At 72.6% G+C, this 115,343-nt stretch carries 98 protein-coding genes and 1 pseudogene (2 of these 99 cut by a window edge); 61 read left to right on the top strand and 38 right to left on the bottom strand.

What is annotated here, in order from left to right:
• Positions 1-578, bottom strand: partial view of a SpoIIE family protein phosphatase gene (locus NX794_RS13600; RefSeq protein ID WP_258778747.1) — the beginning only. Its footprint begins 2,149 nt before the window's first position; the window shows 578 of its 2,727 coding nt (coding positions 1-578); the start codon lies at positions 576-578; its stop codon lies off the left edge, out of view.
• Positions 579-1,067: 489 nt separating this feature from the next.
• Here NX794_RS13600 and NX794_RS13595 point away from each other — a divergent pair, with 489 nt between their 5' ends.
• Positions 1,068-4,337, top strand: a complete 3,270-nt coding sequence (locus tag NX794_RS13595; protein ID WP_258778746.1) for a GH92 family glycosyl hydrolase — start codon at positions 1,068-1,070, stop codon at positions 4,335-4,337.
• 67 nt (positions 4,338-4,404) lie between these two features.
• Here NX794_RS13595 and NX794_RS13590 read toward each other — a convergent pair whose 3' ends face one another.
• The gene (locus NX794_RS13590) at positions 4,405-8,205 is read right to left on the bottom strand and encodes a GH92 family glycosyl hydrolase (protein WP_258778745.1); all 3,801 of its coding nucleotides are present in this window, start codon (positions 8,203-8,205) and stop codon (positions 4,405-4,407) included.
• A 341-nt stretch (positions 8,206-8,546) separates the two neighbouring features.
• Here NX794_RS13590 and ngcE point away from each other — a divergent pair, with 341 nt between their 5' ends.
• The 10 genes from ngcE (at position 8,547) to NX794_RS13540 (ending at position 22,123) form a co-directional block, all read left to right on the top strand.
• Positions 8,547-9,992: an N-acetylglucosamine/diacetylchitobiose ABC transporter substrate-binding protein gene (gene ngcE / locus NX794_RS13585; RefSeq protein ID WP_258778744.1), complete on the top strand. Its 1,446-nt coding sequence runs from the start codon at positions 8,547-8,549 to the stop codon at positions 9,990-9,992.
• A gap of 29 nt (positions 9,993-10,021) precedes the next feature.
• On the top strand, positions 10,022-10,948 hold the full coding sequence (locus NX794_RS13580) for a carbohydrate ABC transporter permease (protein WP_258778743.1): 927 nt from the start codon (positions 10,022-10,024) through the stop codon (positions 10,946-10,948).
• A gap of 4 nt (positions 10,949-10,952) precedes the next feature.
• Entirely contained in the window at positions 10,953-11,882 is a 930-nt protein-coding gene (locus NX794_RS13575) for a carbohydrate ABC transporter permease (RefSeq protein WP_258778742.1), read from the top strand.
• Between the two features lie 203 nt (positions 11,883-12,085).
• Positions 12,086-13,285 carry an ROK family transcriptional regulator gene (locus tag NX794_RS13570; RefSeq protein WP_258778741.1) on the top strand — a complete coding sequence of 400 codons (1,200 nt, stop codon included), beginning with the start codon at positions 12,086-12,088 and terminating at the stop codon, positions 13,283-13,285.
• A gap of 133 nt (positions 13,286-13,418) precedes the next feature.
• Positions 13,419-14,525, top strand: coding sequence for a sugar ABC transporter substrate-binding protein (locus tag NX794_RS13565; protein WP_258778740.1), 1,107 nt, complete (start codon positions 13,419-13,421; stop codon positions 14,523-14,525).
• 199 nt (positions 14,526-14,724) lie between these two features.
• A complete protein-coding gene (locus tag NX794_RS13560) occupies positions 14,725-15,516 on the top strand; it encodes an ATP-binding cassette domain-containing protein (protein WP_161294068.1) in 792 nt (263 codons plus the stop codon).
• Entirely contained in the window at positions 15,513-16,793 is a 1,281-nt protein-coding gene (locus tag NX794_RS13555; RefSeq protein WP_258778739.1) for a sugar ABC transporter permease, read from the top strand. The genes NX794_RS13560 and NX794_RS13555 overlap by 4 nt, the downstream gene beginning before the upstream one ends.
• A 198-nt stretch (positions 16,794-16,991) precedes the next feature.
• A complete protein-coding gene (gene dxs, locus NX794_RS13550) occupies positions 16,992-18,920 on the top strand; it encodes a 1-deoxy-D-xylulose-5-phosphate synthase (protein ID WP_258778738.1) in 1,929 nt (642 codons plus the stop codon).
• A gap of 149 nt (positions 18,921-19,069) precedes the next feature.
• On the top strand, positions 19,070-20,590 hold the full coding sequence (locus NX794_RS13545) for an amino acid permease (RefSeq protein ID WP_258778737.1): 1,521 nt from the start codon (positions 19,070-19,072) through the stop codon (positions 20,588-20,590).
• A gap of 81 nt (positions 20,591-20,671) precedes the next feature.
• Positions 20,672-22,123 (top strand): glycosyltransferase family 39 protein, encoded by a 1,452-nt coding sequence (locus tag NX794_RS13540; RefSeq protein ID WP_258778850.1) that lies wholly within the window; start codon positions 20,672-20,674, stop codon positions 22,121-22,123.
• 79 nt (positions 22,124-22,202) lie between these two features.
• On the opposite strand, the gene NX794_RS13535 is transcribed toward NX794_RS13540, so the two are convergent.
• On the bottom strand, positions 22,203-22,592 hold the full coding sequence (locus NX794_RS13535) for a PIN domain-containing protein (protein ID WP_258778736.1): 390 nt from the start codon (positions 22,590-22,592) through the stop codon (positions 22,203-22,205).
• A gap of 4 nt (positions 22,593-22,596) precedes the next feature.
• Positions 22,597-23,475 carry a hypothetical protein gene (locus NX794_RS13530; RefSeq protein ID WP_258778735.1) on the bottom strand — a complete coding sequence of 293 codons (879 nt, stop codon included), beginning with the start codon at positions 23,473-23,475 and terminating at the stop codon, positions 22,597-22,599.
• 95 nt (positions 23,476-23,570) lie between these two features.
• Between NX794_RS13530 and NX794_RS13525 the strand changes: the two genes are divergently transcribed.
• The 6 genes from NX794_RS13525 to NX794_RS13500 all read left to right on the top strand — a co-directional run bounded on the left by NX794_RS13525 (position 23,571) and on the right by NX794_RS13500 (position 31,499).
• On the top strand, positions 23,571-24,803 hold the full coding sequence (locus NX794_RS13525) for a CapA family protein (RefSeq protein ID WP_258778734.1): 1,233 nt from the start codon (positions 23,571-23,573) through the stop codon (positions 24,801-24,803).
• A 225-nt stretch (positions 24,804-25,028) separates the two neighbouring features.
• Entirely contained in the window at positions 25,029-27,290 is a 2,262-nt protein-coding gene (locus NX794_RS13520; protein WP_258778849.1) for a HAMP domain-containing protein, read from the top strand.
• Between the two features lie 6 nt (positions 27,291-27,296).
• The gene (pgsB, locus tag NX794_RS13515; protein ID WP_258778733.1) at positions 27,297-28,871 is read left to right on the top strand and encodes a poly-gamma-glutamate synthase PgsB; all 1,575 of its coding nucleotides are present in this window, start codon (positions 27,297-27,299) and stop codon (positions 28,869-28,871) included.
• Positions 28,868-29,350, top strand: coding sequence for a poly-gamma-glutamate biosynthesis protein PgsC/CapC (locus NX794_RS13510; RefSeq protein WP_258778732.1), 483 nt, complete (start codon positions 28,868-28,870; stop codon positions 29,348-29,350). The genes pgsB and NX794_RS13510 overlap by 4 nt, the downstream gene beginning before the upstream one ends.
• A gap of 33 nt (positions 29,351-29,383) precedes the next feature.
• Positions 29,384-30,436: an NlpC/P60 family protein gene (locus tag NX794_RS13505; protein WP_258778731.1), complete on the top strand. Its 1,053-nt coding sequence runs from the start codon at positions 29,384-29,386 to the stop codon at positions 30,434-30,436.
• 46 nt (positions 30,437-30,482) lie between these two features.
• A complete protein-coding gene (locus NX794_RS13500) occupies positions 30,483-31,499 on the top strand; it encodes a PLL family lectin (RefSeq protein ID WP_258778730.1) in 1,017 nt (338 codons plus the stop codon).
• Between the two features lie 62 nt (positions 31,500-31,561).
• Here NX794_RS13500 and NX794_RS13495 read toward each other — a convergent pair whose 3' ends face one another.
• The 5 genes from NX794_RS13495 to NX794_RS13475 all read right to left on the bottom strand — a co-directional run bounded on the left by NX794_RS13495 (position 31,562) and on the right by NX794_RS13475 (position 38,141).
• A complete protein-coding gene (locus NX794_RS13495) occupies positions 31,562-33,691 on the bottom strand; it encodes a 3-hydroxyacyl-CoA dehydrogenase NAD-binding domain-containing protein (protein ID WP_258778729.1) in 2,130 nt (709 codons plus the stop codon).
• The gene (locus tag NX794_RS13490) at positions 33,688-34,905 is read right to left on the bottom strand and encodes a thiolase family protein (RefSeq protein ID WP_258778728.1); all 1,218 of its coding nucleotides are present in this window, start codon (positions 34,903-34,905) and stop codon (positions 33,688-33,690) included. Before NX794_RS13490 ends, NX794_RS13495 begins: the two co-directional genes overlap by 4 nt.
• 173 nt (positions 34,906-35,078) lie before the next feature.
• Entirely contained in the window at positions 35,079-36,368 is a 1,290-nt protein-coding gene (locus tag NX794_RS13485) for a ribonuclease D (protein WP_258778727.1), read from the bottom strand.
• Positions 36,369-36,515: 147 nt separating this feature from the next.
• The gene (locus NX794_RS13480) at positions 36,516-37,175 is read right to left on the bottom strand and encodes a response regulator transcription factor (protein WP_258778726.1); all 660 of its coding nucleotides are present in this window, start codon (positions 37,173-37,175) and stop codon (positions 36,516-36,518) included.
• A gap of 294 nt (positions 37,176-37,469) precedes the next feature.
• On the bottom strand, positions 37,470-38,141 hold the full coding sequence (locus tag NX794_RS13475) for a DUF3000 domain-containing protein (RefSeq protein WP_258778725.1): 672 nt from the start codon (positions 38,139-38,141) through the stop codon (positions 37,470-37,472).
• A 98-nt stretch (positions 38,142-38,239) separates the two neighbouring features.
• Between NX794_RS13475 and hemE the strand changes: the two genes are divergently transcribed.
• Positions 38,240-39,307: a uroporphyrinogen decarboxylase gene (hemE, locus tag NX794_RS13470; protein ID WP_258778724.1), complete on the top strand. Its 1,068-nt coding sequence runs from the start codon at positions 38,240-38,242 to the stop codon at positions 39,305-39,307.
• Between the two features lies 1 nt (position 39,308).
• Here hemE and NX794_RS13465 read toward each other — a convergent pair whose 3' ends face one another.
• Entirely contained in the window at positions 39,309-40,130 is an 822-nt protein-coding gene (locus NX794_RS13465; protein WP_258778723.1) for a rhomboid family intramembrane serine protease, read from the bottom strand.
• Positions 40,131-40,270: 140 nt separating this feature from the next.
• Between NX794_RS13465 and NX794_RS13460 the strand changes: the two genes are divergently transcribed.
• On the top strand, positions 40,271-40,519 hold the full coding sequence (locus NX794_RS13460; RefSeq protein ID WP_258778848.1) for a hypothetical protein: 249 nt from the start codon (positions 40,271-40,273) through the stop codon (positions 40,517-40,519).
• Positions 40,520-40,522: 3 nt separating this feature from the next.
• On the opposite strand, the gene NX794_RS13455 is transcribed toward NX794_RS13460, so the two are convergent.
• Positions 40,523-41,926, bottom strand: a complete 1,404-nt coding sequence (locus tag NX794_RS13455; RefSeq protein ID WP_258778722.1) for an FAD-dependent oxidoreductase — start codon at positions 41,924-41,926, stop codon at positions 40,523-40,525.
• Positions 41,927-41,953: 27 nt separating this feature from the next.
• Positions 41,954-42,382, bottom strand: coding sequence for a DUF4349 domain-containing protein (locus tag NX794_RS13450; protein ID WP_309505987.1), 429 nt, complete (start codon positions 42,380-42,382; stop codon positions 41,954-41,956).
• A 369-nt stretch (positions 42,383-42,751) separates the two neighbouring features.
• On the opposite strand from NX794_RS13450, the gene hemG reads away from it, so the two are divergent.
• On the top strand, positions 42,752-44,218 hold the full coding sequence (gene hemG, locus NX794_RS13445; RefSeq protein ID WP_258778721.1) for a protoporphyrinogen oxidase: 1,467 nt from the start codon (positions 42,752-42,754) through the stop codon (positions 44,216-44,218).
• 5 nt (positions 44,219-44,223) lie between these two features.
• Positions 44,224-44,952: a hydrogen peroxide-dependent heme synthase gene (gene hemQ, locus NX794_RS13440; RefSeq protein ID WP_258778720.1), complete on the top strand. Its 729-nt coding sequence runs from the start codon at positions 44,224-44,226 to the stop codon at positions 44,950-44,952.
• Positions 44,953-44,985: 33 nt separating this feature from the next.
• On the opposite strand, the gene NX794_RS13435 is transcribed toward hemQ, so the two are convergent.
• The 3 genes from NX794_RS13435 to NX794_RS13425 form a co-directional block, all read right to left on the bottom strand.
• Positions 44,986-46,668, bottom strand: coding sequence for an alpha/beta hydrolase (locus NX794_RS13435; protein WP_258778719.1), 1,683 nt, complete (start codon positions 46,666-46,668; stop codon positions 44,986-44,988).
• A 156-nt stretch (positions 46,669-46,824) separates the two neighbouring features.
• Complete coding sequence (locus tag NX794_RS13430) at positions 46,825-47,646, bottom strand: TIGR04222 domain-containing membrane protein (RefSeq protein ID WP_258778718.1); 822 nt, start codon at positions 47,644-47,646, stop codon at positions 46,825-46,827.
• A gap of 97 nt (positions 47,647-47,743) precedes the next feature.
• Positions 47,744-48,514 (bottom strand): DUF4142 domain-containing protein, encoded by a 771-nt coding sequence (locus NX794_RS13425; protein WP_258778717.1) that lies wholly within the window; start codon positions 48,512-48,514, stop codon positions 47,744-47,746.
• A 109-nt stretch (positions 48,515-48,623) separates the two neighbouring features.
• Here NX794_RS13425 and NX794_RS13420 point away from each other — a divergent pair, with 109 nt between their 5' ends.
• Positions 48,624-49,172, top strand: a complete 549-nt coding sequence (locus tag NX794_RS13420; RefSeq protein ID WP_258778716.1) for a hypothetical protein — start codon at positions 48,624-48,626, stop codon at positions 49,170-49,172.
• Positions 49,173-49,242: 70 nt separating this feature from the next.
• Here the strand turns inward: NX794_RS13420 and NX794_RS13415 are convergent, their stop codons facing one another.
• Entirely contained in the window at positions 49,243-50,559 is a 1,317-nt protein-coding gene (locus NX794_RS13415) for an MbnB/TglH/ChrH family RiPP precursor modification enzyme (protein WP_258778715.1), read from the bottom strand.
• Positions 50,560-50,847: 288 nt separating this feature from the next.
• Here NX794_RS13415 and NX794_RS13410 point away from each other — a divergent pair, with 288 nt between their 5' ends.
• From NX794_RS13410 to NX794_RS13380, 7 genes are all read left to right on the top strand, one after another.
• On the top strand, positions 50,848-51,276 hold the full coding sequence (locus NX794_RS13410; RefSeq protein ID WP_258778714.1) for a VOC family protein: 429 nt from the start codon (positions 50,848-50,850) through the stop codon (positions 51,274-51,276).
• A 270-nt stretch (positions 51,277-51,546) separates the two neighbouring features.
• Positions 51,547-52,185 carry an HAD family hydrolase gene (locus tag NX794_RS13405; RefSeq protein ID WP_258778713.1) on the top strand — a complete coding sequence of 213 codons (639 nt, stop codon included), beginning with the start codon at positions 51,547-51,549 and terminating at the stop codon, positions 52,183-52,185.
• 99 nt (positions 52,186-52,284) lie between these two features.
• A complete protein-coding gene (locus NX794_RS13400) occupies positions 52,285-53,472 on the top strand; it encodes a helix-turn-helix domain-containing protein (protein ID WP_258778712.1) in 1,188 nt (395 codons plus the stop codon).
• 206 nt (positions 53,473-53,678) lie between these two features.
• Positions 53,679-53,840: a hypothetical protein gene (locus NX794_RS13395; protein ID WP_258778711.1), complete on the top strand. Its 162-nt coding sequence runs from the start codon at positions 53,679-53,681 to the stop codon at positions 53,838-53,840.
• Positions 53,837-54,337 (top strand): DUF6415 family natural product biosynthesis protein, encoded by a 501-nt coding sequence (locus tag NX794_RS13390; protein WP_258778710.1) that lies wholly within the window; start codon positions 53,837-53,839, stop codon positions 54,335-54,337. The genes NX794_RS13395 and NX794_RS13390 overlap by 4 nt, the downstream gene beginning before the upstream one ends.
• Before the next feature lie 90 nt (positions 54,338-54,427).
• Entirely contained in the window at positions 54,428-54,928 is a 501-nt protein-coding gene (locus NX794_RS13385; RefSeq protein WP_258778709.1) for a hypothetical protein, read from the top strand.
• Between the two features lie 82 nt (positions 54,929-55,010).
• The gene (locus NX794_RS13380) at positions 55,011-55,664 is read left to right on the top strand and encodes a class I SAM-dependent methyltransferase (RefSeq protein ID WP_258778708.1); all 654 of its coding nucleotides are present in this window, start codon (positions 55,011-55,013) and stop codon (positions 55,662-55,664) included.
• Positions 55,665-55,801: 137 nt separating this feature from the next.
• Here the strand turns inward: NX794_RS13380 and NX794_RS13375 are convergent, their stop codons facing one another.
• Positions 55,802-56,518: an aminoacyl-tRNA hydrolase gene (locus NX794_RS13375; RefSeq protein ID WP_258778707.1), complete on the bottom strand. Its 717-nt coding sequence runs from the start codon at positions 56,516-56,518 to the stop codon at positions 55,802-55,804.
• Positions 56,519-56,637: 119 nt separating this feature from the next.
• Here NX794_RS13375 and NX794_RS13370 point away from each other — a divergent pair, with 119 nt between their 5' ends.
• Together NX794_RS13370 and NX794_RS13365 are read left to right on the top strand one after the other, a co-directional pair.
• On the top strand, positions 56,638-57,507 hold the full coding sequence (locus NX794_RS13370) for an ABC transporter ATP-binding protein (RefSeq protein WP_258778706.1): 870 nt from the start codon (positions 56,638-56,640) through the stop codon (positions 57,505-57,507).
• Positions 57,504-58,175 carry an ABC transporter gene (locus NX794_RS13365; RefSeq protein ID WP_258778705.1) on the top strand — a complete coding sequence of 224 codons (672 nt, stop codon included), beginning with the start codon at positions 57,504-57,506 and terminating at the stop codon, positions 58,173-58,175. The genes NX794_RS13370 and NX794_RS13365 overlap by 4 nt, the downstream gene beginning before the upstream one ends.
• A gap of 32 nt (positions 58,176-58,207) precedes the next feature.
• Here the strand turns inward: NX794_RS13365 and NX794_RS13360 are convergent, their stop codons facing one another.
• The 8 genes from NX794_RS13360 to zapE form a co-directional block, all read right to left on the bottom strand.
• Entirely contained in the window at positions 58,208-59,056 is an 849-nt protein-coding gene (locus NX794_RS13360) for a polysaccharide deacetylase family protein (protein WP_258778704.1), read from the bottom strand.
• A gap of 114 nt (positions 59,057-59,170) precedes the next feature.
• Positions 59,171-60,694, bottom strand: coding sequence for an FAD-dependent oxidoreductase (locus NX794_RS13355; protein WP_258778703.1), 1,524 nt, complete (start codon positions 60,692-60,694; stop codon positions 59,171-59,173).
• A gap of 28 nt (positions 60,695-60,722) precedes the next feature.
• The gene (locus NX794_RS13350) at positions 60,723-61,730 is read right to left on the bottom strand and encodes a PPK2 family polyphosphate kinase (protein WP_258778702.1); all 1,008 of its coding nucleotides are present in this window, start codon (positions 61,728-61,730) and stop codon (positions 60,723-60,725) included.
• Between the two features lie 45 nt (positions 61,731-61,775).
• Positions 61,776-62,660 carry a slipin family protein gene (locus NX794_RS13345; RefSeq protein ID WP_258778847.1) on the bottom strand — a complete coding sequence of 295 codons (885 nt, stop codon included), beginning with the start codon at positions 62,658-62,660 and terminating at the stop codon, positions 61,776-61,778.
• Between the two features lie 121 nt (positions 62,661-62,781).
• Positions 62,782-64,311: a SulP family inorganic anion transporter gene (locus NX794_RS13340; protein WP_258778701.1), complete on the bottom strand. Its 1,530-nt coding sequence runs from the start codon at positions 64,309-64,311 to the stop codon at positions 62,782-62,784.
• 8 nt (positions 64,312-64,319) lie between these two features.
• Positions 64,320-64,898 (bottom strand): carbonic anhydrase, encoded by a 579-nt coding sequence (locus NX794_RS13335; protein ID WP_258778700.1) that lies wholly within the window; start codon positions 64,896-64,898, stop codon positions 64,320-64,322.
• Positions 64,899-65,131: 233 nt separating this feature from the next.
• Entirely contained in the window at positions 65,132-65,527 is a 396-nt protein-coding gene (locus NX794_RS13330; protein WP_258778699.1) for a hypothetical protein, read from the bottom strand.
• Between the two features lie 162 nt (positions 65,528-65,689).
• Complete coding sequence (gene zapE, locus NX794_RS13325; protein WP_258778698.1) at positions 65,690-66,793, bottom strand: cell division protein ZapE; 1,104 nt, start codon at positions 66,791-66,793, stop codon at positions 65,690-65,692.
• A 36-nt stretch (positions 66,794-66,829) separates the two neighbouring features.
• On the opposite strand from zapE, the gene NX794_RS13320 reads away from it, so the two are divergent.
• From NX794_RS13320 to NX794_RS13285, 8 genes are all read left to right on the top strand, one after another.
• Positions 66,830-67,666 carry a pyrimidine reductase family protein gene (locus NX794_RS13320; RefSeq protein ID WP_258778697.1) on the top strand — a complete coding sequence of 279 codons (837 nt, stop codon included), beginning with the start codon at positions 66,830-66,832 and terminating at the stop codon, positions 67,664-67,666.
• A gap of 130 nt (positions 67,667-67,796) precedes the next feature.
• Complete coding sequence (locus NX794_RS13315) at positions 67,797-68,270, top strand: indole-3-glycerol phosphate synthase (RefSeq protein ID WP_258778696.1); 474 nt, start codon at positions 67,797-67,799, stop codon at positions 68,268-68,270.
• A 99-nt stretch (positions 68,271-68,369) separates the two neighbouring features.
• Positions 68,370-69,761, top strand: coding sequence for a UDP-N-acetylmuramate--L-alanine ligase (murC, locus tag NX794_RS13310; protein ID WP_258778695.1), 1,392 nt, complete (start codon positions 68,370-68,372; stop codon positions 69,759-69,761).
• Between the two features lie 13 nt (positions 69,762-69,774).
• Entirely contained in the window at positions 69,775-70,182 is a 408-nt protein-coding gene (msrB, locus tag NX794_RS13305; protein ID WP_258778694.1) for a peptide-methionine (R)-S-oxide reductase MsrB, read from the top strand.
• A gap of 77 nt (positions 70,183-70,259) precedes the next feature.
• Positions 70,260-71,537 (top strand): PP2C family protein-serine/threonine phosphatase, encoded by a 1,278-nt coding sequence (locus NX794_RS13300; RefSeq protein ID WP_258778693.1) that lies wholly within the window; start codon positions 70,260-70,262, stop codon positions 71,535-71,537.
• Positions 71,538-71,666: 129 nt separating this feature from the next.
• Complete coding sequence (locus tag NX794_RS13295; protein ID WP_258778692.1) at positions 71,667-72,818, top strand: ABC transporter ATP-binding protein; 1,152 nt, start codon at positions 71,667-71,669, stop codon at positions 72,816-72,818.
• Complete coding sequence (locus NX794_RS13290; RefSeq protein WP_258778691.1) at positions 72,818-73,471, top strand: ABC transporter permease; 654 nt, start codon at positions 72,818-72,820, stop codon at positions 73,469-73,471. Before NX794_RS13295 ends, NX794_RS13290 begins: the two co-directional genes overlap by 1 nt.
• On the top strand, positions 73,468-74,136 hold the full coding sequence (locus NX794_RS13285; protein ID WP_258778690.1) for an ABC transporter permease: 669 nt from the start codon (positions 73,468-73,470) through the stop codon (positions 74,134-74,136). The genes NX794_RS13290 and NX794_RS13285 overlap by 4 nt, the downstream gene beginning before the upstream one ends.
• 6 nt (positions 74,137-74,142) lie before the next feature.
• Here NX794_RS13285 and NX794_RS13280 read toward each other — a convergent pair whose 3' ends face one another.
• From NX794_RS13280 to NX794_RS13265, 4 genes are read right to left on the bottom strand one after another with little or no spacing between them, the layout of a single operon-like run.
• The gene (locus NX794_RS13280) at positions 74,143-74,742 is read right to left on the bottom strand and encodes a GTP-binding protein (RefSeq protein ID WP_258778689.1); all 600 of its coding nucleotides are present in this window, start codon (positions 74,740-74,742) and stop codon (positions 74,143-74,145) included.
• Positions 74,729-75,157, bottom strand: a complete 429-nt coding sequence (locus tag NX794_RS13275) for a DUF742 domain-containing protein (RefSeq protein WP_258778688.1) — start codon at positions 75,155-75,157, stop codon at positions 74,729-74,731. Before NX794_RS13275 ends, NX794_RS13280 begins: the two co-directional genes overlap by 14 nt.
• A gap of 16 nt (positions 75,158-75,173) precedes the next feature.
• Positions 75,174-75,647, bottom strand: coding sequence for a roadblock/LC7 domain-containing protein (locus NX794_RS13270; protein WP_258778687.1), 474 nt, complete (start codon positions 75,645-75,647; stop codon positions 75,174-75,176).
• The gene (locus NX794_RS13265; RefSeq protein WP_258778686.1) at positions 75,644-78,130 is read right to left on the bottom strand and encodes an ATP-binding protein; all 2,487 of its coding nucleotides are present in this window, start codon (positions 78,128-78,130) and stop codon (positions 75,644-75,646) included. The genes NX794_RS13270 and NX794_RS13265 overlap by 4 nt, the downstream gene beginning before the upstream one ends.
• Positions 78,131-78,395: 265 nt before the next feature.
• Here NX794_RS13265 and NX794_RS13260 point away from each other — a divergent pair, with 265 nt between their 5' ends.
• Positions 78,396-79,355, top strand: coding sequence for an ABC transporter substrate-binding protein (locus NX794_RS13260; RefSeq protein WP_258778685.1), 960 nt, complete (start codon positions 78,396-78,398; stop codon positions 79,353-79,355).
• A 19-nt stretch (positions 79,356-79,374) separates the two neighbouring features.
• Positions 79,375-81,108: an aromatic amino acid ammonia-lyase gene (locus NX794_RS13255; protein WP_258778684.1), complete on the top strand. Its 1,734-nt coding sequence runs from the start codon at positions 79,375-79,377 to the stop codon at positions 81,106-81,108.
• 46 nt (positions 81,109-81,154) lie between these two features.
• Here the strand turns inward: NX794_RS13255 and NX794_RS13250 are convergent, their stop codons facing one another.
• Positions 81,155-81,610 (bottom strand): tellurite resistance TerB family protein, encoded by a 456-nt coding sequence (locus tag NX794_RS13250; RefSeq protein ID WP_258778683.1) that lies wholly within the window; start codon positions 81,608-81,610, stop codon positions 81,155-81,157.
• Between the two features lie 160 nt (positions 81,611-81,770).
• Here NX794_RS13250 and NX794_RS13245 point away from each other — a divergent pair, with 160 nt between their 5' ends.
• From NX794_RS13245 to tatA, 3 genes are read left to right on the top strand one after another with little or no spacing between them, the layout of a single operon-like run.
• Positions 81,771-82,139 (top strand): ArsR/SmtB family transcription factor, encoded by a 369-nt coding sequence (locus tag NX794_RS13245; protein WP_258778682.1) that lies wholly within the window; start codon positions 81,771-81,773, stop codon positions 82,137-82,139.
• A 4-nt stretch (positions 82,140-82,143) separates the two neighbouring features.
• Positions 82,144-84,747: an HAD-IC family P-type ATPase gene (locus tag NX794_RS13240; RefSeq protein ID WP_309505986.1), complete on the top strand. Its 2,604-nt coding sequence runs from the start codon at positions 82,144-82,146 to the stop codon at positions 84,745-84,747.
• A gap of 25 nt (positions 84,748-84,772) precedes the next feature.
• A complete protein-coding gene (tatA, locus tag NX794_RS13235; RefSeq protein ID WP_258778680.1) occupies positions 84,773-84,961 on the top strand; it encodes a Sec-independent protein translocase subunit TatA in 189 nt (62 codons plus the stop codon).
• 15 nt (positions 84,962-84,976) lie between these two features.
• Here tatA and NX794_RS13230 read toward each other — a convergent pair whose 3' ends face one another.
• Both NX794_RS13230 and NX794_RS13225 read right to left on the bottom strand, forming a co-directional pair.
• Entirely contained in the window at positions 84,977-85,450 is a 474-nt protein-coding gene (locus NX794_RS13230; RefSeq protein WP_258778679.1) for a DUF6114 domain-containing protein, read from the bottom strand.
• Complete coding sequence (locus tag NX794_RS13225) at positions 85,444-86,142, bottom strand: DUF6230 family protein (protein WP_258778678.1); 699 nt, start codon at positions 86,140-86,142, stop codon at positions 85,444-85,446. The genes NX794_RS13230 and NX794_RS13225 overlap by 7 nt, the downstream gene beginning before the upstream one ends.
• A gap of 619 nt (positions 86,143-86,761) precedes the next feature.
• Between NX794_RS13225 and NX794_RS13220 the strand changes: the two genes are divergently transcribed.
• A complete protein-coding gene (locus tag NX794_RS13220; protein ID WP_258778677.1) occupies positions 86,762-87,412 on the top strand; it encodes a Tat pathway signal sequence domain protein in 651 nt (216 codons plus the stop codon).
• A gap of 161 nt (positions 87,413-87,573) precedes the next feature.
• Here the strand turns inward: NX794_RS13220 and NX794_RS35895 are convergent.
• Positions 87,574-87,681: pseudogene (locus tag NX794_RS35895) on the bottom strand (chitin-binding protein); the annotation flags it as partial.
• 600 nt (positions 87,682-88,281) lie between these two features.
• Between NX794_RS35895 and NX794_RS13210 the strand changes: the two are divergent.
• The 5 genes from NX794_RS13210 to NX794_RS13190 all read left to right on the top strand — a co-directional run bounded on the left by NX794_RS13210 (position 88,282) and on the right by NX794_RS13190 (position 94,935).
• The gene (locus NX794_RS13210; protein WP_258778676.1) at positions 88,282-88,929 is read left to right on the top strand and encodes a ScbR family autoregulator-binding transcription factor; all 648 of its coding nucleotides are present in this window, start codon (positions 88,282-88,284) and stop codon (positions 88,927-88,929) included.
• Positions 88,930-88,951: 22 nt separating this feature from the next.
• Positions 88,952-90,127, top strand: coding sequence for a damage-control phosphatase ARMT1 family protein (locus NX794_RS13205; RefSeq protein ID WP_258778675.1), 1,176 nt, complete (start codon positions 88,952-88,954; stop codon positions 90,125-90,127).
• Between the two features lie 148 nt (positions 90,128-90,275).
• Entirely contained in the window at positions 90,276-92,438 is a 2,163-nt protein-coding gene (cyc2, locus tag NX794_RS13200) for a germacradienol/geosmin synthase Cyc2 (RefSeq protein ID WP_258778674.1), read from the top strand.
• 368 nt (positions 92,439-92,806) lie between these two features.
• Positions 92,807-93,934 (top strand): aminopeptidase P family protein, encoded by a 1,128-nt coding sequence (locus tag NX794_RS13195; RefSeq protein WP_258778673.1) that lies wholly within the window; start codon positions 92,807-92,809, stop codon positions 93,932-93,934.
• Between the two features lie 50 nt (positions 93,935-93,984).
• The gene (locus NX794_RS13190) at positions 93,985-94,935 is read left to right on the top strand and encodes a phosphotransferase family protein (RefSeq protein WP_258778672.1); all 951 of its coding nucleotides are present in this window, start codon (positions 93,985-93,987) and stop codon (positions 94,933-94,935) included.
• A gap of 41 nt (positions 94,936-94,976) precedes the next feature.
• Here the strand turns inward: NX794_RS13190 and treZ are convergent, their stop codons facing one another.
• On the bottom strand, positions 94,977-96,722 hold the full coding sequence (treZ, locus tag NX794_RS13185) for a malto-oligosyltrehalose trehalohydrolase (protein ID WP_258778671.1): 1,746 nt from the start codon (positions 96,720-96,722) through the stop codon (positions 94,977-94,979).
• A 176-nt stretch (positions 96,723-96,898) separates the two neighbouring features.
• On the opposite strand from treZ, the gene NX794_RS13180 reads away from it, so the two are divergent.
• Entirely contained in the window at positions 96,899-97,450 is a 552-nt protein-coding gene (locus NX794_RS13180; protein ID WP_258778670.1) for an FHA domain-containing protein, read from the top strand.
• A 74-nt stretch (positions 97,451-97,524) separates the two neighbouring features.
• Positions 97,525-97,938, top strand: coding sequence for an SSI family serine proteinase inhibitor (locus tag NX794_RS13175; protein ID WP_258778669.1), 414 nt, complete (start codon positions 97,525-97,527; stop codon positions 97,936-97,938).
• A gap of 19 nt (positions 97,939-97,957) precedes the next feature.
• On the opposite strand, the gene NX794_RS13170 is transcribed toward NX794_RS13175, so the two are convergent.
• From NX794_RS13170 to glgX, 3 genes are all read right to left on the bottom strand, one after another.
• The gene (locus NX794_RS13170) at positions 97,958-99,208 is read right to left on the bottom strand and encodes a M14 family zinc carboxypeptidase (protein ID WP_258778668.1); all 1,251 of its coding nucleotides are present in this window, start codon (positions 99,206-99,208) and stop codon (positions 97,958-97,960) included.
• 881 nt (positions 99,209-100,089) lie between these two features.
• Positions 100,090-102,453, bottom strand: a complete 2,364-nt coding sequence (treY, locus tag NX794_RS13165; RefSeq protein ID WP_258778667.1) for a malto-oligosyltrehalose synthase — start codon at positions 102,451-102,453, stop codon at positions 100,090-100,092.
• A gap of 169 nt (positions 102,454-102,622) precedes the next feature.
• Entirely contained in the window at positions 102,623-104,731 is a 2,109-nt protein-coding gene (glgX, locus tag NX794_RS13160) for a glycogen debranching protein GlgX (RefSeq protein WP_258778666.1), read from the bottom strand.
• A 197-nt stretch (positions 104,732-104,928) separates the two neighbouring features.
• On the opposite strand from glgX, the gene NX794_RS13155 reads away from it, so the two are divergent.
• The 4 genes from NX794_RS13155 to NX794_RS13140 all read left to right on the top strand — a co-directional run bounded on the left by NX794_RS13155 (position 104,929) and on the right by NX794_RS13140 (position 109,365).
• Positions 104,929-105,741, top strand: coding sequence for a Tat pathway signal sequence domain protein (locus NX794_RS13155; protein WP_258778665.1), 813 nt, complete (start codon positions 104,929-104,931; stop codon positions 105,739-105,741).
• Between the two features lie 50 nt (positions 105,742-105,791).
• Entirely contained in the window at positions 105,792-107,186 is a 1,395-nt protein-coding gene (locus NX794_RS13150) for a copper amine oxidase (protein WP_258778664.1), read from the top strand.
• Between the two features lie 114 nt (positions 107,187-107,300).
• A complete protein-coding gene (locus NX794_RS13145) occupies positions 107,301-108,539 on the top strand; it encodes a DUF5919 domain-containing protein (protein ID WP_258778663.1) in 1,239 nt (412 codons plus the stop codon).
• A gap of 103 nt (positions 108,540-108,642) precedes the next feature.
• On the top strand, positions 108,643-109,365 hold the full coding sequence (locus tag NX794_RS13140) for a 3'-5' exonuclease (protein WP_258778662.1): 723 nt from the start codon (positions 108,643-108,645) through the stop codon (positions 109,363-109,365).
• A gap of 27 nt (positions 109,366-109,392) precedes the next feature.
• On the opposite strand, the gene NX794_RS13135 is transcribed toward NX794_RS13140, so the two are convergent.
• On the bottom strand, positions 109,393-110,256 hold the full coding sequence (locus NX794_RS13135) for a phosphotransferase enzyme family protein (protein ID WP_258778661.1): 864 nt from the start codon (positions 110,254-110,256) through the stop codon (positions 109,393-109,395).
• A gap of 140 nt (positions 110,257-110,396) precedes the next feature.
• Between NX794_RS13135 and NX794_RS13130 the strand changes: the two genes are divergently transcribed.
• The 5 genes from NX794_RS13130 to NX794_RS13110 form a co-directional block, all read left to right on the top strand.
• On the top strand, positions 110,397-111,368 hold the full coding sequence (locus tag NX794_RS13130) for a carbohydrate ABC transporter permease (protein WP_428985897.1): 972 nt from the start codon (positions 110,397-110,399) through the stop codon (positions 111,366-111,368).
• Positions 111,365-112,198 (top strand): carbohydrate ABC transporter permease, encoded by an 834-nt coding sequence (locus NX794_RS13125; protein ID WP_258778659.1) that lies wholly within the window; start codon positions 111,365-111,367, stop codon positions 112,196-112,198. The genes NX794_RS13130 and NX794_RS13125 overlap by 4 nt, the downstream gene beginning before the upstream one ends.
• Positions 112,198-113,472 carry an ABC transporter substrate-binding protein gene (locus tag NX794_RS13120; RefSeq protein ID WP_258778658.1) on the top strand — a complete coding sequence of 425 codons (1,275 nt, stop codon included), beginning with the start codon at positions 112,198-112,200 and terminating at the stop codon, positions 113,470-113,472. The genes NX794_RS13125 and NX794_RS13120 overlap by 1 nt, the downstream gene beginning before the upstream one ends.
• A 74-nt stretch (positions 113,473-113,546) precedes the next feature.
• Entirely contained in the window at positions 113,547-114,776 is a 1,230-nt protein-coding gene (mgt, locus tag NX794_RS13115; RefSeq protein ID WP_258778657.1) for a macrolide-inactivating glycosyltransferase, read from the top strand.
• A gap of 165 nt (positions 114,777-114,941) precedes the next feature.
• A protein-coding gene (locus tag NX794_RS13110) for a DUF1697 domain-containing protein (protein WP_258778656.1) crosses the window boundary here: on the top strand, positions 114,942-115,343 show its 5' portion. The gene runs 150 nt beyond the window's last position; only the first 402 of its 552 coding nucleotides appear in the window; its start codon is at positions 114,942-114,944; its stop codon lies off the right edge, out of view.

Below are 115,343 nucleotides of genomic sequence, written 5' to 3'. Positions count from 1 at the left end.
CCGGCCGTCAGGATGATGGGCAGCTCCCGGTCCACCTGGCTGGCGACGTTCTTGACCTTCAGCCCGGCCGAGACCAGGGCCGCGACATGGCCCCGGGCGTCGTCGACCGGCACCGTCGCCTGCACCTCGTGGCCGAGCGGGCCGTGCACGCTCTCCGTGTAGACCTTGCCGGCCAGCGAGGGCCCGATGGTGCCCACGAACCGCTGGCCGATCTTGCTGGGCATCGGGTGGGTATAGCGGATGCCCTTGGTGTCCATGACGACGATGAAGTCGACCCCCGCCGCCTTCCGGCCCGCCTCGGTGAGCGGCTGGAGGATCTTGGAGGGGTCGGGGGTGCGCAGGGCCGCCAGGACGCCGGGGGAGTGGGCGAAGGTCTGCGCCACCGCTATGGAGCGGCGCTTGGCCTCCGTGCTGGTGTCCCGCTCCGACTGGAGGACGAGCGCGATGACGCCGCACAGCACGAGCAGGACGACGAGGGCGAACTGGAGGAGGAAAACCTGCCCGGCGACGCTGCGCGGGCTCCTGCCGGCCACGGCACGCCATGACATGCGCCTGAATCGGGCGAATCGGTCCGACATGCGGCATTTGTAGCACCGGAGGGTGCTCATGACTACGGCAGTCCACGTCCTGGACGCACCTTTTGCCACCTCATGTGCCACGGCAGTGCTCATGCGTCACATGCGTCACAGCCGTTTCACGCCGGTGAGCGGGGCGGTGCGGAGCGTGCTCGGGCGGACCCGGTGGTGGGCGGGCGCACCGGGTCCGCGAGCCGGGCGGGCGAAGGGGGTGGGCGGGCCCGCCCGGAGGGGGTGGTCGAAGGGGGTGCCGGGGGTGGCTTGTGCGGCACCGGAGGGGCGCGACAACGTTGTCTTATGGTCTGCCCATGACTGTACCGCCTCAACGGACAACGATGTCAACCTACTTGGAGTAGCCCGACCGGGTGACAGGGGCGTGCGCCCGCGCGGCCGGACGCGGTCTTCCGTGGTACCGGTGGCGCGCGTTACTGTCCCTGCGGCTTGTGCGACCCGTGGTGCGCGACCCGTTCCGTCAGGAGGAAGGGCCGCGTCATGCGTTTCAGATCCACCTCCCTGCTGCTGGCCGCGCTGCTCGCGACCGTCGGCACCGCCACCCCCGCCCTCGCGGCGACCGCAGCACCCACCGCCCTCGTCAAGGACCCGACGCCCTACGTCGATCCGCTGATCGGCACCAAGAACGGAGGCGACGTCTTCCCGGGCGCCGTCGTGCCGTTCGGCATGCTCTCCTGGAGCCCGGAGAACACCCGGGGCGACGCCACCCGCACCACCGCGCCGGGCGGCTACCAGTACGACGCCACCCGGATCCGGGGTTTCAGCCTCACGCACATGTCCGGCACCGGCTGCGCGGGCGGCAGCGGCGACATCCCGTTCTTCCCGTACGCCGGCGAGGTCACCTCCTCCCCGGCGAGCGACACCAAGGACGCCGTCTACGCCTCGGACTTCCGCCACGCCGACGAGACCGCCGAGCCCGGGCACTACAAGGTGGGCCTGGCCTCCGGCGTCACCGCCGACCTGACCGCCACCGCCCGCACCGGCTCGGCCCGCTTCGCCTACCCGGCCGGCAAACCCGCCTCGCTGCTGGTGCGCACCGCCAACTCCGAGGTCGGCTCGGCGGACTCCAAGGTCACCATCGACCCGAAGACCCGCACCGTCTCCGGCTCGGTCACCTCCGGGAACTTCTGCGGCTATCTCGACCCCGAAGGGCAGCGCTCCTACTACACCCTGTACTTCACCGCCCGCTTCGACCGCGCCTTCAAGGCCACCGGCACCTGGCACGACGACCGGCTCGACCCCGGCGCCACCGAGGCGTCCGGCGGCACCGGAGGCTTCGCCCAGGGCGGCCGTCCCGTCGCCGGCAAGGGCGCCGGCGGCTACGTGGAGTTCGCGCCCGGTAACGGCCCGGTGAACGTCAAGGTCGGCATCTCCTACGTCAGTGAGCGGGCCGCCGAGGCGAACCTGGCCGCCGAGAATCCCCGGGGCCGTTCCTTCGCCGCCGTCGAGCGGGCCGCCCGGCGCGCCTGGCGGGAGCGGCTCGGCGCGGTCCGGGCCGGCGGCGGCACGGACGCCGAGCGCACCACCTTCTACACCGCGCTCTACCACGCCCTGCTGCACCCCAACGTCATCAGCGACGCCGACGGCCGCTACCGGGGCGCCGACGACAAGGTGCACCGGGTGGGCCGCGGCCACCGGGCCCAGTACGGCACCTTCTCCGGCTGGGACGTCTACCGCGACCAGGTGCAGCTGCTCACCCTGCTCGACCCGCGCACCGGCTCCGACATCGCCCAGTCGCTGTACGAACTCGCCGGGCAGAACGGCGGCGTGTGGGACCGCTGGCTGCACGGGGCGAGCGGCACCCATGTGATGAACGGCGACCCCTCGCCGACCGCCCTGGCCGGCATCCACGCCTTCGGCGGCACCGGCTTCGACCTCAAGGGCGCCCTCGCCTCGCTGGTCAGGGCGGCGACCGTACCGACGGAGCAGGACCTGTCGCCGGCCGGCAAACCGGTGCTGTCGGTGGGCCAGCGCCCCTCGCTCGACAAGTACCTCGACCTGCGCTACATGCCGAGCGTGTCCAACGCCTGGGGCGGCGCGGCGGAGACCCTGGAGATGTCCACCGCCGACTTCTCCCTCGCCCAACTCGCCCAGGCGGCCGGTGAGAAGGACGTCCGGGCGGAGTTCGCCGGGCGGTCCCAGTGGTGGCAGAACAACTTCAACGTCGCCGCCGACCCGAGCGGCGGCTACATCGCCAACCGGAAGGCGGACGGCAGTTGGGTGACCGGCTTCACGCCCGGCACCGGCAACGGCTTCGTGGAGGGCACCGCCGCCCAGTACACCTGGATGGTCCCGCACGACCCCGCCGGGCTCTTCGCCGCGCTGGGCGGCACCGGCAAGGCCCTCGACCGGCTGGACGACTTCTTCCACACGGCCGACGGCGGCTGGGCCTTCACCGGCCAGGGCGGCACCAAGTCCGAGCTGGACAACGAGCCGTCGATCAACGTCCCCTACCTGTACGACTACGCCGGTGCCCCCTACAAGACCCAGGAGACCGTCCGCGCGGCGATGCGGCAGCTGTGGACCACCGAGCCCGGCGGCATCCCCGGCAACGACGACCTCGGCGCCATGTCGGCCTGGTACGTCTTCTCCGCGCTGGGCATGTACCCGCAGGTGCCCTCCCGCGCCGAACTCGTCCTCGCCTCGCCTCTGTTCGAGCGCGTGGAGATCCACCGGCCGCGCGGCAACGACATCTCGATCCGGGCGGCCGGCGCGGCGGCCGACGCCCCCTACGTGCAGGCCCTGAAGGTCAACGGCCGCAGCAGCGACCGGGCTTGGCTGCCCGCCTCCTTCGTCCGGGACGGCGGCCGGCTCGACTACACCCTGTCCACCACCCCGGACCGCACATGGGGCGCGGACAGCCCGCCCCCGTCCTTCCGCGAGGGCGAGCAGCCGTACCAGATCGGCGTCGGGCCCACCGCCGCCACCCTGGCGCCCGGCGAGAGCACGAAGATCGGCATCCGGGCGCTGTCCCTGAGCGGCGGCACGGGACCCGAGGTGCGCTTCCGGGTGGAGACCCCGGCCGGTGTCACCGCCACGCCCGCCGAGGGCACCGTGACCGACGGCGCCCGGGAGATCACCCTCGCCGCGGCGCCGGACGCCGCCCAGGGCTTCGCCGACGTCAGGGTCACCGTGACCTCGGGCGCCACCTCGTACCGCCAGCCGGTCTCGCTCACCGTGGCCGCGCCGGGCAGCCTGCTGGCCGCCTACGACAACACCGGTGTCTCGGACGACGCGGGCGAGCACGACGAGGCCGACTTCGACGGCGGCGGCTGGAGCTACTCCCGCCAGGCCCTCGCGGCGGCCGGCCTCACCCCGGGCGGCAAGGGCACGGTCGGCGGCCTCGCCTTCACCTGGCCCGACTCGCCGGCGGGCCGTCCCGACAACGCCACGGCGGCCGGCCAGCGCATCGATCTGGCCGCTCCCGCCGCCACGCTGTCCTTCCTCGGCAGCGCGGTCAACGGCAACCAGCGGGCCGAGGCCACCGTCACCTACACCGACGGCACGACCGGCACCGTCGACCTGTCCTTCACGGACTGGACCGTCGGCGGCGGAGGCGGCACCGTGCAGTACGGCAACCAGGTCGTCGCCAGGACGCCGTACCGCAATGTCGCGGGCGCCGACAAGGACCCGGTGGCGACCTACGTCTTCGCCACCAGGCCCGTCACCGCCCCCGACGGCAAGAAGATCGCGAGCGTCCGTCTCCCGGACAACACGGACCTGCACGTCTTCACCCTCGCCACGAGCTGAGCCGGCCGCCTGATCGCGAAGGGGCGGGCCCCGCCGGGACCCGCCCCTTCGTCCTGCCCGGTGCTCGTCAGGCCAGCAGCTCCACCTCCGCCAGCGTCGACTCGCCGTCCAGGACCAGCCGGTACCTGGTGTAGGTCCCCGGCGAGGCGATACCGAAGACGCGCGTCTGCCGGTCCCAGGTGAACGACTCACCCGAGCGGTGGTCCAGCGTCTTCCAGGTGCTGCCGTCCGTGGAGCCCTGGAGCGTCCAGCCGGTCGGCGCCTTGGTGTGGTCCGCCGCCGAGGTCAGCGTGTACTGCGCCGGCCGCACCGCGCCGCCGACGGGCAGGTCCACCGAGGTGACCGCCGCGCTCGTCGCCGAGGTGTCGTCGAACAGCGCCCCGTCACCCTTGAGGACGTCCGCGCGCGGGGCCGGCACCTTGTCGTCCTGGGTGATGGAGACCGGTGCCGCGTCCTTCCCGGTGCCCCAGGTGGAGGGCTCGGAGCCCATGGCGAACTCCAGCACGCCGCCCTTGGACAGCATCGAGTTCGGCAGCGAGGTCGACTTCCAGGCACGGCCGTTGAACCGCACGCCCTGCACGTAGACGTTCTTCGCGCTGTTCCGCGGCGCCTTGACGACCAGGTCGCGGCCGTTCTCCAGGTGCACGGTGACCTTCTTGAACAGCGGGGAGCCGATGGAGTAGTCACCGCTGCCCGTGACCAGCGGGTAGAAGCCCAGCGCCGAGAACAGGTACCAGCCCGACTGCTCGCCGTTGTCCTCGTCGCCGTGGTAGCCCTGCCCGATCTCGCTGCCGGTGTAGAGCCGGGACAGCGCCTCGCGCACGTACTGCTGCGCCTTCCAGGGCTGGCCGGCCGCGTCGTACATGTAGATGACGTGGTGGGCGACCTGGTTGGAGTGGCCGTACATGCCCATCCGCACGTCCCGCGCCTCGGTCATCTCGTGGATGACACCGCCGTAGGAGCCGACGTAGTCCGGGGAGGCCGTCTCGGGCGTCGCGAAGTACTCGTCCAGCTTGTCCGCGAGGCCCTGCCGGCCGCCGTACAGGTTGGCCAGGCCCCGGCTGTCCTGCGGGGCGGTGAAGGCGTAACCCCAGCCGTTGGTCTCCGTGTAGTCGTAGCCCCACACGCGCGGGTCGTACTTCGCGGAGTCCACCCGCCAGTCGCCCTTGGCGTTCCGGCCCTGGAAGAAGCCGGCCCGGGAGTCGAAGAGCTTGACGTAGTCGCGCGCCCGGTTGAGGAAGTACGCCGACTCGTCCTTGTACCGCTTCTCGCCCGTCTTCTTGTAGAGGGCCTCGCCCATCTTGGCGATGCCGTAGTCGTTGACGTAGCCCTCCATCGCCCAGGACAGGCCCTCGCCGGTGTCGGTGCTGGTGTAGCCGAGGAACGGGGAGGTGGTCATGCCCTTGCGGCCCACGCCCGAGGACGGCGGGACGACGGTGGCGTTCTTCAGGGCCGCGTCGTAGGCGGCCTTCGCGTCGAACTTCACGCCCTTGACGTACGCGTCCGCGAACGCCACGTCCGAGGAGGTGCCGGTCATCAGGTCGGCGTAGCCGGGGGAGGACCAGCGCGAGGTCCAGCCGCCGTCCTTGTACTGCTGCACGAACCCGTCGACCATCTCGCCGGCCCGCGAGGGCGTCAGGAAGGAGTACGCCGGCCACGTGGTCCGATAGGTGTCCCAGAAGCCGTTGTTCACGTACACCTCACCGTCCACGATCTTCGCGCCGGTGTGGGTCGGGGTGTCCGGGTTCGGCATGGCGGAGAACGGCGAGGCGTACTGCTTCTTGCCGTCCACCGTCTCGAAGCCGGAGTTCGGGTACAGGTAGAGCCGGTACAGGCCCGAGTACAGCGTGGTCAGCTGGTCCGGGGTCGCGCCCTCCACCTCGACCTTGCCCAGCAGCTTGTCCCAGGCCCGCAGGGCGCGCGCCTCGACGGTGCCGAAGGAGGCGCCGCCGACCTCCTGGCGCAGGTTGTCCTTCGCCTGGTCGACGCTGATCAGCGAGGTCGCCAGGCGCAGCGTGACGGTGTGGTCGGAGCCGGTCTTGAAGCGCAGGTAGCCCTTGACCCCGCTGGACGAGCCGTCGGTCACCTCCTGGTCGAACCGCCCATAGACGAACAGCCGGGTGGCGCCCGTGGACAGGCCCGACTTCACGTCCGAGTAGCCGGTGACGATCCCGTGCTCCTTGTCGAGCGTCAGCCCGGCCTGCTCGGTCACGTTGTCGAAGACGACGCTCGCGTCGTCGCCCGGGTAGGTGAAGCGCAGCACCGCCGCGTGGTCGGTCGGCGTCATCTCCGCCTTGAGGCCGTTCTCGAACCGCACCCCGTAGTAGTACGGCCGCGCGGTCTCGTTCTCGTGCCGGAACGCCAGCTCCCGCGCCTCCCGGCCGGTGTCCGGGGTCCCGGCGGCGGCCGACGGCATGAGCTGGAAGGTCTGCCGGTCGCCCATCCACGGGCTCGGCTCGTGGCTCGCGCTGAACGCCTGGATCGTGGGCAGGTTGTCCGCGTTGTTCGCCCGCGCGTACTCGTACAGCCAGCTCAGCGAGGACGCGTTGGTCACCGGCGTCCAGAAGTTGAAGCCGTTCGGCATCGCGGTCGCGGGGAAGTCGTTGCCGCGCGAGAAGCTGCCGCTGGAGTTGGTGCCGCGGATCGTCGACGCGTAGTCCGCCAGATGGGCCTTCGGCCGCTCCGGGGCCACCTGGCGCAGCGCCACGTCGTCTATCCAGCCGCGGAACTTCGCCGGCCCGTCCGGCGAGTCGTACGCCACCAGGATCCGGTCGACCGTCTTCCCGGCCGCCACCGAGCCGATCCGCGAGGCCACGTTGTTCCACTGGTTGACGTACAGCGCCTTCGAGGCGCCCTGGGCGCGCGGCGACAGCCCGAACCCGTGCTGGTCCAGCGCGCCGAGACCGCTCAGATAGGTGCCGTCGGTGAAGGCCAGGTCCACGGAGACGTTCGTGGCGTCGTAGTCCCGGTCGCCGTCGGCCATCGAGGGGAAGATCCGGTACGACAACTGCGTGTCGCGGCCGACCCGCACGTTCACGTCGAAGACCTTGTTGTACGAGTACGCCCGGCCGCCCGCGAGGTGCCGCCCGGCGTAGCGCAGCGCCTTGCGGCCCGTGAAGCCGGCGCCCGCCTTGGCGGTCGGGGACCCGCTCGGGCCCTTGTCGACCAGCGTCAGCATGTCCCGCGGGACCGGGGTCTCGGTGCCGCCGGTGGAGAACTGCACGTCGGCCAGTTGCAGGATGTCCGAGGCGCCGTTGTTCCGCGTCACCTCCAGCCGGAAGTGCCGGTACTCGGCCGGCTCGGCCAGATCGTACGATTTCGTCTGGAACCGCTCGGAGAACTTCTGGTCCGACCGGGTGTCGAGGGTCTTCCAGTCCTTGCCGTCGGCGGACCCCTTGAGTGTCCAGTCCTTCGGGTCGCGGGCGTCCTCGTCGTTGGCCGAGGTCAGCGCGTACGTCACCAGCTTGACCGGTTTGTCCAGGTCGAACTCCGCCCAGCCGGTCGGCGAGAAGGTCAGCCATTTGGTGCCGGGCTCGCCGTCGACCAGGTTCTCCTTCACCTCCCCGCCGCCGGTGTTCTCGCCGCTCGCCCGGACGTCGGTGACGTGGTCGGTGACATTGCCCGGGATGCCGGTGCTGTAGCCGCCGTCGACGCCCGAGGCCCGCCTGGTGCCGTCCGCCGAGGTGTCGACGGTGCTGAGCCAGTCCGGTGCCGGGTCGTCCGCCTCGAACGAGGACGCGAACTCCCGGTCGGCGGCCGGGGCCTTGGCGGGCAGGGCCACCGCGGCGCCCTGGGCTCCGGTGGCCATGACAAAGGCGGCCGTGAGGACGACCGCCGGACTCCATCTGTGCCGAGTTCTCCGCTGCATCTACGGATTCCCCTCCTGCGACCCGCGTGGACAACGTTGTCAATTTCGCTGCGCAGGAACCAGTAGGGCGTCAAGTGGTCGGTGATGTCAAGGGCGTTGAATGTGGCATTCAGGGGCTTGTGTCGCGAGTTTTTCGACCCTGGCGGATGCCGGCCGTCCAGATTTCCGCGAGGTCTCAACTCGGAAAAGACCCATGGCCAACCTTGCATTCGATCTTGTCTAGTGCGCGGGAAGTGGACTATACCTGTCGGCGTTTCCCGCATGACCCTGCACTACCCGACAGCGGTGCCGGGGAGGATCCGGTTCACCGCCTGAGTCCTGGAGAAGGCGAGGACTTGAGCATGGGATCCACTGCGCACCACGGTGGCGACGGCGTCGGCCGCCGCGATCTGATCAAGCGGTCGGCCGCGCTCGGCCTGGTCGCGGTCCCCGGTATGGGACTGCTGTCCGCCTGCGCGAGCAGCGGCGGTGACGGGCAGGAGAAGGCGAAGGCGGGCAAGAAGACCGCCAAGAACCCGCTCGGCGTCAACGACACGGCCGGGATGGAATTCGTCCTCTTCGACGGCGGCTTCGGCAAGGAGTACGCCGAGGACGCGGTGAAGATCTACGAGAAGGACTTCCCCAAGGCCAAGGTGAAGTTCGCCGCCACCCAGAAGATCCAGTCCACCCTCCAGCCCCGTTTCAACCAGGGCGACCCGCCGGACCTCATCGACAACTCCGGCGCCGAGCAGATGGACATGGGCGTCCTCGTCGGCAAGAAGCAGCTCGCCGACCTCACCCCGCTGCTGGACGCGCCGTCGTACGACGACCCGCAGAAGAAGGTCCGCGACACGCTGCGCCCCGGCATCGTGGAGATGGGCCAGTTCGACGGCGACCCGGTCTGGATCCTGTACTACGCCTACACCGTCTACGGCGTCTGGTACTCGCAGAAGGCCCTGGACTCGCTGGACGCCACGTATCCCGAGAACTGGGACGACATGCTGGCGCTGTGCGCGAAGGCCAAGAAGAAGGGCATCGCGGGCTGGACCTACGCGGGCAAGTACCCGTACTACCTCCCCTTCTCGCTGTACCCGATGATCGGCAAGGTCGGCGGGCGCGAGGTGCTCGACGCCATCGACAACCTGGAGCCGAACGCCTGGAAGCACCCGGCGGTCAAGGCCTGTTTCGAGGCCTACTACGAGCTGTACCAGAAGGGCTACATCCTCAGGGGCACCCCGGGTCTCGACCACATCCAGTCGCAGACCGCGTGGGCCAAGGGCAAGGCGCTGTTCATCCCGAACGGCTCCTGGGTGGAGAACGAGTCGGCGAACGTCATCCCGTCCGACTTCGACCTGGCGGTCTCCGCGCCCACGGGGCTCGACAGCTCCGACAAGCTGCCGTTCGGCACCATCTGGGCCTCCGGCGGTGAGCCCTTCATCGTCCCGGCCAAGGCGAAGAACTCCGAGGGCGGCATGGAGCAGCTGCGCGTCATGCTCTCCGAGGCCTCCTCGAAGAACTTCACCTCCAAGGTGAAGTCGCTGACCGCCTACAACGGCGGCACCGACGGCATCTCCCTCACCCCGGGCCTCAAGTCGGGTGTGGCGGCGCTGGACAAGGCCGGCTCCAACGTGGTGAACCCGCGGCTGCAGGACTGGTACGTGCAGTTGCAGAAGGAGAAGATCGGGGTGTCCGGCCTCGGCGAGATGATGGCCGGCCGGCTCACCCCGGCGGAGGCGATCAAGAAGATCCAGGGCTTCGCCGACGAGGCGGCCAAGGACACGTCCATCAAGCACTACAAGCACCAGTAATCCAGCACCCTGACAGCACCGGAGTGGCGATGCAGCACGGCAAGTACCGGTTCATCGTGGGGTTTCTGGCCGTACCCCTGGGACTGTACGCGCTCTTCGTGGTGTGGCCTTTCATCCAGTCCATCTACTACTCGTTCACGGACTGGACGGGCCTCAGCCCCGATTTCAAGATGGTCGGCTTCGACAACTACACGAGGATGCTCGACGACGAGATCTTCTGGAAGTCGTTGCAGCACAGTCTGCTGTTCGCTCTGGTGCTGCCGGTGGTGACGATCGGGCTGGCGCTGTTCTTCGCCTTCATGATCAATGTGGGCGGCCGGCACCGCCGGGGCGGCCCCGTGATCTCCGGGGTCCGGGGCTCCGCCTTCTACAAGATCGTCTATTTCTTCCCGCAGGTGCTCTCGATCGCGATCGTCTCGTTGCTGTTCGCCTTCGCGTACAACCCGGACAGCGGCGCGATCAACTCGTTCCTGCGCGGGATCGGCCTCGACAGCCTCCAGCCGCTGTGGCTGGGCGACCCGAGCCTCGCCCTGTGGTGCGTGATGGCGGTGCTCGTCTGGTCCTCGGTCGGTTTCTTCGTCGTGCTGTTCTCCGCGGGCATGGCCTCGATCCCGGCCGAGCTGTACGAGGCGGCGCTGCTGGACGGGGTGAGCCGGGCCACCACCTTCTTCCGCATCACCCTGCCGCTGCTGTGGGACACCGTGCAGTCCGGCTGGGTCTACATGGGCATCCTCGCGCTCGGCGCCGAGTCGTTCGCGGTCGTACAGATCATGACGACCGGACCGGGCGGGCCCGACTACTCGACCACCGTGATGGTCCTGTACGTGTACCAGAAGGCGTTCCGGGACGGTCAGGCCGCCTACGCCACCACCATCGGCGTCGCCCTGCTGGTCGTCACGCTCGCGTTCGCCGCGATCGTGATGCGGCTGGGCCGTCGCGAGCGGCTGGAGTTCTGAACCCATGAAGACGACCGAGACCCCCGCCCCGCCGCCGGCCGAGACCGGCGCGAGCGTCTCCAAGGTGGACACCCACCCGGACGTCCGGCGCCCCGCCGGGCGGAAGAAGGAGGGCGCCGTCCTCAACGTCTTCTCCCACGGCGTCCTCGTGATCTGGGCGATCATGGTGGTCATGCCGCTGGTGTGGGCGGTGATGACCTCCTTCAAGGACGACAGCTCCATCTTCGGCTCGCCCTGGTCGCTGCCGGACAAGCTGCACTTCGACAACTGGGCGCGGGCCTGGACCGACGCCAACATGAGCGGCTACTTCCTGAACACCGTCCTGGTGGTCGGCGGCTCGCTCATCGGCACCCTGGTGCTCGGCTCGATGGCCGCCTACGTGCTGGCCCGGTTCGACTTCCCGGGCAACCGTTTCGTCTACTACCTGTTCGTCGGCGGCATGAGCTTCCCGATCATGCTCGCGCTGGTCCCGCTGTTCTACGTCGTGAACAACATGGGCATGCTGAACACGATCCACGGCCTGATCCTGGTCTACATCGCGTACTCGCTGCCGTTCACGGTCTTCTTCCTCACCGCGTTCTTCCGCACCCTGCCCACCTCGGTGGCGGAGGCGGCCTTCGTGGACGGCGCTTCGCACACGCGTACGTTCTTCCAGATCATGCTGCCGATGGCCAAACCCGGCCTGATCAGCGTGGGCATCTTCAACTTCCTGGGCCAGTGGAACCAGTACATGCTGCCCACGGTCCTGAACACCGACCCGGACAAAAAGGTCCTCACCCAGGGCCTGGTCCAGCTCGCGGTCAGCCAGGGCTACAAGGGCGACTGGTCCGGCCTGTTCGCGGGCCTGGTGATGGCGATGCTGCCGGTGCTCGCGGCGTACATCGTCTTCCAGCGGCAGGTGGTGCAGGGGCTGACCGCCGGGGCACTGAAGTAGCGCCGGCGCCCGGCGGGGGACACCTCGCGACCGCGCGTACGCACACCGCTCCGGACGGCCGGGGCGGTGTGCGTTCCGCTGTCCGGGTCCCCGGATACGGTTCAACCTCTTGACGGAAGTCGCCCCGAACGGCTCAGCTTAGGGTTCACTAGTTGGACATACACGGGGCCTCGCCGAAGCGGCCCCGCGCTCAGGAGGTCGTCGTGGAGACTCCAGGGTCGCAGTCATCGCTGCACCGAGCCAACCTGGAGCGGGTCGTACGTGCCGTGCGCCTGGCCGGATCCCTCACGCAGGCGGAGATCGCGCGGACGACCGGTCTGTCCGCCGCGACCGTCTCCAACATCGTGCGGGAGCTGAAGGACGGCGGAACCGTCGAGGTCACGCCCACGTCGGCGGGCGGGCGGCGGGCCCGCAGCGTCAGCCTCAGCGGGGACGCCGGCATCGTGATCGGCGTCGACTTCGGGCACACCCATCTGCGCGTCGCGATCGGGAACCTCGCCCACCAGGTGCTGGCCGAGGAGTCCGAGCCGCTGGACGTGGACGCCTCCGCCGCACAGGGCTTCGACCGGGCGGAGGAACTGGTCAGCCGGCTGATCGACGCGACCGGCGTGGACCGGACCAAGGTGGCGGGGGTGGGGCTCGGCGTGCCGGGCCCGATCGACGTGGAGTCGGGCACCCTGGGCTCCACCGCGATCCTGCCCGGCTGGGGCGGCACCAAGCCCGCCGAGGAATTGCGCGAGCGGCTCGGCGTGCCGGTGCACGTGGACAACGACGCCAACCTCGGCGCCCTCGGCGAGCTGGTCTGGGGCAGCGGCAAGGGCGTGCGCGACCTGGCCTACATCAAGGTGGCGAGCGGTGTCGGCGCCGGTCTGGTGATCGAGGGCAAGATCTACCGGGGCCCGGGCGGCACGGCGGGCGAGATCGGGCACATCACGCTGGACGAGTCCGGCCCGGTCTGCCGCTGCGGCAACCGCGGCTGCCTGGAGACCTTCGCGGCGGCGCGCTACGTGCTCCCGCTGCTCCAGCCCAGCCACGGCCCCGGCCTGACCATGGAGGGCGTCGTACGGCTGGCCAGGGACGGCGACCCGGGCTGCCGGCGGGTGATCGCCGACGTCGGCCGGCACATCGGCAGCGGTGTGGCCAATCTCTGCAACCTGCTGAACCCGAGCCGGGTGGTCCTCGGCGGCGACCTCGCCGAGGCCGGCGAGCTGGTCCTCGGGCCCATCAGGGAGTCCGTGGGGCGCTACGCGATCCCCAGCGCCGCCCGTCAACTCTCCGTGCTTCCCGGGGCACTTGGCGGCCGTGCCGAGGTCCTCGGGGCGCTCGCCCTCGCGCTCAGCGAGATGGGCGATTCAACCCTTTTGGACGGAACCCCGGCCGCGGCGGCCCCTGCCTTCACTTAGAGAACGGATGGCACCGTTGCCATCTCGTTAAGGATTTACTTCTTGACGTCGCACGACTGGCCGAGTTGACTTCCAGCCACCTCGGCCGCAACGACGCGGCCTCGTCAGGGAGGTTTCTAGAGTGAACACGCGCATGCGTCGTGCCGCCTTTGCTTTCTGTGCCACCGCCATGACCGTCTCGCTCGCCGCTTGCGGCAGCGCGAAGGAGTCCGGCGACAAGAGCGACAGCGGGAAGAAGACCGCCAAGGGTGACGACATCACCGTCGGTCTGCTCCTGCCGGAGAACCAGACCGCTCGCTACGAGAAGTTCGACAAGCCGATCATCGAGAAGCAGATCTCGGAGCTGACGAACGGCAAGGGCAAGGTCGAGTACCTCAACGCCAAGCAGGACGCGACCCTCCAGTCGCAGCAGATCGACACGATGATCACCAAGAAGGTCGACGTGCTGATCCTGGACGCGGTCGACTTCAAGGCCGTCGCGCAGGGTGTCAAGAAGGCGAAGGAGGCCGGCATCCCGGTCGTCGCCTACGACCGCCTCGCCGAGGGCCCGATCTCCGCCTACACCTCCTTCGACAACGAGGAGGTCGGCAAGACGCAGGGCGAGGCCCTGCTGAAGGCCCTGGGCGACAAGGCCAAGTCCGGCAAGGTCGTCATGATGAACGGCTCCGTGACCGACCCGAACGCCGCGCAGTTCAAGAAGGGCGCCCACGCCGTCCTCGACGGCAAGGTGAACATCGGCAAGGAGTACGACACCAAGGAGTGGAAGCCGGAGAACGCCAACGCCAACATGCAGGGCGCCATCTCCTCCCTCGGCAAGGACAAGATCGTCGGCGTCTACTCCGCCAACGACGGCATGGCGGGCGGCATCATCACCGCGCTCAAGGGCGCGGGCCTCAAGACGCTTCCCCCGGTCACCGGCCAGGACGCGGAACTCGCGGGCGTGCAGCGCATCGTGGCCGGCGAGCAGTACATGAGCGTCTTCAAGTCGTACCCGCAGGAGGCCGAGACCGTCGCCAAGATGGCCGTCTCCATCGCCAAGACCGGCAAGGTCGACAGCTCGCTCAAGACCAGCACGGTCGACAGCGGCACCGAGAAGGGCATCCCGGCCGTCATCGTCCCCGTCGTCTCCCTGACGAAGGACAACATCAAGGACACGGTCGTCAAGGAGGGCTACTACACGGTCGGTGACATCTGCACCGCCAAGTACAAGGCCGCCTGCTCCAAGATCGGCCTGAACTAGCACTCCCGGGGCCGCCCCGCGCGGCGGCCCCGCAGACCTGCGCGGGAGACGCGCGCCCACCCGGCGCGCGGCCCGTGTCAGCGCGTCCGGCGCCCCGCCGCCGACAGCCCCGCAGCACAACGGCGGGGCGCCGGACGAACGCTCCCCTCACTTCTTATGTTCAACCTCCCGCCGGGGTCAGGCTCAGGCGGCGAAGGAGATGGTTCACGTGTCCGCTACGCCCGTGCTGGCGTTGCGCGGGGTCTCCAAGCGATTCGGTGCCGTCCAGGCGCTCACCGACGTAGAGCTTGAGGTCCACGCCGGAGAGGTGGTCGCCCTCGTCGGCGACAACGGCGCCGGTAAGTCCACCCTTGTCAAGACGATCGCCGGCGTGCACCCCATCGATGACGGTGTCATCGAGTGGGAGGGCCGCAAGGTCACGGTCAACCGGCCGCACGACGCCCAGAACCTGGGCATCGCGACCGTCTACCAGGACCTCGCCCTGTGCGACAACATCGACGTCGTCGGCAACCTGTTCCTCGGCCGTGAGATCAAGCGCCGCGGAGTGCTCGACGAGGTCGAGATGGAGCGCCGCTCGCGCGAGCTGCTCCAGACCCTGTCCATCCGCATCCCGAGCGTGCGCATCCCGATCGCCTCGCTCTCCGGCGGTCAGCGCCAGGTCGTGGCCATCGCCCGCTCCATGCTCGGCGAGCCCAAGCTGGTCATCCTCGACGAGCCGACGGCCGCCCTCGGTGTCGAGCAGACCGCGCAGGTTCTCGACCTGGTCGAGCGGCTGCGTGAGCGCGGCCACGCGGTCATCCTCATCAGCCACAACATGGCCGACGTGAAGGCCGTCGCGGACAAGGTCGCCGTCCTCCGGCTCGGCCGCAACAACGGCGTGTTCGAGGTCAAGACCACCTCGCAGGAAGAGATCATCTCCGCCATCACCGGCGCCACGGACAACGCCGTGACCCGTCGTGCGGCGCGCACCAACGCGGAGGCTCAGCAGTGAGCATCGACAAGTCCCAGGCCGCGCCCGTCGACGCGCCCGCCGTGGCGGCCGACGCCGCCCCCGCCGTCGACCCCCGCCTGCTCGTGCGCGAGCAGGGCTTCGCCGGCTACCTGACCGAGTTCAAGCGCAAGATGCGCGCCGGCGACCTCGGCGCCCTGCCGGTCGTGGTCGGCCTCATCGTCATCTGCGCGATCTTCCAGAGCCTCGACTCGGCCTTCCTCGGCGCGGAGAACCTGAACAACATCTTCGTCGCCATGGTGGCGACCGGCATGATGTCGGTCGGCATCATCTTCGTGCTGCTGCTCGGCGAGATCGACCTCTCCGTCGGCTCCGTCTCCGGCGTCTCCTCGGCGATCACCGCCGTGATGAGCGTCACCCACGGCGTCAACGAGTGGGTCGCCGTGCTCGCCGCCCTCGCGGCCGGCGCGGTCATCGGCGCCCTGCACGGCTTCTTCTTCGCCCGCATCGGCGCCCCCGCGTTCGCGGTCACCCTGGCCGGCCTGCTGTTCTGGAACGGCTTCATGCTCCAGATCCTGGGCTCCAACGGCACCATCAACATCGACGGCGACGGCGTGGTCGGCAAGCTCACCACGTACTACTTCTCGGACGTGGCCGCCGCCTACCTGCTGGCCGTCGTCGCGGTCGCCGGGTACTTCCTGTCGGCCTTCCTCGGCAACCGCCGCCGCGCGCTCGCGGGCATCCCGTCCCGCCCGCTGAGCGACATCGTGCTGCGCACCGTGCTGCTCGCGGTCGCCGTGTTCGCCGTCGCGGTCATGTTCAACCAGTACAAGGGCCTGCCGCTCGCGGTGCTGCTCTTCGCGATCGTGCTGGTCGGCAGCGACTTCGTGCTGCGCCGCACCGCGTACGGCCGCAAGGTCTTCGCGCTCGGCGGCAACGTCGAGGCCTCCCGCCGGGCCGGTATCAACGTCACCCTGGTGCGGGTCTCGGTCTTCGCCATCGCGGGCTTCTTCGCCGCGGTCGGCGGTCTGTTCTGGGCCTCCAAGATCGCCGCCGCCAACCAGAGCGCCGGCTCCGGCGACCTGCTGATGAACGTCATCGCCGCGGCCGTCATCGGCGGCACCAGCCTCTTTGGCGGCCGGGGCCGCACCTGGAACGCGCTGCTCGGTGTCCTCGTGATCACCTCGATCCAGTACGGCCTCGCCCTCCGCGGCATCGCCACCCCGATCCAGTACATGATCACCGGTGGTGTGCTGCTCGCCACGGTCGTCATCGACTCGGTGACCCGCAAGACCCAGAAGTCGGCCGGCCGCGCCTGAGCGCAGCCGCCCCGCACCGCCCGTGCCCGGCACCGTCCCACGGTGCCGGGCACGGCCGTGTCCGGTCCGGGTCCGAAGGGGGTACGGCCGTTCGCGTGAGCCCGGACCCACCGCCCGGCCGTCGGACGCCCGGACGGAACATTAGACTCGTCCAAGCCCGGCAACAGCTCGATCAGCTCTACTGCAAGGAGGCCACGGGTGCCGCTGCTGACCCGCATCACGGGACCGCGCGATCTGGACCGGCTCAGCCTGGAGGAGCTGGACCAGCTGGCAGGGGAGATCCGGACCTTCCTGGTCGACGCGGTCTCCAAGACCGGCGGCCATCTCGGCCCGAACCTCGGCGTGGTCGAGCTGACCATCGCCCTGCACCGGGTGTTCGAGTCCCCCAAGGACAAGGTGCTGTGGGACACCGGCCACCAGTCCTACGTGCACAAGCTGCTCACCGGCCGGCAGGATTTCTCCCGGCTGAAGATGAAGGGCGGCCTCTCGGGCTACCCCGCGCGGGCCGAGTCCGAGCACGACGTCATCGAGAACAGCCACGCCTCCACGGTGCTCGGCTGGGCCGACGGCATCGCCAAGGCCAACGAGCTGAAGAAGCGGGACAGCCACGTCGTCGCCGTCATCGGGGACGGCGCGCTGACCGGCGGCATGGCCTGGGAGGCGCTGAACAACATCGCCGAGGCCAAGGACCGCCCGCTCGTCATCGTCGTCAACGACAACGAGCGCTCCTACGCCCCGACCATCGGCGGCCTCGCCAACCACCTGGCCACCCTGCGCACCACCGACGGCTACGAGCGCTTCCTCGCCCGCACCAAGGACATCCTCGACCGCACCCCGGTCGTCGGCAGGCCGCTCTACGAGACGCTGCACGGCGCCAAGAAGGGGCTGAAGGACTTCATCGCCCCGCAGGGCATGTTCGAGGACCTGGGCCTGAAGTACGTCGGCCCGATCGACGGCCACGACATCGAGGCGCTGGAGTCCGCGCTGGCCCGCGCCAAGCGGTTCGGCGGCCCGGTCATCGTGCACTGCCTCACCGAGAAGGGCCGCGGCTACCAGCCCGCCCTCCAGGACGAGGCCGACCGCTTCCACGCCGTCGGCAGGATCCACCCCGACACCGGCCTGCCGATCTCCTCCTCCGGCGCCGACTGGACCTCGGTGTTCGGCGAGGAGATGGTGAAGCTCGGCGAGGAGCGCGACGACGTCGTCGCCATCACCGCCGCCATGCTCCAGCCGGTCGGCCTCGACAGGTTCGCCAAGCGCTTCCCCGACCGGGTGTACGACGTCGGGATCGCCGAGCAGCACGGCGCCGTCTCCGCCGCGGGCCTCGCGCACGCCGGAGTGCACCCGGTCTTCGCCGTGTACGCCACCTTCCTCAACCGCGCCTTCGACCAGGTCCTCATGGACGTGGCCCTGCACAAGTGCGGCGTCACCTTCGTGCTCGACCGGGCCGGCGTCACCGGCACCGACGGCGCCTCCCACAACGGCATGTGGGACATGTCGATCCTCCAGATCGTGCCGGGACTGCGGCTCGCCGCCCCGCGCGACGCCGACCAGGTCCGCGCGCAGCTGCGCGAGGCCGTCGCGGTCGAGGACGCGCCGACCGTGGTCCGCTTCTCCAAGGGCGCCGTCGGCCCCGCCGTACCGGCCGTGCGCCGGGTCGGCGGCATGGACGTGCTGCGCGAGCCCGGCGCCGACCGGCCCGACGTGCTGCTGGTCTCCGTGGGCGCCCTCGCCCCCATGTGCCTGGAGATCGCCGACCTGCTCGACCGGCAGGGCATCTCCACCACCGTCGTCGACCCGCGCTGGGTCAAGCCCGTCGACGAGGCCATGGCGCCGTTCGCCGAGCGCCACCGGGTCGTCGTCACCGTCGAGGACAACAGCCGCGTCGGCGGCGTCGGCTCGGCCGTCGCCCAGGCGCTGCGCGACGCCGGCGTGGACGTGCCGCTGCGCGACTTCGGCATCCCGCCCCGCTTCCTCGACCACGCCTCGCGCGCCGAGGTGCTCGCCGAGATCGGGCTCACCGCGCCCGACATCGCCCGCCAGGTCACCGGCCTCGTCTCCAAGCTCGACGGCCGGTTCGACCGTACGGCGGACCCGGTGAACTCCGTGGAACCCGCGCGCGACTAGGGACGAGCGCCCGAACGGGCCGGTTCCGCCACCCCCTCCCGGTGGCGGAACCGGCCCGTCTGCGTGAACCTGCCTGTGCCGGGCATACACATCCCGACCCCCTCGATCCAGTCGAGCCATGTCGAGGACGACAGCGTGGGAGGCAGGACGTGAGCAGCGCTCTCTTCCGGACGAAGAACGTCGAGCAGTCCATCCGGGACACCGAGGAACCGGAGCATTCGCTCAAGAAGTCCCTCTCCGCGCTGGACCTGACCGTCTTCGGCGTCGGCGTCATCATCGGCACCGGCATCTTCGTCCTCACCGGACAGGTCGCCAGGAACAACGCCGGACCGGCGGTGGCCCTGGCCTTCGTGGTGGCCGGCGTGGTCTGCGCGCTCGCCGCCCTCTGCTACGCCGAGTTCGCGTCCACGGTCCCCGTGGCGGGCTCGGCCTACACGTTCAGCTACGCCTCCCTCGGCGAACTGCCCGCCTGGATCATCGGCTGGGACCTGGTCCTGGAGTTCGCCCTCGGCACCGCGGTGGTCGCGGTCGGCTGGTCCGGCTACATCCGCTCGCTGCTCGACAACGCCGGCTGGCACCTGCCCGGCTACCTCGCCGGCCGCGACGGCGCCTCCGGCTTCGGCTTCGACGTCCTCGCCGCCGCCCTGGTGCTGGTGCTCACCGGCATCCTCGTCCTCGGCATGAAACTGTCGGCCCGCATCACCCAGCTGGTCGTCGCCATCAAGGTGATCGTCGTCCTCATCGTCATCGTGGCCGGCGCCTTCTTCGTCAAGGGCGGCAACTACAAGCCGTTCATCCCGCACCCCGAGCCGGTCTCCGCGGGCGGCAACCTCAAGGCACCCCTCATCCAGCTCATGTTCGGCTGGGCGCCCGCCAACTTCGGCGTGATGGGCATCTTCACGGCCGCCTCGGTGGTGTTCTTCGCCTTCATCGGCTTCGACATCGTCGCCACCGCCGCCGAGGAGACCCGCAACCCGCAGCGCGACATGCCGCGCGGCATCCTCGGCTCGCTGCTCATCTGCACGGTGCTCTACGTCGCCGTGTCCGTCGTCGTCACCGGCATGCAGAAGTACACCAGGCTCTCGGTGGAGGCCCCGCTCGCCGACGCGTTCAAGTCCATCGGCCACCCCTGGTACGCGGGCGTGATCAGCTTCGGCGCCGCCGTCGGCCTGACCACCGTCTGCCTGATCCTGCTGCTCGGCCAGACCCGGGTGTTCTTCGCGATGAGCCGCGACGGACTGCTGCCGCGCTTCTTCTCCCGCGTCCACCCGCGCTTCAGGACCCCGCACCGGCCGACCATCCTGCTCGGCGTCATCATCGCGATCGTCGCCGGGTTCACCAGCCTGAGCGAACTCGCGGAACTGGTGAACATCGGCACGCTCTTCGCCTTCGTCGTCGTCGCGGTCAGCGTGATCATCCTCCGCAAGACCCGCCCGGACCTGCCGCGCGCCTTCCGCACCCCCTGGGTGCCGTTCGTGCCGATCGTGTCCGTGTGCGCCACGCTCTGGCTGATGCTCAACCTGCCCGCCGAGACCTGGCTCCGGTTCGCCGTCTGGATGGTCATCGGCTTCGTCGTCTACTTCCTCTACGGCCGCACCCACAGCCGCCTCGCCCACCGCGAGGAGACGGCAGCCGGGGCACCGACCCCGCCCACCGGAAACACCCCGTAACCGGACTTTCCGCCCCTTCGGCCCCGTATGTCCCGTTCCTGCCGAGACGTCGGGGCCGGATAGCGTGCACGCGTGCTGCCCCTGCTCGCCGCGCCTCCCGCCCCCGCCCCGGCCGCGCCCGCCCGGACGGCCTACTGGGCCCGGCTGCTGCCCGCGCTGACCGTCCTGGCCTGCGCCACCCGCATCCCGTCCTTCACCCGGCCGCTGTGGAACCCGGACGAGGGCTACCTCGCCGTACAGGCCCGGCTGCTCGTCGAGGGCGGCCGCCTGTACGAGACCGTGGTCGACCGCAAACCGCCCCTGGTGCCGTGGCTGTACGAGGGAGCCTTCACCCTGTTCGGCACGGACTCCCTCACCCCCCTGCGGATCCTGGCGGTCCTCGCCCAACTCCTGACCGCCGCCCTGCTGGCCTCCCTCGCCCGGCGCCGCTGGGGCGACCGCGCGGGCGCCACCGCCGGGGTGCTCTACCTGCTGGTGTCGGTCGGGCTCAACCCCGAGGACGCGCAGGCGGCCACCTTCGAGGTGTTCATACTGCCCTGCACGGCCGCCGCCGTCCGCTGGGCCGACCGGGGGCGCTGGGGCGCGGCCGGGGCCGCCGTCGCCGCCGCGTTCCTCGCCAAGCAGACCGGCGGCGCGGTGCTGCTGCCGGTGCTGTGGCTGCTGCTACGCCACGCGGGCACCCCGCGCGCGGGCCTGGCCCGGCTGGCGGCCGGTTTCGCCGCCCCGGTCCTGGGCGCGGCGCTGCTCACGGACCCGGCCGGCTTCCTCTTCTGGACGGTCACCGGCTCGACCGCGTACGCCGGCTTCACCGGCTCCGAACTCCACGTCCTGCTCCGGGCGTCGGCCAACGCCGCGATCCTCGCCGTGGCCTCGGCGGGCCTGCTGCCACCCGTCGTACGGGCTCTGCGCGTCGCCCGCACCGGGGCGGCGGACCTGTGGCTGTGGCTGGCCTCCTCGGCCCTCGCGGTGCTGGCCGGCTTCCACTTCTTCGGCCACTACTACCTGCAACTCACCCCACCGCTCGCCCTGCTGGCCACGGCCGCGCTGGAGATCCTGCCCGCGCGCCGCCGGACCACCGCCGTGTTCACCTCGGCCTGCTGCTGCGCGCTCTTCGTCACCTGGGGCCTGCTCGCCCCGCGCCCCGAACTCGCCCACGTCCAGCGCCTCGCGACCGCCCTCGCCCACCGCACCACGACCGCCGACCGCGTCCTGGTGTGGGGCATACACCCGGAGACCTACTGGCTCGCCGACCGCACCCCCGCCACCCGCTACCTCACCGCCGGCCTGCTGACCAACTACAGCGGCGGCCGCGACGGCCCCCGGGTCGGCGAGAAGTACGCGGTCGCCGGCACCTGGCCCGTCTTCCGCCACGAACTGCACACCCACCGCCCCGCCCTGATCATCGACGACTCCCAGGGCAAGCCCTACGCCCCGCCCCACATCCCCACCCTCCACCGCCTCCTCACCGCCGACTACGAGGAGGTGGGGCGGGTGGACGGGGCGGTGTTGTACGCGCGGGTGGCGGGGGAGTGAGGAGCCGGGGGAGAGGCAGGCAAGGCCACCGGTCAGGTCGGGGGTCAGGCCCCGCCCGCTGCCCTTGGGCGGGCCCCGGTCAGGTCAGGACCGTACGCGGCCCCGTGACGTCGGCGCCGTGTTCCTGGACGCGGCGGCGTAGTTCGCGGTCGGCGGTGACGACCAGGCAGGGGCGGAGGCCGGCGGTGGCGGCGAGGTGGACGATGAGGTCGTCGCCGCTGCCGGGGGCCTCCTCGACGCGGACGCCGGGTACCGAGGGCACGCCCCGGGCCGCGCCCTCTACCACCAGGACCAGCTCGACCGGGCCCGCCAGTTCGCCCGCGCCCGACCGCGCGAAGGGCACCAGGCGGTCCCGGAGGCGCTCGGCGGCGCCGCGCCGGTCGCGCCACCAGCCGTCCGGCACGGACCCGACCACGTTCGCGCCGTCGACGATCAGCAGGGGCAGGTCCCCGTCCGTCGCGTTCGTCACCGGCTCAGTCTGGCACGCCCGAGCGCGCCCACGCCCGGGTCACCCCGGCCACCGCGTCGGCCGCCCGCTCGGCCGGCCGTCCGCCGGCCCGCACCTCGGGGGAGAACTCCACGTGCAGGAACTCCACGTCGTCGGTGTCGGCGGCCCGGCCCTGCATGTTCGTCCGGCCCTCCAGCGGACAGGTCCGTGCCCAGGCCCGGCACACCCGGAAGCCATGCTCGCGCAGCCCGTCGGCCAGGGCGCGGCCCTCGCGCCGGCCGGCCGAACCGGCGCCGGTGGAGGCGATCACGTCGTAACCCGGTGCCGAGGAGGCGGCGAAGCCGTGCAGCTGGATACCGGGCAGCCCGCGCCGGGCCAGTTCGGCGCAGATCGCGTGGAACACGGTGTCCCGGCGGTGCGCCACGTCGGCGGAGTTGCCCGACCCGGACGCGCGATGGGCCCCCGCGACGACCAGCACCCCGCCCGGGGCGCCGCGCAGCACCCGCACCCCGAGCTGTTCGGTGCCGTGGTCGGCGACCGGGTGCGGGACCTGGACGGACCAGCTCGGGTGGTGGTCGAGGTCGAGGTAGACCCGGCCCCAGCCGCGCGGCGTCACGGCGGTGTCCGTGCGGTCGGCCACCTCGGTGTACCGGTGCCCGGTGGGCCGGTCGAGGACCGTGCGTACGGTGAAGTCGCGCCGCGCCAACTGCCGTCGCGCCTGCTCGCGGTGGCCGTCGAGCAGCAGCCCGATCGCCTCGGCGATGCCCTCGCGGTCGGCGCGGCCGGGGTGCAGATAGCCCCGGTCGGGACCGAACCGGCTCGTGTAGTCGGCCACCGAGCGGGCCAGGTCGACCGGCGCACCGCCCTGTCGGGCGGACGGCGCGGCCCCGCCCCCGGCATGCACACAGGCGGTGACTCCGCCAGCGAAGGCGAGCAGGAGTGACGCGATCGTTATGACGCGTGAGCGATGGGCTCTCATGGTTGTATCAAGATATCCCGGTGACCAGACGCCGTAGCCGGACCCCGCAGTCCCTGCTGTCCCTGCTGACCCCGCTCGCCCTGCTCGCCGCCGCCTCCGGCTGCGGACTCCTCTCGGACGACGCCGAGGACGGGAGCGGCGGTGGCCGCTCCTTCACCGTCGCGGCCGCCGGCGACATCCTGATGCACCCCGAACTGGTGGAGCAGGCACGCAAGGACGCGCAGCGCACCGGCAAGGGCGTGGCCGGACTCGACTTCGGGCCGATGATGGCCGGCATCAAGCCGGTGATCAGCAAGGCCGACCTGGCGATCTGTCACTTCGAGCCGGTGATGGGCCCGGCCACCGGCCCCTTCGAGGGCTTCCCGGACTTCCAGGTGCCGCCCCAGACCGCCAAGACGATCAAGGACATCGGCTACGACACCTGCTCCACCGCCTCCAACCACACCCTCGACCACGGCTACACCGGCGTGAAGCGCACCCTCGACGCGCTGGACGCGGCCGGCGTCAAGCACACCGGCTCGGCCCGCACCGAGAAGGAGGCGCGCACCCCGCTGATCATGGACGTCAAGGGCGTCAAGGTGGCGCAGCTCTCCTTCGCCTACGGCTTCAACGAGCCGCACACCCTGCCCAAGGACAAGCCCTGGCTGGCCAACCAGCAGGACCTGGGCCGCATCCAGGCGGCCGAGAAGCGGGCCCGCGCGGCCGGCGCCGAGGTGGTGATCCTCTCCCTGCACTGGGGCCGCGAGCACCACCCGGAACCGTCCGCCTCACAGCTCTCCTTCGCCCGCGACATCGCCCGCAAGACCGGCATCAACCTGGTCATCGGCCACCACGCGCACGTCGTGGAGCCGATGGAGAAGGTCGACGGCACCTGGATCAGCTACGGCCTCGGCAACCAGATCGCCCGGCACGAGACGCCCACCGGACTGACCGAGGAGGGCGTGATCGCCTGGTTCGCGTTCACCGAGCACGGCAAGGGCCACTGGACGGTCGAGCCCCGCTTCGAGCCGACGCTGCTGACGATCCCGCCGGACGCCGAGAACGTCCGCGACGGCGGCACCGCCACCTACGGCGAGGACGACGTGCGGGACTACCGGCTGCTCGACGTGCCGGCCGCGCTGCGCGACGACCCCGGCCTGACGGACGTCCAGCGCTCCCGGCTCCGGCTCACCTTCGAGCGCACCGAGGGCACGCTGGAGGACCGGGGCGCGGCCAAGGACGGCCTGCGTCCGCTCACCGGGCTGCCCGGATAGCGCGACCCGACCGAACAGCGACGGCATTTGACCGTCCTTGTCCGTTCTTTATGTGATGTTGCGTAGATCACGTACCACTTGCCGCAACTTCACGGTCTCCTTACATGTCTGGTTCCCGGGCGTGCTCATTTCCGTCGGCACGCCCGCACCCGCACTTCGTGAGAGGACCGTCCTTTGGCGTCATCGCCCCCGGCGCGGCAGCACCGAGCCCGCCGTCGCGCCGATATGTCGCTGATCGGCGGCATCCGCCCGCCGATCGCGGTCCTGTCGGCGCTCCTGCTGACCCTCGCGACCGTCACGGCCCTCGTGCTCGGCCGTGTCGACAACGCGGGGGTGCCCAAGGCGGTCCTGACCTCCCAGCAGCACTTCGCGGAGGACGGCGCCATCGCGCTGCGCGCCTCCGTGGACGAGTCCGTGACCGACGTCACCCGCTCCGCCGCGCTGTTCAGCGCCGGGCAGCCGGTCTCCGGCGACGCGGTCCTCGACAAGCTCGGCAGCACCTACCAGAAGTGGATGGGCACCGCCGTCGTCGAGATCCGCACCGGCAAGCTGCTCGCCGCGCGTGGAGAAACGGTTCCGCTGACCGATGTGGACACCTCTTCGCTCAGCGGCGCGGGCGGACTCGACCCGCGCATGGTCCGGCTCAAGAACGGCGAGGTGCGGCTGCTCTCCTTCGGGCTGCTGAGCTGGCCCGGCAAGCCCCAGCTGCTGCTGGTGGCCTCCCGCAACCTGAAGTTCCCCGGCATCAGCCTCGGCCAGTTCCGCTCCATCGCGGTGGTCGACGCGGGCGGCGCGGTGCTCAGCAGCGACGGCATCGCCGACCCGGAGTCCGCCCGCAACAGCGTCGACCGCAAGGACATCAAGGAGTCCCGCGAACAGCTCAAGGACTTCGCCGAGCGGGCCGCCCGACAGGCCAAGCAGGACCCGCGCAGCAGCAAGGAGCCCGGCGCCGGCGGCTACCAGGGCGTCAGCGGGGGCCTGCTCGGCGGGAAGCTGCTGGGCGACCGGTCCGTCGCCGGGTACGCCACCCTCGCCTCGCCCGATCCCGGCGAGGCCACCACCGCCTCCGGGCTCGGCCTGTCCGTCGTCGCCATGGTCAAGGTGACCGAGGAGTCCGCCCGCGCCCAGTCCCCGGTCTTCGGCCTGCTCGCGGGCGGCGCCCTGCTCGTCGTCGGCGCCCTGGCCGTGGCCGTGCTGCTCGGCACCGTGCAGCGCCCGCTCATCCGGCTGTTCCTGGAGTCCCGCCGGCTCACCCGCGGCGACCTCACCCGGCCCGTCACCGTCCCCCGCTACGGCGAGGCACACCGCATCGGCACCGCCCTGGAACGCCTGCGCCGGCAACTGCTCGGCGAGCCCGCCGACCCCGCCCCCGCCCCGAGCCCGCGGGGTGTGCGCCGAGTCGGCACCCGCGCCCTGCTCGCCGGCTGCGCCGTCCTGCTGCTCGCCTGGTCCGTGCCGCTGATGCTGCTGTTCGACCGCGCCGACGGCACGGCCGAGATCCCCCGGCAGCTCGTCAACGACCAGCGCGAACGCACCGACACCATCAGCGACCGGGTGCGCCGCGCCCTCAACGAGGGCCACGCCGACCTCCAGTCGGTGGCCTCCCTCATCGGCGACCGCACCGCCACCGAGGACATGGACCGGGTACTGGAGCGCACGTACAACGAGAACCAGCGCTACCGCTCCCTCTACGTCGTCGACGCGCACGGCGCCGTCCAGGCGCGCGAGGGCAACGAGCCCCAGGTCGTCCAGGACAAGCGGGTCTCCACGACCCCGATCCGGCTGCTCGGCCACGGCGGCAAGCGGCCCGTGGTCGTCGCCGCCGCCGAGATCCCCGGCCGCCACGGCGCCCAGCTCGTCGGCGAGTTCCGCGTCGAGTTCCTCAACGCCCTGCTCACCCGCCCGGGTCTCGGCGTGGTCCGGCTCGTGGACGACAAGCGCGGGATCATCGCCGGGAACACCGGCTTCCTCGCCTTCCGGTCCCTGCCCGACGAGCACCTGAGGGACCTCGCCGCGGCCAGCTCCCAGCGGCTCGGCAAGAACCCCCGGCCCAGCGGTGTGCTCTACCGCGAGGGCGGCACCCGGATCGCCGCCGCGGCCCCGTTCTCCGGCAGCGGCGCCGCCGAAGCACTCGGCTGGACCGTGGTCAGCTGGCAGCCGGTCGACCGGCTCGCCATCCCCGAGTACGACTCCCAGAACCGGACCGTGCTCGCCGGCCTGCTCGGCGCCGCCGCGGCCGTCGCCTGCCTGGGCTGGACGCACATGGTGGTGGCCCGGCCGCTGCGCACCCTGGCCGACCGGTCCGAGGCGCTGGCCGGCGGCGATCGCAAGACCGTCCTCTTCCCGCAGCACCACGACGAGGTCGGCGCCGTCACCCGCTCCCTGGAGCTCGTCCGGCAGCAGCTCCAGGACCAGCGCAGGCAGCAGCCCCGCCGCACCGCGCCCGAATCCGGGCCGTACCCGCCCCAGCAGTACACAAGGACCTGATCACCCGTGCTCTTCCTCTACACCGTGCTGCTGGTCTGCTGCGCGATCCTGCTCGTGGCGGGCGTCGTCGAACAGCGGCGGCACTTCGGCAACCTGGAGCGGATACCCAGCCGCGTCCTGGTCAACGGCATCCGCGGCAAGTCCTCCATCACCCGCCTGTGCGCGGGCGCCCTGCGCGGCGGCGACCTGGTCACCGTCGCCAAGACCACCGGCACCGCGGCCCGCTTCATCCACCCGGACGCCACCGAGGAGCCGGTCTACCGCAAGTTCGGCATCGCCAACGTGGTCGAGCAGATCGGCATCGTGCGCCGCGCCGCCGCCTACAGCCCGGACGCGCTCGTCATCGAGTGCATGGCCGTCATGCCGGCCCTCCAGGAGATCAACCAGTCCAAGCTGATCCGCTCCACCATCGGCGTGCTGTGCAACGTCCGCGAGGACCACCTCGCCGAGATGGGCCCCACCCTGGACGACGTGGCCCGCTCGCTGTGCCGGTCCATGCCGGAGGACGGCATCTGCGTCACCGCCGAGAAGGACCGCTTCGCCATCCTCCAGGAAGAGGCGGACGCCCGGAACTGCCAGCTGGTCTACGCCGACCCCGAGACGGTCACCGACGAGGAACTGCGCGGCTTCAGCTGGTTCACCTTCAAGGAGAACGTGGCCATCGCCCTCACCGTCGCCGAACTCCTCGGCGTCGACCGGGACACCGCCCTCAAGGGCATGTACGAGGCCCCGCCGGACCCCGGCGTCCTCTCCGTCGAGCGGTACCTGACCCCCGGCGGCAAGAAGCTGCGCTTCGCCAACGTCTTCGCGGCCAACGACCCCGAGTCGACGCTGATGAACATCAACCAGCTGCTCGACCTCGGCGCCATCCACCGCCCGCTCAACGTGGTGATCAACTGCCGTCCCGACCGCATCGAACGCAACGGCCAGATGGGCGAGATCATCCCCGACCTCGACCCCGAGCGCGTCTTCGTCATCGGCCACCCGGCCAAGTCCGCCATCGACGCCATCCCCGCCGAGTTCCGCTCCCGCGCCGTCGACCTGGGCGGCGACCGGCGCGACCCCGAGGAGTTCATGGCCAAGCTGCTGGACCAGCTCGGCGCCGACTCCTCGCTGGTCGCCATCGGCAACATCCACGGCCAGGGCGAGATCCTGCTGGAACACCTCGCCGAACTCCCGCCGGACGAGAGCGCGGACGACCCCGCGCCCACCACTCCGGCCGGCCGCGACCGGCGGCCGGAGCCCGTCGTCGAGCACGTGGAGACCGTCCAGCTCTACGCGCCCCGCATCGACCCCTACCAGGGCTACTCGCCCGCGTACGAGTCCCGTTACGTCCAGCAGCAGCCGTACGCCCCGCAGGTACCCGGCCAGTGGGACCCCGGGTACTCCGCCCCGTACCAGGAGCAGGAGTACCAGGAGTACCCGCCGTACCAGGAGCAGCCGGACCCGGCGCCGTACGGCCACCACGCCCCCGCCGAGCCCCGCCAGGCCTCGCCGCGCGGCCTCTTCGAACCCCGCGTCCCACCCCAGCAGCCCACCGACGACACCCCGCAGTGGCACAGCCCAGGAGAACACCGTTGATCCCCTCCGTCCTCACCCCCGAGATCGCCGCGATCGGCATCGGTCTGGGCCTGCTGTTCTCCCTGATGTGCTACCTGACGACCAACCTGTCGCCGGGCGGCATGATCACCCCCGGCTGGCTGGCGCTCACCCTCATCGAGGACCTCCAGCGGGCCGCGCTCGTCGTCGGTGTGACCGTGCTGACGTACCTCGCCACCCTGCTCATGCAGAAGTTCGTGATCCTCTACGGCAAGCGGCTGTTCGCGGCCGTGGTGCTCAGCGGCGTCCTCATCCAGGCCACCGTGATCATCGTGCTCCAGATGGAGTTCCCGCTGCTGTACGCCAACCAGACGCTCGGCTTCATCGTCCCGGGCCTGATCGGCTACCAGATGGTCCGCCAGCCCAAGGGCGCGACGCTGCTGTCCGTCGGCTCCGTCACCCTCGCCACCTATGTGGTGCTGACCGCCGGAATCCTGCTCGGCGCCATGCCCTCCGCCTGACCCCGCCTACCGAAGCACTCCTGGAGCACCACCATGCCGAAGCGCAAAGGCCGTCCCGTCGTCCACGCGGTGACGGTCCTCGCGCTGCTCGCGGGCAGCGCCTACTTCACCTACGAGCTGCGCGCGGACGAGCAGGCGAAGCTCCCGGCCGCCCAGACGATCACCGAGAACCTCCGGACCTCGGGCAAGGCGACCGGCAAGCAGACCTGGGAGCGGCTGAACAACCCCGCGCGCTCGGTGCTGCGGGACGGCAAGGGCGCGGTCATCGGCACCTTCACCGACGGCGCCCGCACCGCCACCCTCAAGGGCCCCACCCGCACCTTCGCCGAACCGTCCACCACCAGCACCAAGGTCGTCACCGACGACTGGGTCCGGCTGCTCCCGGAGCCCTGGACCAAGGGCGCCGAGCGACAGCAGTGGTTCAAGGACTGGTTCAAGCAGTACCGCGGCAGCGAGGAGGACGACATCTTCGCGTTCGCCTTCCAGTACACCCAGGGCGCCCCGGTCAAGAAGGACGACCAGGGCATCCAGTACGAGGGCCACGCCACCTACGGACCGCTCAAGGCCGACGGCGTCGACCGCCACGAGCAGAGCGACTTCTACGACTACCTGGGCATCCCGTACACCTTCCGGGACGGCGCCACCGTGTACCCGCACAAGGACCGGCTGCGCGCGGTGGACTGCTCCGGCTACCTGCGCCTGGTCTACGGCTACCGCGCCCGCTTCCCGCTGATGTCCGGGAACACCAAGGGCGACGGGCTGCCCCGCACCGCCGACGGCATGGCCCGCGGCAAGGAGGGCGTCGACGTCGTCAAGCTCCAGGGCGCCGGCCCCTGGTACGAGCGGCCCGCCAACATCGACGTACTCCAGCCCGGTGACCTGCTGTTCTTCAAGATGGACCACCGCACCGGCAACCACATGGACCACTCGGCCATCTACCTCGGCCCCGACACCGAGGGCCACCAGGTGTTCGTCTCCAGCCGCAAGGAGCAGAACGGCCCCACCATCGGTGACCAGGGCGGTGCCTCGCGTCTGGACGGCGACGGCTTCTACGCCAAGCTGTTCCGCAGCGCCAAACGGCTGTGACCAGGGCGGCCCCGGCCGCCCCCGGCACACGGCTTAGAGTGAACCGGTGAACGGCGACTGGCTCACGCGCGGCCGAGACGGCCGGCTCAGTGTCTACCAGCTCTCGGGCGAAGCCGTCCGGTGCCGGGCGGAACGCGCACCCGGCGGTCCCTGGACCGCCCCCCGCCAAGTCGGCGGCGACCAGCGGCTGCACCCCTTCCTGGCCCTCGGCCAGGGCGCCGACGGCTATGTCCACCTGGTCTCCTGGCGGCCCACCGTCAAGGGTGAGGCGGGCCTGGTGCACTCCACGCACTTCCGGCCCCGCCTCGCCGCCCTGGACTGGAACCCGGTCGGCCACCCGGACAAGAAGGGCGACCGCACCGGACCGCCCGCCGTCGCCGTGGACGCCCAGGGCCGCGCCCATGTGTTCGTCCGCAACAAGGCCGGCGGCGTGAGCATGCTCGCGCAGAAGGAGAAGGGCGGCTGGGACCCCTGGCGCGACCTGGGCGGCGAGGACGTCCACGACGGACTCGCCGCGGTGACGGGGGAGTCCGGCCGGATCGAGCTGTACGCGGCCGTCCCCGGGGGCGTCCTGCACTGGCGCCAGGAGGAGCCCGGCGCGCGGCCGGTCCGCCAGGAGCCGCTGCGGGCGCCGGTCCGTCCGGGCACCCTGTACGCCCTCGCCACCTCCGCCGACCGTACGACGCTCTTCCACACCGGCACCGAGGGCGAGCTGTGCGCCTGGCGCCCCGGCGACAAGCCGGTGACCCTGCTGGACTCGGCCGGGCACGGCCCGGTCTCCGCGGTCCGCTGCGAACTCGACGGCCACGACTGCACCTTGCTCGCCCAGCGGTCGGCGAGCGGCCGGGTCGCCTTCGCCGCCTACCCCACCGAACAGGAGTCGGCCGGCGCCTGGTGGACCGAGTCCGGCCCCCGGCTCACCGTGGACGCCCGGGTCTGCCTCGCCACCGACGAGGACGGCCGGGTGGTCGCGGCGACGTTGTCCCCCTCGACCGGCCAACTCCTGCTGACCCGGCGCAAGGACGAGCCGGGGCTGGCCCTGGAGGCCTGGCGGGAGGTCTGAGCGGCAGGCGAAGAAAAAAGAGGGCCCCCGCCGCCGCGGGGGCCCTCTCCTCACTCACCGTCCTACGCGGGCACGCTCGCCACGCCCGGGGCGAGGAACCTCTTGCCGTTCACCCGCTCCGAGACGCCCTCGCGGTCCAGGTACGGCGTGATGCCGCCCAGGTGGAAGGGCCAGCCGGCGCCCGTGATCAGGCACAGGTCGATGTCCTGGGCCTCGGCGACGACGCCCTCGTCGAGCATGAGCCCGATCTCCTGCGCCACCGCGTCCAGCACCCGGGCTCGCACCTGCTCCTCGGTCAGCACGACGTCGCCCTGCTTCAGCAGCGCGGCGACCTCCGGGTCCAGCTCCGGCTTGCCGCTGTCGTAGACGTAGAAGCCGCGCTTGCCCGCCTCGACGACCGCCTTGAGGTTCGGGGAGACCGTGAAGCGCTCCGGGAAGGCCCGGTTGAGGGTCTCCGAGACGTGCAGGCCGATCGCGGGACCGACCAGCTCAAGCAGCACCAGCGGGGACATCGGCAGGCCGAGCGGCTCGACGGCCCTCTCGGCGACCTCGACCGGGGTGCCCTCGTCGATGACGTTCTGGATCTCGCCCATGAAGCGGGTCAGGATGCGGTTCACGACGAACGCCGGGGCGTCCTTGACCAGCACCGCGGTCTTCTTCAGCTTCTTGGCGACGGCGAACGCGGTCGCGAGCGACGCGTCGTCGGTCTGCTCGCCGCGGACGATCTCCAGCAGCGGCAGCACGGCCACCGGGTTGAAGAAGTGGAAGCCCACGACCCGCTCGGGGTGCTTGAGCTTCGAGGCCATCTCCGACACCGACAGCGAGGAGGTGTTGGTGGCGAAGATCGCGTGCGCCGGGGCGACCGCCTCGACCTCGGCGAACACCTGCTGCTTGACGCCGATCTCCTCGAAGACGGCCTCGATGACGAAGTCCGCGTCCGCGAAGCCCTCGGCCTTGTCCAGGACACCGGTCACCAGCGCCTTGAGGCGGTTGGCCTTGTCCTGGTTGATCCGGCCCTTGCCGAGCAGCTTGTCGATCTCGGCGTGGACGTAGCCCACACCCTTGTCGACACGCGCCTGGTCGATGTCGGTCAGCACGACCGGCACCTCCAGGCGGCGCAGGAACAGCAGCGCGAGCTGGGAGGCCATCAGACCGGCGCCGACCACGCCGACCTTGGTGACCGGACGGGCCAGGTTCTTGTCCGGGGCGCCCGCGGGACGCTTGCCGCGCTTCTGCACCAGGTTGAACGCGTAGATGCCGGAGCGCAGTTCGCCGCCCATGATCAGGTCGGCGAGCGCCTGGTCCTCGGCGTCGAAGCCCTGCTGGAGGTCGCCGTTCTTGGCGGCGGCGATGATGTCCAGGGCGCGGTAGGCGGCCGGGGCCGCGCCGTGCACCTTGGAGTCGGCGACGAACCGGCCCTTGGCGACGGCCTGGTCCCAGGCCTCGCCGCGGTCGACCGCCGGACGCTCGACGACGATCTCGCCCTTGAGGACGGCCGCCGTCCACAGCAGCGACTGCTCCAGGAAGTCGGCGCCCTCGAAGATCGCGTCGGCGATCCCCAGCTCGTAGACCTGCGCGCCCTTGAGCTGCCGGTTCTGGTTCAGGGAGTTCTCGATGATGACCGAGACGGCCTTCTCCGCGCCGATCAGGTTCGGCAGCAGGGCGCAGCCGCCCCAGCCGGGAACCAGGCCGAGGAAGACCTCGGGCAGCGAGAACGCCGGGATCGCCGCGGAGACGGTCCGGTAGGTGCAGTGCAGACCGACCTCGACGCCACCGCCCATCGCGGCGCCGTTGTAGTAGGCGAAGGTCGGCACGGCGAGCGCGGCGAGGCGCTTGAACACCTCGTGGCCGCCCTTGCCGATGGCCAGCGCGTCCTCGTGCCTCTTCAGCAGCTCGACGCCCTTGAGGTCGGCGCCGACGGCGAAGATGAACGGCTTGCCGGTGATGCCGACGCCGACGATCGTGCCCTCGGCCGCCTCCTTCTCGACCTGGTCGATCGCGGCGTTCAGGTTCGCCAGCGAGGCCGGTCCGAAGGTGGTCGGCTTGGTGTGGTCCAGGCCGTTGTCCAGCGTGACGAGCGCGAACCGCCCGGCACCGAAGGGCAGGTCGAAGTGGCGTACGTGCGCGGACGTCACGACCTCGTCGGGGAACAGCTCGGCCGCGCCCTTCAACAGCTCAGCGGTGGTGCTCACTTGTCCCCCTCGAAGTGCGGGTTCTCCCAGACGACGGTCGCGCCCATGCCGAAGCCGACGCACATGGTGGTCAGGCCGTAACGGACCTGCGGCTGCTCCTCGAACTGGCGGGCCAGCTGCGTCATCAGACGGACGCCGGAGGAGGCGAGCGGGTGACCGAAGGCGATGGCGCCGCCGTACTGGTTGACGCGCGCGTCGTCGTCCGCGATGCCGTAGTGCTCCAGGAAGGCCAGCACCTGGACGGCGAAGGCCTCGTTGATCTCGAACAGGCCGATGTCGGAGATGGACAGGCCCGCCTTGGCGAGCGCCTTCTCCGTGGCCGGGATCGGGCCGTAGCCCATGACCTCCGGCTCCACGCCCGCGAAGGCGTAGGAGACGAGGCGCATCTTGACCGGCAGCTCGTGCTCGCGGGCGAAGTCCTCGGAGGCGATGATCGAGGCGGTCGCGCCGTCGTTCAGACCGGCCGCGTTGCCGGCGGTGACCCGGCCGTGGACGCGGAACGGCGTCTTCAGACCGGCCAGGTTCTCCAGCGTGGTGCCCGGGCGCATCGGCTCGTCGGCGGTGACCAGGCCCCAGCCGGTCTCGCCGGCCTCCGGGCTGGTGCGGCGCACCGAGACCGGCACCAGGTCCTGCTGGATCTTGCCGTTGGCGTACGCCTTGGCGGCCTTCTCCTGTGAGCGCACCGCGTACTCGTCGGCGCGCTGCTTGGTGATGGAGGGGTAGCGGTCGTGCAGGTTCTCGGCGGTCATGCCCATGAACAGGGCGGACTCGTCGACCAGCTTCTCGCTCACGAAGCGCGGGTTGGGGTCCACGCCCTCGCCCATCGGGTGGCGGCCCATGTGCTCGACACCACCGGCGATGACGGCGTCGTAGGCGCCGAAGGCGATCGAACCGGCGGTGCTCGTCACGGCGGTCAGGGCGCCGGCGCACATGCGGTCGATGGAGTAGCCGGGCACGGACTGCGGCAGACCGGCGAGGATGCCCGCGGTCCGGCCCAGCGTCAGGCCCTGGTCACCGATCTGGGTGGTCGCGGCGATGGCGACCTCGTCGATCCGCTTCGGGTCGAGACCGGGGTTGCGGCGCAGCAGCTCCCGGATCGCCTTGACGACCAGGTCGTCGGCGCGGGTCTCGTGGTAGATGCCCTTCGGGCCCGCCTTGCCGAACGGGGTACGGACGCCGTCGACGAAGACGACGTCCCTGACGGTACGAGGCACGATGGCTCTCCTCCAAGGGTGCGGGACGCTGAGCGCTTGCTTAAGCCCATGCTACTAACGAGTAATGTAGCTGCACACCCCTACCGGGGGGAGCGGTGAAGGTCACACGGTATGGCTGAATCTCTACGGCCCCGAAGGTGCGCGGGGAACTGCGCGATCAACCCGAACGACCCTCAGGCCCCTGCCGAAGCCAGCGCGGCGACCAGTACGGGGGTCACCAGGTCCACCTGCCAGGGCCGCGCCCCGTATCCCGCGAGCGCCCCGGCGACGGAGGTGTCGTCGGCCACCGCCGGCGGCTCCCAGCACAGGCGCCGCACGCTGTCCGGGGCGATCAGGTTCTCCTGCGGCATGGTGAGCCGCTCGGCCAGTGCCGTCACCCCGGCCCGCGCCGCCGACAGCCGGGCCGCCGCGACCGGGTCCTTGTCGGCCCACGCGCGCGGCGGCGGCGGTCCGGTCACCTGCTGGCCCGGCTGCGGCAGCTGCGACTCCGTCAGCGCCTTCGCCCGGTCCACCGCGGCCTGCCACTGCTCCAGCTGCCGGCGCCCCATCCGGTGCCCGAAGCCGTTCAGCGCGGCCAGCGCGTGCACATTGGCCGGCAGCGCCAGCGCGGCCTCCACGATCGCCGCGTCCGACAGCACCTTGCCCGGCGACACGTCCCGGCGCTGCGCGATCCGGTCCCGGGTCTGCCACAGCTCCCGTACGACGCCGAGCTGCCGGCGCCGGCGCACCTTGTGCATCCCGGACGTCCGCCGCCAGGGGTCCTTGCGGGGCTCGGCCGGCGGGGCGGCGGCGATCGCGTCGAACTCCTGGAGCGCCCACTCCAGCTTGCCCTGCCGCTCCAGCTCCTTCTCCAGCGCGTCGCGCAGGTCGACGAGGAGTTCCACGTCGAGCGCGGCGTAGCGCAGCCACGGCTCGGGCAGCGGGCGGGTGGACCAGTCGACGGCGGAGTGCCCCTTCTCCAGCACATAGCCGAGGACGCCCTCGACCATGGCGCCGAGCCCGACGCGCGGGAACCCGGCGAGCCGGCCGGCCAGCTCGGTGTCGAACAGGCGGGTGGGGGTCATGCCTATCTCGCGCAGGCAGGGCAGATCCTGGGTGGCCGCGTGCAGCACCCACTCGACGCCGGACAGCGCCTCACCGAGGGCGGACAGATCCGGACAGGCCACGGGGTCGATCAGCGCGGAGCCCGCGCCCTCGCGGCGCAGCTGCACCAGATACGCCCGCTGTCCGTAGCGGTAGCCGGAGGCGCGCTCGGCGTCCACGGCGACGGGGCCGGAGCCGGCGGCGAAGGCGGCGACCGCCGCGGCGAGGGCGGCTTCGTCGGCGATCACCGGCGGAATGCCCTCGCGGGGCTCCAGCAAGGGAACCGGTGCCCCCGGCACAGAAGATCCGGCGTCGTCCGGAGGCGTGCCCCCGTGGGTGCGCAGGGTGCTGTCTGCTGCGGTGTCTTGGGCGTCGGTCACCTGTCAAGGGTATCCGTGCGCGGAAGGCGCCCGTCGCCGGAACGTTCCGTCGACGGGCGCCCAAGGGTCGTAAACCGGTCAGCCCGCTGGTGCTCGCGGTTCACACGGCGGGGCCGGTGGTTCCTCCGAAGGGGGGAGGGGCGGGGCTCAGTGGATGATGCCGGTGCGCAGGGCGACCGCGACCATGCCGGCGCGGTCCCCGGTGCCCAGCTTGCGGGCGATGCGGGCGAGGTGGCTCTTGACGGTGAGGGCGGACAGGCCCATCGAGACGCCGATGGCCTTGTTCGACTGGCCTTCCGCGACCAGTCTCAGCACCTCGACCTCCCGGCCGGACAGTTCGCGGTAGCCGCCCGGGTGGCTCGGGGCACCCGGGGGGCGGCGGTGCATCCGGGCGGCACCGCCGAGGGGGGTGGCACCGGGCCGGCTGGGCAGTCCGATGTTGGTGCGGGTGCCGGTGACGACGTAGCCCTTGACCCCTCCGGCCAGGGCGTTGCGCACCGCGCCGATGTCGTCGGCGGCGGAGAGGGCGAGGCCGTTGGGCCAGCCCGCGGCGCGGGTCTCGGAGAGCAGGGTCAGGCCGGAGCCGTCGGGCAGGTGGACATCGGCGACGCAGATGTCGCGCGGGTTGCTGATACGGGGACGGGCCTCGGCGATGGACGAGGCCTCGATGACGTCACGCACGCCGAGCGCCCAGAGGTGACGGGTCACGGTGGAGCGGACCCGGGGGTCGGCCACCACCACCATGGCGGTCGGCTTGTTCGGGCGGTAGGCGACCAGGCTTGCGGGCTGCTCAAGGAGAACGGACACCAGGCCTCCTGGGGTGGGGGGACGGGGCCGGCTTGTGGGGAGTGAGCCGGAGAGAACCGTGCTTTCAAGGTCACAGTCGTCTTCGGCAGCAAACCTGTCCGCCTTTAGAGAATGATCACGATCTAGTGAGTAACAATCCGTGCAATTCGGACACACGATCGATCATCCGAAGATCAAGTCGGTTCGAGCGGAGGCGATTCGAGGTCGGAAAGTGGCCGTATCGACAAAGACATGGTCAATGAGACGCCCAACAGGATGACGCCGGGAATGACCGTCCCGAAACCGGGGGACCGCTCAGCGCGACTGGGGGCCCCGGCGCTGCGGCAGCGTGACCACGGAGGCGTCGCCCGGACCGGCCGGCGGCAGCCCCCCGACCTGGGCCAGCAGCTCGCACCACGACGCCAGGTGGGCGGCCGTGTCCGGCACCCCGCCCAGGCCCTCGCGCGGTGTCCAGGACGCCCGGATCTCGATCTGCGAGGCGGCCGGCCGCTCGGCGAGACCGCCGAAATAGTGGGAGCTGGCCCGGGTGACCGTGCCGCTCGGCTCGCCGTAGCCGAGGCCGCGCGCCTGGAGCGCCCCGGTCAGCCAGGACCAGCACACCTCCGGCAGCAGCGGATCGGCGGCCATCTCCGCCTCCAGCTCCGCGCGCACCAGCGTCACCAGCCGGAACGTGCCCCGCCAGGCGTCGTGCCCGGCCGGGTCGTGCAGCAGCACCAGCCGGCCGTCGGCCAGCTCCTGCTCGCCGTCGACCACCACGGCCTCCAGCGCGTACGCGTGCGGCGCGAGCCGCTGCGGCGCGGGTGTCGGCTCCACCTCCACCTGCGGGCGCACCCGCGCGGAGCGCAGCGCGTCCACCGCGGCCCGGAACGCGGGCGGCAGCGCACCGCCCGCCCGCCCCTGCGCGGTGTCCTCCGCGTCGTCCATTCCGCCAGCGCCGTCCGACAGTCGTCCCTGAGCCGCAGCCATGCGGGGAAGAGTAAGGGGAACCGGGCCCGCGCGCAGGGAGGGACACCCCCGAAGGGCAGGCGCGATTCGCCGCCCGCGGCCATGGGAGACTTGCCGTCGTGAGTGCCAACGGAAGCCCTTCGGGCCAGCAGCCGACCGCGACGTACGACAGCGCCTTCCTCAAGGCGTGCCGCCGTGAACCCGTGCCGCACACCCCCGTGTGGTTCATGCGCCAGGCCGGCCGGTCGCTGCCCGAGTACCGCAAGGTGCGCGAGGGCATCCCGATGCTGGAGTCCTGCACACGGCCCGAGCTGGTCACCGAGATCACCCTCCAGCCGGTGCGGCGGCATGGCGTGGACGCGGCGATCTACTACAGCGACATCGTCGTCCCGCTCAAGGCCATCGGCATCGACCTCGACATCAAGCCCGGCGTCGGACCGGTCGTCGAGCAGCCCGTCCGCACCCGCGCCGACCTCGCCCGGCTGCGCGACCTCACCCCCGAGGACGTCTCCTACGTCACCGAGGCGATCGGCCTGCTCACCCGCGAACTCGGCGCGACCCCGCTGATCGGCTTCGCGGGCGCGCCGTTCACCCTCGCGAGCTACCTGGTCGAGGGCGGCCCCTCACGCACGTACGAGAACGCCAAGGCGATGATGTACGGCGACCCCGAGCTGTGGGCCGACCTGCTCGACCGCCTCGCCGACATCACCGCCGCCTTCCTGAAGGTGCAGATCGAGGCCGGCGCGAGCGCGGTCCAGCTCTTCGACTCCTGGGCGGGCGCGCTGTCCCCCGCCGACTACCGCGACTCGGTCATGCCCGCCTCGGCGAAGGTCTTCGACGCCGTCGCCGGGTACGGCGTCCCGCGCATCCACTTCGGGGTCGGCACCGGTGAGCTGCTGGGCCTCATGAGCGAGGCCGGCGCGGACGTCGTCGGCGCCGACTGGCGGGTGCCGCTGGACGAGGCCGCCCGCCGGGTCGGCCCCGGCAAGGCGGTCCAGGGCAACCTGGACCCGACCGTGCTCTTCACCGACAAGGACACCGTCGAGGCCAAGGCCGCCGAGGTGCTCGCGGCCGCCTCCGGCCTGGAAGGCCATGTCTTCAACCTCGGCCACGGCGTCATGCCGAACACCGACCCGGACGCGCTGACCCGGCTCACGGAGTACGTGCACACCGCGACCGCGCGCTGAGTCACCAGCCGTAGTGGGGCCGCGCCCGCCTGCCGAACAGCAGACCGGGCGGCTCCGGCGGGGGCGGCGTGCCCGGCTTGAGGGGCCAGGCCAGCAGCATGCCGGCCAGGAAGCCGACCACATGGGCCGCGTACGCCACCGTGCCGGTGCCGGAGGCCGCGTGCCCGGAGGAGTCCAGCGCCTGGAGCACGAACCAGAAGCCCAGCACCAGCCAGGCCGGCAGCCGCAGCGGCAGGAAGACCAGGAACGGCACCAGCACCCAGACCCGCGCCTTCGGGAACAGCACCAGATAGGCGCCGAGCACACCGGCGATGGCCCCGGACGCGCCGATCAGCGGGTCGGTGGAGTCGGCGTTGAGCAGCGCGAAGCCGTAGCCAGCCGCGTAGCCGCAGACGACGTAGAAGAGGAAGTACCGGACGTGGCCCATCCGGTCCTCGACGTTGTTGCCGAAGATCAGCAGGAACAGCATGTTGCCGAGCAGGTGCAGCCAGCCGCCGTGCAGGAACATCGCCGTGAAGACCGACAGCGCCGGGGACTTGTCGTAGTCCGGCGGCCCGACCACGCACCCCGCCCCGTGCGCGCCCACCCCCACCTCGCCCGTGGGCACCAGCCGGGGCAGCCGGTGGTGGACCAGCTCGGCCGGGACCGCCGCGTACTGGTCCATGAAGGCCTGAAGGTGACAGAGCCGCGCCAGTTCGCTGCCGCCCAGGGCACCGCCGGCGCCGGGCATGGTGAGGAACACGAGGACGTTGGCGGCGATCAGCGCGTACGTCACCCAGGGAGTGCGGCGCACCGGGTTCACGTCATGGACGGGGATGACCACACACAAGTACTGCCCGCGATGCGACGGCCGAACCGGTGAACACGGCCGCGCCCTAGCGCGTATCCCTCCGCAACCGACGTGAGGACCAGGCGATGACGAACGCTTCACAGTATCCGGCGAACGCTCCGCGGTTTCCCGCGATGCACGCCCTGCCCGACGGCGAGGCCGAACTGTCCCTGGTCGTGCGCCTCCCCTGGGAGGACGTGGCGCGCCTCGGTCAGGAGGCGGGGCGGCTGGCCGCGCAGACACAGCGGCCTGTGACGCTGGACGAGGCGGTGAGCCACCGGCTGCGCTCCGCCCGGCCCACCGCCACGCACGCCCGGCCGGCGGAGGCCCCGGCCGCCAACTCCGCCGTCTCCGCCCTGCCGAGGATCAGCGGAACCGCCTAGGGGTCACCCCGGCTGACCCTGCCGTACCTTCGCCGTCGCCTTGCGCGCCGCCACCAGTACCGGGTCCCAGACGGGGGAGAAGGGCGGGGCGTATCCCAGGTCCAGGGCCGTCATCTGCTCGACGGTCAGCCGGGCCGTGAGGGCGACGGCCGCGATGTCCACGCGTTTGCCGGCGCCCTCGCGGCCGACAATCTGCACGCCGAGCAGCCGGCCGGTGCCGCGCTCGGCGAGCATCTTGACCGTCATCGGGGAGGCGCCCGGGTAGTACCCGGCCCGGCTGGTGGACTCGATGGTGACCGCCTCGTAGCGCAGCCCCACCCGGTCCGCGTCCTTCTCGCGCAGCCCGGTACGCGCGATCTCCAGGTCGCAGACCTTGCTGACGGCCGTGCCCACCACCCCCGGGAACGTGGCGTACCCGCCACCGGCGTTGGTGCCGATGACCTGCCCGTGCTTGTTGGCGTGCGTGCCGAGCGGAACGTACTGCTCCTGCCCGGAGACCAGGTTCAGCACCTCCACGCAGTCGCCGCCCGCCCAGATGTTCCGGTGCCCGCGCACCCGCATCGCCAGGTCGGTGAGCAGCCCGCCGTGCGCGCCCACCGGCAGGCCCGCCGACCGGGCCAGGGAGGTCTCCGGGCGGACGCCGATCCCGAGGATCACCAGGTCGGCCGGGTACTCGGCGTCCTTCGTGCGCACCGCGCGGACCCGGCCGTCGTCGCCGGTCGGCAGCTCCGTCACCTCGGCGTCGCTCACCATGGTGATGCCGAGGCCCTCCATCGCCCGGCGCACCAGCCGGCCCATGTCCGGGTCGAGCGTCGCCATCGGCTCGCTGCCCCGGTTGACGACGGTCACCTCGTAGCCCCGGTGGATCAGCGCCTCGGCCATCTCCACCCCGATGTAGCCGGCGCCGACGACCACCGCGCGCCGGCCGTCCGTGCGGGCCAGCGTGTCGAGCAGCGCCTGCCCGTCGTCCAGGGTCTGCACGCCGTGCACCCCGGGGGCGTCCACGCCGGGCAGGTCCGGGCGGACCGGACGCGCCCCGGTGGCGATGACGAGCCGGTCGTACGGCGTCCAGGACTCGGCCCCGGTGTCCACCGCACGCGCCCGCACCCGCTGCCCGGCCACGTCGATCCCGGTCACCTCGGTGCGCAGCCGCAGGTCGATCCCGCGCTCCCGGTGCTCCTCGGGCGTACGGGCGATCAGCTCGTCCGGCCCGGAGACCTCGCCGCCCACCCAGTAGGGGATGCCGCACGCCGAGTAGGAGGTGAAGTGGCCGCGTTCGAAGGCCACGATCTCCAGCTCCCCGGGTTTCCGCAGCCGGCGTGCCTGGGATGCCGCGGACATGCCCGCGGCGTCACCACCGATCACGACCAGCCGTTCCGTACCGTCCCGCCCGCCACTCTTGGTCATGGGAACACGCTACGGGGCCCCGGTACTTCAGTCCTGGTCCGGCTGCCCGGAGTCGGCCGGCACCGGGCGGGCCGCCGGCAGCGGGCCGAGCGCGGTCATCGCCGGCCCGGGCTCCGCGCGGCGGCGAGGGCCAGGAACGGCAGGGCCGCGCCGAGCACGTCCACGATGCCCGGCCCGTTCGTCGCCGGCCGCCCCGGACACCGGCTTCTCGGACAGCGACAGGGTGATGGTGGCGAGGCTGCGGTCCTTCAGGGACGCCTGCCGGGCCGGCAGTGCCTCCAGGTCGGCCTGACGCTCGCTCAACTGCCCTTCCAGCGCGACGACATCACCGAGCTTCGTCGCCCGGTCCATCAGCGCGCGGATCCGGTCGACGCCGGCCCGCTGCGACGTGACGCGGCTGCCGACATTCACCATCTGGTCGGTGACGTCCTGCGCCTCGACCGTGCGCTCGATCAACGTGCCGGTCGGCGTCCCGGCTGACCGAGTCCGGAGTGAGCCGGGGCGTGCCGGGCTTTCCCCTGGCGGCGCCGCCCGCCCCGCACCCGGTGAGCGCCAGGGAGGCGGCGAGCAGGACTTCGGCCAGCCTGCGGACGGACGGCGCCGATCGTACGGTGCGTGGTGTGCTCATGGGTGATCCCCCCCCCGGACTCGTAACGCATGACGCATGACGAATGCCGCCCCTACGACGGCGGGGCGTGCCCGGACGTTCGACCCGCCCGGCCCCTAAGCGGTCACGGCCCGGACTCGGAGCGGACACCGGGCGCGGACGACCCGGGACCTGTGGCCCTGGCGGGAGCGCCGCGGGGGTCTGAGAGAGTGGGGCTCATGAGCACCACGGGTACGGGTACGGGCACGGACACCGGGCATGTCGTCGTCATCGGAGCCGGCATCGCCGGCTTGGCCGCGGCCCACCGGCTGCTGGGGCGCGGCGCGCGGGTGACCGTGCTGGAGGCCGCCGAGCGGGTCGGCGGCAAGCTGCTGTCCGGTGAGATCGCCGGTGTGCGCGTCGACCTCGGTGCCGAGTCGATGCTCGCCCGCCGCCCCGAGGCCGTCACCCTGGCCCGCGAGACCGGCCTCGGCGAGCGGCTCCAGCCGCCGGCCACCGCGACCGCCGCCCTGTGGACCCGGGGCGCGCTGCGGCCCATGCCCAAGGGCCATGTGATGGGCGTCCCCGGCACCGCCGCCGCCCTGTCCGGGGTGCTCTCCGCCGAGGGCGTCGCCCGTATCGAGCGCGACGCGGACCTGCCGCGCACCGAGGTCGGCGACGACGTGGCCGTGGGGGAGTACGTGGCGGCCCGGCTCGGCCGCGAGGTCGTGGACCGCCTGGTCGAACCCCTGCTCGGCGGGGTGTACGCGGGCGACGCCTACCGCATCTCCATGCGCTCGGCCGTCCCCCAGCTCTTCCAGACCGCCCGCGCCCACGCCTCCCTCACCGAGGGCGTCCGGGAGATCCAGGCCAAGGCCGCCGCGGGCCGGCCGACGGGCCCCGTCTTCACCGGCATCGACGGCGGTGTCGGCACCCTGCCGCTCGCGGTCGCCGACTCCGTCCGGGCCCGCGGCGGCGAGATCCGCACCGGCACCCCCGTGACCGGGCTGCGCCGCGAGGCCGCCGGCGGCTGGCGGATCACCACCGCCGAGCGCGTACTGCACGCCGACGCCGTGATCCTCGCCGTACCGGCCCCGGCCGCCGCGCGGCTGCTGCGCGCCGAGACCCCGGCCGCCGCGGCCGAACTGGCCGCAGTCGAGTACGCGTCCATGGCCCTGGTCACCCTCGCCTACCGGCGTGCCGACGTGCGGCTGCCCGAGGGCAGCGGCTTCCTGGTGCCGCCCGTCGACGGCCGCACCATCAAGGCGTCCACCTTCGCCTCGCAGAAGTGGGGCTGGATCGCCGCGCAGGACCCCGGCGTGGTCGTCCTGCGCACCTCCGTCGGCCGGCACGGCGAGACGGAGATCCTCGGCCGCGACGACACCGGCCTGGTCGAGGTCTCCCGGCACGACCTGCGCGAGGCCACCGGCCTGGACGCCGTACCGCTTCGGACCCGGGTCACCCGCTGGACCGACGGCCTGCCCCAGTACCCGGTCGGCCACCACGCGCGCGTGGCCCGCATCCGCGCGCACGTGGCGCGGCTGTCCGGCCTCGCGGTGTGCGGCGCGCAGTACGACGGCGTCGGCATCCCGGCCTGCGTCGCGAGCGCGAACGCGGCGGTGGACGGGCTGGCCGGCGACCGGTCGGCGGCCGACGACCTGATGGCCCACCCGGTGCAGAGCCTCCACGGCGGAGCGGGAGAATAGGGAACATGAGTGACGACGCCACCACCGAGCCCGGCAGGATCCCGAACAAGGGCAAGCTGGCCAAGGACCTCAACGAGGTCATCCGCTACACCCTCTGGTCCGTCTTCAGACTGAAGGACGCGCTGCCGGAGGACCGCGCGGGCTACGCCGACGAGGTCCAGGAGCTGTTCGACCAGCTCGCCGCCAAGGACGTCAAGATCCGCGGCACCTACGACCTGTCCGGCCTGCGCGCCGACGCGGACCTGATGATCTGGTGGCACGCGGAGACCAGCGACCAGCTCCAGGAGGCGTACAACCTCTTCCGCCGCACCCGGCTCGGCCGCGCGCTGGAGCCCGTGTGGTCGAACATGGCGCTGCACCGCCCCGCCGAGTTCAACCGCTCGCACATCCCGGCGTTCCTCGCCGACGAGACGCCCCGGAACTACGTGAGCGTCTACCCCTTCGTGCGCTCCTACGACTGGTACCTGCTGCCCGACGAGGACCGCCGCCGCATGCTCGCCGACCACGGCAAGATGGCCCGCGGCTTCCCGGACGTGCGCGCCAACACGGTCGCCTCGTTCTCCCTCGGCGACTACGAGTGGATCCTCGCCTTCGAGGCCGACGAGCTGTACCGCATCGTCGACCTCATGCGCCACCTGCGCGGCTCCGAGGCCCGGATGCACGTCCGCGAGGAGGTCCCGTTCTACACGGGCCGCCGCAAGGACGTCGCGGAACTGGTCGCCGGGCTCGCCTGATCACCGGGCTCGCCTGATCACCGGGCAGGGCGGTCAGCCCTTGACCGCCTTGCCCTTGAGGGTGTCCCTAGGGATGCGGTCCCCGGAGGTGCCGGGTGCCGGGGTGTCGGGGGCCGGCTCCCGGCGCGGTGCGCAGGACGTGTGCCGGGCCGGGAGGCGGCCCCCCAGCAGATACGCCTCCAGGTGGCCGTTGACGCACTGGTTGGGGCCGCCGCCGATGCCGTGCGTGCCCGCGTCCCGCTCGGTCACCAGCACCGAGCCCGCCAGCCGCCGGTTCATCTCCAGCGCCCCCGCGTACGGCGCCGCCGCGTCCCGTTCGGCCGCCAGGATCAGCACCCCGGGCAGCTCACCCGGCCCGGTGCGCACGTCGAGCGGCCGCTGCCGGGGCGCCGGCCAGTAGGCGCACGGCAGGTTCGCCCACGCGTTGTCCCACGTCTCGAAGGGCGCGACCCGGGCCAGCCGGGTGTTGTCGCGGTCCCACACCTCCCACTCCGTGGGCCACGCCGCGTCGTTGCACTCGACGGCCGTGTACACCGCGCTGCCGTTCTCCGCCTCGGCGGCCGACTCCGGGTTCGGCGAGGCCAGCGCGACCAGCGGCCCCGGATCGCCGCGCAGATACGCCGACAGCGCCGCGGCCCGGCTCGGCCAGAAGTCGTCGTAGTACCCGGCGGTCAGGAACGCGTTCTGCAACTGCCCCGGCCCGACCTTGCCGCCCGCCGCCTTCCCGGCCAGCCGCTCCCGCGCGGTGTCGTAACTCCGCTGCACCGCCGCCGGGTTGGTCCCGAGCCGGTACACGTCGTCGTGCCGGGCGATCCACTCCCGGAAGTCCGCCCAGCGCTCCTCGAACGCGGCCGACTGGTCGAGGTTGCTGCGGTACCAGACCTTCTCCGGGTCCGGGTTCACCGCCGCGTCCAGCACCATGCGCCGCAGATGCGAGGGGAACATCGCCGCGTACAGCGCGCCGAAGTAGGTGCCGTACGACGCCCCCATGAACGTCAGCCGGTCCTCGCCCAGCGCGGCCCGCAGCACGTCCAGGTCGCGGGCGTTGTTCAGCGAGGTGTAGTGCCGCAGCGCGCTGCCCGAGCGCTCGGCGCAGCCGCGGGCGTACGCCTTCGCCCGTGCGATCCGCTCCCGCTTGTACTCCTCCGAGGGATGCGTCGGGGCCGCGCTGGGTCCCTTGAAGAACCCCTTCGGGTCCTCGCAGGACAGCGGCGCCGACCGGCCCACCCCACGCGGGGCGTAGCCGACGAGGTCGTACGCGGCGGCGATCCGCTGCCACCGCGGGATGCCGGCGGCCAGCGGAAAGTACATGCTGGAGCCCCCGGGGCCGCCCGGGTTGTAGACGAGGGCGCCCTGCCGGGGCACCTTCCGCTTGCTGTTGTGCGGGTCCTTCTGGGTGGCGCGGGCGCGGCTGACGGTCAGCCGGAGCTGCCTGCCGTCGGGGTGCGCGTAGTCCAGCGGGACGGTCACCGTGCCGCACCGCACGCTGTCCGGCGTCCCCGGCACCTCGGCGGCGGGGCAGTCCCCGAAGTCGATGCCGGCCGACCGGGCGCGGGCCACGGCCACGGCGGCGCCGCGCAGTTCGGCCATGCCGGGCGCCTCGGACGTGCGGCGCCCGGCGGGAGCGCCGCCCGCCGGAGCCGCGGCCAGCGTGGTCAGCAGCAAGGACCCGGCGGCCGAGTACAGCGCGGCGGAGTAGAGGGCGGCAGCTCTCATCGCGTATCCCTTCGGTGTGCGGCGGCGCCGGCATGGCTGCCAGGGCCCGCCGACAACAGAAGGGATGTTTCGGACGGCCGTCGGTGAAGGCAAGCACCGCCCGGCCGGTGTCGGCGCGAGTGCTCCCGATGCGCCCCTCGTGCCCCGGGGGCGCCCCTACCCCCGCCAGAGCCGCTCTCGGTGGTCGCGGTGGTCGCGGTCGTCTCGGTGGTCTCGGTGGGCGAAAGCCGCGCGCAGGTCCGGCTCACCGACTGCCCGGATGCCGCGCACGGCGACGGAGGTGAGGAAGGACCGCTCGTCACCGGCCCCGGCCGTCCCGCCCCCGAGCGTGCCCAGTAGCCGCTGCCCGGCGGGCGAGGCCCAACGCGAGTACGGGTGCGCCTCGAAGCGGGCGAGCGCGAGGCAGCTCAGCGACAGCAGCAGCGGCAGGGCGAACCAGAGCCCGACCAGCAGCCGAGGCGTCCCCGTCCCGTCGGGCAGCAGCAGCGCGGTGATCCCGAGCAGCACCACGACGACCGCGACGGCCCGTACCCGCCGCACCGCGGACCCTACGTCGGCCCCGCCGCCCTCCGGCACCGCGAGGCCCGCGCGCACCAGCCGGTCGGCCAGTCGCCGTACCGCCTCCGCACCGGCCGTCCGGGCCCGTACGGGGGCGATCCGGGACTGCCCCTCCGGCCCGATGGCCCCTATGACGGACTCCTCCAACTCGTCGCGCCCGTCCGGGTCCACCACGGTGGCCCAGCCGGTGTGCGCGAGCAGCAGCCGCCGCTGCCGGGCCATCGACACCAGCGTCACGTCGGCGACCCGGGCCGGACCGCCGGACAGGAACGCGGCCTCGTACACCGTCAGACCGCGCGCCTCGTCCGGTGCCGGACCGGCGCTCTCGACGGTGGCCGCGCGGACGGCCGCCAGGCACAGCCGGGTGCACGCGACACCGGCGAACGCCCAGGCCAGAAGCAGCAGGAGGAGCCAGAACATGCCGCGTTTCTATGCCACCGGCGCGGCCGGGCGCCATGCCCTGTTCACGATCCGGACACAGCGTCGCCGGTATGTGACGTTCCGTTTCCCGCGCAGGTCAGGACCCGGCCGGCCGCGGCACCGGGCCGGCGGTGGCGGGCGGCGGGGAGTACGACGCGGTCGGCGAGGGCGCGACGGGAACTGCGGCGCCCGGATCGACGGCGGGCGGCGTCGGCACGGGGGAGGGGGAGGCGGCGAGATCGCGGGAGAGCGCGCCGAAGTCGACGTACCCCGTCGCCTCCAGGATCTTGATGTGGTCGAGCACGGTCGCGTTGGCGTCGTCGGCCAGATCCCGCACCAGGGAGTTCTGGGTGCCGGCCCGGACCTGGGCGACCAGTGAGAAGACGCGGCCGTGCGCCAGCCGCAGGATCCCGGCGAAGTCCCGGTCGAACTCCTGCCCCTGCGCCGCCCGCAGCGTGCCGAGCCACTCCCGCTGCTGCTGGTTGGGCTCGTTGGCCAGCCGGACGCCGAGCTGCGCCGCGACGGTGCGGACGTGCGCGTCCAGGGAGGTGTGCCCGTCGACCAGATGCCGCCCCGCCGTCCGCACGGCGCCCGTGGTCCCCTTCCGCTCCGCCAACTCCCCGGCGGGCAGCTCCCACAGCCCCGCGAGGCGCACCTTGCCGATGAAGTCCCGGTCCTGCGCCGACAACGGCCCGTACGGCGTCGTCACGGTCCGCGCACTCAGCGTGTTCACCTGACCCACGCCCTGCCGGTCGGCGTACGACCACACCGGGAAGACCAGCGCCGCGAGGGTCGCCGCCAGCCCGACGACGATGAGCCCGGTCCCACTGAATATGCCTCGGCCCTTGATCGGGGGTCGCGATCGCATGGCGCCTCCTGTACGGCACCGCACGCCGGGGGTGCAGGTGGGGTGGGTGCGGTTTGGCATATTACTGCGAAGGCGCACATTCCAGAGACCGGGCGAGGGAGGGGTGGGGGTGCTGAGACTGCTGGGCTTCTTCGACGACTTCGGCTACTCCGGCGAACTGGCGGCGGGACCGCTGCTCGCCCAGGTACAGGCCTCCGGCGAACCGGACGAGGCGAGGATGGTGGAGTACCTGGACACTGGCCACCACCTCACGCACTTCATGGCGGCCGGGGTCGACGTCCTCAGCGGCGAGGCCCACCGGCACACGTCCGGCTGCTCGTCACTCGTCACCGACGGCGTGTGGGTGTGGCGCGCCGACTTCGCCCACTACCTGGAGACCTACCACGTGCCGCTGCCCGCCGCCTTCGCCGCCCGCGTGCGGGGGCTGGGCTACCGGATGCCGCCACTGGTGGGCGCACGCTTCGCGCCGCTGTACGACGAGATCCTCGCCGGGTTCGGCATGACCGGGGCCGCCATCCCGTGGGACGCGGAGTCGGTCCGGTATCCCGGGCCGCGAACGGTGCCGACCCGTGCGGAGTTCATCGCGCGGGCCCGCGGGGAACGACCGGCCGGCCCCTGGGGCAAGCCACCGCGCAAGCCGCGCGGTCGCAAGCGATGATCCAGGCTCCGGCCGGGAAACGAATGGAGCGGGCGCGGCCGGGACGGCCGACGCCCCTGCCGGCCACCGCTCAACTCCTCCCCAGCAGCACCCGCCGCGCCGCGCGGGCCACCCGCCCCTTTGCCGGCCCCTGGGACCTGGGCGCGGGGCCCGCCCGGTCGAGCCACCACTCCCGCAACGCGTGCCGCGCCTCCGCGTCGTGCGGCAGGTCCGCCCGGAGCAGGTGGCCGGCGAAGTCGAGCGCGTCCAGCCGGTAGCCGCCGCTCATCGGCCGGCCCTGGGCGTACTCCAGGAACGCCGGCCGGTACCCGGCCCCGAGGATCACCGGCAGCTCCGGAGCCACCTTCCCCACGACGTCCGCCCGCTTGGCCGCGAGTGCCCGCGCCTGTACGCCCATCCGCACCCGGTCGAATCCCTCCGGCACCGGAGTGCCGGCCACCAGCGCCGACAGCACGGCGGCCTGGGCCACCCCGACCCGCTCCCGAACGCCCTCTCTGCCACGGCTCCCCCGCTCGCCCCGCACCACAGTGGCCGTAGACACAAGACCCCCCTGGGCTCTTGCCTCCCCCTCCTCCACCGCACCCCGAATGGCGGCCAACTCCTTCTCCAGCTCACCCGGTTCGGGGAAGTTGTCGTCCCGCTCCAACAGGACGCCCGGCGGTGTCACGCGGGAGGCGAGGTCGGTGAGGAGGGCGAGCACGGAGGACGGGACGGGGTGGGCGTGACTGTCGTGCCAGACGCCGTCGCGCTCGACGCCGCCCGCGACATGGACGTAGGCGATCGCCTCAAGCGGCAGTTCGGACAGCGCCCGCGCCGGGTCCTCACCCCGGTTGACGTGGTTGGTGTGCAGGTTGGCCACGTCGATGAGCAGCCGTACGCCGGTCCGCTCCACCAGCTCGGCGAGGAACTGCCCCTCCGTCAGCTCCTCACCGGGCCAGGAGAACAGCGCGGCGATGTTCTCGACCGCCAACGGCACCGGCAGGACGTCCTGGACGATACGGACGTTCTCGCACAGGACGTCCAGCGCGTCCCAGGTACGCGGCACCGGCAGCAGATGGCCGGCCTCCAGCGCCGGGGAGGCGGTGAGCGGGCCGCCCGCCCGGACGAACGCGATGTGCTCGGTGACCAGGGGAGCGCCGAGGGCCTCCACCCGCTCGGCGAGCGCCGCCAGCCGCCCTTCGTCGGGCCGCTCGGCGCCGCCGAGGCCGAGGGAGACACCGTGCGGGATCACGGTCACGCCGCGCTCGCGCAGCCGCAGCAGCGACTCGGGCACGTGACCGGGGCAGACGTTCTCCGCCACGACCTCCACCCAGTCGATGCCGGGCATGCGCTCCACGGCGTCCGCGATCTCCGGCCGCCAGCCGATCCCCGTCCCCAGTCGCCGCATGCCGCCTCCCCCTCCTCGGTGCCCTCGTGCTCGCGCGTCGAGTGACGGGGATATGGCCCCTGGCCGCGTCTCCCAACCCTCCGCCCCGCCCCCTCAGAGCAACATTTGAGGTTGACCGGTCCGGGGGCGCCGGTAGGCTCGATCACATGACTGCCGGGTCGGCCATGGGCCACACACCAGTAGGGCACCCGGCCTCGACATGAGCGCGCGGCGGGTCAGGGCCCCGCCACCTCTCCTCGTCTTCGAGCAACGCGACCCGTCACCGAAACCTGGAGATCAACTCACCTCATGCAGCACACCCAGAATCCCAGCGGCCCCTCACCCGCCCCGGCGCCTTCGGTCCTCCTGAACCACACCGTCGTCTACGCCGCCGACCGGAACCTGTCGGCCGAGTTCATCGCCACGGTCCTCGGCCTGGAAGTCAGCGCCCCCTTCGGCCCGTTCCTGCCGGTCGACCTGGGCAACGGCGTCACCCTCGACTACTACGAGATGCGCGACGAGCCGATACAGACCCAGCACTACGCGTTCCTCGTCCCCGACGACAGCTTCGACACCATGCTGACCCGCCTGGACACACTCGGCGTCACCTACTACGCCGACCCCCACCACTCCGAACCCCACCGCGTCAACCGCCTCTTCGGCGGCCGGGGCGCGTACTTCGCGGACCCGTCGGGCCACAACATGGAGATCATGACACGACCGTACGCACGGCCGTGATCACACCGGACGCTGTCAGAACCGGCGACATCACCAAGCTGCCGCCATCCCCGGGATCCTCACCGGGCGGGCGTCGCCTCCGACGCCCGCCCGTGCGCCCGGACTTCGCCCATGGCATGACTCAGCGGTGACTCACGACTGGCCGCCGGAGCCGGGATCGCCGGACCGCTGATGCAGCTACTGCTGGAGTCCGCCGCTACCCGGTACACCGAGCCGGATGCTTGGACCCATTTGATGCTTCGTGTGCCGGAGGACTCGTAGGCTTCGAGGGTGATTGAGACCATCGTGTTCGATGTCGGCGAGACGATCACTCGTGACGATCGCTACTGGGCGGCCTGGGCCGACTGGCTGGAAGTGCCCCGCCACACCTTGTCCGCTCTGGTCGGCGCCGTCGTCGCGCAGGGCCAGGACAACGCGGAAGCCCTGAGGCTCGTGCGCCCCGGCATCGACGTAGCGGCGGAGTACCGGGCGCGGGAGGCGGCCGGCCGCGGTGAGTACCTGGACGAGGCCGACCTGTACGACGATGTCCGCCCGGCGTTCAGTGCCCTGCGGCAGGCAGGAGTCCGGATCGTCGTCGCAGGCAACCAGACCGCCAACGCCGGCCAGTTGTTGCGGGCTCTCGACTTGCCCGCGGACCTGATCGCCACCTCGGGGGAGTGGGGCGCGGCCAAGCCGCAACCAGAGTTCTTCCACAGGGTCGTCCAAGTCTCCGAGGCTCCGGCCGATCGGACTCTCTACGTGGGCGATCATCCCGCCAACGACGTGCATCCGGCGAAGGCGGCCGGGCTCCGCACAGCGCATCTGCGGCGCGGTCCGTGGGGCAACCTGTGGGCCGACGCCCCGGAAACGGTTGCCGCGGCGGACTGGCGCATCAACGGTCTCATGGACCTCGTCGCCCTCGTCCGCTGACATGAGGCAAGCGGCCTTGCCGAGTTGGTAAGGCCGTTTCCCGCACACGCGGTGTCCCTCGCGAGTGCCGTCTGGCCAAGGTGCCCGAACGGAGGCAGTATGCCCGTGATCGCTGATCGGGGAGTGGGCCGACGAATCGCGTACTACCGAAGCGTCGTCCGCCCCAAGCTGACACAACAGCAGCTGGCTGACGCTGCCTGCGTCGCGCTCGGCACCATCCGCAAGATCGAGCGTGGTGAGCGTGGTGTCACCGACGACACCTTGCAGGCCATCGCGGACGCGCTCGGCGTCGATCCGGCTCGACTGCGACACGACCGCGGCCCCGCTCATTCCCTGGCCCGGGAGGGCCTCCCGGCGTTGTCCGCAGCCATCGCCGCGTACGACTGCCCGGAGGATGGTCGAGTACGTCCAATGGCCGACCTGCGAGCTGCAGCGGACGCGGCCGAGCGCTGGCGCCTCGGTGCGCAGTACACGCGCATCGTCCGCGACATCCCCGAACTGCTCGCCGAACTGGCCCGCGCTCTGGACCTGGCGAGGGGCGTCGAGCAGGCTGAACTGGGTGGTCTTCTTGTCAGTGCGTACCGCTCGGCCGACGCGGCCGCCTACAAGCTCGGGGCGCACGACCTGTCGGCCCGGCTGGTCGAACTCATGCGATGGGCCGCCGGTGAGGCCGATGATCCATTACTGTCAGCCTCTGTCGCATATGTCCGGACCGAGACGTTCTTCGCCGCACATGCACACGCCGCCGGGCTGCGGGCCTTGCAACAGGCCATCGACACGACTCCGGCGCCTGACACAGTGGTGGGACGCGCCATCCTCGGGTCGCTACACATGAGAGCCGCGGTCATCGCCGGACGAGCGAGAGACGCGGACGCTGCCACCGGGCACATCGTGGCCGCGGAGCGACTTGCCCACGCCGTTGAGGAGGGCGTCTATTACGGCACTGCCTTCGGCCCCGACTCCGTTCGTATCCACCGGGTGTCCGTTGCGGTCAGCCTCGGAGATGACCACGTAGGAGATGCCCTGGACGTGTCGCATGAGTGGAAACCGCCGGCCGACCTGCCCGCCGAGCGACGGTCCGGCTTCTATATCGAGCTGGCACGGGCACAGTTGTGGGCCGGGCTGGCCGATGGTGCGTTCGAGTCCCTGAAGGCCGCCCGGAAGATCGCCCCTCAGCACACCCGAGACCACCCGTGGGTGCGGCAGGACGCATCCACACTGCGGCGGCTGAGGCGAGCCGACTCCGAAACACTGACCTCGTTCGCCGAGTGGTGCGCCGCTACCTGAGCGCTCCTGAGGTCGGAGCTACCCCTGACCGGGGTACTTCCGACGTTACCTCGACCTCACCATGTGTGTACGCGCACTCCCAAGCGCTATGCGAGACCCGGCGACCGCAGTCACGGTCCCGGGCATGACCACGCTCAGACCGACCAGGGAGCGTCGAGACGATGACCCGTACTGCCCCGCACAGAGCCCGTGCACGAGACGCCGCGATGACGATCAAGGTGTATACGGTGACGCAAGAGGGCGTCGTCACCGCGCCGCGCACCACCGTGACCGTCACCCGCAGTTACACCGATCAGCCCGCGCCGATGAGCACCGTGCTGCCGCCGTGCGCGTGTCCGCAGCACCGTAAGGGTGAGGAGGCCCGATGACGGGCATCGCCCAGGCTTCCGTCGTCACCAGCCTGGTGGACACCGACACGATGCGCGGCAGTATCGCCCTGCTGCTCCCGCACGACGCGGTGCAGCCGCCCACCGGAGAAGAGTTGGCGACTCTGACCACGGGCCTGCGCGGGCACGTAATGTCCCTGATTCCGCAGGTCGAGCGACTGGCCGCCCAACTGCCCGAAGACGACGTGCCCCGGTACTGCGCGAAGGCCTGCATCGACGCGGCCCGGGGCAAGTTGGCCTCCCACATCGGCACCGGATCAGGCACGGAGGTCGCCTACGCCAGGAGACTGGCCCGCGTACTCGGTGCCCTGTGCGACCACTATGAGGCGCTCACGGCGCAGCGCGTGTGCGTGGCTTGTGGGCGGGAGATCCGGGCGACGGACATCACCGTCCCCTACGACCGGGTCAGCGCCTCGGGCGGCACCATCACGAGCCCTGTCCACGCCGCGTGCGCCCCGCGCCCGTACCTCGCCCGCTGAGCGGCATTCCGAACGAGGGCCCTGCGCCGTCAGGGGCGGGGTCAAGCAACACACGACATCTCACACGACATCTCATGGGAAGGAGAGTTCATGACCGCCACTCTCGACCACCCCGCCGGAACACGGACAAGTGATCCGAAGGAACTCCTCAACGCCGTCGCTCCGCACATCACGGAGCTGACCATCAACGTCTTCGACTCCGGCCTGACCCTGTGGGACCGGGAGGTCGCGCTGTTACTGCGGGACCACACCATGGTCCGGGACATGGCCGAGCGGATCCTCGCCAACGCCGTCATGTACACCGTCGGTTGCATCGAGCATCCCGAAGTGCACCTCGGCGTCGGCAAACTGGTCGACATCGGTGTCCACCAGTTGATCCTCGACACCCCTGTCTGGTTCGGGATCTGCCGTCTCTACAACGCAGGCGCCTACAAGCATCACGCGCCGTTCATCCAGCGTCGCCGCGACGGGCTCTGCCTGCGCACCGCCGACTTCCTGAAGTCGATCGGCTTCGACATCGATGAAGAGTTGTGGGCCATCGACGGCACGGACTGCTCGCCGTGCGACAACAAGGTGCCCGACAGTCACTGATCCCCGTGACAATCGCCCCCGCCCGCACGTTCACTCGTGCAGGGCGGGGGCTCCGACACATCGACGCACGCGAGGAGACACCGTGCCCGTACCCCACGACATCGCCGCAGAGACCGAACTGTGGGACACCTACGCCGAGTCCGCCTTCAAGGACGACGCCGAGCCCGCGTTCGGCTGGACCCAGTACGCCGGTCACGGCCCCGGGCCGGAACTGCTCGGTGCGCCGGGGCGCGTGCTGGAGATCGGATGCGGTACGGGACGGGCGCTCGCGCGTCTCGCGGGTCAGGGGGTCGAGGCGTACGGCGTCGACCTGTCCCCGGTCATGGTGAAGAAGGCCAGGGAGCGGTGGGCGGCCGGCGGGGCCGTCTTCGTGTGCGGTGAGGTGCTGGAGTGGCTGGGCGCGTGCACGGAGACCTTCGACGCCGTGTACTCCGTCTTCGGCGCCGCCTGGTTCGCCGATCCTGGGCGGCTGTTTCCGCTGGTGCGGAGGCGGCTGAAACCCGGTGGGGTGTTCGTGTTCTCGCAGCCGCCGGCGATTCCCGGGGCGTACGGGCCGCAGGGCATGTACAAGGGCGGGTTCGCGGGAAAGGCCATGTTCACGTACCGCTACAGCTACCGTCCGGCCGTGTGGGAGCGGCTTCTCGCCGGCGCCGGGTTCGTGGCCGCCGAGGCTCGGGTTCTCGATGCTCCGACGCCGGGGCACATCGGTACGTTGATCGTTCGTGCCGAGGTGTGAGGCAGCGGCTCGCGAATATGCCAACCGCATCTTGCGGAACCCGGGTTCCGGGAGCACGCTGCTGCTGTACCGCCCGCCCCGCCGCGTTCGAAGGTCCGGAAGCCTCCCCGTGTGCGGCGGGGCCCGCGGACCGGCCGTTACTCGCGCAGGGCCGGGTGGTCCGCCACCACCGTGCAGGAACCCGGGGCGATCTCCGTGAAGCCGGCATCGCGGACCACCGGGAGGCCGCTGGTCGTCAGGGTGGGCCAGGTGGACGGGGGCGCGGTGCGGACCGTGAGGGGGAAGCCGGAGGTCTGCCAGGCCGTGCGGTCCGGCTCCGGCAGGGCCCACCAGGCGAGTTGGGCGGCGTGGCCCGTCTGGGCCATCGTCTTGCCGGCCGACATGCCGAGGTCGGGGTTGAGCCAGAGGACGGGGTGGGCGGGGTCGGCCGGGGTCGGCGGCTCCGGGTCGTCCAGTTGCGTGCCCGAGACCTGAAGCTTCGCCAGGTCCTTGGGCCAGCCGTCCAGCGGGATCGGCGGGAAGACCCGCACCTCGGCCGATTTGCCGGTCACCGTGATGCCCGGCAGCGCCTCGGCCCGCCGCCACTCGGCACCCCGGGCGCGCCGCACCACCTTGCGGATACGGGCGTCCTCCCAGTTCCGCACCGCCTCCGCCCACTCCCCGTCGCCGAGGGCCCGCTCGTCGGCGAGCAGCAGCAGTACGGCACGGGCGGCCGTCTCCAGCGCGTCGGTACGGGCGGGCGGCGCGTCCCGCTCGATGCGGACGACGAGCGGCAGCACGTACTGCGGGGCCTCGTCACGCACGGTGCGCTCGGTCGGGAAGAGGCTGTCGGCGGGGGCGGCGGCGTCGTTCACGGTAGCCCAGCTTAAGAAGCAGACAGCGGGCTCATCAACGCGGCCCGGGTGAGTGGGGGGAACCTGTCGCCGGTCTGGGGCATCTTGATCAGTCGGGGGACCGGGGGAGAAGGGGAATCATGCGGCAAGAGGTGCGGCTGACCGCCGTAGGGCGTCGTTACGGGCTGCGCGGGCCCTGGGTGCTGCGTGGCGTGGATCTCGGTGTCGGTCCCGGGACGCTGGTCCGGGTGGACGGGGCGAACGGCAGCGGGAAGTCCACCCTGCTGCGGCTGCTGGCCCGGCTGGACGCGCCCAGTGAGGGGCGGATCAGCGGGCGGCCGCGGACGGCGTACGTGCCGGAGCGGTTTCCGGCCGCCCTGCCGTTCACGCCCCTCGGGTACCTGGCTCACCTCGGCGCCGTCCACGGACTGCCGCGCGAGGCCGCCGCGCGGGCCGCCAAGACCTGGCTGGAGCGGTTCGGCGCGGAGGCCTACGGGCGGACGCCGATGGCGCGGCTGTCCAAGGGCAGCAGCCAGAAGGTCGCCGTCGCGCAGGCCCTCGTCGGCGACCCGGAGCTGCTGGTGCTGGACGAGGCGTGGACCGGGCTCGACGCCCCCGCGCGGGCCGAACTGGAACGGGCCGTGGCCGAGCGGACCGCCGCCGGGGGAGCCGTGGTGTTCGTGGACCATGATCCGCGCCGGCTCGCCGGGATGCCCGACGCCACCTGCACCGTGACCGGCGGGCGGCTCGAACGCCGTACCGGCGGTCATGGCGCGGCGGTGGCCGGGCCGCTCACCGTCGTCACCGTGCAAGGGGCGACGGGGAGTCAACTGCCGTCCCACGTCAGTGAAGTGGTCGTGTCGGGTGCGGAGATCGGGGGCGGCCGGCACCGGCTCGTCGTGCCCGCCTCCCGTTCCGACGTGCTGCTGCGCGCCCTGCTCACCGCCGCCCCGCCCTGGCATGTGGTCGGCGTCGTGCCGGCCGCCGACGACTCCGGGAACCGCTCATGACCGCGCTCCTGCGCTACCAGTCCGACCTGCTCCTGCGCTCCCAGCGCTGGCTGCCCCCGGTCATCCTCTACGCCGTCTTCCTGTGCGTCGGGGTGCGGAGCGGTGAGCCCGTCCTGGACTCGCTCGGGTACACGGCCGCCGCGCTGCTGCCGGTGGCCGCCTGGCTGACGCGGATCTGCGTCACGGGCGAACCGGCCGCCGCTCGCGCCTGTGTCGCCGCCGCCCGCGGCCCCGCCCGGGCCCAGCTGGCCGGACTGCTGACGGCCCTGTTCGCCGCCGCGCTGCTCGGCACCGCCGCGACCGTCGTGGTGGCGCTGATCAGCGATCCCGCGAGCAACGGCCACCGGGTGCACGTGGCGCCGTGGCGGGCCACCGCGTCGGGGCTGCCGGCCGCCCTCGCCTGCGCGCTGCTCGGCGCGGCCGTCGGCGCGCTCACCTGCCGGCCCGTGCTGCGCTCCACCGGCCGGGCGGTGCCGGCCATGTTGCTCGGCGCGCTGCTGGCCCTGGTCGTGGCCGGGTCGCCGGCGCAGGCCGCGGTCAGCGGTCTGGTCACCGGCTCGCGGACCGGGAGGGCGCCGGTGCCGGTGCTGCCGCTGGTGGCGGCCGCCCTGGTCGCGGCCGCCGCCTTCGCGGTCTCCGCCCGGCTGGCCTCCCGCCGCGCACCCTGAGCCGGTGGGTCAGGACTCGTCCGGCGTGACGCTCAGTGCTTGGCGCCGCTCTGGCCGATCAGCTCGGAGACCTTCACGAACCGGTATCCCCGCTTGCGCAGCTCCGGTACGACCGACCGTACGACCCGCTCCGTCGTGGGGGCGGCGCTGCGCGTGCAGTGCATGACGACCACCGAGCCGGGCTTCACCCCGTCCAGTACCTGCCGGACCACCGCGTCGGCGTCCGTGGCGAAGGCGTCACCGCTGACCACGTCCCACTGCACGGCCGTCACGCCGAGCCCGGACAGGGCGCGCAGGGCCTGCTGGTCATAGCAGCCGCCGGGAAAGCGGAAGTACGGCATCGGCTTCGGCACGCCGGCCTTGCGCAGGGAGTCGTAGGCCCGCTGGACGTCGTCACGCATCCGGTCCGCGCCGACCGTCGGCAGGCCGTAGCAGTCGGCGGTGAACGCGTAGTGGCTGTAGGAGTGGTTGGCGACCTCGAACTGCGGGTCTTTTCCGAGGGCTCGCGCCTGCGCCGGGTACTGGTCGGCCCAGCGGCCGGTCATGAACACGGTCGCCGGCACCTTCAGCGTGCGCAGCGTGGCGATGAGGTCCGGGTTGTCGAAGTGCTCGCCGTCGGCGGCCCGGGGGCCCTCGTCGGCGGTCATGTCGGCGTCGAAGGTGAGCGCGACCGTCTTGCCCAGGGTGCGGGGGCCGTGCTCGAAGACGGGGGTCAGGCCGCCCGGGCCCGGGGTGAGTACGGGCGGGCGGGTGGCGGTGGGGGAGGCGGAGACGGGGGATCTGGAGGGGGCATGGGAGCTCGTGGTGCCCGCGGTACCGCAGGCGGTGAGGGCCGCGCCCAGGGCGCAGACGGCGGTGATACGGCGTGCTAGTGGGATCACCGTACGAACGTAGGGCTGGATGTCGGTTTGTATGGTGATATGTGCATCGGCGCGGCCAGGAAGGTCACCCGCGCGGACGCCGGACCACCCCGCACCGGACCCGAGCGCCCCGTCTCACTCCAGCTCGTGCCGCTCCAGCGGCTTGACCGCCGGGCCCTGGAGCACCGAGCCGTCGACGTCGAAGCGCGAGCCGTGGCAGGGGCACTCCCACGCCTTCTCGGCGTCGTTGAAGGCGACCAGGCAGCCCAGGTGGGTGCAGCGCGCGGAGACGGCGTGCAGCGCGCCCGCGTCGTCGCGGTGTACGGCCAGCCGCTCGCCGTCGGCCTTGACCACCGCGCCCTCACCGGGTGCCAGCTCGTCCACCCCGGCCGGCCGCTTCAGCCGGTCGCCGACGAAGTGCCGGGCCACCTCGGCCTGGTTCTTCAGCAGCGACGGCGCCTCCCGGACCACCGACTTCAGCCGACGTGGGTCGTACAGCGCGTGCCAGGCGCAGTCGCGGCCCGTGATCAGGGCGGTCAGGAGCAGCCCGGACATGATGCCGCCGCTCAGGCCCCAGCCGTTGAAGCCGGTGGCGACATAGGTGTGCCGGGCGCCGGGGTGGAAGGGGCCCACCATCGGGACGGTGTCGCTGGACTCGTTGTCCTGCGTCGCCCAGGCCTGGTCCAGGCGGACCCCCGGGAAGTGCTGCTCGGCCCAGGCGGTGAGCCGGTCGAAGCCGGCCCGCACCTCGCCGGTGCCCGGCGTGAAGTGCTCCCCGGTGACCACGAGCAGCCGCTGCCCGTCGGCGCCGTACGGCGCGGTCCGTACCGAGCGGGTGTTCTCCTCCGGGGTGATGTACATGCCCTCCGGGTCCGGGCCGTCGCCCAGCGGCCCGGCGACGACCAGTTCCCGGCGCGGGGACAGCCGGGCGAACAGCAGGGCGCGGTCGAAGACCGGGTAGTGGGTGGCGATCACCACGTCCCGGGCGGTCACGGTGGCGCCCGACTCGGTGGTCAGCCGGCACGGCTCGCCCTCCGACAGGCCGACGACCCGCGTCTCCTCGTACACCCGCCCGCCGTGCGCCAGCAGGTCGGCGGTGAGCGCCCGCAGGTACTTCACCGGGTGGAACTGCGCCTGCCCGGTCACCCGCACCGCGCCCGCCACCGGGAACGGCAGCCCCGTCTCGGTCGTGAACGACGCCGGCAGCCCCGCCTCCCGGGCGGCCTTTGCCTCCGCCCGCAGCTCGTCGGCCCGCTCCGGGTCCCGTACGAACGTGTAGGCGTCCCTCGTCTCCCACTCGCAGTCGATGCCCAGCCCGGCCACCAGCCCCGCCGCGTGCTCGATCGCCTCCGACTGGGAACGCGCGTACAGCCGGGCGCCCTCGGGACCCCGGGTACGGCGCAGCCGGTCGTAGACCAGGGTGTGCTGGGCGGTCAGCTTGGCGGTGGTGTAGCCGGTGACGCCGGCCGCCACCCGCCCGGCCTCCAGCACCACCACCCGCAGCCCGGTCCGGGCCAGCTCGTGGGCGGTGCTGAGACCGGCGATGCCGGCGCCGACGACGGCCACGTCGGCGTCGGTGTCCTCGGTCAGGGCGGGATGGGACGGCCCGGGGGCGGTCCGCAGCCAGTACGAATCGGTGACCTTCCGCTGCTCGCGCATGGCCGCCGGGTACCCAGCCCGGCCGCCCTCACGTCTCCTTCAGCAGCCGCTCACGGCACTCGGCGACGTCGTAGCCCGGCTCCGGGTACCGCGGGTCCAGGTCCCGCAGGTGCTCCAGCAGCAGCCGGGCGACCGCCCAGTTCCGGTACCACCTGCGGTCCGCCGGGACGAGGTACCAGGGCGCCCGCGCGGTGCCGCAGTGTTGCAGGGCCTGTTCGTAGGCCTCCTGGTAGGCGGGCCACAGGGCGCGGTCCTCGATGTCGGAGGGGTCGAACTTCCAGTGCTTGTCGGGGCGGTCGAGCCGGCGCAGCAGCCGGCGCTTCTGCTCCTTCCGGGAGAGGTGCAGGAAGCACTTGACGACGGTCACGCCGTCCTCCGCCAGCTCCCGTTCGAAGTCGTTGATCAAGCCGTAGCGGCTGCCGACCTCGGCCGGGCGGGCCAGGTGGCGGACCCGGGCGACGAGGACGTCCTCGTAGTGGGACCGGTCGAAGATGCCGATCTCGCCCGGCTCGGGCAGCGCGCGCCGCACCCGCCACAGGAAGTCGTGGGCGCGCTCCTCCTCGGTGGGCGGCTTGAACGCCCTGACCCGGGAGCCCACCGGGTTGAGCCCGCCGATCACGTGCTTGACCGTGCCGCCCTTGCCGCTGGTGTCCATCCCCTGGAGCACCAGCAGCACCCGGCGCCGGTCGCCCGCGGTGGCCGCCGCCCACAGCCGCTCCTGCAGCTCCGCCAGGTCCGAGGCCATCCGGGCGGAGTCGGCGAGGCCGACCTGCTTGCCGCCGGGGGCGCCCGGCGTGTCCCGGGTGCCGTGGGCGGCCAGGTCGACCGGGCTCCCGTCGGTGGGGAGGCGGAGCGATCCCCGGAGGTCGTCGAGATCTCCGGCATCTCCGGTACCGCGCCTCGCCTTCTTCCCGGCCTTCTCAGGCTTCCCGGTCTTCTGGGCCTTGCCGGGCTTCCCCGCCTTGCCGGGCTTCCCCGCCTTCCCGGTCCTGCCGCCCTCGCTCGCCTTCGCTTCCCTCGTCGTCTTCTTCGCCACGGGCGCCCCTTCTCCTTCGGACCCTGCGTCGGTGGCGGCCGCCGTTCAGCCCGAGCGCGATCCACCGTCGCCGTTCGGTCCCGAGTGCCCCGCGTGTGGCTCCAGGAACGGCGGGCCGCTCGCCTCGCCGGTGCCCTGAGCCGGGCCCGGAGCGGGAGCCTGGCCCGGTCCCTGGTTGCCCCGCTCCAGGAAGTGCAGCAGCTCCACCGGGATCGGCAGGACCAGCGTGGAGTTCTTCTCGGCCGCCACCGCCATCACCGTCTGGAGCAGCCGCAGCTGGAGGGCGGTCGGGGTGTCCGACATCTGCTGGGCGGCCTCGGCCAGCTTCCTGGACGCCTGGAGTTCCGCGTCGGCGTTGATGATCCGGGCCCGGCGCTCCCGGTCGGCCTCGGCCTGGCGGGCCATCGAGCGCTTCATGGTGTCCGGCAGGGAGACGTCCTTGATCTCCACCCGGTCCACCTGGATGCCCCAGCCGATGGCCGGGCTGTCGATCATCAGCTCCAGGCCCTGGTTGAGCTTCTCCCGGTTGGAGAGCAGGTCGTCCAGGTCGCTCTTGCCGATGATCGAGCGCAGTGAGGTCTGGGCCATCTGCGAGACCGCGAACCGGTAGTCCTCGACCTTCACGAGCGCGTTCGCCGCGTCGACGACCCGGAAGTAGACGACCGCGTCCACGCGCACGGTGACGTTGTCGCGGGTGATGCCCTCCTGGGCGGGCACCGGCAGCGTCACGATCTGCATGTTGACCTTCTGGAGCCGGTCCACGAAGGGGATGACCAGGGTCAGGCCGGGCGAGCGCACCTCACCGGCGAGCCGGCCCAGCCGGAACAGCACGCCCCGTTCGTACTGCTTGACCACACGTGCCGCCATCGCCAGATAGACGACGCCCACCGAAGCACATGCCGCGGCGGCGCCCAGTGCGTCCTGGAGCATGGTGACCTCCTCGAAGGAGAGGTCGGGCATTTCGTCCGCTGCTGCAACGATATGCCCGGTCCGGGGGCGGAGGCCACGGCCGTACGGCCCCGCCCCCGCCCCCGTCCTTCGACGGGCGCCGTCACACCCGGGAGGGCTTCGCCACCGGCTCCGCAAGCCGCACCGGCTCCGTCACCCGCACCGGCTCCGTGCCCGCCGCGCTGTGGCGCTCCGCCCAGTTCTCCAGGGCGGTGCGGCAGGCGTGGTCGAGATGGTGCAGACCGGTGAGATCGAGGCTGACGGGGCGGTCCTGGGGAAGGGACTCCAGGCTGTCCAGGATCTTCGGCAGCCGCAGGAAGGTCGCGTTCCCCGACAGATACGCCGTCACCGGCCCGGCGCCCTTGTCGACGATCTCCAGCCGGATGTGCGAGGCCTCCCACGCCGTCTTGACCACGGCCAGCGCCAGGCCGATCAGCACGCCCTCGAACATGCTGACGGCCACGATCGAGAGCGCGGTGACCGACAGGACCAGCGCCTCGCCCCGGTGCTCGCGCCACAGCACGGCCAGCGTCCGGACCGGCACCAGCTTGGCGCCCGAGTAGATCAGGACGCCGGCGAGCGCCGGGACGGGTATGTAGGCGAGGACGCCCGGCAGCAGTGCCGCGAAGAGCAACAGCCACACGCCGTGCAGTACCCGGGAGGCCTTGGTGCGGGCGCCCGCCTGGACGTTGGCCGCGCTGCGCACGATCACCGCGGTCATCGGCAGCGCGCCCAGCAGCCCGCACACCGTGTTGCCCGCGCCCTGGGCGATCAGCTCCTGGTCGTACCGGGTGCGGGGACCGGAGTGCAGCCGGTCCACGGCCGCCGCGCTGAACAGGGACTCGGCCGACGCGATCAGCGTGAAGGCGAGGACCGTGCCGAGGACGCCGACTCCGGCCAGCTCGCCGAGGGCGCTCAGCGGGGGCGGCTGGACGGAGCCGAGCAGGCCCTTCACCTCGACCGTGGCGACCGGCAGGTCCAGCGCGAACACCGCCAGCATGGCGAGGCCGACCGCCGCGAGCGGGGCGGGCACCGCGCGCAGCCGCGCCGGGGTGTGCTTCCACAGCAGCAGCACCGCGACGGTGCCCGCGCAGACCGCGAGCGAGATCAGGGCCGGGCCCTCGCCGGCGGCGTCCCAGAAGGCCCCCGGCAGCCCGGCGATCTTGCCGAGCCCGGAGTCGGGGGCCTTGGCGGCCAGCGCCGGGTAGAGCTGGCCGGCGATCAGGATCAGCCCGATGCCGGCCAGCATGCCCTCGACGACGGACACCGAGATGGCGCGGAAGTACCGGCCCAGCCGCAGGACGCCCATGCCCACCTGGAGCAGGCCCGCGGCGAGCACGATGGCGCCGAGCACGGGCAGGCCGTACGCCTGGACCGCCTCGAAGACGAGCACGGTCATGCCGGCCGCGGGACCGGACACCTGGAGGCTGCTGCCGCGCATCAGCCCGGTGACGATGCCGCCCACGATGCCGGTGACCAGGCCGAGTTCGGCGGGCACCCCGGAGGCGACGGCCACGCCCACGCACAGCGGGAGCGCCACCAGGAACACGACGAGGGAGGCGGCGAAGTCCTGCCTCAGATGCGGGAACCTCGCGGACGGGGGATGGGATATGGAGGTGCGGTCGCTGGTCATCGGCGCGCTCACAGGGACTCGAAGGTGTCGGTGTCCGGGCGGTGCGTCCGTACGGCGCCGGTGTGCACCTCGTAGTACCAGCCGTGCAGGCCGAGCCGGCCCTCGGCCAGCCGTCGCTCCACGCACGGGTACGAGCGCAGCCGCAGCAGCTGCGTCAGGACGTGGCTCTGCACGCCCTCGGCGACCTCCGGGTCCTCGGCCGCGCCGGCCGGGCGCGGGGTGGCGTGCGCCAGCCAGTCGCGGACGGCGGGTACGGCGGTCAGGTCGTCGCCGCGCACCAGGGCGCCGACGGCGCCGCAGTGCGAGTGCCCGCAGACCACGATGTCGCGTACGCCGAGCACCTCCACGGCGTACTCGATGGTGGCGGCCTCGCTGGTGGGGTGCTGCGAGGCGTGCGGCGGGACGATGTTGCCGGCGGTGCGCAGCTCGAAGAGCTGGCCGGGGCGGGCGCCGGTGATCAGGGCGGGGACGACCCGGGAGTCGGAGCAGGTGATGAAGAGGACCTCGGGTGTCTGGCCCGCGGCGAGGCCGGCGAACTCCTCAGGGCGCTGTCCGAACGTACGGGCGTTGTCGATGAGGGGCTGCATGTGTGTATTCCTCCTGGCGCGCCGCGGTGGCGCGTCGGACGTGCACGGCATGTGGGGGTGAGGCGCGAGCGGCCCGGCTCCTCGGCCGGGTCGCGGGGCTCCTCGGGGCAGCGGTGGGTAGGAAGCCGGCGGCGGTGGCCGGTGCGGCTTCAGTGGCCGGGGATGTGCGTCTCAGCGGCCGGGGATGTGCTGCCCCGGCGGCTGGGGAGGTGCGGTCTCGGCACCGGAGGATCTCAGCAGCGGAAGACCTGGAGCGCTGCCGGTGTACCGGTTCTGGAGAGTCTCGGGGCGTGCTGCCACGGCGCGTCGGAGGGCTCCGACGCGGCCGCCTCGGCCGCCCGGCCGGTTATCAGGGGGTGTTCCTGCGCCCAGCCGGAGGCCGAGCCGCGCTGCCGGTCGCGTACGTGCGGGACGCTCGCGGGCTCACCTGTGCGGCCCGGGGCGCGGAACGTCTCCGCTCCGTCGCGGACCGGTGTCGCCGGAACGGTGAGTCCGGGCTCGGCCTTGGCCACTGCCTGACCGAAAGTGTGCGCGGAAGCGAAGGGTCCCGCGGGAGTGAAGAGCTGGAGTGCGAGCACGGCCAGGGCGACCGCGGCGAGCGCGAGCCGGCACGTCGTACCTCGGAACATGCGCCCCCCTTCGCCCTGTTCGTCTCTCTGGTGCACACCAAGCACTGGTCAACGGATGGTCAAGAAACACGTTAACCCTGCAAAGTCCTTTGCAGGGTTAACTGCGCGTTAAGCGCGTGAGGAAGCGTGGAAATGGCGGGTCGCGTGGCGTGAACTCGCCCGTCAGGCCTGGACCAACCCCTTGGCGTCGCGGGCCAGCGCGGTGAGCCGGGATATCGCGCGGAAGTACTTCTTGCGGTAACCGCCGTTCAGCATCTCCTCGCTGAACAGCCGGTCGAACGGCAGCCCCGAGGCGAGCACCGGGACCTCCCGGTCGTAGAGCCGGTCGGCGAGCACCACCAGGCGCAGCGCGGTCGACTGGTCCGGCACCGGCGCCACCCCGGTGACGCACACCGCCTTGAGCCCGTCGGTCAGCGCGCCGTACCGGCTCGGGTGCACCTTGGCCAGGTGGTCGAGGAGGCGCGTGAACTCGTCCAGCGAGGCGCCCTCGGTGGCGTACGCCGCCTTGGTCACCTCCTCGTCGGTGAACGGCGCCGGCGCCTCGGGCAGGCCCCGGTGGCGGTAGTCCTCGCCGTCGATGCGCAGGGCCCGGAAGTGGGCCGACAGACCCTGGATCTCGCGCAGGAAGTCGGCGGCGGCGAACCGGCCCTCGCCCAGCTTGCCGGGCAGCGTGTTGGAGGTCGCCGCGAGCGCCACGCCCGCCTCGACCAGCTTGCCGAGCAGCGTCGACACCAGGACGGTGTCGCCCGGGTCGTCCAGCTCGAACTCGTCGATGCACAGCAGCCGGTGGCCGCTCAGCGTGCGCACGGTCTGCTGGAAGCCGAGCGCGCCCACCAGGTTGGTCAGCTCCACGAAGGTGCCGAACGCCTTGAGCGCGGGCTCGGCCGGGGTGGCGTGCCACAGCGAGGCGAGCAGGTGGGTCTTGCCGACGCCGTAGCCGCCGTCCAGGTACACCCCGCGCGGCCCGGCCGGGGTCTTCGGCGCCCGGCTCCGGCCGAGGCCGAGGAAGCCGCGCCGGCCCGAGCCGGAGGCGTGCGCCCCGCCGAGCCCGGCGGCGAAGCCCTCCAGCACCCGGACCGCCTCGGTCTGGCTGGGCTGGTTCGGGTCCGGGAGGTAGGTGGCGAAGCGGACCGAGTCGAAACGCGGCGGCGGCACCATCTCGGCGACCAGCCGCTCGGCGGGTACGCGCGGCTCGCGGGCGCACAGGGACAGGGGGCCCGCGCCGGCCGCGGGGCCGGATCCGGGGGCGGAGGTGGAGGACGACACGGTCACCCATGCTAAGCGCCGTGTCAGACTGCACGAATGCGACACCTGTTCCCTGTGACCGACGAAACAGCAGCCCAGGCCCCCGGCGGGGACACGGAGGCGGCGGGGGTGGACGGGGTCGCCGGGGCCGACGCCCGCACCGGCCGCGAGTGGGCCCTCGCCGAGCTGGCCGCCGCCTACGCCTATCCCGCCCGGGTGTCCGGACCGGCGCGGCCGTGGCTGCGGGCCAACATGGTCTCCTCGCTGGACGGCGCCGCCCAGCACGAGGGGCACTCCCAGCCCATCTCCAGCGCCGCCGACATGCGTATCTTCGGCACGCTGCGGGCATTGGCGGATGTCGTCGTGGTGGGTGCGGAAACGGTACGGCAGGAGGGGTACCGCCCGGCCAGGGCCCGGGCGGAGTTCGCGGCCGCCCGTCAGGCGGCGGGGCAGGGGCCGGCCCCCGCCGTCGCCGTCGTCACCGCGAGCCTGGAGCTGGACTTCTCGCTGCCGCTGTTCACCTCGCCGCTGGTCCCGACCCTGGTGCTCACCGGGGCCGCCGCGGCGCCCGAGCGGATCGCCGCCGCCGAGCAGGCCGGTGCCCGGGTGGTGATCGCCGGCGAGGGGACGGGCGTCGAACCCGCCCGCCTGGTCGGCGCCCTCGCCGAACTGGGCCACACCCGGCTGCTCACCGAGGGCGGCCCCCGGCTGCTCGGCCAGCTGATCGCCGCCGAGGTGCTGGACGAGCTGTGCCTGACCGTCTCGCCGACGCTCACGGCGGGGGACGCGCAGCGGATCGCCGGGGGACCGTCGGTCGCCGTGCCGCGCCGGTTCGGGCTCGTCTCGCTGCTGGAGGAGGACGGATTTCTATTCGGCAGGTACCGGCGCTCCTGAGATCTCCGGAATCTTTCGTTCCGGTTAGCGTCCGGCGGGCAGACTAAGTCCGGCAGTACCCGTGCGATCACGGGGAAGGATGGTTTCCGCAAGGGCCCGGACCGGGCCCACAGAGGAGAAGAGGCGTTTGGTGTTCACAAGCGTTCTGATGATCGAGAAGGCCCTCACGTCCGCCGACGTGGAGTTCGTCACCACCTTGCACGGAGAAGAGCCGGTGGCGTTCCACGTGCTGCTCCAGCCGCGCGGCGACCAGGCGGACCGCCTGCTGCGGGCCATCGACGACATCGCGCTTGGCGAACTCGACGACGCCGTGCGCGAAGGGGAGACACCGGAGGGTGACGACGCCCGCGGCGTGGGCCGGCAGGCGCTGGACGTCTCGCTCCAGGCGCTGCGCTCCTCGGGCAGCCGCGCGGAGGGCCGGCTGGTCGAGGACCACCCGCTGGACGCGCTGAAGACCCTGGTGGCCGAGGTCGGCGCGGACGAGGTGATCGTGCTGACCGACCCGCACTACGTGGAGGAGTTCTTCCACCGCGACTGGGCCTCCCGGGCCCGGCACAAGGTCGGGGTGCCGGTGCTCAAGCTGTTCTCGCACAGCAAGGCCTGACCGGCGCGGCGGCCGTGGCCCTCCCTGCGGGGAGCCGGGGACGCGAGCGCATAGGCTAGGGCGCGCTCAGCCCCGTACCGGAAACCCTGGGAGAAACGCATGGCACCCGGCCTTCCTGCCGCCATGGACCGACCGCACTTCATCGGCATCGGCGGCGCCGGGATGTCGGGCATCGCCAAGATCCTGGCCCAGCGCGGCGCCCGGGTGGCCGGCAGCGACGCCCGGGAATCGGCGACCGCCGAGGCGCTGCGGGCGCTCGGCGTGACCGTGCGCATCGGGCACGACGCCGGGTACCTCGCCGACGACGCGAGCTGTGTCGTCGTCTCCTCGGCGATCCGCCAGGACAACCCGGAGCTGGCCCGCGCCGCCGAGCTGGGCGTCCCGGTGGTGCACCGCTCCGACGCGCTCGCCGCGCTGATGGCGGGGCTGCGCCCGATCGCCGTGGCCGGTACCCACGGCAAGACCACCACCACCTCCATGCTGGCGGTCTCGCTCGGCGCGCTGGGCCTGGAGCCGTCGTACGCGATCGGCGGCGACCTGGACGCGCCCGGCTCCAACGCGCTGCACGGCGCGGGCGACATCTTCGTCGCCGAGGCGGACGAGAGCGACCGCAGCTTCCACAAGTACGCGCCCGAGGTCGCCATCATCCTCAACGTGGAGCTGGACCACCACGCCAACTACGCGTCCATGGACGAGATCCACGAGTCGTTCGAGACCTTCGTCGGCCGGATCACGGAGGGCGGCACGCTGGTGGTCTCCGCCGACCAGGAGGGCGCCCGGGAGCTGACCCGCCGGGTCCGGGGGAGCGCGGTGCGCGTGGTGACGTACGGCGAGGCGGCGGACGCCGACGTGCGGGTGCTGTCCGTGGTGCCGCAGGGCCTGAAGAGCGAGGTGACCGTCGTGCTGGACGGGCGGGAGCTGACCTTCGCGGTCTCGGTGCCCGGCCGCCACTACGCGCTCAACGCCGTCGCCGCGCTCACCGCCGGTGCCGCCCTCGGCGTCCCGGCCGCCGAGCTGGCCCCGGCGATCGCCGCGTACACCGGGGTCAAGCGCCGCCTGCAGCTCAAGGGCGAGGCCGCGGGCGTGCAGGTGATCGACTCCTACGCGCACCACCCGACCGAGATGACCGCCGACCTGGAGGCCATGCGCGCCGCCGCCGGCGACTCCCGGATCCTCGTCGTCTTCCAGCCGCACCTGTTCTCCCGCACCCAGGAGCTGGGCAAGGAGATGGGGCAGGCCCTCGCCCTCGCCGACGCCTCCGTGGTGCTCGACATCTACCCGGCCCGCGAGGACCCGATCCCCGGGGTGACCAGCGAGCTGATCATCGAGGCCGCGCGCGCCGCGGGCGCCGACGTCACCGCCGTACATGACAAGGCCGAGATCCCGGCCGTGATCGCGGGAATGGCGAAGCCCGGCGATCTCGTTCTCACCATGGGCGCGGGCGACGTGACCGACCTGGGCCCGCTGATCCTGGACCGTTTGTCGCAGTAAGGGGCTGACGCTCATGTCGTACGACGTCGAGAAGCCGGACGAGCAGTGGCGCGCGGAGCTGAACCCGGCCGAGTACGCCGTGCTGCGCCAGGCCGGCACCGAACCGGCCTTCACCGGTGAGTACACCGACACCGAGACCAAGGGCGTGTACTCCTGTCGCGCCTGCGGTGCCGACCTGTTCACCTCCGACACCAAGTTCGAGTCGCACTGCGGCTGGCCGTCCTTCTACGACCCGAAGGACACCGACGCCGTGGAGCTGATCCAGGACCGCTCGCACGGGATGGTCCGCACCGAGGTGCGCTGCGCCCGCTGCGGCTCCCACCTCGGGCACGTGTTCGAGGGGGAGGGGTATCCGACCCCGACCGACCAGCGGTACTGCATCAACTCGATCTCCCTGCGGCTCGACCCCGAGGAGGGCTGAGCCGGCCGGCGCGGGCCGGGGCCGGTGTGACCGGTGCCCGGCCCGCTCCGGTTTGAGACGCTGTGAGGGTGTGGGGTGTGGCGCGCTGGATCCTGTCCCGCCGCGGGCCGGAGCCCTTTGACGGTGACGGCCGCGCGGACGGCCGGGCCGAGGAGGCGGAGGAGCCCGGGGTGCGGCTCGGCGCGCTGCGGGAGGTGCTGGCCGGTATCGGCACCACCCTGGACGAGGCGGCGACCTGCGCCGAGCTGACCCGCGCGGCGGTCCGGCTCGCCGGTGGCACCGCCGCCGTCCTGCGCCGGACCGGGACCGCCGTCTCGGGGCACGAGGCTGCCTCCGGGTACGAGGCCGTCGCCGGGGACCCCGGCGTGCTGCCCGACGCCCGCTGGGCCGCCGCCGTCGCCCGGGAGGCGGCCGTCGCGGCGGCCGGCAAGGGACCCGAGCCCTGGTCCGAGCACGCGGCCGGGACCGCCCTGTACCTGCCGCTGGTCGGCGGGACGGACGTGTCCGGCGCCCTGGTGTGGGCCCGGGACGGTCGGCCGCCGCGCCGGGCGGAGGCCGAACTGCTCGCCCTGCTCGCCGAGCGCGCCGCCGCCCACATCCGCGACGCCCGCGCCTACGACGAGGTCAGCCGCACCGCCGGCGACCTCCAGCGGGCCCTGCTCGCCGCGCCCGGCCGCCCGCACCCCAACCTGGACGTCGCCCTGCGCTATCTGCCCGTCGGCGGCAACGCCCTGGTCGGCGGCGACTGGTGCGAGACCGTACGGCTGCACTTCGGCCGGACCCTGCTGGTGGTCGGCGACGTGATGGGGCACGGCCTGGAGGCCGCCGTCGACATGAGCGCCTACCGCTCCTCGCTGCGCTACATCGCCGCCTCCGAACTGCCCCCGCACCGGGTGCTGCGCCAGCTCGACGAGATCGCCTCCACCGAGGAGGACCGCAGACCCGCCACCTGTCTGCTGGCCCGGGTCGACCCCGGCCGGCATCAGGTGACGCTGTCCAGCGCCGGACACCTGCCGCCCGTGCTCATCACCGCCGAGGGCGAGGCCGCGCTGCTGCCGGTGCCCGTCGGACCGCCGCTCGGCACCGGACTGGGCGGCTACGAGTCGGCCACCCACACGCTCGCGCCCGGCCAGACGCTCGTGCTCTTCACCGACGGACTCGTGGAACACCGGGGCGAGGACATCGACCGCTCCCTCGCCCGGCTGGCCGCGCTCCGCTTCCCCGGCGGCGCCGGCGTGGACGAGGTGCTGGAGACCATCGTCGACCGGCTCCAGGCCCGGCGGGCCGAGGACGACGTCGCGGTGCTCGCGGCCCGGCCGCACCCGCGCCGCGACGACGCGCCGGCCGAGGAATGAGGCCTCCGTCGTCTCCCGCCAAAGTGCTGAAACACTCGCCGTCTAGACTCTCCCCGCAGTGGCCGGCGCAGGAACGACCGTGGCCGGAAGCAGGCGGACCTCTGCCAAACCCGAAGGGTATTCGGCGTTTTGATACGGATAGACTCAGTCACCAAGCGGTACCCGGACGGCACGGTCGCGGTCGACCGGCTGTCGCTGGACATACCGGACCGCGCGATCACCGTCCTCGTCGGGCCCTCGGGCTGCGGCAAGACGACGACCCTGCGGATGATCAACCGGATGGTGGAGCCCAGCGAGGGCGGCATCCTCCTCGACGGCAAGGACATCCGGCAGCAGCCGGTCAACACCCTGCGCCGCTCGATGGGTTACGTCATCCAGAACGCCGGGCTCTTCCAGCACCGCACCATCCTCGACAACATCGCCACCGTGCCCCGGCTGCTCGGCCGGCCCAAGCAGCAGGCACGCGCCCGGGCCGCCGAACTGATGGAACGCGTCGGCCTCGACACCGCCCTGGCCAAGCGCTACCCCTACCAGCTCTCCGGCGGCCAGCAGCAGCGCGTCGGCGTGGCCCGCGCCCTCGCCGCCGACCCGCCGGTCCTGCTGATGGACGAGCCGTTCTCCGCCGTCGACCCGGTGGTCCGCAAGGGACTCCAGGACGAACTCCTGCGCATCCAGAGCGAACTGGGCAAGACCATCGTCTTCGTCACCCACGACATCGACGAGGCCATCAAGCTCGGCACCATGGTCGCCGTGCTGCGCACCGGCGGCCGGCTCGCCCAGTTCGCGCCGCCCGCCGAACTGCTCAGCGCACCCGCCGACCCCTTCGTCGAGGACTTCCTCGGCGCCGACCGCGGCATCCGCCGGCTCTCCTTCTTCCCCACCACGGAACTGGAGTTGCAGACCGCGCCGGTGGTCGCCGTCGACGCCGGCGCCGAACAGCTCGCCTCCCGCGCCGGCGCCCCCTACCTCCTCGTCACCGACCTGGACGGCAGGCCGCTCGGCTGGAGCGAGCCGGACCGGCTCACCGCCGGCGCCGTCGACACGGACCGACTCCTGCCGTACGGGCGCCCGTTCGTGCCCGGCACCGACTCGCTGCGCACCGCGCTCGACGGCGCCGTGCTCTCGCCGACCGGGTGGGCCGTCGCCGTGGACGGCGAGGGGCGCGCCGTCGGCGTCGTCTCCCAGCAGGTCATCGGCGAGGCCATCCGGACCGCCCACAGCCGCGTCGCGGAGCAGGCCGCCGAGCATGCCGCCGGACAGGCCGAGGTGAAGGCCGGGTGATGAACGGCTTCTTCGACCTCCCGAGCGACCTCCAGCACAGCTACCTCGGCCTCGTCGGCCTGCATCTGCGCGAGGCCCTGCTGCCGGTGCTGGCCGGGCTGCTGCTCTCGCTGCCCATCGCCCAGCTCTGCGTGCGCTTCCGCTGGGTCTACCCGCCCGTCCTCGGCCTCACCACCGTGCTCTACGCCATCCCCTCGCTGGCCTTCTTCGTGGTCCTCATCGACTACTTCGGGCAGAGCGAGACCACCGTGATGATCCCGCTGGCGCTCTACAGCCTCGTGGTGCTCGTCCCGGCGATCGTGGACGGCGTCCGCTCGGTGCCGCCCGAAACGCTGGCCGCCGCGCAGGCCATGGGCTTCGGCGCGGTCCGCCGCTACTTCCAGGTGCAGCTCCCCATCGCCGTACCGGCCATCATCGCCGGCCTGCGGGTGGCGACCGTGTCCAGCATCTCGCTGGTCAGCGTCGGCATGCTGATCGGCAACCAGGGAGCGCTCGGCAACATGCTGTACGACGCGCAGATCTACCACCGTCCCGTCCTCGCCGTGAACGCGGTCCTGACCATCGCCGTGCTCGGCCTGCTCGCCGACGCCGCGCTGGTCCTGGTCCGCCTGCTGCTCACGCCGTGGATGCCGAGGAAGGGCGCCGCCCGGTGAACGTCCTGGACTTCGCACACGCCTTCTTCAGCGACACCGCCCACTGGCACGGGTACGACGGCATCCCCACCCGGTTCGCCGAGCACGTCCGGTACTCGCTGGAGGCGCTGCTCATCGCCGCCGCGATCGGGCTGCCCGTCGGCCTGCTCACCGGCCACTACGGCCGGGGCGGCAACACCCTCGCGCTGCTGGCCACCGCCGGCCGGGCCCTGCCCAGCTTCGGCCTGCTGGTCCTGATGTTCATCTGGATCGGCTTCGGCCTGCTGCCGGTGATGATCCCGCTGGTGGTGCTCGCCGTCCCGCCCATCCTGGTCACCACCTACGAGGCGATCCGCTCCGTCGACCCCTCACCCGTGGACGCGGCCCGGGGCATGGGCATGCCCGAGACCCGGGTGCTGCTCCAGGTGGAGGTGCCGGTCGCGCTCCCGCTGATCCTCAGCGGCCTGCGCACGGCGGCCATCCAGATCGTCTCCACGGCCACCATCGCCGCCTACGTCAGCCTCGGCGGACTCGGCCGCTACATCATCGACGGGCTCTACCAGAAGGACTACGAGAAGGTCGTGGGCGGCGCCACCCTGGTCGCCGGCCTCGCCCTCGTGACCCTCGCCATCTTCTGGGCGGCGGCCCGGCTCACCGTGTCCCCGGGGGTACGGCGCGGCACCTGAGGGCGCTCACCCCTCGGTGCGGGCCAGCGCCAGCTCCAGTACGACGAGCAGCGCGTCCCGCACCGAGCCCCGCTCCCGGGCGTCGAACACCGTGACCGGCACGCCCTCGGAGACGTCCAGCGCCCAGCGGACCTCCTCCAGCGTGTGCTCGACCCTCCCGTCGAAGGCGTTGACGGCGACGGCGAACGGGATGCCCCGGTGCTCGAAGTAGTCGACGGCCGCGTAGCAGTCGTCGAGGCGCCGGGTGTCGACGATGACCAGCCCGCCGACCGCGCCCTCCACGATGTCGTCCCACATGAACCCGAACCGCTCCTGCCCGGGGGTGCCGAACAGGTACAGCTTCAGCGTCGGGTCGATGGTGAGACAGCCGAAGTCCATCGCCACGGTCGTCGTGGTCTTGCGCGGGGTGTGCGTGAGGTCGTCCACCCCGGCCGCGACCTCGGTGATGGACGCCTCCGTGGTCAGCGGCTCGATCTCCGAGATCGCGCCGACGGCGGTGGTCTTGCCCACGCCGAAGCCGCCCGCGATCACCATCTTCACCGGCAGCGGCGGCCGGACCGCACCGGGCGCGGCGGCGCCCCGGACCAGCGGTTCAGTCGGAGTCACTCGATACCCCTTCGGAGTCGGGGATGGCCCGGAGGCCATCGATGAGCCTGCGCAGGACGGACGCGTCGTGCGTGGCGTCGGTGTCCGGCACGTACACCGCGAGCCGGCCGGCCTCGCGCAGGTCCTCGGCCAGCACACGGACCACGTTGAGGTGCAGCCGCAGCCGGGCCGCGAGTTCCGCGAGGGACTGCGGCAGCCGGCACGCGGCGACGATGTCGTACTGCTCGAAGGAGAGCCGGCCGAGCGCGGCGAGACCGGCGGCGGTCGCCACCACCTGGGTCTCCACCGGCATCGCCCGGCCGGAACCGCCGTCCGCCACCCGGCCGGCGGTGACCAGGAACGGCCGTACGGCGGAGGCGGGTCCGACCGGTTCCGGGTCCGCGACCGGGGCGCTGTCCGTACCGGCGTCCGCCATGGGTACGGTCTCCTCCTCAGCGCGCCGACGCCGCGCCGACGCTGTTCTTCAGCTCCAGCACGAGCTGCGGGCTGAGCGCGGCGCCCGCGCGGTTGGCGAACAGGGTCATCTCGTAGGCGATGTTGCCGAGCTTGGCCTCCTTGTCGGTGACGACGCCGAGCACGGCGCCGCTGCCGATCGCGGAGACGAGCACATGGCCGCCCTCCAGGTCGATGATGACCTTGTTCAGGCCGCCCAGGCCGTAGTTGCCGGAAGCGCCCGCGGCCAGGCTGGTGATCCCGGAGACGATGGCCGCGAGCCGCTCGGAGTCGGCGGGCTCGCGCAGTTCCGACACGGCGATCAGCAGACCGTCGGAGGACACCGCGATCGCGTCGACGACGCCCGCGGTCTCGGTCGCGAAACGGTTCAGCAGCCAGGTGAAGTCGGCCGCGGCCGCCTTGAGATCGCCCGGCGTGCCGCCCGTCGGATTGTCACCTGTCGACGTGCTCACTGCTCGGCTCCTTCCGGAAGGTGGTTCTGGTCGTGGGGCGGGGTGCCCGCCCGCTGTGCTCCCGCGGCGGGGGTGCCGGGGGCGGGGTGGCCGCGTGGCAGGTCGGTGTCCGTGGCGGTGGCGGGCGCGTCCGGGCGGGCGAGGCTGACCGTGTCGCTGTCCCGCTGGGCGCGGGCCACGGCGGCCTCGAACTCCTCCAGGGCGTCCCGCTCGGCCTCGGCGTCCCGGGCGGGCACGGCGGCCGGCGCGGTGGGCGCGGCACCGGTGGTGGTCCGCAGCGTGGCGCCCCGCACCCGGCGGCGCAGGGGGCGGGCGGCGTCGGTGCCGGGCTCGGTGGGGGCGGCCGGAGTGGCTGGTGCCGCGTCGGCCGTCGGCGTGTGCTCCGGGCCGGGCTCCGGATCGCGGCGCGGGATCCGGCGGGGGAGCGGGCCGGTGCCCTCGGCGACGGTGGCGCGTGCCGGGGCCGGGGCCGGGGACGACGGGACCCGGGCCGGTACGGCGGCCGGCTTCGGCTCGGTCACCGGCGCCGGGGCGAGCAGCAGGGACGGCGGCAGGGACACCTCCGCCGTCACACCGCCGCCCGGGGTACGGGTCAGCTCGACGGCCGTCTCCCAGCGGCGGGCCAGCGCGCCCACCACGAACAGGCCCAGCACCTTGGTCGGCACCAGGTCCAGGCGCTCCCGGCGGATCAACCGGGCGTTCTCCTCGGCCAGCCGCTCGGTGCTCATGCCCAGACCGTGGTCGGTGACCACCACGTGCGCGCCCTCGGCCCCCGAGCGGACGGTGACCTCGACGGGGCTGCCCTCCGGTGAGAACGACACCGCGTTCTCCAGGAGTTCGGCGATCATCAGCGTGAGGTCGCCGATGACGTCGGGCGCGACCAGGGCGTCCGCCGCCGCGTACAGCCGTACCCGCTGATAGCCCTCGATCTGCCCGAGCGCGGCCCGGACGACGTTGGACAGCGCGGTCGGCTCTCCGTCCAGCACGCTCTCGCGGATGCCGGCCAGCAGCATCAGGCTGTCGGCGTTGCGGCGCAGTCGTACGGCGATGTGGTCGATGGAGTACAGCCGCTCCAGCAGCGCGGGATCGGTCTCACCCCGCTCCACGGCGTCGATCAGGGCGAGTTGACGTGCCGTCAGATTGCTGACCCGGCGGCCCACGTTGCCGAACATCTCGGCGGTGTTGCGCCGGCTGAGCACCTGGCGTTCCAGCAGCCCGGCGGCGGTGGTCTGCACCTGGTTGAACGCCTCCGCCAGCTCGCCGATCTCGTCGCGGGCGGTGACCGGCATGTCCCGCAGCCGGGGCGGCCCGTCGTCCTCGGCGTCGTCGTCGGCGACCCGGGCCAGTTCGCGTCCGGCCACCTCGGCGACCGCGCGCGCCGCCCCGGTGAGCGCCTGCACGGGCCGGATCACCGATCGGCGCACCAGCAGCACGAAGGCGATCCACAGCGCGAAGGCGACCAGCGCGCCGCCCAGCAGCAGACCGGCCCGCCAGCGGGCGGAGACGGCCGCGTCGTCGGCGCGGTCGGCGATCCGCCCGATCAGCGAGGTGGTGGTCGCCAGTCGGTGGCGGGCCTGTTCGGCGTAGGCGGGATAGTCGTCCAGCGCGCTCTGCACCGCCTGCCGGATCTCGTCCGGGTGCTCCGACTGGAGGCGGCCCACGTCGACCTGGAGCGCCGCGAAGGACTCGGCGATCCGGCGCTGTGCCGGGGAGTGCTCGATGCCGGCGAGTCGCTCGGCCTGCTCCTCGGTGGCGAACCGGCCGAAGCGGGCGGCCTGGTGGGTGTAGAGGTCGTAGGCGCCGACCGCGTTGGTGAACTCGATCAGCGCGTTGGTGTCCCCGGTGGTGGCCGCGAACACGTTGGTCTCGAAGGTGCCGTGGGCGGCGTCCGCGCGCAGCAGCGAGTCGAGCAGGTTGCCGGTGAAGGTGGCGGCGAGGTCGCCGTCGCGGTCGAGTCCGAGGCCGTCGATCAGTCCCTGCGCCGCGTTCGTGTACGCCGGGTCGATGTTGTCGGCGGGCAGGTACGACTGCTGCACCGTGCTGCGCAGGCTGCCCAGGCCCTCGATGTCGCGCAGCGCCCGCGCCTCGTTGTCGGGCAGCCGGTCGCCGAAGGCCGCGCGCACCTTCGTCACCTGGGCGTCGACCGCCTTCTGCGCCGCGCGGTAGGCGGCGGTGGCGGGGTGCGCGTCGCCGGACTCGTAGCGCGCGGAGAGCAGGATCGCCTGCTGGTGCTCGGCCTCCACCCGGTCCACCAGCCGGGCCACCTGGGCGCTGTTCCGCACCAGCCGGGCCGCCGAGTCGGCGCTCGACGACTGCCGGACCTGGTCGGTGAACAGGTACGACAGCAGGGCGGCGATCACCGCGAGCGGGATGCCGACCAGCAGGTTGAGTTTGCGCCGGAAGGGCCAGCGGTCGGCGAAACCCCGTGCTCCGCCCCGTACGGGGGCGTGCCGGACTGGCGCGTCCACCTGGTTCGTGGACACCGGGCCTCCTTCATGGGTGTCTCGCGGGGGGCCTCGGCCCCCCGTCAACCGCCTGCGTCACGACACCGAAGCGGGCCCCGTACACCGCTGTGGCCGATCTCGACGCGGCCGAGACTACAGGCCACTTGAGGGGTCCATGAGCGCTCCTTTCATCAAGAATCCGTTACAAAGGGACCTCCGGGCGCGCACAACTGACCACAGATCGAGTCCAATCGGTGACCTGCCGCACTTGACTGACCGAGAACCGGCTGGATTGGATCAGTACGTGACTTCGACAACCCACATCAGCAGGTCCATCCGGAAGAACCGAGGCGCGGCGGCGATCGCCCTCGCGGCGGCGACGGCTCTGCTGGCGGGCTGTTCCTCCAGTGACGACAAGTCGGACAACCCCCTGAACGAGCCGAAGGCGAGCGGTGACAGCGTTGTCGTCGGCTCGAACAACTTCGCCGAGAGCACCCTGCTCGCCGACATCTACGGCGAGGCGCTCAAGGCCAAGGGCATCAAGGTCACCTACAAGCCGAACATCGGCAGCCGCGAGACCACGTACGGCCTGCTCAAGAACGGCTCCATCTCGGTGCTGCCCGAGTACAACGGCGCCCTGCTCGCCTACCTCGACCAGAAGGCGGCGCCCAAGACCGTCGAGGACACCACGGCGGCCATCGAGGCCAAGCTCGACTCCAAGCTGACCCTGCTGAAGCCCTCGGCGGCGGAGGACAAGGACTCGGTCACCGTCAACGCGGCCACCGCGAAGAAGTACGGCCTCACCACCAAGTCCTCGATCGCCGACCTCAAGGACATCGCCAAGGACCTGGTCATCGGCGCCTCGCCGGAGTTCCAGACCAGGCAGCAGGGGCTCGTCGGCCTGAAGTCCGTCTACGGCCTGGAGTTCAAGTCCTTCAAGGCGCTGGACGCCGGCGGCCCGCTCACCCAGGCCGCGCTGAAGAAGGACGCGGTGCAGGTCGCCGACGTCTTCTCCACGGACCCGACCATCGCCAAGGAGAAGTTCGTCGTCCTCCAGGACCCGAAGAACCTCTTCGGCTTCGAGAACGTCCAGCCGCTCGCCTACAAGGGCGCGTTGAACGACACCGGAGTCGCCGCGCTCAACGCCGTCTCGGCCAAGCTCGACACCGAGGCGCTGCTGAAGCTGGCCACCGAGGTGCAGGCCGACAACAAGGACCCGCTGGACGTGGCCAAGACCTGGCTGAAGTCCGCCGGCCTCGACTGACGCGCCGCCGGCGACGGCCATGGAACCGACGACGTGGGTGCCCCCGGAACCGGGGGACACCCACGTCGCGCGGGTCGTCCTCGACGGTACGGGCCTCTCCCTGGCCGGGCTGGTCCGGCTGACCGACGCTCTGGCCGAACCGGCCGTCGACCCGCGCGCGCTCGACCGGGTCCGCCGCGCCCGCGCGACGGCCGACCGGCTCGCCGCCACCGGCCGCTGGTACGGCCGCGGTACCGGCGTCGGCGCGCAGCGCTCGGTGGCCGTGGACGCGGGCGAGGAGACCGCGCACGGGCTGCGCCTGCTGCGCAGCCACGCGGGCGGCGCGGGCCGTCCGCTGCCCGCCCGCACAGTCCGCGCGATGCTCGCCATACGCGCCAACCAGCTCCTCGCCGCCGGCTCCGGCATCCACCCCTCCTTCATCACCGCCCTCACCGACGCCCTCCGGCTCCGGGTCCACCCCGCCGTCCACGAGTACGGCGCCGTCGGCACCGGCGACCTGACGGCACTGGCCCAGACGGGGCTGACGCTGCTGGGGGAGCGGCCCTGGCTCGGATCCGGGCGAGGGGGGTCGGGCGGGGCGGCGGGTTGTCCGGGCGGCGACGCGTGGGGGGCGCCGGACGCGGGTGGTGCCGAACAGGTGGGGGACGGCCGTGGCGAAGGCGCCGGTGCGCAACGGATGCCCCGGCAGCTGACCTGGGGTCCCGAGGGGGTCGCCCGGCAGGCGCCGACCGCGACCGCGACCGCGGCCCCGGCCCCGGCCCCGACTCCGGTTCAGGGCAGCAACGACATTCCGCCCCCGTCCGCCGGTGACCTGCCCGCTCCGGTCACCCCCCGGCCCGGGGACGCCCTCGCGCTGCTCAGCAGCAACGCCCTCACGCTCGGGCAGGCCGCGCTCGCCGGGCATGAGGTGGAGCGGCTGCTGCGGGCCACCCATGCCGTGGCCGCGCTGTCCCTCGCCGCCGTGTCCGGCTCGCCGGAGGCGTACGCCGAGCCGGTGCACGCGCTACGGCCCTATCCCGGGCCCGCCCGCGCCGCCGCCGAGGTACGGCGGCTGCTCGGCCTGCCCGACCGGCCCTCCGCACAAGGGCGCCGGATCCAGGACCCGTTCGGCTTCCGGGCGTTCCCGCAGGTGCACGGCGCCGCCCTGGAGGCCTCGGACGCCCTGCGCCGGATCGTCGAGACCGAGATCAACTGCCCGTCCGAGAACCCCGTCCTCACCCCCGACGGCCACCTCTACCACCACGGCGGCTTCTTCGCCGTCCACCTCGCCCTCGCCCTCGACGCCCTGAACCTGGCCCTGCTGAAGACGGCCCAGCTCTCCGCGGCCCGGCTGTCCGCGCTGTACCGCACCGACCTCACCGGTCTGCCCGCCTTCCTCGCGACGGGCCCCGCGGGCAGTTCCGGCGCGATGATCCTGGAGTACACCGCCAACTCCGCGCTCGCGGAACTGCGCGCCGCGGCCGCCGCCCCGGCCTCTGCCGGGCACGCCGTGCTCTCCCAGGGCCTTGAGGAGGCCGCCGGCTTCGCCGGGCAGGCGGCGCGCGGCACCGAACGCGCCACCGCCGCCTACGCCACCGTCCTCGCCTGCGAACTCGTCGCCGCCGTACGGGCGTTGCGGCTGCACCCGGCGCCGCCGGCGGTAGCGGCCTTCGGCCTCGCCGCCGCCGTACTGCCCTCGGGGACCGAGGACCGGCCGCTCACCGCGGACATCGCCACGGCGACCGGACTGCTGCGGAGCCTCGCGGACCTGTGACGCCGCCGGGGGCGGAGGCGCGGTGCGCCCCCGCCCCGGCCGGACCTCAGAGGTCGAACTCGTGCGGCGGCAGGTCCAGCGCGAAGCACGCCTCGCGCACCACCGCCTGCTCCGTCTTGTCGAAGTCCCCGTCCGCACCGCCGATCACGATGCCGATCTGAACGACGGCACGCGCCTCGGCGGGCTTCTTCTTCGCCTTGGCGATCTCCTGGAGCACGCTCACCTTGCCGAAGGCGAAGTCGGCCGTCAGCTTGTCCAGATTCGCCTCGAAGCGGCGCCGCAGGTCGTCCGCCGGGAAGTTCCCCAACACCTCGTTCGTCGCGATGAGCTGGGCCACCCGCTGCCGCTCCGCCGGATCGACCGTGCCGTCGGCGGCGGCCACGAGCGCGCACATCGCCATGCTCGCGTCCCGGAACGCCCCGCTCTTCAGGTCGTTCTTCTTCGCCACCAACTGCGTCTGCATCTGCGACGCCGAGTCCTTGATGCGGTCCCACAGGGCCATGCGCACTCCTCGAATCACCGGCCGGGCAGCCCCACGGCACCCGACCGCAACTTCTACAGCACCGTAGAAACTAGCGGGACCGCCGAGAAGTTCCGTCCGCCCTAGACTGAATCCCCGACACAGACGAACCACAGTGACGACGCGACGGAGGACGGCGACAGTGGCGACAGCGCCCGGCACCGGCTACCAGGACCCCTCCGCCGAGGTGCTCGCCGAGGCGGCCGCCGCCTTCGGACTGCTCGCCTCGCCCGCCCGGCTGCACATCGTGTGGGCGCTCGTCCAGGGCGAGAGCGACGTCACGGGCCTCGCCGCACGGGTCGGCGGCGCCCTGCCCGCCGTCAGCCAGCACCTGACCAAGCTCAAGCTCGCCGGCCTGGTCCGCTCCCGCCGCGAGGGCCGCCGCCAGGTCTACTTCGTCGACACCGCCGAACAGGCCGCCGTCGTCGAGGTCGTACGCCTCCTGGTCGGCCACCTCGCCGAACGCGACGCGCCCGCCGCCGTCCCGGCACGCCGCCTCCGTGGCCTCTGAGCCCGTGACCGACACCGCTCTGCGGGTGCTGCGCCGCCTGGAGACCGGTCCCCGCGGACTCACCGAGGCCGAGGCCGCCGCCCGGCTAGCCGCCGTCGGGGAGAACATCCCGCCCCGGTCGCGCGCCCTGTCCTGGCCGGCCCGCTGGCTGCGCGCCCTGCGCGACCCGTTCACCGCCGTGCTGCTCACCCTCGGCCTGGTCTCGGCGTTCGTCGCCTCCTGGGGTACCGCCGCCGTGATCCTCGCCCTCGTCGCCGTCAGCTGTGTGCTGCGGGCCACCGGCGAGCGCCGCGCCGACCGCTCCCTCGCGACCCTGCGCCACCTGGTCGCCGGCACGGCCACCGTGCTGCGCCGCCCCGACGACACCGCCGATCCCCGGGTCCGGGAACTGCCGGTGACCGACCTGGTGCCCGGCGACGTCGTCCGGCTCGCCCCCGGCGACCTCGTCCCCGCCGACATCCGCCTGCTCAGGTCGCGTGGGCTGACGGTCAGTCAGGCCGTCTTCACCGGAGAGTCCTCGCCCGTCTCCAAGGCCGCCGCCGACCTGCCCGAGCCGCGCGCCGAGGACCATCTGTGCTTCCAGGGCAGCGTGGTGACGGCGGGCACCGCCACCGCGGTCGTCGTCCACACCGGGGCGCGCACCCGGTTCGCCGCCGCGCACCCGGTGCCGGACCACCGGGTGCCGAGCGCCTTCGACCGGTCCGTGCACGGCATCGCCCGGGTCCTGGTGCGCTTCATGCTCCTGACCCCGCCGCTCGTGCTGATGGCCGGTGCCGTGCTGCGCGGCCGGGGCCTGGAGACGCTGCCGTTCGCCGTCGCCGTGGCCGTCGGACTCACCCCCGAGATGCTGCCGGTCATCGTCACCACCTGCCTGGCCCGGGGCGCCGCCGGCCTGGCCCGCACGCGGCAGGTCGTCGTACGCCGGCTGCCCGCGCTGCACGACCTCGGCGCCGTCGACGTGCTCTGCGTGGACAAGACCGGCACCCTCACCCAGGACCGGCCCGTCGCCGCCCGCTCCCTCGGACCCGACGGCCACGACGACCCGGAGGCGCTGCACTGGGCCGCCGTCGCCGCCTGGTGGACCCTGCACCTCGCCGAACTGCCCACCCCGGACGCCCTCGACGCGGCACTCCTGGACGCCGCGGGGCCGACCGGCGAGGAGTACGACGGCCTGGCCGCCCTGCCCGTCGAACCCGGCCGGCGCCTGGCCACCACCCTCGTCGCCGACCCGCTCGGCGGCCGGCGGCTGCTGATCACCAAGGGCGCAGCCGAGGACGTACTCGACCGCTGCGACCTGCCCGGCGGCGAGCGGCGGCGGCTGCTCGCCCGCGCCGGACGTGAGGCCGCGGCCGGCCGGCGGGTCCTGGCCGTCGCCGCCACCGAACTCCCGCACCACCCGCTGTATCCGGGCCCGGGCGCCACCGGCCCCCGGGCCAGCCTCCTCACCCCCGCCGACGAACACGGCCTCACCTTCCGCGGACTGGTCACCTTCCACGACGAACCCGCCCCCGGCGCCGCCGAGTCGCTGCGCGCGCTCACCGCTCTCGGCATCACCGTGCACGTCCTCACCGGCGACCACCCCGGCACCGCCGCCCGCGTCTGCCGGGACCTGGGCCTGGAACCGGGCGAGGTGCGCACCGCGGCGGACGGCACCGGACCCCTGCCGGCCGGCGCCACGACCGTCGTCGCCCGCTGCACCCCCCGGGACAAGGCGGACCTCGTCACCGCACTGCGCGCCGCCGGCCACACCGTGGGCTTCCTCGGCGACGGCGTCAACGACGTGCCCGCGCTGCTCGCCGCCGACGTCGGCCTCGCGCCCAGGGGAGCGGTGCCGGTGGCCCGGGAGAGCGCCGACGTGGTGCTCGCCGCGAAGGACCTCACCGCGATCGGCCACGCCGTCGTCGCGGGCCGCCGCGGCAGCGCCAACATCGCCTCCTACCTCCGCGTCACGCTCTCCTCCAACCTCGGCAACGTCCTCGCGATGCTCGCCGCCGCGCTGCTGCTGCCCTTCCTGCCGATGCTCCCGGTCCAGGTACTCGCCCAGAACCTGTGCTTCGACGCCGCCCAGCTCGCCTTCGCCCACGACCGCCCCGGCGCGCCCGCGCTGCGCCGGCCGACGGTACTGCGGCCCCCCGCCCTGCTCCGGTTCATCACCGCGTTCGGCGTCCTCAACGCCGTCGCCGACCTCGCCACCTTCGCCGTCCTCGCCCTCGCCCTGCGCGGTCCCGACGCGCTGGACGACCAGGCCGTGTTCCACTCCGCCTGGTTCACCGAGAACCTGCTCACCCAAGCCCTGGTGATGCTGCTCCTGCGCGGCGGCCGGCACCTCGCCGAGGGCGGGCGGCCGGGCCCGGTCGGCTGGTCCGCCGCCCTCCTCGCCGCCGTGGGACTCGCGCTGCCGCCCAGCCCGCTCGGCGCCGCGCTCGGCATGACCGCGCTGCCCGCCGGCTACCACCTGCTGCTCACCGCCGTCCTCGGCGTCTACGCCGTGACTCTGGTCCTGGCCAGGCGCCGCCACGACCGGCGAGGCACCGGGCGGACGGACGGCCACGCGGACGGCGGCACCACGGGTTGTACAGTTGCGCAAAGCGGCAAGCTTCATCGGTGAAATGTGAGACAAAGGAGGGGCGGTCATGCTCCGCAACGGACTCGAACCCTGGCACCTGCTGGTCGTCGCGATCGTGTTCCTCTTGCTCTTCGGCTCCAAGCGGCTCCCGGACACCGCCCGCGCGCTGGGCAGGTCCCTGCGCATCCTCAAGAGCGAGACGAAGGCCATGAAGGACGAGGAGCCGGCGCCCAAGCCGCCGGCGACCGCGAGCTGATCACGAGCCCGGTCCTCAGGCCACCGGCTCCACCCGGTCGGCCACGCCCGGGTCCGCCGCCGCCCGCTCGGCACGCGCCTGCCTGCGGCGCTCGCGGCGGCTGACGCGGGGTTCCTGGTCCGGGAGCCAGCCGAAGGCGAGGCAGCTTCCGACGGCGCCGAGGAGGAGGCCGATGAAGAAGCCCCCCAGGTTGGACGTCAGCCAGGTGCCCAGGGTGACCAGGATGCCGGTGACGGAGTAGAAGAGCCGCTGCGAGGGGTTGAACAGGATCAGCAGCCCCAGCAGCAGCATCAGCGTCGGCAGCAGATAACCGGCCAGGCCCTGCATGCCGATGTGCATGACGACCTTCAGCGAGGCCTTCTCGGTCAGCAGGATCTCGCCGCCGCCCAGGGCGAGCAGCAGCCCGCCCCAGAACGGCCGGCGGGCCCGCCACGCGCGGAAGGCGGCCCTCGGTCCCCGACGGGCGCGGTCCGGCACGGCGATCAGCAACCCGAGCTGCTGAAGCCGAGCTTGAGGCCGGGCAGCTTGAACACACCCGCCGTGGTCGCGTAGTTGGTCTGCCGCAGGTTGGCGATGTGCACGGTGTCGGCCTGCTGGCTGAAGACGCCGAGCGGGCCCTTCACGCCCGCCTTGGACAGCGTGCTCGCGTCGTTGCCGATCTCGATGTTGTCGAACGCCGCGTCACCGGACAGCTCGGTCGAGTCGGTCGTCAGGTCGGTCGCGCTCACCTTCGTCTTGCCGCCGCCCGCGCGGATCAGCAGGTTGGTGCCGCCGAGGTCGACGCTCTGGCACAGGTGGTCCAGCGTGGCGTTCTTGATCGCGGAGGTGACGACGAGCACCTGGCCGCCGCTGTCCCCCGCGTTGGGACTGCCGTCCGCCATGTTGTCGAGGGCGCCGAACTGCTCGAAACCGGTGCCGGTCAGGTCGGTCGCGGTGACGGTGAACGGCATGCCGGAGATGGCGAACTGCACACCCAGCGCGCCTTGGGCGGTGAGGACGGCGAGGCCGGCCGCGACGAGCGTGGCGGGCACCGCCATCACGGCGGCCCGGCGGGCCCGGACCCGTCCGCGTCGCTCACCGCCGCCGCTCCCGGTGTCGCTCGGTGACGCGGACGGCGAACTGTGGTCGTCGGGGTTCTCGGGGGTGTTGCCGGTGGACGGGACGTGCGGGGACGAGGCCATGTCTGCTCCCATGGGCACGGATCAATGCGGGTTGGGCTTCAGTGGCGCGGTGTCCTGGCGCGGACAGCGGCTGCCGCGTACGCCTCCTCACACTCCCGGCGGGAGCAAGGGCTTTCTCGTTACGCGGCGGTAGCCTTCCAGGAAGTTACCGCCGGTTACATTGAAGGGTCAAGGGAGTTGTGGAAAAAGCGTGTCGGATGTGCGCGGCCCACGGCCTGGAGCAATAACTGGCGCTCTCTGTATTGACGTTGACAGAGCATCAGGTCTACAACTTCCCCTGTTTCCCTGGATCCGTGGCGCCGGATCCGCCGAGCGGCAGCTGCCGCGTTCCCGGCCCCGTCACGGCAACCGCTCACCCCGCACATGGCAAACGCTCACCCCGCACACGGCAACCGCCCACGCCGTACCCGGCCTTCGCACCTGCCGGAACCGGCGATCACGCGCGCCGCCGCGGGCCCGTCGCGTACGGAGAAGGCGCGACGGACCCGCGGCGGCGGCACTCCCGGGGGCATTCCCTGGAGCACTCCGCGAGCACTCCAGGAGCGCTCCAGGAGGAACCAGCCATCCCACACGGCACGGCACCTCGTCCGAAACCCCACTTCAGGAAAGAGGCACCCGCATGCGCAAGCGCTCTCTGGCGGCTCTCGCCGGCACCGTCACCGCCCTCGCCCTCGCGGCGGCCGGACCGGCCTCGGCCGCCGGCGCCGTCCTCACCACCGGCAGTGCCGGCGGCACCGCCGTGGCCGTCGGCGACACCCTCACCGCACCCCTGGCCTCCGGCACCACCGCCACCTTCTACTCCAGCGCGACCGGCACCAGCGGCGTCAAGTGCACGTCCTCGCAGTTCACCGCGAAGGTCACCGCCAACCCCACCGCACCCGGCACGGCCACCGAGTCCGTCACCGCGCACACCTTCGACAGCAGCACCTGCACCAGCAACGTCACCGGCGTCCTCGGTGTCAACGGCATCACCATCGACAACCTGCCCTACTCGGCGACCGTCGCCTCCGACGGCACCCTCAAGGTCTCGCCCCCCAGCGGCTCCGTCGTCCAGGCCACGGTCAAACTGCGCACCCTGCTGGGCACGGTCACCTGCGTCTACCAGGCGGCCGGGCTGACCGGCAAGGCGGACAACGCCGACAGCAGCATCACCTTCACCAACCAGCAGTTCGCGAAGAGCTCCGGCTCCTCGCTGTGCTTCGCCAACGGCTTCTTCACCGCCAAGTACGCGCCGGTCACCGACGCGGGTGTCCACGTCTTCGTCAACTGACCTTTTCCCGTACCGAGATCACCGCCTTCGCAGGCGGAGCAGCACAAAGGCGGCGCCCCCGGTGAGCACCAGCACCGCGGGGGCGCCGCCGTCCGTCGTACCGCCGGGTCGTGACCGGGCATCGTCAGGACCAGCCGGAACGTGCCCGCGTGCGCCATCGTCGAGGCGTACGTCATCGTCAGCCGGCCACCGGGTATCAGCCGGGTCGCCGGCCAGGCGCCCCGGGCGAGGCCGAGGCCGCGGTAGGCCGGAAGGCAGCCGCCGCACAGCCGGCCGAACGGCGCCGGCGCCGCTCGGCGGCGAGCAGGCGTAGACCCTGCTGGCCGAATCCGCCGGTGTGCCGTGCGCCCGAGCGGATCCCGCCGCCCACGACACGACCGGCGGCGGCGCCGCCGTGAGGGCCGAGGCGAGCCGCCCGCGGAGGGTCGTCCGAATCATCAGGGACATCTCCTCGCCCTGCGCGGGGCGGGAGTTCGCGGTCCCCAGTAAGGCCACCGGTCACCTGCCTGTTCAGCTAGTCCGGGGGCCCTGGGGCAGGGGGCGTGAAGTCACCGACTGGTACGGCCGTTTCGCGCCGGGTGTGCGACCCCGTTGAGGAGGCGGCCGTCGGCCTCGTATGGTGGCGATCATGGGTGCGGTGACGACCGGTCGGCGAACGCTGCGAACGGCCGGGCGGCGGCGGCCGGAACGGTCGATTTCCCAGGGAGACGGGGGCCGTCGGGGCCCTGGCGCGCGGTGCGTGACTGACACGTGTCGAGCTGCGGACGGGCGCACCCGACTCCCCGCGCCACCCGGTGAGTTATCGTGTGTGACGGGCTGGAAACAAACCGCACGCCCCGTTCGTTCAATGTGCAAGAAAGGGTCATCCGATGGCGAGGCAGTTACGCGCTGAGCAGACCCGGGCCACGATCATCACGGCGGCGGCCGACCTGTTCGACCGGCAGGGCTACGAGGCCACGAGCCTGAGCGACATCGTCGCGCACGCGAAGGTCACCAAGGGCGCGCTGTACTTCCACTTCGCCGCCAAGGAGGACCTGGCGCACGCCATCCTGGAACTCCAGGCCCAGGTCGCCCAGCAACTCGTGGCCGAGGTCGAGAGCCGTGGCTACTCCTCGCTGGAAGCCCTGATGCGCACCACCTTCGGGATCGCCCGGCTCGCCGTGCAGGACCCCGTACCGCGCGCCGGGCTGCGCCTGGTCAGCGCCGACATCGCCGTACGGCCGCCGCTGCGGCACCCGTTCACCGTGTGGCTGGACTTCTTCACCCGCAAGGTCGCCGGAGCCGTCCGGGAGTCCGATGTGCACGGCGACCTCGACGCCGCCGCCATCGCGCACTCCCTCGTCTGCTTCTTCGTCGGCACCCGCGTCGCCGGCCGCTCCATCGAACCGGTCGGGCGCCTGCCGCGCCGGGTCGCCGAGGTGTGGCACCTGATGATCCGCGGCATGGTCCCGGTGCACCGCCGCCCCCGCTACGTCACCCTGGCGACGCAGCTGGAGCGGGAGATCAGAGTCCCCTGAGGCGCGGGGTACGGTGGCGGACATGCCCGACCTCCCCACCGCGCCCGTGCTCCTCGGCGGCGAACCCGGCTCGTTCCCGCACAGCGTGCTGGCCGAACGGCACCCCGCGATCATCGAGCGGGTCCGCGGGGCGTTCCCCTACGGCCCCGCGCAGCACCGGGCGCTGGACGCGCTGCTGGCGAACTGCGCCGAGGGCGCCGTCGAGCCGCTTCCCGCCGACGCCCCGGACCGGGACCGCTGGCTGGAGTGGGACCTGGCCGAGCACACCGGGCGGTCCTGGTACGACGTGCCGTGGCTGTGGTCCGAGAGCTGGTTCTACCGCCGACTGCTCGACGCGGTCGGCTGGTTCGGGCCCGGCGCCTGGCGGGGTGTCGACCCCTTCCGGCCCTTCAAGCGGGCCGAGCTGGACGCCCCGGAGACCGATGCCGAACTGGCCGCGCTCGACGGCCTGCGGGAGCTGCCGGAGGAGGAGCGGGGCCGCGCCCTGCTGCACGGCTCCCTGTGGGGCAACCGCGCCGACCTCGGCTTCCGCATCTCCGCCGCCGGTGCCGAGGCCCACGGCCCGGCGCCCGCGCTGGTCGCCGACGACAGCGAGGCCCTGTGGTCGCTGCTGCCGCCCGGCGGGACGGGCACGCTGGTGCTGGTGGCGGACAACGCCGGCCGCGAACTCGTCCCCGACCTGCTCCTGATCGCCCACCTCCTCGCCGAGGGCCGGATCGCGCGGGCGGTGCTGCACGTCAAGCCGTACCCCTACTACGTCTCCGACGCCACCACCGCCGACGTGGTCGACGCCCTGCACCGGCTGCGGGCGGCGCCGGGCGCGGCCGGCGCGTACGGCGGCGCGCTGTGGGCGGCCCTGGCCGACGGCCGGATCGACGTCCGCGCCCATCCCTTCTCCTGTGCCCCGCTGCCGTACTCGCGGATGCCCGCGGACCTGCGCGCCGAGTTCGCCGCGGCGACCCTGACCGTCCTCAAGGGCGACCTCAACTACCGGCGCCTGGTGGGCGACCGGCTGTGGCCGCCGACCACGCCCTTCCAGCGGGTCACGGACTACTTCCCCGGGCCGGTCGCCGCGCTGCGCACCCTCAAGTCCGACGTCATCACCGGCCTGTCCGCCGACACCGAGGCCGCGCTGGTGGCGGCCGAGGACCAGCGGTGGCGGACGAACGGCACCCATGCCCTGATCCAGGTCTCCTGACCGACCGGCCCCGGTGACGAAGCCTTGGGGCGCGGGGCGCGGCACCGGACAGGCCCGAAAGTCCCGCGTTCCGGGCGCGGTTCACGCGATGGTGTGATCATGTGCGGCGCCGTGGATGGGCCTTCGGGGGCGCGGGTAGGGCCCGGCCATGACCCAGCCGTTCGAACTCCCGCACTTCTACATGCCGTATCCCGCGCGGCTCAACCCCCACCTGGACGAGGCACGCGCCCACTCGACCGCGTGGGCCCGCGAGATGGGCATGCTGGAAGGCTCCGGGATCTGGGAGCAGGCCGACCTGGAGGCGCATGACTACGGTCTGCTGTGCGCCTACACCCACCCCGACTGCGACGGACCCGCCCTCTCCCTCGTCACCGACTGGTACGTGTGGGTGTTCTTCTTCGACGACCACTTCCTCGACATGTTCAAGCGCACCCCGGACCGCGCCGCCGGAAAGGCCCACCTGGACCGGCTCCCGCTGTTCATGCCGCTCGACCCCGCGACGCCGGTGCCGGAACCGGAGAACCCGGTCGAGGCCGGCCTGAAGGACCTGTGGGCGCGCACCGTGCCCGCGATGTCCGTGGACTGGCGGCGCCGCTTCTCCGTCGCCACCGAGCACCTGCTCAACGAGTCGATGTGGGAGCTGTCCAACATCAACGAGGGGCGGATCGCCAACCCCGTCGAGTACATCGAGATGCGCCGCAAGGTGGGCGGCGCCCCCTGGTCGGCGGGTCTCGTGGAGTACGCGACCGCCGAGGTGCCCGCCTCCGTCGCCCGCACCCGCCCGCTGCGCGTCCTGATGGAGACGTTCTCCGACGCCGTCCACCTGCGCAACGACCTGTTCTCCTACCAGCGGGAGGTGGAGGACGAGGGTGAGAACAGCAACGGCGTGCTCGTCCTGGAGAAGTTCTTCGGCTGCACCACCCAGGAGGCCGCCGACACCGTCAACGACATCCTCACCTCACGCCTGCACCAGTTCGAGCACACCGCGCTGACCGAGGTGCCGGCCGTCGCCCTGGAGAACGGTCTCGCGCCCGACCAGGTCGCCGCCGTCGCCGCCTACACCAAGGGCCTCCAGGACTGGCAGTCCGGCGGCCACGAGTGGCACATGCGCTCCAGCCGCTACATGAACAAGGGCGCCCGCCGGACCTCGCCGTGGCAGCTCCCGACCGGGCGCGGCACCTCGGCCGCCGACATCGGCGCCCTGCTCGCCTCGGCGGCCCAGGACCGGCTGCGCGCCTACTCCCACGTGCCCTACCAGAAGGTCGGCCCGGCGATCCTGCCCGAGTTCCACATGCCCTACCGGCTGGAGCTGAGCCCCCACCTCGACCGCGCCCGCCGGACCCTCCTCACCTGGACGCACGAGGTCGGCATGCTGGAGGAGGGCGTCTGGGACGAGGACAAGCTGCGCGCCTACGACCTCGCGCTGTGCTCCGCGGGCCTGGACCCGGACGCCACCCCCGAGGCCCTCGACCTCAGCGCCCAGTGGCTCGCCTTCGGCACCTACGGCGACGACTACTACCCGCTGGTCTACGGCCACCGGCGCGACCTGGCCGCCGCCCGCCTCACCACGGCCCGGCTGTCGGCCTGCATGCCCGTCGAGGGGCCGCCCACGATCGTGCCCGGCGACGCCATGGAACGCTCGCTGATCGACCTGTGGGCCCGCACCACCGCCGACATGACGCCCGACCAGCGCCGCACCCTCAAGGCCGCCGTCGACACGATGACCGAGAGCTGGGTGTGGGAGCTGTCCAACCAGCTCCAGAACCGCGTCCCCGACCCGGTCGACTACCTGGAGATGCGGCGCTCCACCTTCGGCTCCGACCTCACCCTGAGCCTGTGCCGGATGGGCCACGGCCCCGCCGTCCCACCGGAGGTGTACCGCAGCGGCCCGGTGCGCTCCCTGGAGAACGCGGCCATCGACTACGCCTGCCTCCTCAACGACATCTTCTCGTACCAGAAGGAGATCGAGTACGAGGGCGAGATGCACAACGCCATCCTGGTCGTGCAGACCTTCTTCGGGGTCGACTACCCGACCGCCCTCGGTGTCGTACACGACCTGACGACCCAGCGCATGCGCCAGTTCGAACACGTCATCGCCCACGAACTACCCGTCCTCTACGACGACTTCGCCCTGACGGAGGCAGGCCGAGCAGCCATGGACGGCTACGTCCTCGACCTCCAGAACTGGCTGGCCGGCATCCTCAACTGGCACAGCAACGTCGACCGCTACCGAGACGAATGGCTCAGCACCCGAGCCCACGGCTTCCTACCCGACCGCACCCCGGCCCTCCTGGTCCGGCCGGCGGGCTGACACCCACTCCGCGTGTTCGTGGCGGGCCGGTGCGTCCCCTCCGCACCCCGGCCTGCCACGTCGGCCCATGGCTACCCTCCGCCACGCTTCGGCCAGTCTCACTCGTTCGTGTCTTGTCGGGGCCCGGTGTGACGGGTAGAGCACCAGGGGGAGGCGAGGGAGCCAGGAAGCGGAGGCGAGCGAAGCATGGAACAGACGGTGTTGCGGCCCAGGTCCATGCCCGGTCAGGACCGGTGTGGTCCCGGGACCCCCGCGGTGGTCCGCCGGCGGCGTGCCGTGTCCCGGAAACCCGCTGGTGACCGGTGGCGCCCCGGGCGATGATGGCAGCATGGCCAGGCCCCTCTTCCTCACCCGCGCCGGAGGCCCGTATGACCGGTAACGCGTCCGCGCCCTTCACCGCCGCCGACTACCGGGCCCGGATGGAGCGCGCCGCCCGCTCCGCCGCCGACGCCGGCCTCGCGGGGCTGCTCGTGGCGCCCGGCCCCGACATGGTCTGGCTGACCGGGTACACGCCCACCGCCGTCACCGAGCGGCTCACCCTGCTCGTCCTCACCCCCGGCCACGACCCCGTGCTCGTCGTGCCCACCTTGGAGGCACCCGACGCCGAGCAGGCGACCGGCGCCGGTGTGCTGACCCTGCGCGACTGGACCGACGGCAAGGATCCGTACGCCGTCACCGGGGCCCTCCTCGACGCCGGCGGCCGGTTCGGCATCAGCGACAACACCTGGGCGATGCACCTCCTCGGCCTCCAGCGCACCCTGCCCGACAGCTCCTACGCGGCCCTCACCGACGCGCTGCCCATGCTCCGCGCGGTCAAGGACGCCGCGGAACTGGAGCTGCTGGCAGCCGCCGGCGCGGCGGCGGACGCCACGTTCGAGGAGATCCGGAAGCTGCCCTTCGCCGGCCGCCGCGAGTCCGACGTCGGCGGCGACCTCGCCGACCTGCTGCGCCGCTTCGGGCACTCCCAGGTCGACTTCACCATCGTCGGCTCCGGGCCCAACGGCGCCAACCCGCACCACGAGGTCGGCGACCGCGTCATCGAGCGGGGCGACATGGTCGTCCTCGACTTCGGCGGCCTGAAGGACGGCTACGGCTCCGACACCACCCGCACCGTGCACGTCGGCGAGCCGACCGAGGAGGAGCGCCGCGTCCACGACATCGTGCGCGCCGCCCAGGAGGCCGGTTTCCGGGCCGTCCGGCCGGGCGCGGCCTGCCAGGACGTCGACCGCGCCGCCCGCGCGGTCATCACCGACGCCGGCTACGGCGCCTACTTCATCCACCGCACCGGGCACGGCATCGGCGTCACCACGCACGAACCGCCGTACATGATCGAGGGCGAGGAACAGCCCCTGGTGCCCGGCATGTGCTTCTCGGTGGAGCCCGGCATCTATCTGCCCGGCCGGTTCGGGGTGCGCATCGAGGACATCGTCACCGTGACGGCGGACGGCGGACGGCGGTTCAACGACACCACGCGTGAGATGGTCATAGTGGACTGAGCCCCAGGAGACACCCCTCGACGACACCCGGAACGGCACACGCGCTACCCATGACCCAGGCACCGACACCCACCGCGGACACCGTCCGGCGACTGGTCCGCTCCCTGCTCAAGAACGGCACGGACGACACGGACGCCTCGAACGGCGGCGGACCCGAGGTGCGGCCCGTCCGCGCGGGCCACGCGTACACCTGGTGGGTCGGCGACCGCCATGTGCTGCGCCTCGCCCCCGACCGCGACGCCTCCGTGCCGCGCCGCCGGGAGCTGCGGCTGCGGGACCTGGTGCGCCCCCACGTGCCCGTCACCGTCCCGGTCAGCGTCGCGCACGGCGACTGGGCGCCCGGCCTCGCCTGCACCCTCGACGCCCTGGTGCCGGGCGGCACCGCCGAGGAGCACGACGTGTCCGCCGTCGGCGAGGCCGACCTCGCCGGGCTGCTCACCGGGCTGCGCGCCGTCCCGGTCCGGCAGGCCGAGACCATCGGCGTGCCCCGCACCGCCCCGCGCTCCCTGGAGGCGCTGCGCCGGATGGCCGTGCACGCGGCCGAACGGCTCGCCGCCGCCGACGAGTTCGACGCCGCCCGGCTCCAGCAGCTCACCCCGGCCGGCGCGACCCAGCTCGCCGCGCAGCCCGGCCACGCCGTGCTCACCCACCACGCCCTCGTCGGCGAGCACGTGGTGGTCAGCGCGGACGGGCGGGTGCGCGGGGTCCTGGACTGGACGGAGGCGGCCGTCGGCGACCCCGCCGAGGACATCGCCCGGCTCGCCGTCGCCGTCGGCTCCCCGGCGGCCGGCCGCGCCGCCACCCTGGCCGGCTACGGCCCCCGCCCCTGCCTGCGCGGCCTGTGGCTCGCCCGCTGCGACACCGTCATGCACCTCACCGCTCACCTGGAGGGCCGCGCGACCGGCCGCGCGGCCCTGCCGCGCACCCGGCTGGAGCGGGCCTGGGAGCCGATCCTGCTGGAGCGCGTGACCGACTTCCAGGACCCCGACCCGGAGCCGTGAAGGCCGTAAGGCCGCAACAGCCGTAATGGCCTTCCGGCCGCTCAGGGCTGCGTGAGGATCACACAGGACTCGCCCGGGACCTGGAGCAGGCCGTCGGCGCCCGGGGCCGTCACCGGCTCCCAGGCCGCCAGGACCTGCGCGCGGCCGGTGCCCAGCGGGATCGCGGCCGCCTCCTTGCCCAAGTTCACCGCCACCCGCAGGTCACCGCGCCGGAAGGCCAGCCAGCGCGCCTCCTCGTCGTAGGCCGTCCTGGTGTCGGCGAGGTCGGGATCGGTCAGGTCGGGCTGTTCGTGCCGCAGCGCGATCAGCCGCCGGTACCAGGCCAGCACGCGCGCGTGCGGCTCGCGTTCGGGCTCCGACCAGTCCAGGCACGACCGGTCCCGGGTCGCCGGGTCCTGCGGGTCCGGTACGTCCTCCTCGGCCCACCCGTGCTCCGCGAACTCCCGCCGCCGGCCCCGCCGTACCGCTGCGGCCAGCTCGGGATCGGTGTGGTCGGTGAAGAACTGCCAGGGCGTGCCGGCGGCCCACTCCTCGCCCATGAACAGCATCGGGGTGAAGGGCGCGGTCAGCGTGAGCGTCGCCGCGCAGGCCAGCAGCCCGGGGGAGAGGCGGGCGGCGAGCCGGTCGCCCTGGGCGCGGTTGCCGACCTGGTCGTGGGTCTGGCTGTAGCCCAGCAGCCGGTGCCCGGCCACCCGCGCCCGGTCCAGCGGACGGCCGTGGTGCCGGCCGCGGAAGCTGGAGTACGTGCCGTCGTGGAAGTAGCCGCCGGTGAGCGTCTTGGCGAGGGCGGCGAACGGGGAGCGCGCGAAGTCGGCGTAGTAGCCCTGGGACTCGCCGGTCAGCGCGGTGTGCAGGGCGTGGTGGAAGTCGTCGTTCCACTGCGCGTGCAGCCCGAGACCGTTCTCCGCGCGGGGGGTGATGAAACGCGGGTTGTTCAGGTCGGACTCGGCGACCAGGAACAGCGGCCGGTCCAGTTCCTCGGCGAGGCCGTCCACCGCCGCCGACAGCTCTTCGAGGAAGTGCCGCGCGCGGGTGTCCCACAGCGCGTGCACCGCGTCCAGGCGCAGCCCGTCGATCCGGTAGTCCCGCAGCCACGCCAGCGCGCTGCCGAGCAGGAACGCGCGCACCTCGTCCGAGCCGGGCGCGTCCAGGTTCACGGCCGAGCCCCACGGCGTGTGGTGCGTGTCGGTGAAGTACGGCCCGAACAGGGGCAGATAGTTGCCGGAGGGCCCCAGGTGGTTGTGGACGACGTCCAGGACGACACCCAGACCGAGTTCGTGCGCCCGGTCGACGAACCGCTTCAGTGCCTCGGGGCCGCCGTACGGCTCGTGCACGGCCCACAGCGACACCCCCTCGTACCCCCAGCCGTGCCGCCCCGGGAACGGGCAAAGCGGCATCAACTCCACGTGTGTAATGCCCAGTTCCACCAGGTGCTCCAGCCGGGCCGCCGCCGCGTCCAGGGTGCCCTCGTCCGTGTACGTGCCCACGTGCAGCTCGTACAGCACCGCGCCCGGCAGCCCGCGCCCGTGCCACCGCGCCCGCCACGTGTACCGCTCGTGCTCCACGACGGCGCTCAGGCCGTCCGGGCCGTCCGGCTGGCGGCGCGAGCGCGGATCGGGCAGCACCGGACCGTCGTCCAGCGCGAACCCGTACCGGGTCCCGTCCTCCGCCTGAGCCGAACCGGTCCACCAGCCGGTCCGGTCGGGATCGCGCGCCAACGCGCGCGTGGCGCCCGCGCACTGGAGCGTCACTCGGTCTGCCTGCGGTGCCCACACCTCGAACTGCACGGACGGTTCCCCTTCGTCTGTCCACCGTGTTGTCCCGCGGCTCCATCGTGCCGCCCCGGCGATCAATACGCCCTCGAATCCACTGTTTCCCGCCGGGTGTCGCGGAAGTACCCGTACCCGGGCATCGATTTCCGCGTTTCTGGACACTCGGGGTTCACTGACCGACAATCACCTGCGTGACGTCGTCCTTCGAGTTCTCCCTCTACCCCGCGCGGCTGTCCGACGCGGAGCGCGACAAGGCGCTGCAGGCGCTGCGTGACGGCGTCGCCCTGGGCAGGCTGTCGCACGACACCTTCGTGCGCCGCATGGAACTGGCGCTCGTGGCGCGCCGCTCCGACGAACTGGCCGCGCTCGTCGCCGACCTGCCCCGGGAGAACCGCTTCTCCCGTGCGGTGTTCGGCGGCGTCGAGGCCGTCTCCGGGTTCACGGTACGACTGCGCCGGGCCTGGCAGGCCGAGCGGTTGCCCAAGCTGCTGCTGCCGCATCCGGCGCACACCCGGCCGCTGCGGATCGGCCGGGACCCGGTGAGCGGGCTGCGGCTGAACCACGAGACGGTCTCGCGGGCGCACGCCGAACTCAGCAACCAGGGCGGCCTGTGGGTGCTCAAGGACCTCGGCTCCACCAACGGCACCACCGTGAACGGCCGCCGGGTGATCGGCTCGGTCGTCGTGCGCGAGGGCGACCAGGTCGCCTTCGGCCGGGTGGCGTTCCGGCTCGCGGTGAGCTAGCCGGGCGCGCGGGTTCCGCCCCGTTCGGGTGAGCCGTACTGCGGAACGCGGGCCGCGGTGCCGATGCAAGAGGCATGACTCTCCTCACCCGAGCGGCAGCGGCGGCCGGTGCCCTGCTGGCCGCCGCCGGTCTCCTCACCGCGAGCCCGGCCCACGCGGCGTCCCGGGACGCCTTCCCGGGCAACTGGCTCTACCTGACGGTCACCAAGGGCGACGCCCGGTCCAGCGACACGCGCGGCACCCTGCTGCTGTGCGACCCGCCGCAGGGACACGCGCGCGCCGCCGAGGCCTGCGCCGAACTCGGCGCCGCGCACGGTGACATCGGGCGCGTCCCGGTGCGCAGCGGCTTCTGCACCATGATCTGGGCGCCAGTCACCGTCCGCGCGCGCGGTCAGTGGGAAGGACGGCCGGTGAAGTTCCAGGAGACGTACTCCAGCCACTGTGTGATGCGCGCCCGCACCGGCTCGGTCTTCGCCCTCGACGGCTGAGCGAGCCCCTCGACGGGCCTCACGCGGCCTGTTCCCGGGCCTGCTGGGCCGCCACCAGCACGGTCCGGGACTGGTGCTCCGCCTGGTGCTCCAACGGCACCCAGCGGGCCCGGAAACGCGTCGCGAACGCGTCACACCAGGAGGCGACGAGCTGCTCCAGCCGGGGCGCGGCACGGTCGTCGGCCTCCCGCAGCACCCGGAGCAGCATCGCCGCCGCCCGCAGCGGCAGCCGCCGGCCGAAGGCGTCCACGCTGCCGACGTAGGCCATCGTCGTGCCGGCCGGAGCCGTGTGCGTCCAGTCCTCGGCGAGGCCCGGTATCAGCTCCAGCGCCCAGCGCGACGCCCGCAGCAGCGGACCGTCCGCGCCGTGCAGCCGGGGCAGTGCCTCGACGAGGATCCGCTCCACCTCCAGCGAGTCCCGCAGCAGCCGCCGGGCCAGCCGGCGCAGCGCCGCCTCCGGTGCCGGGTGCGGCGCCGGATCGTCCACCAGGTCGCTCGCCCACATCGGCACCTCCACCACGGCCGTCAGACCGCCGTAGCGGTGCGCGTGGTACCAGGTGCTGTGCCGGGCGTCGTCCGGCATGCTCGGGAAGGCGAGACCCGACTCGGGGCCCGGCATCACATGCACCCCGGGCCCGGAGGCCGGCCAGCCCGCCGCGTCCGAGGCGCCGGTCTCCACCGGGATGTGCAGCTCCGCCGCCGACTTGGCGAACGGCTCGGCCAGACCCGGCACGTCCCGCGTCAACTGCACCCAGCTACCGCCCAGATCGGTGCCGTGCAGGGTCACCTGGAGGTAGGGCCGCACCTCGTCGATCACCCGGGTCAGGGCTCGGGTCTCGGGCGGCAGCCGGTCGGGGGGCAGCACGGACGGCGACCACTCCGGCTGCTCCGCGCCCGTCGGCCGGTAGAACCCGAGGTGGTAGTCGAGCAGGCTGCGCGGCGCGGGCGTCACGTGCAGACTCGCCCCGTCCGGGTCCGCGCACAACAGGAAGTGCCAGGAGGCGTCCGCCCGCAACTCCCGCTCCGCGAGCACCTTTTCGGCCAGCACTCGCACGGTGGAGCCGCCCGCCGGCTCGTTGGCGTGCGCGCCCGCGACCACCAGCACCGCCCGCCGGGCGTGCCCCACCGACAGCAGGTGCAGGGGCCTTCCCGCGCGCGAGCGGCCCACCTGCCGCAGCGTGCACAGCCCGGGTTCGCGAGCCGCCAACGCCTCCGCGAGGGCGACCAGTTCGGGAACGCTTGGGTAGCGCAGCTCCGGCAGGAGACTCACCCCCGACTGGTTTCCGCCCGGCTTCGCCCTCCAAGTCCCGCACGCGATGGGTGAACTGTCAAGCATGGGGCGGCGCCCTGCCCGGGGCGCCCGGGCGCACGACCCGGCGGGCCGGGAGAGCGCCGCGCCCCAGGGTCCTCACCGCTGGCACGCGACCGCGTCCCACCCGGGCCACCGGCCTCGGCCGGGACGCCTGCTCAGTCCTCCCCGACCGGCCCGGCGACCTGTCGGGGAGGTCCGTCGCGCCCGGCGCCGGTGGCCTCCCGGCCCTCGGTGAGCGCGTCCGCCTGCCGGCCGGGGCGCCGGTTGCGGGGCCGTCTGCTCAGCCTCTGCGACCCGCTCCAGTGGGACCAGCGGTGACCTGCCAGGAGGTCTCGCGCGCCCGGCGCCGGGGAAATCCCGGTTCCCGGGTGAGCGTGTCGGCCTGCCGGCCGGGGTGTCGGTTGCGGGGCCGTCTGCTCAGGCTCCGCGACCTGCTCCGGTGGGACCAGCGGTGACCTGCCAGGAGGTCTCGCGTGCCCGGCGCCGGGGAAATCCCGGCTCCCGGGTGAGCGTGTCGGCCTGCCGGTCGGGGTGTCGGTTGCGGGGCCGTCTGCTCAGGCTCCGCGACCTGCTCCAGTGGGACCAGCGGCGACCTGCCAGGAGGTCTCGCGCGCCCGGCGTCGGGGAAATCCCGGTTCCCGGGTGAGCGTGTCGGCCTGCCGGCCGGGGTGCCGGTCCCGGGTCCGCGGCCGTTCGGCTCTCGGTGATCCCGTTTCAGCAGCGCCACCGGCGACCTGTCAAGGAGGTCTGTCGCCCGCGAACGCCGGTGGCCCCTCGGCTGCCGGTTGAGCACGTCTGACGCCTCCGCCCGGACCACCCGCCTCGGACGAGAGCATCCCTCAACCCTCCGCGACCCGCTCCAGCAGCACGACCGGCGACCCGTCGAAGAGGTCCGCCACCCGCGCGGTGCCGGTGAACTCCCGGCCCCCGGCGAGCGCGTCCGCCCACCGCCCCGGCGGCAGCGACAGCCGGGTGTCCCGCCAGCCGCCCGACTCCGTGAGCCGTAGCGACAGCCGGGTGACCGCCGTGACCACCTCGCCCGAGCGGGCGAACGCCAGGCAGTGCTCGGCCGCGGGGCCGTCGGCGGTCAGCGGCTCGTAGGAGGCCGCCGTGCCGAAGGCGGCGGGGCGCCGGGCGCGCAGCCGCAGCGCGGCCGACGTCAGCGCGGCCTTCTCGCCGGCCGACGGTGGCGGGAAGGCCGCCGGCCGCCGGTTGTCCGGGTCCACCAGTGCCCGGTACTCGTCCTCCGTGCCCTGGTACACGTCCGGCACCCCGGGCATCGTCAGGTGGACCAGCGCGGTGCCGAGGACGTTGGCCCGCACGTGCGGGTCCAGGGCCTTGCGGAAGGCGGCCACGCGCTCGCCGGGCGGCCCGCAGGGCCCGGCCGTCAGGAAGGCCGCCACCGCCTCCTCGTACGGCGGCTCCTGCTCCGTCCAGCTCGTGTACATGCCCGCCTCGCGCACATGCTTCAGCAGCGCCTCGTGGACCCGCTCCTCCGCCGCCGGGCCGAGCCCGAACACCGTCTGCCAGGCCGCCCAGGCCAACTGCCCGTCCGGCACGGTCTCCCCGGGCCGGGTCACCTCGGCCAGCAGCCGGGCCCAGCGGTCCGGGCACTCGGTGAGCACGGCCAGCGCCGCGCGCACGTCGGCGCTGCGCTTGGTGTCGTGCGTGGAGACCACCGTGCCGCCGGCCGGCCAGTCGCGCTGCACGCGCGCGCAGTACGCGTGGAAGTCCGCCACGGCGACCCCCGGGTGCCCCGGATCGCCGCCCACCTCGTTCGCCGAGAGCAGCGGCACGTAGCGGTAGAACGCCGTGTCCTCGACCGACTTGGCGCGCAGCGCGGACGCGGTCTGCGCGAACCGGGCGCGGAACTCCGCCAGGCCGGTGCCCTCCTCGACCGGCCCGGGGGGTTCGACCAGCAGCCGGCGTACGACGTCCACCGCGGCGGCCTCCTCGGGCACCACGAAGGCCAGCCGGGCCTCCGCGGCGGCCTCCTCGGTGACCACGGTGCCCGCGTCACCGGAGGTGTAGGGCCGGTAGACCCGCATCCGCACCAGCAGTTCCTCCAGGGCCGTGCGCAGCGCCCACGGGGCCCGGTCGCGCAGCGCGAGGTCCGGCGAGGCCGCGCACAGCCGGGCGGCGACCCGGGTGAGCCGGTCCGTCTCGGTGGCCAGCTCGTGCGTGAGCACCTTGTAGGCGGCCCGCCGCACCGTCGCGTCCCAGTTCCCGCCCCGGTCGGTCTGGGGGGCCGCGAAGTGCCGGTAGCGCGCGGCCAGCTCCCCGGCGCCCTCCCGGTCGGTGAACAGGCCGTCGACCTGGCGCAGGGCGTCGTAGCCCGTGGTGCCCGCGACCGGCCAGGAGGCCGGCAGGTGCTCGCCGTCGGCGAGGATCTTCTCCACGACCGTCCAGCGCCCGCCGGAGGCCTCGTGCAGCCGGGCGAGATAGCCGTCGGGATCGGCGAGGCCGTCCGGGTGGTCGATCCGCAGCCCGTCGACCACGCCCTCGTGCAGCAGCTGGAGGATCTTGGCGTGGGTGGCGTCGAAGACGTCCGGGTCCTCCACGCGCACCCCGATCAGCTCGGAGATGCTGAAGAACCGCCGGTAGTTCAGCTCGGTGCGGGCCAGCCGCCACCAAACCGGCCGGTACCACTGGGCATCCAGCAGCTCCGGCAGCGGCAGGTGGGCGGTGCCGGCGCGCAGCGGGAAGGCGTGGTCGTGGTAGCGCAGCACGTCCCCGTCGACCCGGAGGTGGTCCAGCTCGGAGCCGACCGGGCCGCCGAGCACCGGCAGCAGCACCCGGCCGCCCTGCGCCTCCCAGTCGATGTCGAACCAGCGCGCGTACGGCGACGCGGGCCCCTCGCGCAGCACCTCCCACAGGGCGGGGTTGTGCCGGGGCGCCATCGCCATGTGGTTCGGCACGATGTCCACGACCAGGCCGAGACCGTGCTCCCGCGCGGTGCGCGACAGCGCGCGCAAGCCGTCCTCGCCGCCCAGTTCCTCCCGCACGCGCGCGTGGTCCACCACGTCGTAGCCGTGCGCGGAGCCCGGGACGGCCTCCAAGACGGGGGACAGGTGCAGGTGCGAGACGCCGAGCGACGCCAGGTACGGCACGGCGGCCGCCGCCGCGGCGAACGGGAACGCGGGCTGGAGCTGCAGCCGGTAGGTGGACGTGGGCACGGCCGGTCCGGGAGGCTCAGAAGTCATGCAGAGCTACGTACCCACCCTGCCGTCTTTCGTGTCACCCGACCCGGTACGGAAGCCGCCGCCGGCCGGGTGACGCACCCCGCGCGCGTGCCCGCGGGAACGGACACGCGCGCGGAGCCCGGAAACCGCACCGGACCGCGCGCGAGGGGCCCAGAGACCGTCCGGAGACCTAGGCCGGCCGCTGGAGCACCGTCAGGCTGCGGTCCGGCAGGGTGAGCCGGTCGCCGGCCGTGACCTTCGCGCCTGTGCCCGGCGGCACCCCCTCCGGGCGGCCGGTGTCCACGATCACCTGCCACTGGCGGCCGTGGTCGACGGGGACCAGGAAGTCCAGCGGCTCGGGGGAGGCGTTGAACATCAGCAGGAACGAGTCGTCGGCGATCCGCTCCCCGCGCGGTCCGGGCTCGGAGATGGCGTTGCCGTTGAGGAACACCGTCAGCGCGGACGCCGGTGCCGAGTCCCAGTCCTGCTGGGCCATCTCACCGCCCTCGGGTGTGAACCAGGCGATGTCGGACAGCTCGTCGTGCGTGCCCTCCACCGGGCGGCCGTGGAAGAAGCGGCGGCGCCGGAAGACCGGGTGGTCCCGGCGCAGCCACACCATCGCCCGCGTGAACTCCAGCAGCCCGGGATCGTCCTCGGGCCAGCGCACCCAGGAGACCTCGTTGTCCTGGCAGTAGGCGTTGTTGTTGCCGCGCTGGCTGCGGGCGAACTCGTCGCCGTGACTGAGCATCGGCACGCCCTGGGACAGCATCAGCGTCGCGATGAAGTTCCGCGTCTGGCGGGCCCGGAGTCCGAGGACTGCCGGATCATCGGTGTCGCCCTCGGCACCGCAGTTCCAGGACCGGTTGTGGCTCTCGCCGTCCCGGTTGTCCTCGCCGTTGGCGTCGTTGTGCTTGTCGTTGTAGGCCACCAGGTCGTGCAGGGTGAACCCGTCGTGGCAGGTGACGAAGTTGATCGAGGCGTTCGGGCGCCGCCCGTCGTCCTGGTAGAGGTCCGAGGAGCCGGTCAGCCGGGAGGCGAACTCCGCGAGCGCGCGCGGCTCCCCCCGCCACAGGTCACGGACCGTGTCCCGGTACTTGCCGTTCCACTCCGTCCACAGCGGCGGGAAGTTGCCCACCTGGTAGCCGCCCTCGCCGACGTCCCAGGGTTCGGCGATCAGCTTCACCTGCGAGACCACCGGGTCCTGCTGCACCAGGTCGAAGAACGACGACAGCCGGTCCACCTCGTGGAACTGCCGGGCGAGCGTCGCCGCGAGGTCGAAGCGGAACCCGTCGACGTGCATCTCGGTGACCCAGTACCGCAGCGAGTCCATGATCAGCTGGAGCACGTGCGGGGACCGCATGAGCAGCGAGTTGCCGGTGCCCGTGGTGTCCATGTAGTAGCGCGGGTCGTCCGTCAGCCGGTAGTACGACGGGTTGTCGATGCCCTTGAAGGACAGCGTCGGGCCCAGGTGGTTGCCCTCGGCGGTGTGGTTGTAGACGACGTCCAGGATGACCTCGATCCCGGCCTCGTGCAGCGCCCGGACCGCCGACTTGAACTCCAGCACCTGCTGGCCGCGGTCACCCCAGGAGGCGTACGCGTTGTGCGGGGCGAAGAAGCCGATGGTGTTGTAGCCCCAGTAGTTGTTCAGGCCCATGTCGACCAGCCGGTGGTCGTTCACGAACTGGTGCACCGGCATCAGTTCGAGGGCGGTCACCCCGAGCTTGGTCAGGTGCTCGATGATCGCCGGGTGCGCGAGCGCGGCGTACGTGCCGCGCAGCTCCTCGGGGAGCCCCGGGTGGCGCATGGTGAGGCCCTTGACGTGGGCCTCGTAGATCACCGTGTGCTGGTAGTCGGTGCGCGGCGGCCGGTCGTCACCCCAGTCGAAGTACGGGTTGATCACCACCGAGGTCATGGTGTGCGGCGCCGAGTCGAGGTCGTTGCGCCGCTCGGGCTCGTCGAAGTGGTAGCCGTACACCTCCTCGCCCCACCGTATGGCGCCGCTGACCGCCTTCGCGTACGGGTCGAGCAGCAGTTTCGCCGAGTTGCAGCGCAGCCCGCGCGCGGGGTCGTACGGGCCGTGCACCCGGAACCCGTACCGCTGTCCCGGCATCACGCCCGGTAGGTACGCGTGCCGCACGAAGGCGTCGCTCTCGCGCAGTTCCACCGCCGTCTCCGAGCCGTCGTCGTGCAGCAGACACAGCTCTACTCGGTCCGCGGCCTCCGTGAAGACCGCGAAGTTGGTTCCGGCGCCGTCGTAGGTGGCGCCGAGCGGATATGCCTCTCCAGGCCAGACCTGCATGAATACGACTCTCCCAGGTGTGCGGTCCGCCTGGGGCCGCGTTGGCCCCGAGTCTCGTCCGAAAGTGACACAACCTCGCATCGCTCAACCGCCTCTTACCCAGCGACCTGAGCGCATGGCGGTTCTGATACCCGCCACGCGCCGAAACAGCGGGGCAATCACAGACTCCCGTCGACCAGCGGGAGTTGGGGGAAGATGTGCACGAGACATTCCACCGTCATCTCGGCAAGATCCTGACCGGTGCGGCCCTGGCGGCGGCGGGTACCGCCGCCGCGGTCGCGGTCACGCTGCCGGGCACGGCGGGCGCGCAGGAGACCGGCGGCGCCGCCGGCGGCACCCGGGGCGCACTGTCGGCCGGACAGGACCGGAACGCGGCGCCTCCGGGCGTCGTGGAGGGGGCGCCCAGCGAAGGGAAGCAGGGCACCGGCGGCGATCCGCTGACCGAGGACGAGACCCGGCGGGTGGCGAGGATCGCCGCGGGCGGGCAGCTTTCGGCCACCGGGCAGGACGTCGACGGGGGCCGGGGAGCGCAGCGGCTGAGCGTCGACCTCGCCGAGCCCGAGGCCGACGAGGCCGACGACCCGGACGCGCCGCGCCGGGCCGACGTGACCTTCTACGACTACCGGAACGACACCCTCGTCACCAGGACCGTGAACCTGCGGACGGGCAAGGTCGAGCACACCGGCACCCAGCACGGTGTGCAGCCGCCGCCGAGCCGCGCCGAGAACACCGAGGCGGCCCGGATCCTGATCGCCGCTCCACTGGGGGCGGGCCTCAAGGCGGACTACAAGGACGCCACCGGCAAGGCGCTGACCTCGCCGGACCAGCTGGAGCTGAGCGGCGGCATCTACCGGGCCGCCCCCGGCGCCCAGCCCGCGGTGCTCGACGCCTGCGGCGCACACCGGTGCGTACGGCTGTTCTCCAAGGTCCGCAACGGGCCCTGGATCGACACCAGGGACCTGGTGATCGACCTCAGCACCGGCAAGACCGCCGCCCTCGACCGCGGCTGACCCACCGCCCGCCCTCATCCGCACACCTTTGGCAAGGGAGCCATCTCTTCATGCCCGAAAACCACCTGCCCGGCGCGGCCCGGAACCGCGTGTCCGGCGCGATCCGGAACCGCCTGTCCGGCGCCGCCCGGCCGCACACCGCGGCCCGGACCGCGCGCAAGAGCGCGGTCGTCGGACTGTCCCTGGCCGCGCTCGCCGCCGGCGCGACCGTCGGCGCCGGCCCGGCCGCCGCGCGCCCGGCGACCGGCACCGCCGCCGCGGCCCCCGGCTGCAGCTCCGCCTACAAGATCGAGCAGAAGCTCTCCACCGGCACCACCTGGCGGATGTGCTGGCGCTACGACGGCAAGGCCGGCCTGGTCCTGGACGACGTCAGCTACCAGCCCAAGGGCGAGGCCAAGCCGATCAAGGTCCTCAACAGCGCCAGACTCGGCCAGATCCACGTCCCCTACGACGACGGCAAGCACGAGTACTACGACCTGACGGGCCAGAACTTCGGCCAGGGCCTCCAGCAGCTCTCGCCCGGCGAGTGCCCCGGCGGCACCATCAAGAGCGTCCGCGTCCCGGACGGCGACCCGGAGCACCCCAACGTCAACGGCCTGTGCACGACCACTCGTTCGCGTGGTCACGCCTACCGGATGCACGACTTCTCGCCGGACAAGGTCTACCAGCAGCAGGGCAAGGACCTGCTGGTGTACACCGTCAACCAGGTCGGCTGGTACGAGTACATCACCGAGTGGCGGTTCCAGGACGACGGCATGATCAGCATGAACGTCGGCGCCACCGGAAGCCTCTCCTTCGAGGACTACAACGCGCAGGACGGCCGCGGCTGGCCCATCGGCAAGGGCGCCAGGGACTACTCCACCAGCCACAGCCACAACGTGTTCTGGCGGCTCGACTTCGGCCTCGACGGCTCGTCGAAGAACCGGGTCGAGCAGTACGACTCGACCGTCAGCGCGCCCACCGGGCACCAGGAGGGGCCGACCGCCAAGACCACCCGCACCAAGATCACCAAGGAACTCGCGGCCGACTACAAGACCTACCGCTGGTGGCGGATGGTGAGCGCGACCGGCAAGAACAAGGACGGGCACGCCCGTTCCTACGAACTGGTTCCCGGCCCCACCACCAAGTACCCCGGCCGCCCCTTCACCAAGCACGACCTGTACGTGACCCAGTACGACAAGTGCGAGCTGTTCGCCAGCGACAACCCCGCGTGCGCCGCCGGGCACCCCAAGTCCGTCGACAAGTGGGCCAACGGCCAGAGCCTCACCCACCCGGTGGTCTGGGTGAACGTCGGCTTCCACCACATCGCGCGGGACGAGGACCAGCAGCCCATGCCGGTGCACTGGCAGGGCTTCTCCATCGCCCCCCGGGACGTCACGGCTATGAATCCGCTCACTCCGAAGGACCTGGCATGGCAGAACGGTCACTGGGAATGGCGTAGTTGAGCCCCACGGCCGGAAAACCGACCTGTCCATCCGGCTGCACCGCCGACCGTGCGCGGAGTACCCTTCCTTGATCGTTGAGACGGGGAAGGCCCGGGATCGGAAGGCGGTGCGCGGGTGGGCGCGGGAGGGCTGGAGCTGCCCCCTGGTGACGAGGGTCACGAGGGAAACTCCACAGACGTCCCGCCCGGCGCGGTGTCCCTGGCCCGCCCGATGGACGCCGGGTCCATCGGGCCGGAGCTGGACTGGGACGCCGACGCCTGGCGCGAGGTCCGCACCCGCGCCCAGCGGGCCGGCCGGGCCTACATCTGGCTGAACCTCGTCGAGCAGCGGCTGCGCGCGGTCGTGGCCGCCGTCCTGCGTCCCGTCTACGAACCCGTGCACGGTGACGACTGGGTGGTGGCCGCCGCCGGCCCGGCCGGGCAGGAGTGGGTGCAGCGCGCCGTCGCGGTGCGTGAGGTCAGCCGCCGCAAGGGCTACTTGCTCGACCCGGCCGACGACAACGTGCTCAGCTTCCTCACCCTGCCCCAGCTGCGCGAGCTGGTGGTGCAGCACTGGCCGTGCTTCGAGCCGTACTTCGACGAGCGCCGGGACCTCGAACTCGCCCTGGACGAGCTGGAGGTGACCCGCAACGTCGTCTCCCGCAACCGCGCCCTGTCCGAGGCGGTGCTCGGTCAGGCCGAGCGGGCCTCGGCCCGGCTGCTGGAGATGCTCGGCGCGGGCGGCGACGTGCCCTCCGCCCGCCGGCTGCCGGTGGACGCGGTCGAGGACCTGGTCGGCGACCGGTACGCCGACGTCGTCGCCGTCCACTCCGACCGGGTGCGGCTGATGCGGCAGTTCCCGGCCGAGGACATCTTCGGCTCCGCCCGCCGGCTGGACGCCATAGGCATCGGGCTCAACCTGCTCGTGCAGAACTTCTCCGGCCGCCGGCTGGTCCGGCTCGCCGAGTCCGGCTGCCGGGTACGGCTGCTCTTCCTCAACCCGGCCTCCAGCTCCGTCAAGCGCCGCGAGCGCGAACTCGGGATGAAGCGGGGCGAACTGAGCAGGTCGGTCGAGATGAACATCCTGCACATGCGCCGGGTGCGCTCCCGGCTGCGCGACCCGGGCGCCTTCGAGATCCAGGTGTACGACGAGACGCCCCGCTTCACCGCCTACCTGGTGGACGGCGACGGCACCGACGGCATCGCCGTGGTGCAGTCCTACCTGCGCGGTGCGCGCGGGATGGAGTCGCCGGTGCTGGTGCTGCGAGGCGGCAGCCGGCTGGTCACGCCGGGCGACGCCGGCGAGGCCGGGCTGTTCCCGACCTACCGCGAGGAGTTCGAGACGGCGTGGGCGGACTCGCGCCCGGTGTCCTGACCCGTCGCCGCCGGCAAGCGGAACGCCGGGGACCGGACTGTCAGTGCCCCGTGCGATGGTGGAGGCCACTGGGGGAAAGCACCACCGAGAAGGGGGACCGCCCATGGGCTGGCACCGGGAGCCGCTGACCGGCTTCGACCTGGAGACGACCGGGACCGATCCGCACGAGGCGCGCATCGTCACCGGCGCGGTGATCGAGGTCAGGGCCGGGGAGCCGCTGGGGCACCGGGAGTGGCTGGCCGACCCGGGCGTGGAGATCCCGGCCGACGCGGTCGCGGTACACGGCATCACCAGCGCCCACGCCACCGCCGAGGGCCGCCCGGCCGACCAGGTGGCCGACGCCATCGCAAACGTCCTGGTCTCCTCCTGGACGGCGGGCGTGCCGGTCGTCGCCTACAACGCCGCCTTCGACCTCACCCTGCTCTCCGCCGAACTGCGCCGCTACGGCCTGCCGTCGCTCGTGGACCGGCTGGGCGGCGCCCCGCCCGCGCCGGTCGTCGACCCGTACACCATCGACCGCCGGGTGGACCGCTACCGGCGCGGCAAGCGGAACCTGGAGGCGGTCTGCGCCGAGTACGGCATAGTCCTGGGCGCCGCGCACAACGCCTCGGCCGATGCCCTGGCCGCCGCGCATCTCGCCTTCGCGATAGCCGAACGCCACCCGAAGATCGCGGCCCTGCCCGTCGCGGAGCTGCACGCCCGTCAGATCGAGTGGTACGCGGCCTGGGCGGCGGACTTCCAGGACTTCCTGCGCCGCAAGGGCGAGGCGGACGCGGTGGTCGACGGGGCGTGGCCGCTGCGGCAGTCGGTGGACGAGCGGATCTGAGCCGCCCGCACCGGTCCGCGGCGGTGCTCAGAAGGGGTACCAGCGCACCGTCTCGTCGCCGTCCCGCAGCGACGCCACCCGGCGCCGGAACTCCTCCCGCGCCTTGGGGTTGGCCGGTGCGTGCTGGGCGACCCAGGCGCAGCTGGCCGTCTCCCGGGCGCCGCGCAGCACCGGGCAGCCCGCCCACTCCCGCACGTCCCAGCCGTACTCCTCGGTGAACGCGTCGTAGGCCCCGGCCGGCAGCCCGTACCGGTCGCGGGAGAGGGCCATGACCACCAGGTCGTGCTCGCGCAGGTCGGCGGAGAAGGTCTCCAGGTCGACCAGGACCGGCCCGTCCGGCCCGATGTGCACATTGCGGGGCAGCGCGTCGCCGTGGATCGGCCCCGGCGCGAGGCGTGGCGTCAGCGCGGCGGCCGCCGCGGCGAAGCCGTCCCGGCGCTCGCGCAGGTAGGCCGCGTCGGCGGGGTCGATCGCGTCGCCCGCCAGCCGCAGCCAGCGCTCGACACCGCCCAGCAGTTCGCGGGGCGGCAGCACGAAGGGGGGAGCGGGCAGTGCGTGCACCAGACGCAGCAGCCGGGCCAGGTCCCGCGGCTCGGCCGGCCGCACCGGATCGGGCAGCCGGTGCCACACGGTCACCGGGTGCCCCTGGACCAGCAGCGGCTCCGGCTCGGCCGCCCGCACCGCCGGCACGTCCGCCGCGGCGAGCCAGCCGGCGATGTCCAGTTCGCGCCGGGCCCGCTCCAGCAGCTCGGCGTCCCGGCCCACCTTCACCACCAGGCCGCCGGCGGCGAACACCGCGTTCTCGCCGAGGGCCAGCAGCCGCGCGTCCCCGGCCGCGCCGGGCAGCACCCTCGCCGCGGCCAGTACGTCCCGCGCCCGCGCCTCGTCCATCGCCGTGCCTCCGTGCCGTCCTCGCGTGCCGTCCGCGGGCCCGCCACCACCGTGGCGCGGGCCCCTCCCGGCCAGTCTCGCATCGGCACAGGTCGAGCGGTGTGCGCGGCCCCTTGACGAGGTACCGCGCCTTTACGACCATGAACACGCCAACCGGATCCGGCAAAGGGGCTGATTCCGTGACAGCAGTGGCCGAGGCGCCGCCCGCGCGCCCCGGAGCGCGCGGGCCCGCCCGCCGCCAGGGTGCCGGACCCGGCGCCTGGTTCCTGGTCCTGCCCGCGCTCGTCCCGGTCCTCGTGCTCAGCGTCGGCCCGCTGCTCTACGGCATCCTGCTCGCCTTCACCGACGCCCAGTCCGGCCGCACCACCGCCACCCGCTGGATCGGCGCGCTCAACTTCCGCGACCTGCTGCACGACACGCTGTTCTGGGAGTCGTTCCGGATCGGCCTGGTCTGGGCGGCCGGCGTCACCGTGCCCCAGTTCCTGCTGGCACTCGGCCTCGCCCTGCTGCTCGACCAGGACCTGCGGCTGCGCGGGTTCGCCCGCGCCCTCGCCATCGTGCCCTGGGCGATGCCCGAGGTGGTCGTCGGCATCATGTGGCGGCTCGTCTACCACCCCGACGTCGGCGTCCTCAACGAGACACTGCGCGACCTCGGCCTCGGCGGCGGCCGGGACTGGCTGAGCGGCCTGGCCACCGCGCTGCCCGCCGTCATCGTCGTCGGCGTCTGGGCGGGCCTGCCGCAGACCACGGTCGCCCTGCTCGCCGGACTCCAGAACGTGCCCCGCGAACTCCACGAGGCGGCGGCGGTGGACGGCGCCGGAGCCTGGCGGCGCTTCCGGGCGGTCACCTGGCCCACGCTGCGACCGGTGGCCCTCGCCATCACCGCCCTCAACCTCATCTGGAACCTCAACTCCTTCGCCCTGGTCTACGTCCTCACCAGCGGCGGACCCGGCGGCAGGACCCGGCTGCCGATGCTCTTCGCCTACGAGGAGGCCTTCCGCTACGGCCAGTTCGGCTACGCGGCGGCGATGGGCTGCGTCCTGGTCGCCGTGGTCGCGGTCCTGCTCGCGGTGTTCCTGGCCGGCCGGCTGCGGGGCGGTGCGGAGACGTGAGGGCCCGCCGCACCGCCCGCGCCGGGCAGTACGCCGCCCTGCTCGGCTACCTGCTCTTCCTCGCCTTCCCGCTGCTGTGGCTGCTGTCCACCGCGCTCAAGCCCCCGCGCGAACTGGGCAGCTTGCACCCGACCTGGATTCCGCGCCACCCCACCCTGGCCAACGTCCGCGAGGCCTTCGCCGAGCAGCCACTGGCGCACGCCGCCCTGAACTCCCTGCTGGTGGCGCTCGCCACCGCCGTCGTCGCCGTGCTGATCGCGACCCCGGCGGCGTACGCCCTGGCCCGCCGACGCACCCGGCTCACGCGGGCCGCCACCGGCTGGGTCGTGGTCAGCCAGGCGTTCCCGTTCGTGCTGGTGATCATCCCGCTGTTCCTGGTGCTGAAGAACCTGCGGCTGATCGACTCCCTGGCCGGTCTGGTGCTGGTGTACACGGTGTGGGCGCTGCCGTTCGCGCTGTGGATGCTCACCGGCCATGTCCGGTCGGTCCCGGCCGAGTTGGAGGAGGCGGCGGCCGTCGACGGGGCCGGGCGGCTGCGCACCCTGGTATCGGTGACGGCACCCCTGCTCGCGCCGGGCATCGCGGCGACGGCGCTGTTCGCGTTCGTCACCGCGTGGAACGAGTTCTTCTTCGCGCTGGTGCTGCTCAAGAGCCCCGGGAAACAGACCCTGCCGGTCGTGCTCACCCACTTCATCGGCGCCGAGGGCATGGCCGACCTCGGCCCGCTGGCCGCCGCCGCGTTCCTCGCCACCCTGCCCTCGGTGGCCGTCTTCGCCCTGGTCCAGCGGCGGATCACCAGCGGTCTGCTCGCCGGGGCGGTGAAGAGCTGATGCGCACCCGCGCCACAGCCCTCGTGGTGCTCCTGCTGCTCCTCGCGGGCTGCACGGCACCGGACCACCGGGACGGCCCGGTCACCCTGCGCTTCCAGTCCCTCGCCTGGCAGCAGGAGTCCGTCACCGCCACCAAGGACCTGGTGAAGGAGTGGAACACCACCCACCCGGACGTCAAGATCGAGTATGTCCAGGGCAGTTGGGACAGCGTCCACGACCAGCTGCTCACCGCCTTCGAGGGCGGCGAGGCACCCGACATCATCCACGACGCCTCCGACGACCTCGCCGACTTCGCCCACGGCGGCTACCTCGCCGACCTCACCGCCCTGCTGCCGGCCCGCCTGAAGGCCGGCATACCGCGCGGCACCTGGGACACGGCCACCTTCGACAACCGCGTCTACGGCGTGCCGTTCCTCCAGGAACCCCGGGTGCTGATCGCCGACTCCGCCCGGCTGCGCGCGGCGAAGGTCCGCATACCGACCCCGGAACACCCCTGGAGCTGGCCGGAGTTCCGCGAGGTCACCCGGGCGCTCAGCGGGCCCGGGCGGTACGGCGTGGCCTGGCCGCTCAAGGAGCCCGTCTCCGCCACCCTCAACCTCTCTCTGTCGGCGGGCGGCCACCTGTTCCACCGGGGCGCCGACGGCAAGGTCACCGTGCGCTTCACCGAGGCCGACGCGGTCGTGCCGCGCACCATCCACGACCAGGTCACGGTGGACCACAGCGCCCCCTCGGCCACGCTCGGCAGCGGCGGCTCGGACACCCTGCCCGGCCTCTTCGGCGGCCGGTACGCGATGGTCCCGCTGGGCTTCTCCTACCGGCAGCAGGTCGCGCAGCAGGCGCCCGAGGGGTTCCGCTGGCAGGTGCTGCCCGCCCCGGCCGGCGCCGACGGACTCACCCAGGGCGTCAGCCCGCAGACCCTGTCCGTGTCCGCCGACTGCCCGCACAAGGAGGAGGCCGCGCGGTTCCTCGACTTCCTGCTGCGGCCGAGGAACATGGTGCGCCTCGCCCTCGGCGACTGGATGCTGCCCACCGGGACCGAGGCCCTGAAGGACCCCGCCCTGCACACCGCCGAGGACGGCTGGGCGACCGGCACCGCCCTCGCCGGCCGGCTGCGTCCGGCGCCCGCGCAGTCCGTGCGCGGCTATGCCGAGTGGAAGGACAACGTGGCCACCCCGGCCTACCAGGAGTACTACAGCGGCGCGATCGGCCTGACCGAGCTGCGCGAACGCCTGGAGAAGGACGGCAACCTGGTGCTGGCCCGCTACCAGCGCTGAGCGATCCCCAGCGACCGTTGCCGGCCGCCCGCAAATCGATAGACGAGACGGTTCGTCTCGCATACGTTCATGCCATGACAGCGACCACCACCACTGCCCCCGCCCCCGCCCACATCGCCATGTTCTCCATCGCCGCCCACGGCCATGTGAACCCCAGCCTGGAGGTCATCCGTGAACTCGTCGCCCGGGGACACCGCGTCACCTACGCCATCCCGCCCGCGTTCGCCGGCAAGGTGGCCGAGACCGGGGCCCGCCCGGTGCCCTACACCTCCACCCTGCCCGGCCCCGACGCCGACCCGGAGGCATGGGGGACCACCCTGCTCGACAACGTGGAGCCGTTCCTGGCGGACGCGGTCCAGGCGCTCCCGCAGCTGATCGAGGCCTACACGGGCGACGAACCCGACCTCGTCCTGCACGACATCGCCTCCTACCCCGCCCGGGTCCTGGCCCACCGCTGGGGCGTCCCGGCGGTCTCCCTGTCCCCGAACCTCGTCGCCTGGGAGGGGTACGAGGAGGAGGTCGCCGAGCCGATGTGGGCCGAACCGAAGAGCACCGAGCGCGGACAGGCCTACTACGCCCGGTTCGCGGCCTGGCTCGCGGAGAACGGGATCACCGAGCACCCGGACCCGTTCGCCGGCCGCCCCGCCCGCTCCCTCGTGCTCATCCCCAGGGCCCTCCAGCCGCACGCCGACCGGGTGGACGAACGCGTCCACACCTTCGTCGGCGCCTGTCAGGGCGACCGGAGCGAGCAGGGCGACTGGCGGCGGCCCGCCGGGGCCGAGAAGGTCGTCCTGGTCTCCCTCGGATCGGCCTTCACCAAACAGCCCGGCTTCTACCGCGAGTGCGTCCGCGCCTTCGGCGGCCTGCCCGGCTGGCACCTGGTCCTCCAGATCGGCCGGCACGTCGACGCCGCCGACCTGGGCGCCGTACCGGACACCGTGGAAGTGCACGACTGGGTACCGCAGTTGGCCGTGCTGCGGCAGGCCGACCTGTTCGTCACGCACGCCGGCGCCGGCGGCAGCCAGGAGGGCCTGGCCACCGGCACCCCGATGATCGCCGTACCGCAGGCCGCCGACCAGTTCGGCAACGCCGACATGCTCCAGGCGCTCGGCGTCGCCCGGAAGCTGGCCACCGAGGCGGCCACCGCCGACCGGCTCCGCGCGACCGCCCTCGCCCTGGTGGACGACCCGGAGGCCGCCGCCCGGCTGACGGAGATCCGGGCCGAGATGGCCCGCGAGGGCGGCACCCCGCGCGCGGCCGACCTCGTCGAGGCCGAGCTGCCCGCTGTCCGATCCGCCGACTGAGATCCACTTTGTGATTACGAAAGCTTGTTGAACAAGTCACAGCTGCGTGTAGGAGTTGATCCGCACCCGCCGATCGGCGAGAGTTTCGCGCAGCCCGGCAAACGCCTGGCCCCGGGCCGTCGTGCCCGCCCCCACGGGGCACGACGGCCCCTCTAGGCTGGTCGGATGACGACCTACGCGGCGCTGCTGCGCGGAATCAACGTCGGCGGCAGCGGAAAGCTCCCCATGGCCGACCTGCGGGCGCTCGTCGCCGGCCTCGGCCACACCGCCGTCCGCACCCACCTCCAGAGCGGCCAGGCCGTCTTCACCACCGACCACGGCGACGAGGAGTCCCTGGCGGCCGAGTTGGCCGAGGCCGTCGAGCGGCGCTTCGGCTTCCGGCCCGGCGTGCTCGTGCGTGACCACGCCTACTTGCGGGCGGTCGCCGAGAGCTGCCCCTTCCCGGCCGCCGACCTCCAGCCCAAGCAGCTCCACGTCACCTACTTCTCCACGCCCGTCACCCCCGACCGGTACGCGGAGATCGACCAACAGTCCTACCTCCCCGAGGAGTTCCGACTCGGCGACCGC

This window comes from Streptomyces pyxinicus (assembly GCF_024753135.1).
Taxonomy (GTDB): domain Bacteria; phylum Actinomycetota; class Actinomycetes; order Streptomycetales; family Streptomycetaceae; genus Streptomyces; species Streptomyces pyxinicus.
Note: the sequence above shows the minus strand (reverse complement) of the source record. Positions and strands in the feature narration are given on the sequence as shown.

Excerpts from the sequence above, each read along its gene's own strand:
- NX794_RS13565 (WP_258778740.1), top strand. The coding sequence starts at position 13,419 with ATGCGTCGTGCCGCCTTTGCTTTCTGTGCCACCGCCATGACCGTCTCG.
- NX794_RS13210 (WP_258778676.1), top strand. The coding sequence starts at position 88,282 with ATGGCGAGGCAGTTACGCGCTGAGCAGACCCGGGCCACGATCATCACG.
- NX794_RS13120 (WP_258778658.1), top strand. The coding sequence starts at position 112,198 with ATGCGCACCCGCGCCACAGCCCTCGTGGTGCTCCTGCTGCTCCTCGCG.
- NX794_RS13560 (WP_161294068.1), top strand. The coding sequence starts at position 14,725 with ATGGTTCACGTGTCCGCTACGCCCGTGCTGGCGTTGCGCGGGGTCTCC.
- treY (WP_258778667.1), bottom strand. The coding sequence starts at position 102,453 with ATGACTTCTGAGCCTCCCGGACCGGCCGTGCCCACGTCCACCTACCGG.
- NX794_RS13345 (WP_258778847.1), bottom strand. The coding sequence starts at position 62,660 with ATGCTCCAGGACGCACTGGGCGCCGCCGCGGCATGTGCTTCGGTGGGC.
- NX794_RS13595 (WP_258778746.1), top strand. The coding sequence starts at position 1,068 with ATGCGTTTCAGATCCACCTCCCTGCTGCTGGCCGCGCTGCTCGCGACC.
- NX794_RS13255 (WP_258778684.1), top strand. The coding sequence starts at position 79,375 with ATGGAACCGACGACGTGGGTGCCCCCGGAACCGGGGGACACCCACGTC.
- NX794_RS13365 (WP_258778705.1), top strand. The coding sequence starts at position 57,504 with ATGACCGCGCTCCTGCGCTACCAGTCCGACCTGCTCCTGCGCTCCCAG.
- NX794_RS13460 (WP_258778848.1), top strand. The coding sequence starts at position 40,271 with ATGCACGCCCTGCCCGACGGCGAGGCCGAACTGTCCCTGGTCGTGCGC.
- NX794_RS13520 (WP_258778849.1), top strand. The coding sequence starts at position 25,029 with ATGTCGCTGATCGGCGGCATCCGCCCGCCGATCGCGGTCCTGTCGGCG.
- NX794_RS13505 (WP_258778731.1), top strand. The coding sequence starts at position 29,384 with ATGCCGAAGCGCAAAGGCCGTCCCGTCGTCCACGCGGTGACGGTCCTC.
- NX794_RS13135 (WP_258778661.1), bottom strand. The coding sequence starts at position 110,256 with ATGGACGAGGCGCGGGCGCGGGACGTACTGGCCGCGGCGAGGGTGCTG.
- NX794_RS13455 (WP_258778722.1), bottom strand. The coding sequence starts at position 41,926 with ATGACCAAGAGTGGCGGGCGGGACGGTACGGAACGGCTGGTCGTGATC.
- NX794_RS13395 (WP_258778711.1), top strand. The coding sequence starts at position 53,679 with ATGACGATCAAGGTGTATACGGTGACGCAAGAGGGCGTCGTCACCGCG.
- NX794_RS13340 (WP_258778701.1), bottom strand. The coding sequence starts at position 64,311 with ATGACCAGCGACCGCACCTCCATATCCCATCCCCCGTCCGCGAGGTTC.
- NX794_RS13195 (WP_258778673.1), top strand. The coding sequence starts at position 92,807 with ATGACCGGTAACGCGTCCGCGCCCTTCACCGCCGCCGACTACCGGGCC.
- NX794_RS13275 (WP_258778688.1), bottom strand. The coding sequence starts at position 75,157 with ATGGCGGACGCCGGTACGGACAGCGCCCCGGTCGCGGACCCGGAACCG.
- NX794_RS13290 (WP_258778691.1), top strand. The coding sequence starts at position 72,818 with ATGAACGGCTTCTTCGACCTCCCGAGCGACCTCCAGCACAGCTACCTC.
- NX794_RS13385 (WP_258778709.1), top strand. The coding sequence starts at position 54,428 with ATGACCGCCACTCTCGACCACCCCGCCGGAACACGGACAAGTGATCCG.
- hemG (WP_258778721.1), top strand. The coding sequence starts at position 42,752 with ATGAGCACCACGGGTACGGGTACGGGCACGGACACCGGGCATGTCGTC.
- NX794_RS13225 (WP_258778678.1), bottom strand. The coding sequence starts at position 86,142 with ATGGCCTCGTCCCCGCACGTCCCGTCCACCGGCAACACCCCCGAGAAC.
- tatA (WP_258778680.1), top strand. The coding sequence starts at position 84,773 with ATGCTCCGCAACGGACTCGAACCCTGGCACCTGCTGGTCGTCGCGATC.
- NX794_RS13190 (WP_258778672.1), top strand. The coding sequence starts at position 93,985 with ATGACCCAGGCACCGACACCCACCGCGGACACCGTCCGGCGACTGGTC.
- NX794_RS13410 (WP_258778714.1), top strand. The coding sequence starts at position 50,848 with ATGCAGCACACCCAGAATCCCAGCGGCCCCTCACCCGCCCCGGCGCCT.
- glgX (WP_258778666.1), bottom strand. The coding sequence starts at position 104,731 with ATGCAGGTCTGGCCTGGAGAGGCATATCCGCTCGGCGCCACCTACGAC.
- hemQ (WP_258778720.1), top strand. The coding sequence starts at position 44,224 with ATGAGTGACGACGCCACCACCGAGCCCGGCAGGATCCCGAACAAGGGC.
- NX794_RS13370 (WP_258778706.1), top strand. The coding sequence starts at position 56,638 with ATGCGGCAAGAGGTGCGGCTGACCGCCGTAGGGCGTCGTTACGGGCTG.
- NX794_RS13220 (WP_258778677.1), top strand. The coding sequence starts at position 86,762 with ATGCGCAAGCGCTCTCTGGCGGCTCTCGCCGGCACCGTCACCGCCCTC.
- NX794_RS13430 (WP_258778718.1), bottom strand. The coding sequence starts at position 47,646 with ATGTTCTGGCTCCTCCTGCTGCTTCTGGCCTGGGCGTTCGCCGGTGTC.
- NX794_RS13390 (WP_258778710.1), top strand. The coding sequence starts at position 53,837 with ATGACGGGCATCGCCCAGGCTTCCGTCGTCACCAGCCTGGTGGACACC.
- NX794_RS13175 (WP_258778669.1), top strand. The coding sequence starts at position 97,525 with ATGACTCTCCTCACCCGAGCGGCAGCGGCGGCCGGTGCCCTGCTGGCC.
- mgt (WP_258778657.1), top strand. The coding sequence starts at position 113,547 with ATGACAGCGACCACCACCACTGCCCCCGCCCCCGCCCACATCGCCATG.
- NX794_RS13355 (WP_258778703.1), bottom strand. The coding sequence starts at position 60,694 with ATGCGCGAGCAGCGGAAGGTCACCGATTCGTACTGGCTGCGGACCGCC.
- NX794_RS13250 (WP_258778683.1), bottom strand. The coding sequence starts at position 81,610 with ATGGCCCTGTGGGACCGCATCAAGGACTCGGCGTCGCAGATGCAGACG.
- NX794_RS13140 (WP_258778662.1), top strand. The coding sequence starts at position 108,643 with ATGGGCTGGCACCGGGAGCCGCTGACCGGCTTCGACCTGGAGACGACC.
- NX794_RS13400 (WP_258778712.1), top strand. The coding sequence starts at position 52,285 with ATGCCCGTGATCGCTGATCGGGGAGTGGGCCGACGAATCGCGTACTAC.
- murC (WP_258778695.1), top strand. The coding sequence starts at position 68,370 with ATGGCACCCGGCCTTCCTGCCGCCATGGACCGACCGCACTTCATCGGC.
- NX794_RS13590 (WP_258778745.1), bottom strand. The coding sequence starts at position 8,205 with ATGCAGCGGAGAACTCGGCACAGATGGAGTCCGGCGGTCGTCCTCACG.
- NX794_RS13415 (WP_258778715.1), bottom strand. The coding sequence starts at position 50,559 with ATGCGGCGACTGGGGACGGGGATCGGCTGGCGGCCGGAGATCGCGGAC.
- NX794_RS13335 (WP_258778700.1), bottom strand. The coding sequence starts at position 64,898 with ATGCAGCCCCTCATCGACAACGCCCGTACGTTCGGACAGCGCCCTGAG.
- NX794_RS13580 (WP_258778743.1), top strand. The coding sequence starts at position 10,022 with ATGCAGCACGGCAAGTACCGGTTCATCGTGGGGTTTCTGGCCGTACCC.
- cyc2 (WP_258778674.1), top strand. The coding sequence starts at position 90,276 with ATGACCCAGCCGTTCGAACTCCCGCACTTCTACATGCCGTATCCCGCG.
- NX794_RS13330 (WP_258778699.1), bottom strand. The coding sequence starts at position 65,527 with ATGTTCCGAGGTACGACGTGCCGGCTCGCGCTCGCCGCGGTCGCCCTG.
- NX794_RS13435 (WP_258778719.1), bottom strand. The coding sequence starts at position 46,668 with ATGAGAGCTGCCGCCCTCTACTCCGCCGCGCTGTACTCGGCCGCCGGG.
- NX794_RS13130 (WP_428985897.1), top strand. The coding sequence starts at position 110,397 with ATGAACACGCCAACCGGATCCGGCAAAGGGGCTGATTCCGTGACAGCA.
- NX794_RS13475 (WP_258778725.1), bottom strand. The coding sequence starts at position 38,141 with ATGGCTGCGGCTCAGGGACGACTGTCGGACGGCGCTGGCGGAATGGAC.
- NX794_RS13205 (WP_258778675.1), top strand. The coding sequence starts at position 88,952 with ATGCCCGACCTCCCCACCGCGCCCGTGCTCCTCGGCGGCGAACCCGGC.
- msrB (WP_258778694.1), top strand. The coding sequence starts at position 69,775 with ATGTCGTACGACGTCGAGAAGCCGGACGAGCAGTGGCGCGCGGAGCTG.
- NX794_RS13425 (WP_258778717.1), bottom strand. The coding sequence starts at position 48,514 with ATGCGATCGCGACCCCCGATCAAGGGCCGAGGCATATTCAGTGGGACC.
- NX794_RS13575 (WP_258778742.1), top strand. The coding sequence starts at position 10,953 with ATGAAGACGACCGAGACCCCCGCCCCGCCGCCGGCCGAGACCGGCGCG.
- NX794_RS13320 (WP_258778697.1), top strand. The coding sequence starts at position 66,830 with ATGCGACACCTGTTCCCTGTGACCGACGAAACAGCAGCCCAGGCCCCC.
- NX794_RS13150 (WP_258778664.1), top strand. The coding sequence starts at position 105,792 with ATGCCCGAAAACCACCTGCCCGGCGCGGCCCGGAACCGCGTGTCCGGC.
- ngcE (WP_258778744.1), top strand. The coding sequence starts at position 8,547 with ATGGGATCCACTGCGCACCACGGTGGCGACGGCGTCGGCCGCCGCGAT.